Genomic DNA, 114,558 nt, shown 5'->3' with positions numbered 1-114,558 from the left:
CCCGGCGGGGGGCATCGGAGTCACCGGCGAACGCGATGAATGCGGCGGCTGCCACGCCCGCGGCGGCGAGGTTGGCCAGCAGGTAGATCCAGATCGCGGACCAGCCGATCAAACCCATCGCCGCAGCACCGATGGCGACCGCTGGATTGAACGCTGCACCCGAGACACTACCGACGGCGAATGCTCCTGCGGTGACGGTGAATCCGATCGCGAGGCCGTAGAACGAATTACCCTCGGTGCTCTTGGCGGTTGCGACATTGAGCACCACCCACACCAGCGCGAAGGTGAACACGAACTCGGCAAGCAACGCCGGTCCGATCGCGGGCAGCAGAGGCCCGCCCACGGGAGCGGGCACCAGGATGCGGGTCGCCGCGGCACCCAACAGCCCGCCCGCGGTTTGGGCTCCCCAGTAGGGCAACAAATCGCGTGCGGGCAGCTTCCCGCGGAGGAACACCCCGAGGGATACCGCCGGGTTGAAGTGCCCACCCGAGACGTGGCCCCCAGCGAAGATCATCGCCATCAGGACCGCGCCGATGGCCAGCGGTGCGACCGCCAGTCCGGCGCTGACCGTCGTCCCGACGGTGAGCACCAAGAAGAACGTTCCGATCAATTCCACGACATATTTGCGCATGCTCAACTCCTTCTGCGAAGACCAGGTATTGGTCCGACGCGAGTCGCAGCCTGGCCTCCGCGGCCTGAAGGAATGCTGAACGGGACGGCCATGAGTCAGATTCCGGCCACGCCGGCGAGCTGGCCGACGGCTGCGGTGATGGCCATCGCGAGACCTCCGCCGATCACTACCCGCAACGCCGGGCGCGCCAGCGTCGTGCCGGCGGCCTTGGCACCCAGGACGCCCGCACACCCAAGCCCGACGAAGGTCACCGCCACGACGAGCCAGATCCGGGTCGTCGCTGGGCCGAGCAGCCCCAGGAAGGGAATTAGGCCACCGACCAGGAAACTGACCGCGGAGGCGGCAGATGCCTGCAGCGGGCGCGCGGCCATGGCTTCGCTGTGACCGAGCTCGTCGCGCAGATGCGCCTCCAGGGGCCCGGATTCGTGAAGCGCCTCCGCCACCTGTTGGGCCAACGCTGTGGGCAACCCGCGGGATTGGTAGATACCGACGAGTTCTTTGAGTTCGTCCGCGGGATTGGAACTCAGTTCACGTTGCTCCTTGGCGCGGTCGGCCTTTTCGACATCGACCTGCGAGCTGACCGAGACGTATTCGCCAGCTGCCATCGCCATCGACCCGGCGGCCAGGCCGGCGAGTCCAGCAGTCAGCACCGCGCCGGTGGCCGCGCCGCTGGCCGCGATGCCCACCATCAGACTTGCGGTGGACACCAGGCCGTCGTTGGCTCCTAAAACGGCCGCCCGCAGCCAGCCAGCGCGGCCAGCGGTATGACGCTCCAAGTGGGGATTGACTACTTCGAAAAAGGACAAGGCAACACTTCCGTTCCGTGACGCGATGGTTTTAGCGCCCGGATGCCATTTGCATCAAGGCGATGGCGTCGAGCAGTTCGCGTCGGAATTCCTGTTCGGCGCCGCGGGCCGCACGACTCTCCGCCTGGATCGCTTCGAGGTGATCGCCGATGCGTGTGAGCAGTTCGACGACTTCGTGGTGGGCCTGATCGTTCATGTCACGCGCTTCCTTCTCCGCACATCAAGCCGGTGTCTTGCCTGGTAGCGCGCTCGGCCTTCCGTGCACGTCGGCGTCCTCGGGGAGGAGGTCGGTGGCGGCGAGGGTGAAGTAGCCCTCCTCTTCCTGCAGGAAGTGCAGGTGCAGCACCGCGTACAGGCCGTAGAGGCATGCCCGCAGATCCTCGACCTGGCCCGGCTGAATATCGCCGGCGCTCTGCGCCAGTGTCAGATGGTTGCCGATGCGGTCGGCCAGCCGGTGGATCTCGGCGTGGGTCCTGCTCATCGTGGTTGTCGCTTCGGCGCTTCCCAGCGGTCTCGCCAACGCTGGGTACAGCTCGGCCTGTTCGGCGTCCTCGTGCGGCAACAGACGCTCGGTGAGGAAGTTCTGAGCCCGGGACACTGCCTCCATCGCCGATGTGGCGGGCCCGGCACCCACGTGGTCGGCGGCATCGCGCAACAGGCTCAGTGCATCGCGAAGGTCGTCATGTTCCCCGGAGAAGCGGAGCAGCATCTCCTCGGTGCCTGCCGGCAACTCGATTCGGTCGGCGGGGTTACCTCGCAGTGCGCGTAGCGCGTTGAGGATCACTGCGACGTCGATGCCCTCCTGAAGTAGTGCTCCTGCCGCGGGCGGTAGCAGTCCGACTGCAGCAACAGCCATGGCCAACAGAGACAAGACCATCCCGGCGACCGCGCTTTGTACGGCGATGCGCCGCGACCAGCGTGCGACGTCCATCGCATCGGCAAGGCGGTCCAACCGGTCGGTGGTCAACACGATGTCGGCCGCCTCCGAGGACGCCGTCGCCCCGCGGGCACCCATCGCCACGCCGACCGTGGCCGCAGCCAGAGCAGGAGCGTCGTTGACGCCGTCGCCAACCATCACCGTCACGGCGCGTTCCCGCTCGGCCCGCACGGCAGCCACCTTGTCCGCGGGACTCTGGTCGGCGCACACCTCATCAAGGCCCAGCACGGTGGCCACCTCCCGTGCCGGTGCCGCACGGTCACCGGTGAGCATGACCAACCGGTTGAATCCCGCTGCGCGCAGTCGTCGCACCGTACGAGGCGCGTTGCGGCGCAACGGGTCTCGCAACAGCACCGCGCCGAAGACCTCATCGTCGTCGCTGACCCAGGCGATCGCAGCGCCGTCGAGGCCGGCTCGGTTGACGGCCGCCACCGCCCACCCTGCCTCGGATGCATTTCCGGCGAGCTTGCCCACCGCGATCCGTCGGCCGTCCAGGGCGGCGGTCACGCCGCGGCCGGGTTGCTCGATCACCTCGGCCGGCATCGACAGCGACAGTCCTCGGGCAAGGGCTTCGGTGACGATCGCCTCGGCCAATACGTGGGGTGACATCTGGTCCACCGATGCTGCCAGCCGCAGGATCTCGGTGCCGTCGCGACCAGGAGCGGCGAGGACGTCGACGACGGCGGGATGACCGGCGGTGAGAGTGCCGGTCTTGTCCATCACCAGAGTCGTTGCGTGCCCGAGGTTCTCCAAGGCGCCGCCGCTGCGGATCACCACCCCCAGTCGAGAGGCCCGGGACAAGCCGGAGACGATCGCGACCGGCGCGGCCAGCAGCAGCGGACACGGCGTCGCCACGACCAGCACCGCCACCGCCCGCACCGCCGACCCGCTGGCCAGCCACGCGGCACCGGCGACGACGAGCGCCACCGGCAGGAACCAGGCCGCGTAGCGGTCGGCCAGCCGGATGATCGGCGCACTGTCAGCGCCCGCGTCCCTGGCCAACCGCACGATCCCGGCGTAGGTGCTGCCCTCGGCGGTGGCAGTAGCCCGGATCTCGAATGCGGTCGCGGCATTAACCACACCACTGCGCACCGGCTCACCGACCGCGCGTTCGACCTGCAACGGCTCACCGGTGAGCGCGGACTCGTCGAGGACCGCCACCGCGCCCTCGATCCGCCCGTCAACGGGCACCACTTCGCCGGGGCCGACCACCAGCAGGTCACCAGCTACGACCTCCTCCAGCGGCACCACTGCGATCACGTCACCGACCCGGCGTCGCGCGGAATGGGGTGCACGCTCCAGCAAGGCCCGCAAGTCATGCGAAGCGCGCCGTTGCGCGGCAGCGTCCAGAGCGCGCCCCGTGGACAGCATCACCGCGATCAGCGCACCGGCCACGTACTCGCCCACCCACAGCGTCCCCACCAGCGACAACACCGCAAGCAGATCCACCCCGGCCCGACCACGGCGCAGCGCCACCACCACCCACGCCACCGCGGGCACCACCGCAGCCAATGTTCCGACCACCCAGCACCCGTCGGCCACCGCACGCCAGCCGATGAGCCACGCGATCCCGCCCAGCACCAGTGCCGTCAACGTCACCACCACCAAGGCGGGCTCGAGCAGCGACCGAAACCGCTTAGACGACGTTCCGGGCGTCGGCGGTGTTGCGGTCACCGCGCACTCCGGCCATCGACGTCAGCCCACACGATGTCCTCTTCGATTCTGTCGGCCTGCAGCGGTGTCGCGCGCGGGCCACCCCACCGCAACTGTCGGGAACGGCGAATCCCGACACCGACGGTCATTCGATGCTCTGATCTAGCACCGGGCATTTCGGCTCCTCTGGCACCATTCAATCGAGCGACATCGGTCGCGCGGCGCATACGGTGACGCTGTATCGGAAGGTCGAACGAGCGCTGGCCTCGACTCTAGAATCCGCGTGGCGGTGGTTCGAGAGTCTTTGGTCATCGACCTGGTGGCCATACGCCTTCGATGTGTCCGCAACCCAATGTGGCCGCTCGAGTTCGCTTTGGCGATCGGGACTGCGCCGACAACTCGCACCCGTCGAGCACGCACCGTTACCAGCTCGTCGTATGAGTCGCATTCGGTAAGGGTGTCTGCACCGTCCGTACCGTGTCCGATCCGGAACTAGTTGGGAGTAATCCGGGAAAACCTGGTAGCTGTCCGATTTCTAGCCCGTCCGTTCCAGAACCATCTGACAGTGACACCCGCCCAGGTCCCTGCCCATGCACCTGCCGATCTTCGGCCGGCGTAACCATGGCGCTAAGTCTGAATCCACGACTATCTGACAGCGCCGGACAAGACGGTCGACAGTCCAGAACTACCTGACAGCGGCGGACACTCTGCGCCTTCGAGATCAGCGTGAACCATCTAATTCGTCACTGTGACGTTAAGTAGGTGATGCAGCGGTCTCCCTCACCTCACCCGGCATGCGACCAAGCAGGTCGCGATGGACGGTGTCATGAACGACCGGACGACCAGCGTGTCGAAGAGCAAGCCCAGGCCGATGGTGGTGCCGAGCTGGCCGAGCATGACCAGGTCGCTGACGATGAAGGAGGACATGGTCGCGGCGAAAACCAAGCCCGCCGCCAGTGGCACGATGACCCAGTACAGCTGGATGCCAGCGAGGTACTGCCACACCAGGATTGACAGCCCAATGGAGGCACCGAGGGACAATGCGACGGTGCCGACGATGACCAGCGCGGCGATCAGGCTTCTGGTGGTGAAGATCATGATCACCAGGATGAGGCTAATCCCGGCCAGCGCCGCGATCATCAGGTCATACGTCGCACCCTCCCCAATATCCTTGTAGGTGGCCGCCGTTCCGGCGATGCAGTAGTCGCGGTGGTGTGCGGCGTCGGCTCGTTCATGTGTTGATCCTGTTCCTGGCCGGGTGTTGAAGGACGGCGATGACGTGCGGTGAAACGTCGATGACCTTATGGACTTCGAGACCGGCGGCGGTGGCGACGCCGCCGAGCGCGACGGCGCCCAACCGCGCCCACCGAAACCAGGGGCCCTCGGCGTGATGGCTCTCCCAACGCACGACCTCGTGCGATATCGACTCCATGCCGGTCGTGAGGTGATCGATCTCCACGATGACCCGCCCCCCGGGCGCCAACAACTCGGCCGCCCGGCGCAACGTCCGGACGGGGTCCCCGCCGATGCCAATGTTCCCATCGGCGAGAAGCACGCGATCCCAGAATCCCTGCGCCGGTAGCGACCCGAACAGATCGCGGCGCATCGCCGTACCTCCACGCTGACGGGTCAACGCCACGGCGACCGCTGACGCGTCGACACCCAAGGCCGACGACCCCCGATGCTGCAGGGCAGCGGTGAATCGCCCTGGCCCGCAACCCACGTCGAGCGTCGTAGCCGCTGAGCACTCGTTCATCACCAACTCGTCGGCAAGCCGATCATGCGCGGCCACGTCGGAAGCCCCGAGCCAGCGACTCATCGGCAACTCCCGCACCAACCCTCGATGGTTGCGCGACCAGCACGACATCCCCGCGACACCGGCACGGTAGATCGCGTCCACCGGTGTGACGTCGACCGGGGCGCTCAACGGCGAACACGTCGGTCTAGGCGCAGCGATGTTGACTGCGCTGAAACGACATTGGCCTGCCGGCACCCCGAGCCTTCGTGGGCACATCTCGATGGAGCCGTTGCGTACAGTCGCATCCCCATCCGATCCCTTCACTTGCTGCCGCTCAGGCATGTGTGTCGTGTACGTGGCCGCGCTGCCCCATGGCGTCTTCTGTACCGAATGGTACACCGGAGAGGAATTCACCGCTAAGTTTCGCTCCACCCGTTCGTGGCGTTGCGCCACGGACAACCATCGAGTGGTCCGAATAGTTCGGTGGCAGTGTTGATCTCGTCGTTCGGCGGTTGCATCGACACGTTGCTCTTCGCGCTCGCGGGTGCGATCCCATCGGGCGCCAAGTGCCTGGTCTGCTCGCGGTTCGCCACGTCGAGCACGATCACCCGGGAGCGACCGATCCGCCGCCGGAGACTGTGAGGGAGGCATCGGCCTCACTTGGCATTTGGGCAACTGATGTCGACCGACACCGTGGCGAACTCGCCTGGGTCGGAGATGGCTTGGGTCTTGCATTCCCTGAGCGGGACGTTCGGAGTGCCCTCCAGGAAGTTCAACGACACGGTGTAGCCAGCAGCCTGCAGTTGGGCGACGGCGTCACTGGCCGACCCGTTGCCCGCAGTCGGCAGGATCGGGTCGGCGGCCGCGCTGGGCGCGGCGGCGATCGCGAGGGCAGCCCCCGCAGCTAGCACCCACAGGGTGCGGTTCTTCTTCGAGATGTTCATGACACTATGTCTCGCCGCATGATCCGCCGTTACACCACGTGCCGGCAGAGGAACCGCTCCGGCGGCGCCCCTCGGTCGCCACCAACGGTCAGACCGGCCGGCGTGTAACGGCCACGAGATCCGCGCACACATGGCGTGGTCGACGGTCGCATCGAATGCCGGCGCCTCGCCAGTACACGTCGACGGCGGACGAGCAGCGCCAAGGGGGGCGTCGCGTCGCGAAAGGAACCATGAGCGAGATGAAGATCAAGGCCGTTGCGGCAGCTGTCGGTGTCACCGCGGTGTGGCTGACCGTGCTGCAGTCCGCGCAGGTCTCCCCGACCGCTCGGGCGCACGATTCCGAGGACTCCCCCCGACGACACAGGTGCTACCCGGGGCCAGCGGTCAGCTGCCGGGGGGTCCCTCGGTGCCGGCCGCCCAGCTGGGGTCGACCGCCGCGGCCACGCGTCCAGCAGGCTCGCCGACCTCCTTCGCCCCCGCCACCAAGGCCATCGCGGCCCCCAGTTGCACGCCGCGGTCTTCGTTCCCCAATGCGAGACACTGCCCTGACGTCCAGCGTCGACATGCGTTCGGTCTTGGGACGGGAACTGCGTGCCGTCGCCCAACGTGAACTGGACAAGTTGCCGCCGCGGCAGCGAGAGGTCGTCACGTTGCGCGACATGATCGGTTTCGATTCCGCGGAGGTCTGCGAGGTGCTCGAGATCAGCGTGGCCAACCAGCGTGTCCTGCTTCACCGGGGGCGTGCGGCGATCCGTCAAACGCTCGAAGACTACGTGACGGGCCAAGCATGACCATGTTCGACGTCGACCTCGGCGGCCCCGTCGACTCCTTCCCCGGTCGAGCCGCGGTCCCCCTCGCGGCTCCCGGGGAAGGCTAGGCGCGCTCCCCTTTGGCGGGCGGCAATCAACCCACCCGGAGGTTAAGCACCTAGGCGCGGTCGGACGCCAGCTACGGGGTAGCGGCGATGAAGTCGGCGATCACCCGAGCCAATTGGGGGCCCTGGTCCTCCTGCAGGAAGTGCCCGGCGCCGACGATGGTGACCGGATCGTGGGCTCTCGCTCCCGGTATTTCGGCGTGCAGCACTCGGTCAGCGCCGTGAGTAATGGGGTCGGAGTCGGAGAAGGCGCATAGGAACGGCCGATCGAAACCGCGCAGCCCGTCCCACGCGGCGCGATTGGCCGGTGCGGCCGGGTCATCCGGGCTGGTGGGCACCAGCGTGGGAAATTGGCGCGCACCGGCCTTGAAGGTGTCGTCGGGGAACGGCGCGTCGTAGGCGGCGACCTGCGCGGCCGTCAACTCGGTGAGGCAACCTCCGTTGACGATCTGACCGACCTTGAAGTCCGGGGTTTCCTGGCTGTACTTCTGCCAGGCGAGGAACGCCTCGCCAGGAGGCGTGTCGCCGGTGGGAAGGAAGGTGTTGGCGGCCACGACGCGGGCGAAGCGGTCGCCGTGCTCGCCGACGATACGTAGTCCGATGAGTCCTCCCCAGTCCTGGCAGACCAGGGTGATGGCGTGGAGCCCGATGGCTTCGATTGCCGACCAGGTCCAATCGACATGCGCGGCGAAGGTGTAATCCTCGCGGTGGGCCGGTTTGTCGCTGCGGCCGAAGCCGATCAGATCCAGGGCCACCGCGCGCAATCCGGCGTCGACCAAGACGGGGATCATCCACCGGTAGAGGTAGCTCCACGACGGCTCGCCATGCAACAGCAGGACCACCTGGCCGTCGCGGGGGCCCTCGTCGAGGTAGTGCATGCGCAGCGTCGAGCCATCGGTGGCGCCGATGTCGACGTAGTGCGGCTGGAAGGGAAAATCGGGGAGGTCGACGAAACGGTCCTCGGGAGTGCGTAGAACCTGCATGAGTGCTCCTTTGACGGCGGATGGACTTCACTGATGGGCTATGCACGTCGAGTCTGCCGGTTTAGCCGACTGCTACGACCCCGACAGGCTGGTTGTACCCCACAGTACAGACCGGGCGACCAAAGACAAGGAAGAGAAGGCCTGTGAGCTGGGGACGCCGGCGGGGCCAAGATGTTCTCCCCGACGGGAGGAATCGATGCACGAGGAGCGCAGGGCGCCAAGCGTCGTGGGAGTCGGAGAGTCACGTGACGCACGTGTAACGGAGAACGGCCAGAGGTACACGTAATGCATAGTTGTTCAACCGATTTCAGTTCAGAGAGAAGGACCGTCATGAAGAAACTCGGGTTCGCCGGAATCATCGTCAGTGGCGTCGCGGCGGCAGTGCTGGGTTTGGCCGCACCAGCTCAGGCCGACTACGGACACCACCAGTGGGTCGGTGACATGGACTCCAGCACCTCCCTCCCCCATGTCAATACCGGCGCCCACCAATAACTCTCAGGAGCCATTGGCGGCCCGCGCGATTCCACCGGCGAGGGCACCCGCCGTGACGGCGGCTGCCCTCCCTCGCGTCGACGCCGCGGCGAGCGGTGCGCTTGCGACCTCCGCCGGCACGCCTGGTGGACGGGTCTGATGCGACGATGCCCGACACGCTTCGAGGACCCTGACGAGGCGGCCAACCGCGGCGGGTTCTCCGGTCCACGACAGCACGCGACCCGACCGTGCCGTTGACTCCCGGGGGATTGACTCCATCCGTCGAGCGGTGTGTCTTATACGCTGGTGAGATGTCCGGGACCCGACCCGTCGGCACGCCCCGACCCCTTCCATCCACCGAACGCGGCCGACGCACCAGGGCGGCGATCGTGGACGCCGCGGCCACGTTGATGTATCAGCGCGGGGTGCGCGCCACGAGCCTCGACGACGTCCTGGCAGCGGCGGGTTCGGGCAAGAGCCAGCTCTACCACTACTTCGATGGCAAATCCGATCTCGTCCACGCCGTCATCGAGCGTCAGTTGGAACTCATCCTCGACGAACAAGAACCCAGCCTGAGCCACACCGATTCCTGGGCCGGGATCGACGCCTGGGCCAGTAGGTACCTGCAGTTGCATGCCCCCCCGGAGGGTCCGTTCGCCTGCCCGCTGGGCACGATGGCCGCCGAACTCAAGAACGACGAGGCCTACCGTCCCAGCCTGGATGCGGCATTTCCGCAGTGGGAAGCCCCACTGGCCCGCGGGCTGACGACGATGAAGAAACGTGGCGAGCTGTCCCGTAGGGCCGATCCCCAACGGCTCGCCGCCATGGTCATCGCCGCGCTTCAAGGCGGGATGCTGCTGGCGCGTGTCCGCGACGACGTCACACCCCTGCACGACTGCCTCACCGCGGCGCTCACCGAGCTTCGTCGCTGGGCGCCGCGCCCCAAGGCCAGACGGTAGTTCCCGCACCGGCGCTGATCGCCGCTACTTCTTCAACCGTCGGCTTCCGCCATGCCAGTCCTCTTCGATGCCCGACGCCGTGGGAGCGACGCCGAAACTCGCCAGTTGAGGACGTTCACGCAAGCTGCGCTTGAGCTCGGCGAACCCGGGGAAGCTAGCCAACCCAAGCACGTTGTCCCACAGTGGGCCTGCCTCTTCAGGTGTGGGCAATCGGCTGATCACCGGTCCGAAGAACGCCACCCCGTCGGGTGGGCGGAACTGCAGGATCGGGGTGCCGACGTCCTTGCCGGTCAGCTCGAGAGCGTGATCGGTTTCGGCGCGAAGCGTGGCGTCGACGGTGTCGTCATCGAGCGCGTCGGCCAACTCGATGGGCAGGCCGGCCTCGGTGAGGATCGGCTCCAGGAACCCCCGCGTCCCGTGATGCCCCGGACCCGCCGGGTGTTCGTCGGGTGCGGTGTCGAAGATGTGGTGTCCCAGCGCCAGATACAGCGGCCCCACTGCGCTCTGCCCGTACTCGGCCCTGGCCCGGGCCGCAACGCGCAGCAACCTCAGCCCGGCGGTGTGCCCGGCTTCGTACTCTGGCGGGAAGTGGGCGTCATAATCGATGTGGGCGTTGAGCATTCGCAGCGAGATGAACCGCCAATCCACCACGTAGTCGCGTTGGTCGGCTACCAGTCGCACCCACTTGCTGGTCATCCACGCGAACGGACACACGGGGTCGAAGTAGAAGTCCAGATCGGCCCGGCGCACCTCCACGGGCGGTTCATCGACCCATTCGCTCATGATTGCGACCTTCTCGGCGGGGAGGAACCGGTGGATCGCGGCGTAGGCGTGACCCTGGATCGTCGCGGCGGCGACTGGCGGGCGGCCTCCTTGCCGAGGCCGGCATTGGCGCCGGTGATGAGGAACGCGTCCTCAAACACCGGTTCGCTCCATCGCATCGACGGCAACCAAGATGTCAGCCACCTCGCTGCGGGTGGCGTAATTCGGGTGGACGTCGATCCAACGGATCACCCCGGTGCCGTCGACGACCAAGACCGTCGGCATGGGCACATTGGCCTGGCCGTCGGCGTTGACCTCGGTGAGATCTAGACCCAAACTCCGTTGGGCAGCAAGTGAATCCGCCGACGGGCGGGTGAGCACACCCAACGCGGCGGCGAGCTGATTGCCCGGATCGGAGGCGACGGTGAAGGTCAGCTCGTTGCGCTCGACCGAACTCAGCGACCCGTCGGGCTTCTGCGGGCTCACTGCGATTAGCTCGACACCCCGCTCGGTCAGCGCCGGCACCAGGTCGGTTTGATAAGTCCGTAGGGCGATGTTGCAGTACGGGCACCACGCCCCCCGGTAGAGCACCACTACCGCGGGCCGGTCACCACGCAGCCGCCCCAGCGTGGTGGGTGCCGAATTCACGTCGAGCAGTTCAGCATCGGGCAGGGCAGTTCCCGGCGTGGCGACCTCGGCGGGCACGCCGTGGGCGTCCAGAGTGGCCCGATCGGCGGCGAACGCGCTGCTCACGTCGTTCGGCAGCCGCGTGGCTGCGTCGACGGTGATCGTCTGCGCCTGCTCGGCGATGGTGGGTGTGCGAGTGGTCATGGGTCCGTCCTCCGAGGGTCTGGATTGATTACTCCATAACACTCACGATGAAATGGAATGTCAACTCCAAAAAGAGTTATCCTCGTCCGATGATCACCGTCAAGGGCCAGGCCACCCGCAACCGCATCGTGGCCGCTGCCGCGGCGCTGATGCACCAGCAGGGCGTGGCTGGCACCAGCACCGAGGACGTGCAGGCGGCGGCCGGTGTCAGCGCGTCACAGATCTACCACTACTTTGGCGACAAGCACTCCCTCACCTGCGCGGTCATTGCGTACTGGAGCGATGCAATCCTCGGAGTGCAGGAACCCCTGTTCGCGAATCTGGATGACCTCGGCGCACTGCGCAGCTGGGCCGAGCTCATCGTGACCCTGCAGCAGGCCAAGGAGTTTCGGGGCGGTTGCCCGTTGGGTTCCTTGGCCAGCGAGCTTGCCGACGGCGATGATTCCGCGCGCGAAGACGTCGCAGCAGGCTATCGGCGATGGCAGGACGCCATTGCTGGGGGGTTGGCCACGCTGAAACAACGTGGCGTACTCGTCCACGGCGCCGACGTCGACAACTTGGCCTTGACGCTATTGACCGCACTCCAGGGCGGCCTGCTGTTGTCCAAGGCCCGCCGCGACGCCGAGCCCTTGCGAACCGCACTCAACTCCAGCATCGATTACATCGCCTCCTTCGCCACGACAGAGGTCGCCTAGACCGCGTCGCCATACATCGTCACAGGCGGCTCGACCGTACGGCGCAGACCGTACCGGGCAGTACAGTTGCGCGGTATGATGGCTGCTGGGCTGGCGATGAGCTACCCACGAGCCGTTCCACTCGTCTCGCCGCGGCGGCGGGTCCGATGCCTCGACGAAGGACCGCACCATGACGCCCTCCAGCCCGCCACCTCACAACGGCAACGCCTCGGCCGAACCACCGAGAACGCCAACTGCGGGTGCCCCAGAAGGTGGTCCACCGTCAGTCAGTCCTCCGCCGGCCGCAGATCGACACGGCTTCCCGGCCGCAGCCTGGCGGACGCTGGAGAAGCATCCACCGCCCGGACTGTCCCGGATTCGGTGGCGCAGTCCGCTGCGAGGGCCGTGGCTGACGTCGGTGTTCGGGGCCGTACTACTGATCGTCTTGCCCATCGTCATCCTCACGGGCCTGTTGTCCTACATCGCCTACGGACCGAAGTTCGGGATGGCGATCCCCGCCGACGTCGGTTGGCTCAAGCTGCCGTCCTTCGACTGGCCGAGCAACCCCAGCTGGCTCTACCGCCTCACGCAGGGGCTGCACGTCGGCCTCGGGCTGATCATGATCCCGGTGGTGCTCGCGAAGCTGTGGTCGGTCATTCCGCGGCTCTTCGCGTGGCCGCCGGCCCGCTCGGTCGCCAACGTGGTGGAGCGGATCTCGCTGCTGATGCTCGTCGGCGGGGTGCTGTTCGAGATCGTCACCGGCGTGCTGAACATCCAGTACGACTACATCTTCGGATTCAGCTTCTACACCGCGCACTACTTCGGGGCCTGGGTGTTCATCGCCGGATTCGTCGCCCACGTCGCCATCAAGCTGCCCACGATGGTCCGCAGCCTGCGCTCGCGGTCGTTCCTCGCCGTGCTGAAGACCTCACGCGCCGACACGGTGCCCGAGCCACTCGACGAGGACGGGCTGGTCGCCCCCGACCCCGACCCGCCCACGTTGAGCCGGCGCGGCATCCTCGCCGTCGTCGGGGGCGGCGCCCTGCTGGTCGCGGTGTTGACGGCCGGTCAGACCGTCGGCGGATGGACGCGCCACCTGGCGGTCTTGCTGCCTCGAGGTCGCAGCTATGGCAACGGCCCCAACGACTTCCAGATCAACCGGACCGCCGCCACCGCGCGCATCGACCCCGCGCTGATGGGAGAGCGGTGGCGGCTGCAACTGCTCGGCAGAGGGCAACCAGTGGTGCTGGATCGCGCGGCGCTGGCGGCCATGCCGCAGCACACGGTCGACCTGCCGCTGGCCTGTGTCGAGGGCTGGTCGACGGTGCAGACGTGGTCTGGCGTGCGCCTCGCTGATCTCGCTGCCGCCGCGGGTCGTCCGTCGCCCGGCTCGGCGGTTGTGTCGTCCCTCGAGCGCTTCGGCGCGTTCAACCATGCCAGGCTGCAGCGCAATCAGGTGCTCAATCCCGATGCGCTGCTGGCCTTCCGGGTCAACGGCGTCGACCTGTCACCCGATCACGGTTACCCGGCCCGAATCATCGTGCCCGCGCTCCCCGGCGTGCACTGCACCAAATGGGTGGCGTCGATCGAGTTTCGGGAGGCATGACGGTGTTCAGGCGACTCTATGGCGACCATCTGCTCCATCTGCTCGTCCTGTTGGGGGCAATGGCGCTCGCCGCTTACACGATCTCGATACTCGGCATTTCCGCGCTCTTCAACCCGGAGGTGTGGTGGCAGTCGATCGCGGTGTGGTTCGCGGTCGCGGTGATCGGCCACGACCTGATCCTGTTCCCGCTCTACGCCCTGGCGGAGCGATTCCTGCCCAAGCGTCGACGCGGGGCCAAGCCCGCCGACCCGGGCCGGGTTCCGGTGGTCAACTATCTGCGAATACCGGCTCTGGCAACGGCATTGACCTTCGCGCTGTTCCTGCCGGGCATCATCGAGCAGGGCGCATTCACCTACCACGCCGCGACGGGGCTGACTCAGGAACCGTTCCTGGGGCGCTGGCTGCTCCTGGTCGCCGGCTTCTATCTGACCAGTGCGATCTGCTATCTGGCGAAGACCGTGTACGTGCATTTCCGTCTTCATGAACCGCCTGCAGCACTGTCACCGAGTGCTCCGCTGGCCGGATCATCGCCGTACGGGGACACATGATCCTGCTCGCCTCGTGGCGGTGGACGAGACGTCCAGGTTCCCGCCACCGCTCGTCCTTGCTTGCTTGGCACTGCCCGCGGTGGCGGTGTAGAGCCGGCCCGGTTGGGCCGTGGACCTAGGTGGCCGTCACGGAAAGGGTTCGTCCACGTGTTGGGAATCCCCCACAATTGCCGAATGATGGCCTGGGAGAACAGTTCTTGACCCCTGGAACGTTCACCTTCCAACAACGCTGCCCGTTGCACTTCGGACAGTTCGTACACGCGGCAATAATCCCAGCGAACCAGGAAGTCCATGTCGTCGTCATCCTTTCGGTGGTGCCACTGCTGTCGCGGGTGGCCAGGGTTTCAATCAATGGTGTGACGTCTGCGGAGGGCACGATCTGCGCGCCGCATGGACCGCACTGCAGGTGACCGGTTCGGGCGGGATCGGACAGCCAGCACGTCCACGCCGCCTCCTTGCCGGCACGGCCTCGTTGGTCGAGGACGGCGATGGCTTCCACTTCGATGAGGTGCTCGGGGACCACTGTTGGCGTCCGTGGTCCGCTCCGAACGTGACGGACGACGAGCGGCCCCGCGGGTCATGAACCACGACATCGGCCGTCGTGATGGCCACGTCACGCGATCGGCTCTGCGGCTCAACGGGATCAGCGGCACGCTACCCATCGGCGGTGACACCGCGCGCTCTCTTGGAGGTGTGCGCCAGCGGCGCCTCGCCGAGTGTCCACATCGCCGCGCCGAGCAGGGCCACGTCCTTGATCAAGAATCCGCCGGAGTCGGTCAAGAGGGGAACGTGCAGTGAGGAGGAGGTGGGTCTACCGCGGCCTCGTCACCGTTGTGTGCGTCCAGTCGTGACCGGCGCGGGTCGCTGCCGTGCGTTCTGTTCTACGTGCGCCGCATAACTGGTGCGGTACGTGTGTGGCGCCACGCCCACGCTGCGGACGAAGTGATGGCGAAATGATGAGTGTGACGCAAATCCGGACTGCTCGGCAATCCTATTCATCGGCAGACGGGTGGATTCGAGTAGTCGGCGCGCCAGGTCGATGCGAATTTGCAACAGCAGCTGTAATGGTGTCGTTCCGAGGCGGGCGCGAAAATGCCGATTGAGACTGCGGACGCTCATCGATGCGTGCCGGGCGATCGTGTGGAGGTCCAAGGGCTCGAGGGCGTTCTCTTCCAACCACGCGACGATCGCCTGGAGTGAATCGTCCTCGGGGCGCGACGTTTCGATGTACGGGGCCTGGCCTCCGTCGCGCCAGCTCGAGAGGACGAGCCGCCGCGCGGTCCGGTCTGCGAGTTCTCCCCCGGCGTCCTGTCGAATGAGATGCAGGCACAGGTCCAAGCCTGCCGCGACCCCGGCCGACGTCAGGATCTGACCGTCGTCGAGAAACATTGCGCCAGAATCGACCTCGACGTGGGGATAGCGGCGTGCCAGAGCAGCGGCCCACTGCCAGTGGGTGGTAACCCTTCGCCCGTCCAACAACCCGGCAGCCGCGAGCGCGAACGCGCCAACGCAGATGGACCCGATGCGCGCGCCAGCGTCGTACGCTGCATGCAGGACGTCGATCACGTCTTGGGTGGGTGGCGCCAGAAAGTCCTGCTTGCCCGGCACGATTACGACGTCCGCGGCGACCAACTCATCGAGACCAAACCGCGTGCGGATCTCGACTGCGCCCCACTCCAGTGTCGTGGTGATGGTGTCGGCGGCGCAGCAACGCACTTCGTAACGTCCCTGTTCACCAGCCGTCTCCGCCAGCGCCACGTTGGCCATGCCGAATACCTGCCCGGGAATCATCAGCTCGAAGCCCAACACCTGCTCGCATCCAAGCACGCCGACGATCATGGCCAGATCTTAGCAATATGTGGCCATCTAGCCACTGGTGTCGGCGGTCTGCATGCCACAGGGTTGAGTCATCACCCACGACGAAGGGCCCCGCATGAACATCTCCGATGATGCCTTCGCCGCGCAGTTCGGATTTCCCGATTCGCCCGTCGCGACCGCGGCTCGCCAGCTTGCCCGTGACGTCTCCCCCGAGTTCGTCTACAACCACGTCGTGCGCAGCTACCTATTCGCGCGCGAACTGTCAGTGACCGACGGAGCCCCCGATCACGGAGACGACGAACTGCTGTTCCTCGCTTGCATCCTGCACGATCTCGGAGCCACCGAGTATGCGAATACCGACCAACGATTCGAGATGGACGGCGCGGATGCCGCTGCACGATTTCTCACCGGGCAGGGCATCGACGCTGCTCGGATCGGCACGGCGTGGACGGCGATCGCGTTGCACACCAGTGTCGGCTTGGCCCATCGGTTCGGATCCATTGCGGCACTGGCGCAAATGGGCATCGGCACCGACATCGTCGGCATTCACCGTCGGCAGTTGCCCGACGGCTTCGCCGACCGCGTGCATGCCGCGTGGCCACGACACGATCTGGGCTACGCGCTGGCTGCCGTGGTGGCCGAGCAGGCGCGGCGAAACCCCCTCAAGGCGCCACCGATGAGCTTTCCTGCCCACCTCCACCACCTGATGTATCCCGGGCATCCCGCGGCTACCTGGTTCGACGCCGTTGAAACTGCCGGCTGGAACGACCGCCCCGTTGCCGTGCGCGAGAGCCAGTCGTGACCAACTCGGTCACCGAGCTACGTGTGCCAGTGGCCGGTGGATCGTTGATCGTGAGGCACCGGTCTGGTCGCGGACCGACATCGTTGTTCCTGCACTACTGGGGTGGCAGCGCCCGCACCTGGGAGCCAACGCTCGCCCATCTCGACCCGCAGGTGCCGGTAGCCTTCTACGACCACCGCGGCTGGGGCCGTTCCAACACGTTGCCTGGCCCATTCGGTTTGAGACAGTTGGCCATCGACGCGGCCACCGTCATCGAGGCGCTCGACACGGACGTCATCCTCGTCGGGCACTCGATGGGCGGCAAGGTCGCCCAACTGGTCGCGGCCGAAAACCCCACTGCGCTCGCGGGTTTGGTTCTAGTTGCACCCGCACCTCCCGAGCCGCCCGCCGCGATCACCGCACAATTCCAGCAACGACTCGCGCACGCGTACGACAACTCGCAGACCGTGTCCGGCGCCGTCGACCACGTGTTGACGGCACTCCCGCTCACGGCGTCGGTGCGCGCGGCCGTCATCGAGGACAGCCTGGCGGGCGCGGCTGCGGCCCGGATGGACTGGCCGCTGCACGGCATTGCCGAGAACATCACTGCGGCCGCACGACGCATCCTGGTCGACACGACCGTCATCGCGGGAAGCCACGACCAAGTCGAACCCGTCGACGTACTGCGTCGACACTTGAAACCCTTCATCTCGCAGGCATCCATCCACGTACTCGACGGACCCGGTCATCTGATCCCACTCGAGGCACCCGAGGCCCTCGCCAGCGAACTGGCGCAACGTCTTGGCTGAAATGCACCAATCGAAGACGTTCTCAGCCTCCACGACTAAGGAAGTCACCATCAACACCAAGATCGTCAAGATTCCGGTCCTCGGCGACCACCTCGTCAACACCTACCTCTTGATCGGGCGACGTCCCGTCCTCGTGGACTGCGGCATGCCAAGCAGTGGTGATCGCATCTGGAACGGCGTCATCGCTGCCGGCGTCGACCCCACCGATCTGGAGTCGATCATCGTCAAGCTGCACATCGGACACGGCGGCCCGATGCCGGTCGCCAACGTCCGGCATTGGCTCAGTCAGCAACTGGCTCAACGAAATTCACGTCGCCAGCGCAGGGCGAGGCAGTGATGGGTCTCCCGCGGTGGGTGTGTTGAGGCACGCTCGGCGAGAAGCGCGACCGGTGTGAAACACCGGTCGCATCACCCCAAGAGCCGGGCCGCCGCTACTCGACTTCGTTCGCGCTGCCCGGATGGGGAACGTTGTTCTCGTCGACATACGCGGAATGCTCGGTGTCGACACCCTCGTGGTCGCGCGGACCTTCGTTGGACCCGTGGCTCTCGACCGCATCCGCCGCGTCAGCAGGCATTGACATATTGCATCCCCTTCTCGATCCGCAGGGCTCGTCCCCGCGACCCGTAGCTCGCTGTGCCTATGCCCCGTCGGCGCCAGGCTGAACCATGACGGCTCGCCGTCGTGCGTAGGGAGTCCCCGACCAGCCCCGAGCAGTGGCGCGAGGGTTCCCTCGCGCGGAAGCCGCGTACGCCCAGTCTCGTTGACGTAGACGTAAATCCGTCGGAATGGCCGTGGGATCGACGCAAACGGGGTCACGGTGCGAACCCGCGTGTCTATAGTCCGGGAGCGCACGGCACGGCTTCGAGGGGGTTGATTCGGCATGACCGAAGGCTTGTACGTAGGGCGAATCGGCGGTTTGGCAGCGGCACTGGGAGTCGGGGTCGTCGTCTTCTTCGCCGGATGCGCCGTCGCGTCGGCCGATTCCGCGTCTGGCGCGGAGTCGTCGTCGAGTGCGACATCCAACGCAGGCGCGTCCGAGTCGCCGTCCGGCGCGGCGGGCTCGGCGCATCCCGCGCCGGCTTCGAGCGCGGATCGAAGCACGCCGGCGTCCGCCTCAACCGGCACCGGCACCACCTCGAGCACGACCGCCAGCGCTGCCTCGACCGCATCAGCCGACACCGACAGCACGAACACCGGCACCACGTCGACACCGGCCTCCGTGCCCACCCCCGGCGTCGTCGTGTCCACCGGCGGTGCGCACACCGGGACGTACTCGACGTCTCAGTCGAAGGACCCCGACGGCGCGGCGACGCCACCGAAGGATTCAGCGCCCAAGGATCAAGCTTCCAAGGATCAAGCTTCGGAATCTCATTCGCCGTCCGCCTCGAGCGGCAGCACGATCTCGGCTGCCGACCGCGCTCAGACCGACGATCCGCCCACCACGCTGACCGGGTCGGCCACCACCGCGAAGTCGGCCGTCGCGACTAGCACGTCGGACTCCCCGGCCGGCGGTGAACCGTCCACCCCGGATTCACCCATCACCTGGACGGCGGCGGCCACTGCGCGCAAGGAGTCACTCGTTCCGGCGGCGACGTCGTCGGTTGCTTCCGGCGTCGCCGCCGCGACCCCGGTGTCCGCGCCCGTCGTCGCGGTCCTCCAGACACCCCCGCTGGCGTGGCTGCAGCAACTGCCGATCCTCGGACCGGTGTTCTTCACCCCAGTGGTCGCGGCGATTCACCAGATTCCCATCGTTGGCGACATCATCCACCCGTTCGTCGGCTACCCGGTCCAGCCGGGCGCGCCGGGTGATCCCGTCGCGCGGGACGTGATGCTGACGTCCTTCGACGGTACGCAGATCTACGTCCACTTCATGCCCGCGAGCGGCCTTGGATCGGGGCAGCGGGCGACGACCATCCTGCAGGGGCCCGGTCTGGGGATGCCCGGTGGGACCGGTTTGAACGGCACCTTCCTTGACGGCGTCCTCACCGACAACCTCGGTGCGGTTGGGGTGGGCGCACTGCGCGCCGCCGGGTACAACGTCGTGACGTGGGACCCGCGCGGCGAGTACCGCTCCGGTGGAGTCCTGGAACTGGACTCACCGGACTTCGAGGCGCGGGACACCTCTTCCATCATCAGCTGGGTCGCCACGCAACCGGAGGTGACGCTGGATGGCCCTGGTGACCCGCGGATGGGCATGGTGGGTGCGTCCTACGGAGGCGGCATTCAACTGGTGACCGCCGCCACCGATCACCGCGTCGACGCCATCGTGCCCACCATTGCCTGGAACAGCCTGAACACCTCGCTCTACAAGAGCGACGCCTTCAAGAGCGGCTGGGGAACGTTGCTCACCGCGGCACTTCTGCTCACCAACGCCCGCCCCAACCCCGCCATCTATCCTGCCGCGATCTACGGCGACCTGACCGGCACCCTCACCCAACAGCAACAGGATCTGCTGAGCCAGCGGGGCCCCGACACCGTGCTGGACGCGATCGTGGCACCGACCCTGTTCATCCAGGGCACGGTCGACACCCTCTTCTCGCTGCAGGAGGCTCAGGACAATGCCGAGGCGCTGATGGCGAGGAACGTCCCGACGAAGATGCTCTGGTTCTGCGGCGGGCACGGCGTCTGCACCAACAACCTGTTCGATCCCACCGACGGGCAGGTCATCACCAACGAGACCCTCGCGTGGTTGTCGCGCTACGTCAAGGGACAGGACACGAGCACCGGCGCACCGTTCGAGTGGGTGGACCAACGCGGCCAGTACTTCTCGTCGTCCACGTTCCCGGCGCGCGCCGGTCAGCCCATCGTCGCCGCGAGCGATCAGCCCGGCGCGCTGCCGCTCCTTCCCGTGCTGGGCGGCAGTGGACCCCTGCTCTTCGTCCTACCCATCGGCGGCACTCGGGCATTCAACGCCTACGACCTCGCGGTGCCGGCGGTCACGGCGACCACCTACGTGGTGGGCGCCCCGCAGCTGACGATGACCTATTCGGGGACGGGCACTAGCAGGCACGTCTACGCCCAGCTGGTCGACGACGCCACCGGTGCCGTGCTCGGTAATCAGGTGACGCCGGTCCCCGTCACGCTGGACGGCCAGAGCCACGACATCACGATCCCGCTCGAGGAAGTAGCTCACACGTTGCGACCGGGCCAGAGCCTGACGTTGCAGATCGTGGCCTCGGCGGTCAACTACCAGAGTCTGAGCTCCTTCGGCGTGCTGAACGTGTCGAAGGTCGCGGTGTCGCTGCCGACGATCACCGACGCCGTCCCCCTCGACACGTCCCCGGTGACATTGCCCGTCTAGCGCGAGAGCACGCACGACGCCGGAGTCGCGGGCGAGAGCGTTCGGCGCGCTAGTCGTCCTTGGCCCAGCTGGCGGCGAAGTTCACCGCAACGTCGTCGGCCACCTTCACCGACCCCATGAACAACGAGTAGGGCGTGACCCCGAAGTCGGTTTGACGAACCACCGCGTCGCAGGTCACCCGCCAGGCGTCGCCGAGATCGGTCACCGACACCTCGACGGTCCGCCTCGCGGACGTCCCGTGGATGGTGAGCACCCCATCGAGCCGAAAGCCGTCCTTGGTCGCCTCGATGGCGTCGGTCCGGAAGTCGATGGTGGGGTGGTGCTTGGCGTCCAGCGCGGCCAGGGCGTTGGACCTGGCCATTGCCTTCTCCGGTCCCGACAGTGCCTTCACGCCACCGCTGCCGCGAACCACCTCCAGCGAGGCGACTTCGACGGTGAGCTCGACTGCGACGGGAGTGTCACCGTCCGACGACACGGTCGCCTGCCAAGTCGTCATGGCCAGGGTCAGCTCGTGGCCCAGCCTCGCCGCTCTGCCGGTGACGCCCGTGTGGACGAGGAGTTCGCCCACCGAGGCGTCCAGAGACCAGGACGTGACGGGCATGCCACGACTCTAGCCTGCCGCCGGCAACCGCTCGCCACCCCGGCCCGGACGAATCTGGGAGCCGAAGTCTGTTGTCTGACAGATGGATTCGCGGCCCATCGAGCGGACTCTCGGTGACGGGCAGGCCTGGGGTGCGTTGACATGCATGACGACGCATGTAAGAGTGGTCGCTACTGGAAGTCATTTTCATGTGAAGGCGAGGATTCCGATGCCCGGCATGGCAATCTCTGCCGACCTGACCGAGACGCACCATCACGACGCGGGACCGCCCCCCGAGATTCCGGCCCGCGACGTCCTCGACACCAGCGGTGACCTGCTGCGCGCGTTGGCCGCACCCCTGCGTATCGCCATCGTGTTGCAGCTCTGCCATTCCGCGCGCTGCGTCCACGAACTCGTCGATGCACTCGACGTGCCGCAACCGCTGGTCAGTCAGCACTTGAGGGTGCTCAAGGCCGCCGGTGTGGTGGCCGGCACGCGATCCGGTCGCGAGGTGCTCTACCGCCTGGTCGACCACCATCTGGCCGACATCGTGCTGGCGGCCGTCACGCACGCGGCGGAACACCGATGAGCGGCGCGGGAGCAGAGGTGCGCGTCTCGGCTGGTCCCGCCGTGCGGGCCACCCGGCAACGCGCCGCCATCACCGCACTGCTGGAGAACCTCGACGAGTTCCGGACCGCGCAGGAGTTGCACGAGGAACTGCGCAAGCGCGGTGAGGGCATCGGTTTGACCACCGTGTACCGCACCCTGCAGACGATGGCCGCCTCCGACCTCGTCGACTCGTTACGCACCGAGTCCGGCGAGTCCGCTTACCGAAGGTGCTCCGAACAGCACCACCATCACCTGGTCTGCCGCAGCTGCGGTGCGACCGTCGAGGTGGCCGGGAGGCACGTCGAGGCCTGGGCCGCCGACGTCGCCCGCGAACACCACTTCACCAACGTCAGCCACACCATCGAGATCTTCGGCACCTGCGCGGCGTGCGTCGACGCGCCTTCACGTCACTCCTGACACGCGGCGCCGACGCCGGGTCACGCATCGATATCGTTATGCGTGCGAACGTGTTTCGAAATTCTCGGCCATCCCCTCCGGCAGCGTGGTCCAAGGTTGGCTGGCTACCGTACCGCCCATGCAGCATGAAACATCACGCGGATGCGGTGGCCGGCGGACCTCCCGGCGCGACGTGCTCCGCTACGCCGCCAGCGCACCAGTGTTGTTGAGCCTGAGTGCAATCCCCATCCTCGAGACCCCGGCTGCTCGGGCGTCGTCCAGCCTGGCCGGCAAGATCGTGTTCCTGGATCCGGGCCACAACGGCGCCAACGACGCCTCCATCAACCGGCAGGTGCCGACCGGACGCGGTGGGACGAAGGAATGCCAAACCACCGGCACCACGACCGACGCCGGCTATCCCGAACATACGTTCAACTGGGACACGGTGCTGCGCATCCGAGCGGAGCTCACTCAGCTGGGCGTTCGCACCGCCATGTCGCGCGGTGACGATGATGCTATGGGGCCCTGCGTCGATCAGCGCGCGGCCATGGCCAACGCCCTGCGCCCCGATGCCATCGTGAGCATCCACGCCGACGGCGGTCCCAGTGGTGGACGCGGGTTTCACGTCAACTACTCCAACCCGCCGCTGAACGACGCGCAGTCCGCGCAGGCGCCCCGGTTCGCCACCGTCATGCGTGACCAGCTGGTCGCCGCGGGGTTGCAACCATCGACCTACCGGGGCACCGACGGCTTGTACGGTCGTGCGGACCTGGCAGGCCTGAACCTGGCGAGGTACCCCTCGATCCTCATCGAGATGGGCAACATGAAGAACCCCGACGATGCCGCGATCCTGGCCTCCGCCGGCGGCCGGGCGGAGTACGCCAGCGCCGTCACCCGCGGAATCGCTTCCTACCTAACGGCGACCTGAGGGACGTGCGTCAGACGCGGTCGGAGAAGTCCGCGCGGTAGTCGGTGAACCGCACCGGATCGCGGTGTGTACCGCGCGCGGGGCCTGCGCCGAAGATCGCCGGCCACAGCAGGCCGAAGGCGAGCAGAGCCACCGCCAGTACCCAGGCCAACCACCGTCGGATCATGCCCACCTCCCCCCGTGAGTGCTCTCTCGAGCATGCCCGTCGCCCGTCCACTCGTCGACCGGCACTCACCCTAGGACCATCCACCCAGCGGTGGCCGAACTTCGACTAGCCGACATAATTAGCCATGCGACAAAGGGGCGGTGACGTGTCGCCCCGGTTGCTCGTCGCCACCCTGAGCCTGGTCGCGCTCACCGTGGCGGTGCTGCAGACCGCGGTGGTCCCGGTGCTCGGCATCATCTCGGCGCAGTTGCACGCCTCCCCGGTCGCGGTCAGTTGGGCGGTCACGGCGAACCTCCTCGCGGCCGCCGCGTCGACACCGCTGATCGGCCGGCTCGCCGACCTGCATAACAAGAAGCACGTCCTGCTGGGTGTGCTCGCCGTCGTCCTCATCGGGTCGGTGCTGGCCGCGACGACGTCCTCGCTGGCGCTGCTCATCCTCGGGCGCGTGCTGCAGGGCGTGTCGTACGCGCTGTACCCGATCTGCGTGGCCATCCTGCGCGACGAACTGCCCGAGAACGGTGTCGTCGGTGCGCTCGCGGTGCTGTCGGGGACGCTTGGCTTCGGCGGGGGCATGGGTCTCGTGGTCACCGGCCTGCTGGTCGACGGTGCCGCCGACTACCACCGGGTGTTCTGGCTGACGACCGGCTTCGTCGCACTCGTCGTCGTCGGGGTCATCGCGATGATCCCGTCCCGGCAGGCGAATGCCGACGGCACGATCGACTGGCTGGGTGCGGCCGGATTGGCCGCGGGGCTGTCGGCCGTGCTGCTGACGATCACGCAGGGAAACTCGTGGGGCTGGACGGCACCGGCGACGCTCGGCGCGGCAGCCCTCGGTGCGATCGTGCTGGTCGCCTGGTGGGCCTGGGAACGCCGCCGCTCCCACCCGCTGGTGTCGACGACGATGCTCACCCGCCGGCCCGTGCTGCTGACCAACCTGGCGACGGTGTTCGTCGGCATGGGGCTGTACTTCGGATTCCTCGGCCTTACGCAGTTCGTCCAGGTCGATCGGTCCGCCGCGGGATACGGCTTCAGTGCGTCTGTGCTGCACGCCAGCGTGGTGTATCTGCTGCCGGGGGCGTTCGCCGGCTTCGTCACCGCCACCGTCAGTGGCCGGTTCATCGACCGCTTCGGCGCTCGTCCTGTGCTGGTCAGCGGTGCGTTGGCCGGCGTCGTCGGCTTCCTCTGGCTGGCGCTGGCGCACTCCGCTCCGTGGCAGGTGATCGTCGCGGGCATCTGGACCAACGCCTACATCAGCCTTGCCTACGGGGCGCTGCCCGCGCTGGTGGTCGGCGAGGTCGATGGAAGCGAGACCGGGGTGGCCACCGGCGTCAACGCAATCGCCCGCACCGTGGGCAGCGCGATCGCAGCCGCGCTGGTGGCCGTGCTGCTCTCGGCCACCGCGGGGAGCACCGGCCTGCCCGCCGAGCATGCGTTCGTGATCATCTTCGTCGCGGGTGCGGTCACGGCAGCACTGGCGATGGTACTCATCGCGCTGTCACGCAATGGCCGGCGCACAGTGGTCTCGCCGGAGGCCGCCGTGGACTCGCGAGCGATGAATCACGAATGGGGCTGAGCAGCAACGCCCCTCGGATGTTCAGCGGCGTTGTACGGCACCGACCCGGTCGGCGGCGACGGCGACGGCCGCATCCCGGGCCGCGCTCGCCTCGTCCTCGGTGAGCGTTCGGTCGGGTGCGCGGAACCGCAGCGCAAGTGCTAGCGACTTGTTGCCCTCGCCGATCTGTGGACCCACGTAGACGTCGAAGATCCGGACGTCCTCCAGCAGTTCACCAGAACCTTCGCGGACGGCGTCGACGACCGCTTGGGCCGCGACGTCGTCGGCCACGATCAGGCTGACGTCCTGGAACACCGCGGGGAACGGTGACACCGCGGGTGCGGGCAGCGGCTCGACGACCGGAACGGCGCTTAGATCGAGCTCGACGGCACATACGCCCTTGGGCAGCCCGGTCCGTTCGATGACTGCCGGATGCAGCTGACCGGCGTAGCCAATGATGTTGCCGTCCAACAGGATCTGCGCGCAGCGACCCGGATGCCACGGCAGCTGCTGGGCGGCGCGGAACTCGAAGTCGACGTGGCTGGCTCGGCCGATGACGCGGACGGCCTCGAACGCGTCGGTCGCCTCGACGGGGCGGCCCGGGCCCCAGGGCCCGGCCGGTTCGCGCAGTCCCGTCAGTACGACGCCCACGTGCAGGGGCTGGCGGGGCAAGGCCGCATCGAGGGCCGCGATCTCGTCATCGGTGGGCCGGCGGTCGACCGGCAGGGGGTCGATGGCCTTGGTCTCGGAGGTGGCCAGCACCACCTGCTCGATGCCGAACAGCGCGACGTCGGGAGCGCCGCGAGAGACGTTGCGCATCAAGGCCTCCAGCAGCCCCGGCAGCAGTGTCGAGGCGAGGTGGGGCCGGTCGGACTCCAGCGGATTCTGCACCTGCATGGTGGCACGTCGCGGATCGTCGGCGGGTAGTCCCCAGGCGTCGAAGATGCCCGCAGGCAGGAACGGTGTTGGCAGGACCTCGACGAAACCGTTGAGCGCCAACGCCTTGCCGATCGCGCGCCGTCGCTTCTGGGTGGGGCTCAGGCCCCGGCCCGCAGGCGCCGACGGCAGGACCGACGGAATCCTCTCCAGGCCCTCCAGCCGCAGTACCTCCTCGACGAGGTCGGCGGGCTGCTTGAGGTCGGTGCGCCAACTCGGCGGTACGACGGTGATGGTGTCGTCATCGGCAGTGACCGATCCGCCGATCTGGGTCAGCCGACGGACGGTGGCGCCGGCCGGGTACTCGACGCCAGCCAACCGGTCCGGCAGATCCACGGGCATCGAGACCGGTGCGGGTGACCAGTCCTGGCGGGGCGGCTCGCCTCGCCAATCAGTCAGCGTGGGTTCGACGGTGCCGCCGGCGATCTCGGCCAGCAGCGCAGCGCAACGGTCGACGGCGGCCACCGAGATCGCGGGGTCCACGGTGCGCTCGTAGCGCCGGCTTGCCTCGCTGACCAGACGCAGGCGGCGCTGGGTGCGCGAGATGGTCGCCGGATCCCACACCGCTGCCTCCAGCAGTAGGTCGGTGGTGTCGTCCCTGACCTCGGTCGTGCCGGCTCCCATCACGCCACCGATCGCGGCGGTCGCCACGTCGTCGACGATCAGCACGTCGCCCGGATCGAGGGTGCGCGTGACGTCGTCGAGGGTCACGACTGTCTCCCCCGGCTCGGCGAAGCGCACGTCGAACCCGCCGTTGATCAACCTGCGATCGTGGGCGTGCATCGGATGACCGATCTCGAGCATGACGTAGTTGGTCACGTCCACGGCCGGTGAGATGGCGCGGATGCCGCTCAGCAGCAACCTGCGCTGCAGCCACCAGGGCGACACCGCGGTGGGATCGATGCCCGTCACCGGGCGAAGCGCGAATCGTTGAACCCCGGTACCGGGTTGCACGGTCAGCGGCCACGCCTCACCGGTGGCGGGCAGTGGGGCCACGTCCGCCGGATCGACGAAGCCGAGGTCGAGGGCGCAGGCGATCTCGCGGGCCATTCCGCGGACGGATAGGCAGTAACCGCGGTCCGGCGTGATCGCCAGGTCGAACACGACGTCGTCGAGGCCAAGGACGTCCACGGCGGGATCGCCGGGGACGGCGGTGCCCGGCGGCAGTATCAGGATTCCGGAGTGTTCGGTGCCCAGATTCAGCTCCGAAGCCGAGCAGATCATCCCGTCGGAGGTCCGGCCATAGGTCTTGCGCTTGGCGATCGTGAAGTCACCGGGCAGGGTGGTGCCGGGCAGGGCAACCACCACCAGATCGCCAACGGCGAAGTTGGTTGCGCCACACACGATGTCGCGTGGATCAACTTCCCCGACATCGACCTTGCATGCGCGGATCGGCTTCTTGAACTCGGTGAGCTCCTCGATCTCGACGACCCGGCCGACGGTCAGCGGCCCGGTGACCGGGCCGACGGGGATGACGTCCTCGACCTCGTGGCCGATTCCGATGAGCGCGCGCTCGAGCTCCTCGGGTGAGACGTCCCAGTCGGGCGCGCCGGCTCGCACGACGTCGCGCAGCCAGCTGTAGGGAAGGCGCATCAGGCTCCGACTCCGAACGGGAGGGAGAACCGGACGTCTCCCTCGACCATGTCACGCATGTCGGGAATTCCGTTGCGGAACTGCAGCGTTCGCTCCAGGCCCATCCCGAAGGCGAAACCGGAGTACTCTTCGGGATCGATGCCGCAGGCGCGCAGCACGTTCGGGTTGACCATGCCGCAGCCACCCCATTCGACCCAGCCCGGCCCGCCCTTCTTGTTCTCGAACCAGATGTCGACCTCGGCCGACGGCTCGGTGAAGGGAAAGAAGTGCGGCCGTAGGCGGGTCCGCCCCTTCGGGCCGAACTCAGCCCGCGCGAACGCGTCCAGCGTGCCGCGGAGGTTTGCCATCGTCAGCCCGCGATCGACCGCGAGACCCTCGACCTGATGGAACACCGGAGTGTGGGTGGCGTCGAGCTCGTCGGTGCGAAACGTGCGTCCGATCGAGACGATGTACACCGGAAGGTCGCGCTCGAGCAAGGCGCGGATCTGCACCGGAGAGGTGTGGGTCCGAAGCACCTGCCGCGACCCGTCGGGCGCGATCTGAAAGGTGTCCTGCTCGCTGCGGGCGGGGTGATCCGGCGGGAAGTTCAGGGCATCGAAGTTGAACTGCTCGGTTTCGACCTCGGGTCCCTCGGCCAGTTCCCAGCCCATCGCGACGAACACGTCGGCGATGTGGTCGGCGAGGATCGTGATCGGATGCCGAGCCCCCAGCGGCTGCCGGGAGGACGGCAACGTCACGTCGATGCGCTCGGCCACCAGCGCGGCAGCGTCGCGTTCGGCGCGCAGCACCTCGATTCGGGCGTCGAATGCCGTCTGAGCGGCCGTCCTGGCCATGTTGACCCGCTTGCCCGCGTCCGCCCGGTCGGTCTTGGCCAGCGTGCCAAGCGATTGGCGCGCCAACGCGATCGGCGACTTGTCACCGAGGTGTTCGGTCTTGGCGCGCGCCAGGGCATCCAGGTCGCCGGCATGCTCGAAGGCCTGCCGGGCCGCGCTGACGGCAGCCGTCAACGCCTCCTGCGACAGTCCCGACGTGTCCGGCTGATCTACCACCCGGCGATCATAGCGACGGCTGGGGTGTGACTCGCGATACCCTCACGCGGTGATCATGCGCCCGGTGATCGTGGCGGCCGCCTGGGTCGTCGCGATCCTGGCCGCCCTGGCGACGGTGTTCACGTCGTGGTGGTGGGCGCTTCCGGCGCTGGTGCTGCTGGGTTCGGCCGCGCTGGGAACGTGGGATCTGGTGCAGACCGAGCACACCATCCTGCGGGTGTACCCGGTCCTGGGTCACGTCCGCTTCCTGATGGAGCTGATCCGCCCCGAGATCCGGCAGTACTTCATCGAGTCCAACACCGAGGCGACGCCCTTCGACCGCGAGACCCGCGACATGGTCTACGAGCGGGCGAAGGGCACCAAGGGCGACGAGCCGTTCGGCACCGAACGCGACGTCAACGCGCTGGGCTACGAGTTCCTTCGCCACTCCCTGCGCGCTCATCTCGCCGAGGACCTGGACCCCAGGGTCCGGTTGGGCGGGCCCGACTGCACGCAGCCCTACGACATCGCGATGCTCAACGTCTCGGCGATGAGCTTCGGCGCGCTGTCCGCCAACGCCATCGAGGCACTCAACGCCGGCGCCGCCCGCGGCGGATTCGCCCACGACACCGGCGAGGGCGGCATCAGCCCATATCACCTGCGCGGCGGCGGTGACCTGATCTGGGAGATCGGGTCCGGTTACTTCGGGTGCCGCGATGCCGATGGCCGATTCGATCCGGTGGCGTTCGCCGAGAAGTCGACGATGCCCGCCGTCAAGGCGATCTCGATCAAGCTGTCGCAGGGCGCCAAGCCGGGGCTCGGCGGGGTGTTGCCCGGCGCCAAGGTCAGCGCCGAGATCGCGGCCACCCGCGGTGTTCCGGTCGGCAAGACGGTGGTGTCACCACCGTCGCACAGCGCGTTCGGAACCCCCACCGAGCTGCTGACGTTCATCGCCACCCTGCGGCGTCTCTCGGGTGGCAAACCGGTCGGATTCAAGCTGTGCATCGGCGCCCGCACCGAGTTCCTCTCGATCTGCAAGGCCATCCTGGCCACGGACATCGCCCCGGACTTCGTCATCGTCGACGGTGCCGAGGGCGGCACGGGCGCGGCGCCACAGGAGTTCGAGGACCATGTCGGCATGCCCCTGACCGAGGGGCTGATGCTGGTGCACAATTGCCTGGTCGGAACGGGTCTGCGGGACCGAATTCGGGTCGGCGCGTCGGGCAAGGTGGCGAGCGGGGTCGACGTCGTCAGCCGGGTGTGCCAAGGCGCGGACTTCCTGATGGCGGCCCGCGCCATGATGTTCGCCGTCGGATGCATCCAGGCCCTCAAGTGCAATACCAACCGCTGTCCCACCGGTGTGGCGACGCAGGATCCGTCGCGCAGCCGGGCACTCGACGTCCCCGACAAGACCGAGCGAGTCTTCAACTACCAGCGCGCCACCGTCGCCAGCGCCGCGCAGATCGTCGCCTCGATGGGGCTCGACGGGTTCCACGAGCTGTCCCCGGCGATGCTGAACCGCCGGATCGAGGGTCAGCGGACGGCGACCTATGCCGAGATCTACGACTGGCTGATGCCGGGCGAGCTACTCGAGGATCCGCCGCAGTCGTGGCGCTCGGACTGGGTCGAGGCATCCGCCGACGAGTTCCGCTGAGCCCGCACGGTTGGTGATCGAGGCCGACTATGCCTCGGGGAGGTCCTCACCGGCGCCGTCGACCACCGGCAGATCCTTGCGTGCCTTCACCCAGTACATGGAGAGATCGTCGGGAACGCCGGGTACCTTCGCCGAGAACAGTTGCTTGCGTACGCGTTTGACGGTGATCCCGAGCGCGTCGAACTCCTCCTCGGCGATGCCCTCGAGGGTGACATTGGAGATCACCAATCCTCCCCTGGTGGCGCGGTTCATCACCCGCGAGGCCACGTTGACGTCGACGCCGAGCCAATCCGAGCCGATGCGCTGCGGTCGACCGGTGTGGATGCCCGCCCGCATCAGGGGCCGATAACCGCCCACCTCAACGGTTTTGACGGCCTCCAGGGCGGCGAGCACGGCACGAACGGCGGTAGCGGGGTCGGTGAACACCGCCATCGAGCCGTCGCCCATCCGTTTGACGACTCGGCCGCCCGCCTCCAACAGTGGGGGCTCGGTCACCTGCGTCACCCGTCGCAGCAGTTTCAGGGTGGCGTCGTCTCCGGCCCGAAGCGACCATTCCGAGAATCCGACGAGATCGGTGAACACCAGCGTGACCTCGGGGTTCACCGGGTGCCCGGACACCCGTTCGGTGAGCGCCTGCCACACCTGAAGGCCGGCGAGGCTCACCTCGCGGGTCGCGGCGTGCCGGTCGAGGATGCGATCCGCCGCACGCGCAGCGGCCCGGGGACCACCAACACCGGCCGCGGACAACGGATCCCCGAAGTCCGGGTCACCGGGCAACGCCCTGCGGGCACGCCGCAGGAAGGCGATGACACCGGGATCGTGGTTGGTGTTCTTCAGCCAGGACAGTGGCCCGCCGCTCCCCCGTCCGCCGGACCGTTCCTCGAACGATTCGACCTCCACGCCGTCAACCCTAGGTGCCGGGCGCTGGCGGCGGCAACGACGCGCGTCGCGGATCGGTAACGGTGCGGGTGGACGCGCCCGCGGGTCGTGGACAACGACTGTTGTCACGATTATGTTGGCCGCACAGCCCACCAGCGCGGAACTCTGCGAGGACGCGATGACCATGAAGTCGACGACGGCCGACCCGCTCGGCCCGGATTCGCTGACCTGGAAGTACTTCGGTGATCTCCGCACGGGGATGCTCGGCATCTGGATCGGGGCGATCCAGAACATGTATCCCGAGCTCGGGGCCGGCGTCGAGGACCACTCCATCCTGCTGAGGGAGCCCTTGCAGCGGGTGGCCCGATCCGTCTATCCGATCATGGGCGTGGTCTACGACGGCGACCGTGCCGCCGCCACCGGGGCACAGATCCGCGGCTACCACGAGAGCATCAAGGGAACCGACGCCGACGGGCGCCGCTACCACGCACTGCACCCCGAGACGTTCTACTGGGCGCACGCGACCTTCTTCATGCTGATCATCAAGACCGCGGAGTACTTCTGCGGCGGGCTGACCGAGGCCGAGAAGCGCCAGTTGTTCGACGAGCACGTGCAGTGGTACCGGATGTACGGCATGAGCATGCGGCCGGTGCCCAAGTCGTGGGAGGACTTCCAGCGCTACTGGGAGGTCACCTGCCGCGACGAGCTCGAATTGAACAAGGCGACGCTGGACATCCTCTCGATCCGCATTCCCAAGCCGTGGTTCGTCGCCTTGCCAACCCCCGTCTGGGACCAGCTGTTCCGACCGCTGGTGGCTGGGCAGCGCTGGATCGCCGCCGGCTTGTTCGACCCAGCGGTGCGGGAGAAGGCCGGGATGCGGTGGACCCCGAGCGACGAGGTGGTGCTGCGGCTGTTCGGCAAGCTGGTGCAATTGGCCTTCGTCGCCGTACCCGACGAGATTCGCTTGCATCCACGGGCATTGGCGGCCTACAAGCGGGCATCCGGACGATTGCCCGCCGACGCCCCACTGGTCGAGGCGCCCAGCTTCGTGGGTCCGCCGCGTGAGCGCCGCAGCCTCCCGGTGCACTACGTGCCAGGACGCAAATCGCTCGTCGAACGCGCCGGTTCGCTGGTGCACACCACGTTCTCACTCGCCGGTCTTCGCCCCGCGCGTAGCCGGCAGTCATCGGGAAGGGCTGCCTGAATGCTCGAATGGTCAGACGTCGACGTCGCCGTCCGCGATGCCGTCCGCGACTTCGTGGACGAGGAGATCCGGCCGCACGTCGACGATCTCGAGAGTGGCGACATGGCGCCCTACCCGATCATCCGAAAGCTGTTCGCCACCTTCGGCATCGATACGATGGCCAAGGAATCACTGGAGCGCCGGCTGGCCAAGATGCGCGACGGCGACCGGGCCTCGGGGGGTTCGTCCTCCGGTGGCATGTTCGGTGGCGGCGGGGACCAGGCTGGAATGGGCTTCGTCCTGGTGAGCGAGCTGTGCCGGGTGTGCATGGGCGTGGTGACCGGCATGGGCGTCAGCCTCGGCCTGACGGTTCCGACGATCGCGTCGCGGGGCACGCTCGCGCAGCAGGAGCGCTGGCTGCCCGAGCTCGTCACCTATGAGAAGGTCGGCGCGTGGGCGATCACCGAACCGGATTCGGGGTCCGACGCCTTCGGCGGCATGAAGTCCTACGTGGTGCGCGATGGCGACGGCTACGTCCTCAACGGTCAGAAGACGTTCATCACCAATGGCCCGGATGCGGACGTCACCGTCGTCTACGCCAAGCTCGACGAGGGTGATCCAACGGCCAGCAAGCGGGACCGCAAGGTCCTCACGTTCGTGCTCGACAAGGGCATGAAGGGGTTCGTACAGTCGAAGCCCTTGCGCAAGATGGGCATCCACAGCTCGCGCACCGGCGAGCTGTTCTTCGACGACGTACGTCTCGGTCGCGACCGGCTCCTCGGTGAGACCGAGGACGACGAGCGGGGCGACGGCCGCGACAGTGCCCGGTCGAACTTCTCCGCCGAGCGCATCGGTGTCGCCGCGATGGCGCTCGGGGTGATCGAGGAGTGTCTGCGCCTATGCGTGGAGCATGCCAAGACACGCACGCTCTGGGGACGGGAGATCGGTCGGTTTCAGCTCATCCAGCTCAAGCTGGCCAGCATGGAGGTCGCCCGGATGAACGTGCGCAACATGCTGTTCCGGGTCATCGAGGCCGCGCAGGCGGGGCATCCGATCACACTGGCCGAGGCGTCGGCGATGAAGTGGTACTGCTCCCAGGCCGCCACCGACGTTGCCATGGAGGCCGTGCAGCTGTTCGGCGGCAACGGTTACATGACCGAGTACCGGGTCGAACAGCTCGCCCGCGACGCCAAGTCCCTGATGATCTACGCGGGCAGCAACGAAGTGCAGATTACCCATGTCGCAAGGGGTCTGCTCGGCGACTGACGCGCGAGCTTTGGTACAGGCAGATCGCCGCTGCCGCAGCAACGTTCAGGCTTTCGGCGCTGCCGGACATCGGAATGGTGACCCGCGCGTGGGCGCGTGCGGCCACGTCGGCGGACAGGCCATGGGCCTCGGTACCGAACAGCCAGGCCGTCGGGGCGGTCAGGTCGGCATCGTCGAGGGACAGCTCGCCGTCCAGTGTCGTGGCGAGCACCCGCAGGCCGGCTGCGCAAAGCGCCGCGATCAGCTCGGCGGTGTCGGGTGCCTGGATGACGGGCAGCCCGAAGATGCTGCCCGCCGAGGCGCGCAGGCACTTGCCGTTGAACGGGTCCACGCCAGCACCGGCCAGGACGAACGCATCTGCGCCCATGGCGTCGGCGAGCCGGATCAAGGTGCCTGCGTTGCCGGGTTCGGAGGTCTCGACGGCGACGGCAACCAGGCGCGGTGACGCGGCCAGCACCTCGGCCAGGTTCGTCTCCGGCATCGTGCAGACCGCGACCAGACCGACTGGAGTCACCGTGTCCGACAACGACTTCGCGGCCTTCTCGGTCACCAGGTGGGTCGGCGTGTCGGCAAGCAGATCGGCGAACCGTTGGGATGCGGCCTCGGTGACGAAGACGTCGGTCACCAGCCCGCGCACGAGGGCCGCCTCGACGAGGTTGGGGCCTTCGGCCAGGAAGAGGCCGGTACGCCTTCGGCCCACGTGGCGCAACAGCTTGGCTGCTGCGACCACGCGGGCCGAACGTTCGGTGAGGGGTGCTATCAGGCGGCTTCGCCGGCCGGGGCGTTGACGTCCTCGGGCAGCGCGGCCCGGGCGACCTCGACGAGCGCGGTGAACGCCTCCGGATCGCTGATCGCGATCTCGGAGAGGTTCTTGCGGTCGACCTCGACGCCGGCGAGCTTGAGGCCCTGGATCAGCCGGTTGTAGGTGATGCCGTTGGCGCGGGCCGCAGCGTTGATCCGCGAGATCCACAGCTTGCGGAAGTCACCCTTGCGGGCCTTGCGGTCGCGGTAGGCGTAGGTCAACGAATGGAGCTGCTGCTCCTTGGCCTTGCGGTAGAGCCGTGACCGCTGGCCGCGGTAGCCCTTCGAAGCCTTCAGTACGGTACGCCGCTTCTTCTGGGCGTTGAGTGCGCGCTTCACGCGTGCCATGGGGTGTTCCTCTTCTCGTGCGGGTCAGGTGGGGCCTGTGAAGGCGTGTCAGGTCAGCCGTTGAGCATCTTGTTCACGCGGCTGGCATCGTTCGCCGCGACGACGGTGCGGCCGTCGAGCCGACGGGTGCGCTTGCTCGCCTTGTGCTCGAGCAGGTGGCGACGGCCAGCCTTCTGGCGCACGATCTTTCCGGTGCCGGTCTTGCGGAAGCGCTTGGACGCTCCGCTGTGAGTCTTGGCCTTGGGCATGAGTCCTCAGTTCTCGTGGTGGATCAGGTCGTGGGTGGAGCCGGTGGTGCGTCGCTCGGCGGTGCCGCGGGCGCAGCCGGGGCAGGTGCCGCGCGCTGCGCGGGTGGCGCAGCAGCGTCGTGCGCCGCCCGGGCCTTGGTCTTAGCTCCGCGGTGGGGAGCCAGCACCATCGTCATGTTGCGACCGTCCTGCTTGGCGGACGTCTCGACGAAGCCGTAGTCGGCGACGTCGGCGCCCAGCCGCTGCAAGAGGCGGTAGCCCAACTCGGGCCGCGACTGCTCGCGACCCCGGAACATGATCGTCACCTTGACCTTCGACCCTGCTTCGAGGAAGCGGACGACGTGACCCTTCTTGGTCTCGTAGTCGTGGTCGTCGATCTTGGGACGCAGCTTCTGCTCCTTGACGACGGTCTGCTGCTGGTTCTTGCGAGACTCGCGCTCCTTGAGTGCCGTCTCGTACTTGAACTTGCCGTAGTCCATGATCTTGCAGACCGGGGGCTTCGCAGCCGGAGCAACTTCGACGAGGTCGAGATCGGCATCCGCGGCGACGCGGAGGGCATCTTCGATGCGCACGATGCCTACCTGCTCACCGTTCGGTCCGATCAAACGGACTTCAGGTACACGTATGCGCTCGTTGATGCGGGTCTCAGTGCTGATGGGGCCTCCTATGTAGTCTTCGAGGAGTCCACGCCATCAGCGTTCTGCCCAATAGAGCAGAATGGCCCTGCATGTGCAGGGCCCAATGCCGACCGATCACGACTATTGTCGCCTGCGCATTCACGCAGAACAGACACCTCGGGTGTCTGTGACCGGACCGTTGAACCTGGTGGGTCAACGGTGGGAGTGGGACTCCACTTGCTGTCCTGGCGTACGCCGGGACGGTCGCGCGTGCCAGTCTAGCAGGCATGACCGAGGATCCTGCATTCCCCGAATCGTCCGTCCGCGAGCTCGCCGAAATCCCCGCCGTCGAGGTGATCACCAGGGCGGCCGTGATGCTGATGAGCGCGGCAGCCGAGAAGCTTGGATTGTCGCAGGACGATCCCGACGAGTCGCCTTATCGAGATCTGGACGAGGCGCGACGCCTCATCACTGCCCTGGCGGGGTTGGTCAAGGCCTCCGCCGAATACCTGGGTCCGCACGCCGGCCCGGTGCGTGACGGACTCAAGCAGTTGCAGCTGGCGTTCCGCGAATCGTCGGCCTTTCCCGACGAGCCAGGGCAGGGTCCTGGCGAGAAGTACACCGGTCCCGTCTGGTAGCCAGTGAACTCGCGAGACCACTGCCAACACTTTGACGGCGTAAGCGAATATCCTCGCGGCCTATGACGCTGACTACGCCCAAGCAGCAACGGACGTCACCCCTGCGCTGGGTTCCCGCCGGCGCGGGCTGGAGCGTCGGCGTCATCGCGACCCTGTCGTTGGCAGCCAGCATCTCGCCGCTGGTGCGGTGGATCATCAAGGTGCCGCGCGAATGGGTCAACGACTACATCTTCAACTTCCCCGACACCAGCTTCGCCTGGGCCTTCGTGCTGGCGCTGCTCGCTGCGGCGCTGGCCGCTCGCAAGAGCGTGGCGTGGTGGATCCTCGTCCTGTACATGGTCGCGGCCATCGGCTGGAACGTCGGTGACCTCTCGACCGGGCCCGAGTCGGTCATGGAGGACATCGGGGAGATCATCGGCCTCGGGTTCCACGTGGCGGCGATCGCCCTTCTGGTGCTGGCCCGCAAGGAGTTCTGGGCACGGGTTCGGCGCGGTGCGCTGATCAAGGCGGCCGCGACACTGGCCGCCGGAATGGCCGTCGGAATCCTCATCGGCTGGGGCCTGCTCGAGATGTTCCCCGGTTCGCTGGAACGCGACGAACGGTTGCCGTACGCGGCCAACCGCGTCGTCGTGTTCGCCGGCGTCGACGCCGATGCGTTCGGCGGTCACCACCCGCATGTCTTCGTCAACGCCCTGCTCGGCCTGTTCGGTGCCTTGGCATTGATGGTCGCGGCCATCGTGCTGTTCCAGTCTCAGCACGCCGAGAATGCGCTCACCGGTGAGGACGAGTCGGCGATCCGCGGCATCCTCGAGCTGTGGGGCAAGAACGACTCGCTCGGGTACTTCGCCACCCGGCGTGACAAGTCGGTGGTGTTCGCCCCCAACGGGCGGGCCGCCATCACCTACCGGGTGGAGGTGGGGGTCTGCCTGGCCAGTGGTGACCCGCTCGGCGACCCGCGGGCCTGGCCGGCGGCCATCGGGGCCTGGCTGACTCTGTGCCAGGCCTACGGCTGGGCGCCGGGCGTGATGGGGGCCAGCGCCACCGCTGCGCAAGCCTTCCGGGAAGCCGGTTTGAACGCTCTCGAGCTCGGCGACGAGGCCATCCTGTATCCGGATCGGTTCAAGCTGTCCGGGTCCGAGATGAAGCCCGTCCGGCAGGCCGTCACCCGGGCGCGGCGGGCGGGTCTGACGGTGCGCATCCGCCGCCACCGCGACCTGACCCCCGACGAGATGGCCCGCGTCATCGAACGGGCCGACGAGTGGCGCGACACCGAGACCGAACGAGGCTTCTCGATGGCACTGGGCCGACTCGGTGATCCGGCCGACGGCGACTGCATGCTCGTCGAGGCGGTCCAGGCCAGCGCCAACGGTGACGACGCGGTGGTGGCCATGCTGTCGTTGGTGCCGTGGGGCACCAACGGGGTGTCGCTGGACCTGATGCGCCGGTCCCCCGGCTCTCCCAACGGGACCAACGAGTTGATGGTCAGTGAGTTGTGCTTGCAGGGCGAGGACATCGGCGTCACCCGTATCTCGCTGAACTTCGCGATGTTCCGCTCCGCCTTCGAGGAGGGCGCGCAACTCGGCGCGGGTCCGGTGGCGCGGTTGTGGCGAGCCCTGCTGGTGTTCTTCTCGCGCTGGTGGCAGCTCGAGACGTTATACCGCTCGAACATGAAGTACATGCCCGAATGGGTGCCGCGCTTCGCCTGCTACGAGGACGCCCGGCTGATCCCCCGGGTCGGCATCGCATCGGTGATCGCCGAGGGCTTCCTGGTGCTGCCGTTCAGCCGGCGCAACAAGCAGGACAGCGGAGAGCACACGGGCCAACACATCTCCGCCCCCGAGAACCTGGTGAGCACTGGTCGGCTGCAACACGACGGCAGCGCGCCCGACCTCAGTGGTCTCGAGTTGGGCGGTGCCGACGAGGACGTCGTCCAGCGGTTACCCGAACAGGTCAGAGTGCGGATGGCCAAGCTGAAGACGTTGCAGGACAAGGGCGTCGATGCCTACCCCGTGGGCCAGGCGCCCAGTCACACGATCGCCCAGGCCCTCGGCACCGCGGGTGACACCGTGACGGTCGCCGGTCGGGTGTTGCGCATCCGCGACTACGGCGCCGTGCTGTTCGCCGACCTGCGCGACTGGTCTGCCGAAGTGCAACTGCTGCTTGATAATTCGTGCCTGAACGACGGTGGTGTCGCGGAATTCACCAGGGCCATCGACCTCGGCGACCTCCTCGAGGTGACGGGCACCATGGGCGTCAGCAAGAACGGAACGTCGTCACTGCTGGTGACGGACTGGCGGTTGATCGGCAAGTGCCTTCGGCCGCTGCCGGACAAGTGGAAGGGCCTCACCGACCAGGAGGCCCGGGTGCGTACCCGCTACGTCGACCTGGCCATCAACACCGAGGCCCGGGACCTGATCCGGGCCCGCAGCCAGGTGCTGCACGCCATCCGGGAGACGTTGTTCGCCAAGGACTTCCTCGAAGTCGAGACCCCGATCCTGCAGCAGATCCACGGCGGGGCCAACGCTCGCCCGTTCGTCACCCACATCAATGCCTACGATCTCGATCTCTACTTGCGGATCGCGCCCGAGCTCTACCTCAAGCGGCTCTGCGTCGGCGGCGTGGAGCGAGTCTTCGAGCTGGGCAGGGCGTTCCGCAACGAAGGCGTCGACTTCAGCCACAACCCCGAGTTCACCCTGCTGGAGGCCTACCAGGCGCACGCCGACTACAACGTCTGGATAGACGGCTGCCGCGAGCTCATCCAGAACGCCGCCCTCGCCGCCAACGGGTCCCACGTGGTCATGCGGCCCCGCGACGACGGCACGCTGGAACCGGTCGACATCTCCGGGCGGTGGGCGGTAAAGACCGTGCACGGTGCGGTGTCCGAGGCGCTGGGCGAGCACGTCGACACGAGCACCGACCTGGCGACGCTGCGACGCTTCGCCGACGCCGCGAAGATCCCGTATCAGACGCACTGGGACGCTGGTGCCGTCGTCCTCGAGATGTACGAGCACCTCGTCGAGGATCGCACCGAGAACCCGACGTTCTACAAGGACTTCCCGACGTCGGTGTCGCCCCTGACCCGGCCACACCGCAGCCTTCCCGGGGTCGCCGAGCGGTGGGACCTGGTGGCCTGGGGCGTCGAGCTGGGCACCGCCTACAGCGAGCTGACCGATCCCGTCGAGCAACGTCGGCGGCTGCAGGAGCAGTCGTTGCTGGCTGCCGGTGGTGATCCGGAGGCCATGGAGCTCGACGAGGACTTCCTGCAGGCGATGGAGTACGCGATGCCCCCGACGGGCGGCCTGGGTATGGGCGTGGACCGCGTCGTCATGCTGATCACGGGCCGCAGCATTCGCGAGACGCTGCCGTTCCCACTGGCCAAACCGCGCTAACGGCCACTTCACAGCCCGCTTGCAGGAACGGCGGACACCATGGCGTCGTGACATCGTGGTCGGCAGCCGGAGCCTTCCGGCAACAGCACCTCTCGCTGATGCACGGCTGGTTGCCGTTGAGCATCCAGATCCTCACCGTAATGATGGTCGTGGCCGCGATCGGCTGGCGCACCCGCCGCTGGCGCGTTCTCTGGCTGCCGGTGGCCGCGGCCGTCGGGGTCGCGCTCGCAGCGGGCGTCCACTGGTTCATCTCCACGCAGGGCATGTCCGACGACCCGGCTCCGGATTCGCTGTGGATCTGGTTGGCGGTCACCGGCGTTGCTGCGGTGGTGCTGGTCGCCGGTTGGCGCAACGCCGGCTGGTGGCGTCGAGCGGCGTCGGCCGCCGGCCTGCCGCTGTGCCTGCTGTGCTCGGCGCTGGCCCTGAACCTGTGGGTTGGCTACTTCCCCACGGTGCAGACCGCCTGGAACCAGCTCACCGAGGGGCCGCTGCCCGACCAAACCGACGCGGCCACCGTCACCGCGATGCAGACCAAGCATCAAATTCCCACCAAGGGCGTGGTGGTGCCGGTGAACATCGATTCGTCCGCCTCGGGGTTCAAGCACCGCGGGGAGCTGGTCTACTTGCCGCCCGCCTGGTTCGCGACCAACCCCGCGCCGCACCTGCCCACGCTGATGATGATCGGTGGTGAGTTCAATACCCCCGCCGACTGGATCCGCGCCGGCAACGCCATCAAGACCGTCGACGACTTCGCGGCGGCCAACCGCGGCGAGGCGCCGGTGATGGTGTTCGTCGACACCGGCGGCGCGTTCAACAACGACACCGAGTGCGTGAACGGCGCGCGCGGCAACTCCGCCGACCACCTCACCAAGGACGTGGTGCCCTTCATGGAGGCCAACTACGGCGTGAGCGTCGACCGGGCCAACTGGGGGCTGGTCGGATGGTCGATGGGTGGCACCTGCGCCGTGGACCTTGCCACGATGCATCCGGACATGTTCGGGGTGTTCGAGGACATCGCCGGCGACTTGGCGCCGAATTCCGGCAACCGGCAGCAGACGATCGACCGCCTGTTCGGCGGGAACGCCGCCGCCTATACCGCGTTCGACCCCACCGCGGTGATCACCAAGCACGGCACCTACCGCGGGGTCGCGGGCTGGTTCGCCGTGAACGGCTCGGGTCCATCGACGGGACCCACCATGGTGAACGCGGTCAATGCCAACGGCACCGGTCTCGGCGGAAAGGACGCCGCGACCCACGTCAGCGACCAGGCCGCCGCGGCGAATTCGCTGTGCGCCCTTGGCGCGGCCAACGGCATCGCGTGCGCCGTCGTGACCCAGCCGGGCAAGCACGACTGGCCGTTCGCCGACCGCGCCTTCGCCGCCGCCCTACCGTGGCTCGCCGGCGAGATCGGCACCCCGGGCGTTGCCGTACTGGCGCTGCCTGGCCAGCCGCTGGGGGCGTCGCACCTTCAGTAGTCGGATTCGGCAGCCAGGACCTCGGCGAGGAATGCGTCGGGACCGGGATGCGCGAGGCGCGCCCTGGCGAAGTCGCGCAGGCGTTGCCGGACCGCGGCCGCCGCGCCGTCCGTGCGGTGTACGGGACCGACCGTCACCGTGGTCGGCGACCAGTCGTGGTCCCATGCCTGGTTCTCGCCAAGCGGCTCCCCGGTGGCGACCGAAAGTCTCAGTGCTGCAGTACCATTCGCGTCGAGTACGCCGCTTCCGGAGATGGCGCCCGAGCTGAGTCGAACGGCGATGCCACGCGCGCTCACGTGGTCGGTCGCCCGGTTCGACGTCGCCACCCGCACGGTGGCGATCACCGAGGCGTCGGCCGGCTGAACGGTCCAGTCGATCGTGCGATCCGCGGCGTCGAACACCCGTGGCGGTACCGCCATCCAATCGACGGACCCGACACCTCCGGCGATCGCTGCCGAGTCGCGGTCACCATGGCGACCCGCTGCCAGCGCGTAGTCCTCCCGCCGCGCCGAACTCGGCGCGCCGTCCGGCGCCGTGCCGGCGGACGACCAGACGCCGACGTCGTCGGCCAGGTCCGCGCAGGCGCGCGCCATCGCAGCCACGCGGGGATCGCCGTCACCGGCCAGCGCCAGCAGTCGAGATCGGTGCGGTGCCAACAATCCTTCGAGATCGGAGTCCAGGGTGTCCTCGGTGAAGAACTCCTGGGCCAGGTTGGTCAGCAAGGCGAGTTCACCGTCGAGCACGGCTGAATCGAGACCAACGATCCCTTCGCGGCTGCTCTCGGGCCACCACCGGCGCAGCCAGTGCCCGACGCCGAGCCGTCGCAGCGGTGCCAGCACCTCGGCTGCCGCTTCGACGCCGGCCAGGTCGAGGACTTCGGTGCCGGGATGCTCGGCGACGGCTGCCAGGAGGGCGGCGTGCCCAACCGGGCCGACGACGCGCCACAGCCAGTCGGCGGCAAAGATGTCGGTCAGCGTGATCCGGGTCGCGGCGGCGCCGTTCGGGTCGTCGACGGTCCATTCGAGCACCGCGCCGCTGACCTCGAGCACTGCCGCCGCAGGTGGGTGATCGATCGGCGGACCCAGCACCCAACGGCCTGCGTCCACGACCATTCTCATCCGGCCACCCCGAGCTCCTGCAATTCGAGCGTCGCCTTGATGCGCTGACGGTGGTCCAGGCTGACCGACCGCGCCACTCCCTCGAGGAGTACGCGCAGATCGTCGACGTCCTCGCAGGGCTCCTGCCACACGTCGCGGCCGTGCAAGCGGGCCCAGAGCCGTCTGAGATACGGTCGCGCGAAGTGGGCCAGCTCGTCGATCACCTGGTGCTGCCGGGGATGGATGGGACCATCGTCGAGTAGGTAGCGACGAGCATGCAGGACGTAGGCCTCCTTGCGCAGCCGCGACTGGATGGCACCGCTGAGTGCGTAGCGGGTAGCGGCGTCCTCCTGCAGCGGGGCGAGATCGACCGCGATCTCGATGCCAGCGACCAAGGTCGCCTGTTTGTCCTCGGCGAGCAGGCCCCACGGCGCGCAGGCCCGGTCGACCTCCTCGGCGCACAGCATGGGGACATCGGGAAGCTCGTCGTGGTCCATGGCCCGGCGCAGCGTCGCCCGCACCCGGTCGACGACGCTGCGGTTCAGCGGCGGATCGCCGTCGGAGGTGGGCAGGACCGAGGGAGGCGGCTGCGGCGCAACCGAACTCAGACCGATCTCCACGATCGACCAGGGCAGGCCGGTGGCGGTATGCGCCCTGGCGCCGAGATCGAAGGGTGTCGCGTCGGCGATCAGGGCCGACCACACCCGCTGTCTGGCCATCGCGGCGTTGTGTCCAGCCACGGGGCCCAACACCGTGTCCAGGCCCGCGAAGAACGGTCCGTCGATGGTGGGTCCCGGCCTGACGTCGCGCCAGCTGCGCTCGAGTTGTTGCGACAGCTGCGCGATCACCTGCACGCTGCCGACGTAGCGGTTGAGCACCTCGATGCCCGTCCGGTCCCGGTCGTCGTGCACCCCGCGAAGGACCGACTCGGCGGTGTCGGAATCGCCGGGCCGGGGTGCTCCCCTGGTCACCGCGAGCTCGAAGCAGATCGGGAAGTACAGCTCCTGGGCGTTGCCCGCCGTGATGCGGAGTTTGCGACGCTCCTGCTTGAGGACGTCGAACCAGGCTGCCGCACAACGCAATTGCTGAGAATGGCCGAGGATGCTGACACGCATCGAGGCCGCGGCATCGGGGGTCGGCACCGGCGCCGAGAACTGCGGGTTGGAACGCAGCCGCAGCACCAGAGGGTCGAGGATCCGTTTGATGGTGCGCCGCAGCGGGGCGCCATCCGGGCCGCTCAAGACCTCCACGCCAGGCCCGATCGCCCGCCACGCCTCGTCGATCACCGCGCGCCGCGGCGACGCGACGGCGGCTGGGGTGGCGGTGGGGTCGGCCACCACGCGTGGTGCCGTGGTCATCGGCCAAGGATAAGGGGTCCGGGGCCGCGAATCGTGCCCAGAAGTTGGGTTCGGTAGCGCGTGGGGTGACCGACGCTGAGGGCATGCCCGATGTCCTGCTCAGCGCCCTCGCCGTCCTCGTCCTGGCCGTCATTGGCGTGCTGGTCCACGCCGCCCTGCGGTTGTTCGCCCCACCCGCCCCGGGGCCCGTCCGGGCGCGCGGCGTCGGCATCGGTACCGTGCGCGCGGTCGATGGGCCCGTCACCGTGGACGTCGAGAGCATCTCCGGTCAGCGGTTCGTCGGCCGGCTGCGGGAGTGTCCCGACGAGGCAACGATGGCGGCGCTGCACCCCGGCGTCGTGCTGCTGGTGACGTTCGATCAGGCTGCGCGCGAACGGCTCTCGCTCGCCGATGACATCGCAGCGATCCGAGCCGCCTTCGATCGGATGCTGCTCGACAAGGGCCTCGTCACACCGGCGCAGCTGGACCTGATCAGGAACGGCACCAGGTCGCGGGGTGTGGTGACGGCGATGCGGCCGACTGGAGGCGCGCGCGAGGACTACCGGGAGGTCGAACTCGACCTCATGGTGCGCAGGATCTCCGGCGGACAGTTCCCCGCCCACGAGACCGCGCAGGTGCCCGAGTCGGCGCTGACGGCGGTCGCACCCGGCTGCGTGGTGGACGCCTACTACCGTCGTGGCGACGAGTCCACGGTCGCCGTCTGCGTCCCGCCCACGTGACTGGTCAGCGTGCACCGTCGACCGCGAACGTGACCAGCGCGGCCCAGTACAGCGGACTGGCGGTCGGGTCGCCGGAGCGCCACCGCCGCAGCCGATCACGCTGCCACCGATTCACCGCACGGCCGCCCGCCTCCTCGTCGTGGGCCGCGTCCACCGCGACCACCAGCTCGGCCATCGGATCGGCGGCATCACCGGTGAACTCGCGATAGCCCGCAGTCGTCGGCAGCGACCACAGTGTGGCGGTGATCAACTGCGCTCCGCACAGCACCATGCTCGCCACCAGGCCCGTCGCCTCGTCGAACCGGTAGTCGCCACCGGAGGCACAGGCGATGAGCGCCACCCGCGGCGGCATCGGCATCGCGCGGGACATGATGGTGGCGGCGGTGAGGGGTGTCTCCTCGGCGAGATGAAGCGAGGCTTGATCCGCGCGGCCCGAATGGTGCTCGGCCGCACTGGCATGGCCGACGTAGAGCAGCCGGCGGGGACGGTGCTCGAGCATCGACTGCAACCACGCGCGGTCGGCGTCGGTGCGGCGGAACAGTTCGGTGGGCGCAGCCACCGGGGGCAGTACCCCGCCTCGAGTCGCGCTGGCTGCGAAGTGCCGCGCCAGTATTGTGTCGGGCGACGGCCGGCCGAGGACTGAGCCCAGCGCCGAGTCGGCCCGCTGCCCAGGAACTCGTGGATCCAATAGCAGCAGCGGCAAACCGTCGCGCCGGTCGGACCACGCCCGACGCGGTCGCGGCGCGTTGGCGATGTTCGGCGGGATGGCCATCAGGACGTCGACGAGTTCCACCAACCGGCAGTCACCCGACGATCCGCCAGCGGGTCGCGCGAGCAGACCCCACGGCACCCGCCCCAGCCGGGCACTCGGCGAGACGAAGAGGACCGCGCGTGGCTCGGATCCACCCTCGCCCAGAAGCCGCCACGCCGATTCCGAGACGAACGCCTCGCCAAGGCGTTCGGCCAGTTGCGCCTCGGCCCGAGGCGATGCGAACGCTCCGGACCGCAGTGATCTGGCCACCGCGTCGGCGACGGTCTCGTCCGCCGTGGGCTCGGGAAGTGCCGACGCCAGCTCCTCGAGGACCTCCCGGATGGTCACCGCCGGGATCGACCAGGTGATGGTGCGGGACGGGTCACCGACCACCCGCAGACTGGCATACGTCGCCACCCCGACGTCGACGAACCGCAACACCAGTGAGGCCCGCGCGGTCACGGCCACGTCTGCCACGCCGACTCGGCGGCGGTCACGCACTGTCCGTAGCGCTGGCGGGCCAGCTCCCGGTAGCGGTCCAGCACGGGACCCGTCGTGGGGTCCATTCGCAACGGTGGCAGGGGTCCCAACCGCGTCAAGCCGGTCCCGTCGGTGATCGGCGGGCCGGCGGCCACCAGCGCCAGCTCGTCGACGTCGGTGATCGGAGCGGCCGCCGTCGAGACGGTCGACCACTCGCCGGTCGAGGCATCCGGTCGTTCAGCCGTGAACGTGCCGCGCGCGCTGCAGTATTCGACCAGTTGGCTGATTAGGTCGGAGTTGTTCCAGTCCGAGGCCACGGCGAAGGCGCCGGCCAACAGCGGGGCCGACACGCACGTCGCCCACTGCGCCCGGGCCTCGGCGTCGGCCACCGAATACCGCACCGAGTCGACGGCCAGCGACGCAGGTACCTTCAGCTCGGCGGCACGCTCCAGCTTCACCATCGCCGCGTCGTAGTGGGGCGTGCCCGGCTGTGGGCTGATGGCACCGGAACCGGAACGGTATCTCGCCTCCGCGGCGTCCCAGTCCTCGTCGGGGCCGCCGGCACCGTCGAAGCCCAGCTCGGCCAACGCCTGCGCCCGCCAGACGTTTCCGAGGTGGTCGTCGAGCCTGGCGTAGGCCAACCAGCTGCTGCGTGATGAGGCATCGAGGCAGGCTCGCGCCTCGTCGACCATGCCCGCGGCCTCGTCATAACGGCCGCGAAAGATCGATATCCAACTGCGCTGCAACAGAATCCGGTGGATGTGGAACGGCTTGCCCAGCTCGCGCCAATGCCGCTCGGCGTTCTCCCAGCACTCGTCGGCTGCCTTCAGCCCACCGGCTGACATCCTGGTCAAGCCGAAGAACAGCCAGCAGCGGGAGACGTCGTTGGCTCTGGCGTAGCGGGCGATCACCGGGTAGGCCTCATACATCCGCGCCTCGGTGGCGACGGCGTCACCCGCCGACCAACTCGCTGCACCCCGCTCGAGACGTGCCCGTGCCGTGGCCAATTCCCACCCCCGGGCCTCGGCTCTGGCCTCCGCTCGCTTCAGCCATGGGGCGGCCTGGTCGAGCCGGCCGGTCTCGATGCAGAATCTGGCGTACCCGAGACTACCGAGCACCCGCAGGTTGTCGGCGGCCTCGCCGGCGTCGGTGGACGCCTCGAGCTGGCGGATCACGCCGTCCCACAGGGGTACCGAGCGCACGTGCAGATCGTCGTCGCAAAGAGCCTGGGCGCACGCGATTCGCGCCAGGGTCAGCAGATAGGCGTGTTCGTCGGCCAGGTCGGCGAATTCGTCGTCCTCGTCGTCGAGCGCCCGCAGTGCATCGGCTGCCGCCTCGTGGTCGCCGAGGGCAGCGGCCAACCCCGTCTCCAGGAAGCCGGCCCGCCTGCCGTACCTGCGAAGCATGTGCCGGACCTGGGAGATCGGCATGGTCAGCTGCTCGACGACGTCCGGCGGCGCGGTCCCGGCCAGGATCGCGGAGTAGACGGCCAGGCAGTCCCGGATTCGCCGCGCGCCCTCCCGCACCCCGTCGTAGGCGGTCCTGACCAGGTAGAGCTCACCGAGCTGCGCGAGTGTCTCGAGCATCCAGTCGTCTCGGTCGGCAGCTTCGATCCGTGGCATCAACGACAACAGCAACTCCTTGGCCGCCGTCTCGTCGGAGGCCAAGGCCAGGTGGCGCGCCCGTTCCAGGTCGCCAGGGATCGACACGGCTGAATCATAGGGCGCACGGAGGCGGCGGACGTGGCATCCACGTCCGCCGACCTCCCCGGCGCGACGAGTCAGTTGCAGGTCACCTTGATCTCGAATTTCTTGGTGATCATCCCCGCCATCGGGTTCTTCATGTCGGCGCCTTGGGCCTCACCGGTGATGGTGTAGGTGCTCCCGTCGACCGCGACGTCCGCGGATCCGGTCTTCATGCCGCCCATCTGGGCCACCGCCAGCGCATTGCCGTCGACGACGAGGCCGAGCGACTCCACCGTCGGTGGGGCGGCGTCGGTCATCACCACCGCCACGCCCTGCTGACCGCCGACCGCGCCGCTGGCCACGTTGATCTTGCCGGCCGCCTTGACGCAGGTCACCGAGTTCAGGTCCAGTCCGGCCAGATCCTGGCCCTCGACCTTGACCTCGGACTTGCCACCCGTGGCGACCTGGGCGCTGGTGCTGCTGCCGCTTGCGGCCGGGGTGCTGGAACCCGGCTTGGAACCCTTGTCGTCCGAGCACCCGACCAGAACCAGTGCGGCCGCCGCGATGCCGATGCCCGCCGTCACGATCTTGTTCATTGCGAGATTCCCTTCGTTCGCTCCGCCCCGATGGCGTCGTCGTGAGGCAAGTACACGAGCGCTCGACGGCTACCGATCCCAACAAGTGGCCGGGAGTACGGTGGCGGTGTGGGTGAATTCGACGAGATCATCGATGCGGAGGTAGTGCCGGCTCCGGGTGCACCGGCGCCCGAGGGGACCGGTTACACCGCGGACGGTGTTCCGACGTTCGAGGCCGTCCGGGAGAAGATCGAGACCAGGTTCGGCACCGCCCTCGGGTCGACCGAGCTGGCCTCGGAGACCGAGCAGGGCCGTCGGATCGAGGAGCAGTACGAAGCCCGGCAGCGAGCCGCCCACGACCGGCTCGAGCAGATCAGGGCGTCGATGCGCGAGGAGCGGGACACCGGACGATCCTGACTGACCGGCTCGGTGGCCGAACGCGAATCTAGGAGACCTTGCGCCGCTTCTTCGTTGGCGCCGGGGCCGCAGACGGCAGCAGCTCGGCGAGGAACTGCCCGGTGTAGCTCTCCGACACGGCGGCGACGTCCTCCGGGGTTCCGGCCGCGACGACCGAACCGCCGCCGCCGCCACCCTCGGGTCCCATGTCGACGATCCAGTCCGAGGTCTTGATGACGTCGAGGTTGTGCTCGATGACGATGACGGTGTTGCCCTTGTCGACCAGGCCGTTGATCACCTTGAGCAACTTGCGGATGTCCTCGAAGTGCAGACCGGTCGTCGGTTCGTCGAGGACGTAGACGGTGCGACCCGTCGAGCGCTTCTGTAGCTCGGCCGCCAACTTCACGCGCTGAGCCTCACCACCGGACAGGGTGGGTGCGGGTTGGCCGAGGCGGACGTAGCCGAGACCGACGTCGACCAGCGTCTTCAGGTAGCGATGGATGGACGTGATTGGCTCGAAGAACTCGGTGGCCTCCTCGATCGACATGTCGAGGACCTCAGAGATGGTCTTGCCCTTGTAGTGCACCTCGAGGGTCTCGCGGTTGTACCGCGCGCCGTGGCACACCTCGCACGGTACGTACACGTCCGGCAGAAAGTTCATCTCGATCTTGATGGTGCCGTCACCGGAACACGCCTCGCAGCGGCCGCCCTTGACGTTGAACGAGAACCGGCCCGGCTGATAGCCGCGGACCTTGGCCTCGGTGGTGGCCGCGAACAGCGTGCGAATCTTGTCGAAGACGCCGGTGTAGGTGGCGGGATTGGACCGCGGGGTGCGCCCGATCGGCGACTGGTCGACGCGCACCAGCTTGTCGAGCTGGTCGATGCCGTTGATGCGCGTGTGCCGCCCCGGCACCTGACGCGCGCCGTTGAGCTTGTTGGCCAGCACGGACGCCAGAATGTCGTTGACCAGAGTGGACTTGCCCGACCCCGAGACGCCGGTGACCGAGGTCAGCACGCCGAGTGGGAAGGAGACGTCGATCTCGCGCAGGTTGTTCTCTCGCGCACCGACGACCGTGATCTGTCGCTTGCGGTCCACGGGCCTGCGGATCGCCGGCACCTCGATGCTCTCCCGGCCGGAAAGGTAGGCGCCGGTGATGGATTCGGTGTTCGCGAGCAGATCCTTGTACGTCCCGCTATGCACGATGTGACCGCCGTGCTCACCGGCCGCGGGCCCGATGTCCACCACCCAGTCGGCGTGCGCGATGGTGTCCAGGTCGTGTTCGACGACGATCAGGGTGTTGCCCAGGTCGCGCAGGCGGACCAAGGTGTCGATGAGCCGGCGGTTGTCGCGTTGGTGCAGGCCGATCGACGGCTCGTCGAGTACGTAGAGCACGCCGGCGAGGCCGGAGCCGATCTGCGTGGCGAGCCGGATGCGCTGCGCCTCACCGCCGGACAGGGTGCCCGCGGCGCGTGAGAGCGTCAGGTAGTCCAGACCCACGTCGAGCAGGAAGCCGAGCCGCGACTGCACCTCCTTGAGGACCTGCCCGGCGATCGCATGCTCGCGGGTGCCCAGCGTCAGGCCGTTGAGGAACTTGGAGCAATCGGCGATGGACAGATCGCAGACCTCGGCGATGGACTTCGCGTCGTCACCGGCGGCCAGCGTGACCGCCAGGATCTCCGGCTTGAGTCGGGTGCCCGCGCAGACTGGACACGGGACGTCGCGCATGAAGCCGTCGTAGCGCTCCTTCATCTGCTCGGACTCGGTCTGCTCCATCCGCCGGTGCAGGAAGGCCATCACGCCCTCGAAGTCGGCGTAGTACGAACGGGTACGGCCGTACCGGTTCTTGTACCGAACGTGCACCTGCTCGTCGCACCCCTCGAGGATGGCCTTCCGCGCCTTGAGCGGCAGCTTGCGCCAAGGGGTGTTCACGTCGAAGCCGAGGGTCTCCCCCAGGCCCTCGAGCATGCGGGTGAAGTAGTCGGCGTTGTGCCCCATCGCCCACGGCGCGATGGCGCCCTCGGCGAGGGTGAGCTCGGGATCGGGGACCACCAGGTCCGGATCGACCTCCTTGCGGATGCCCAGACCCGCACATTCGGGGCAGGCGCCGTAGGGCGAGTTGAACGAGAACGACCGCGGCTCCAGGTCGTCCACCGCGAGCGCGTGCCCGTTGGGGCAGGCCAACTTCTCGGAGAACCGCTGCTCGCGCTGCGGCGCGTCTTCGTCCTCGTCGACGAACTCCAGCACGACGATGCCGTCGGCCAGGCCAAGGGCCGTCTCCACGGAGTCGGTGAGGCGCTGCTTGGAGCTGGCCTTGACGCTGAGGCGGTCGACGACGACCTCGATGTCGTGCTTCTCCTGCTTCTTCAGCTTCGGCGGGTCGGCGAGCGTGTGCACGACGCCGTCCACGCGGACCCGGCTGTAACCCTGCGCGTTGAGCTTCTCGAACAGGTCGACGAACTCGCCCTTGCGAGTGCGCACCACCGGGGCGAGCACCTGGAAGCGAATGCCCTCGTCCATCGCGAGGACCTGGTCGACGATCTGCTGCGGGGTCTGCCTGGCGATGCGCTCGCCGCACACCGGGCAGTGTGCGGTGCCGGCACGGGCGTACAGCAGGCGCAGGTAGTCGTACACCTCGGTGATGGTGCCGACGGTCGAGCGAGGGTTGCGGTTGGTCGACTTCTGGTCGATCGACACCGCGGGTGAGAGCCCCTCGATGAAGTCGACGTCCGGCTTGTCCATCTGACCGAGGAACTGCCTGGCGTACGCCGACAGAGACTCCACGTAGCGGCGCTGACCCTCGGCGAAGATGGTGTCGAACGCCAGTGACGACTTGCCAGAACCGGACAAGCCGGTGAAGACGATGAGCGAGTCGCGCGGCAGGTCTAGATCGATGCCACGCAGGTTGTGCTCGCGCGCACCCTTGACGATCAGGCGGTCAGCCAACTGATATCTCTCCTGGTCCCATGCCGCGCCACGACCGGCTCGAAGCGGTCCGCGCTCATGCTATGTCCACCCACCGACAAGCCCCGTACCGTGGCTTCCATGACAGGTCCGAAATCCTTCGTCGACGACGACTACACCGGCCACGTCGAGCCCGGCTCGGCAGCACGCCGCACCCTGCCAGGGATGACGATCGTGAAGGCGTCCGTCGGTCCCATGGACAACAACGCGTACCTCGTCACGTGTTCCCAGACCGGCGAGACCCTACTCATCGATGCCGCCAACGATGCGCCCGTCCTGCTCGGCCTGATCGAGCAGCACGCTCCGAAACTGGTCCTGATCGTCACGACGCATCAGCATGGCGACCACTGGGTGGCCCTGAAAGAGGTCGTCGCGGCGACGGGTGTGCCCACGGCCGCGCACGGACTCGACGCCGAGGCCCTGCCCGTCGCACCGGACCGCATTCTCGCCAACGGTGACGTCCTCGAGGTGGGTGCGCTCCGCTTCGACGTCATTCACCTGCAGGGGCATACCGAGGGATCGGTGGCGCTGGCGGTGGACGGTCCCGCGGCGGGAGGGGTGGTGCAGCTGTTCACCGGTGACTGCCTATTCCCGGGTGGGGTCGGCAAGACCTGGCGCGACGGGGACTTCGAGCGGCTGCTCGGCGACGTCACCACGCGCCTGTTCGACGTCTATCCCGACTCGACCGTCGTCTACCCCGGCCACGGCGACGACACCACGCTGGGCAACGAGCGACCCCACCTCGCGAAGTGGCGCGAACGGGGTTGGTGACCTGCCGCCATCCGTCGAATGTGACGCCACTGCGACGTCTCGCCGGTTCCCTCGCAGTCGGCTCGTGCTCGCCGGGAGGATCACGGGCATGACGCGTTGGCCAACCCCGGACGTGACCGGCCCAGGACAGGAATCGGTGTGGGACTATCCCCGCCCGCCGCGCCTGGAGACGTTCGCCGGATCGATCACCATCGAGCTGGGCGGGGTCACCGTCGCCTCGACCGACCGCGCCTGGCGGGTGCTCGAGACCAGCCATCCGCCCACCTACTACCTGCCGCCCTCGGCATTCCGGGACGGCGTCCTTCGCGCGGCTCCTGGCGCGTCGTGGTGCGAGTGGAAGGGCGTGGCCTCCTACTACGACCTGGTCACCGACGGTCGCGTCGCCGAACGTGCCGGCTGGACCTATCTGGACCCGACCCGCGGCTTCGAGCCGATCACCGGGGCGGTCGCCGTGATGGCGGCCCAGGTCGACCGTTGCACGGTCAACGGTGAACGGGTCCAGCCGCAACCGGGCGGGTTCTACGGCGGGTGGATCACCAGTTGGGTCCGGGGCCCGTTCAAGGGCGTGCCGGGCTCCATGGGGTGGTGACGGGGGTGGTGACCCACCCCTGCGACGTCAGGACGTGTGGACGATCAGCACGTCGGACTTCGACCGGCGGGCGACGTTCGCCGGGACCGAGCCGAGAAGGCGTCCGGCGATGGTGCTCAGGCCGACGTTGCCGACGACGAGTAGGTCGGCCTTGACTTCGTCGGCGAGGTCGACGAGGGCATCGACGGGAGCGCCGACGACGGCCTTCTCGTCCACGTTCTTGGCGCCGGCCGCGTGGGCACGTTCCCTGGCCTCGCGCAGGATCGCGTAGATGGGGGCGTTGCCCGCCATCTTGTAGCCCTCGTCCTTGAGGACGTCGGCGGCGCGGGCATCCTCGCTCTGCGGGAAGTACGCGGTGGCGACCACCAGCTTGGCGTCCGCCCCAGCGGCGATCTGGGCGGCCCGATCTACCGCGCGCAGCGATGAATCCGAACCGTCAGTGCCGACCAAAACGGTCTGATAGGCGCCCATTCATGCCCTCCCAGTGTTGTGTGCACAGCCACCCGAGACAGTAACCCGTCCTCACGTGGACAGGGGCCGATTCGCTCGGATGGCGCGCGTCGTACCGGCACGATGGTAACCGCAGGGTGCACGCCGAACGCCAGCGTGGTGAGCAACCCCGGCTCGGACGACCGTCAGCGCTGCAACTCGCATCGTGACCGCCGACGTGACCCATGTCATCTCTTGAGCCGCGATGTGTTGCAAAGGCATTCGTAGGCAGCACCTTTCGCGAGTGACCGGCGACGTGGCGAGCCGCGGGTCGGTGGATGCGGCGGTCGCCTCCGCGGACCGGGCCGCGGGTCTGCCGACGGCGCACCGCGTCCGCGGCCCAGGAACGAGCCGGCGCGACGACGCCGTGGCGCCGGGGCGGTGCGTTGATTGCTGAGGCGGGTCCCGGCTACCCGCGGCCAGACCGACCGAAGTACAACTCCTGGGTGGCGATGCACACCACCTGGCCGCTGCGGTTGTAGGTGGTGGCAGTCGCCAGCCCGCGTCCACCGATCGCGCTGGGCGAGAACTGATCCGACAGCACCCAATCGGTCAGGTCGACCGGGCGGTGAAACCAGAGCGCATGGTCGATGAGGGCCGAGAACGCCGTCGCCGGCGTCGCCCTGCGGGCGATGGCTGCGGTCTCCAGCATCGTGATGCCCGAGAGGTACGTCAGTAGGCAGGAGTGCAGCACCTCGCCGTCGGGCACGGAATCCGTTGGGCGCCACCACATCCTGATTCGCGGTGAGGGGTCGGGCAAATCGACCGCCACCCGCGGGGGCGGGTCGACGTAACGAAGGTCGAAGGGGTGCGGGGCGACCCAGAACCCACCGAGCTCGTCGGCGTAGTCGGCCAGCATTTCCTGAACGGGCGGCAGCGACTCGGGGTCGGGGACCTCGACCATGGGCGCGTGGTAGTCCAGTCCCTCGACCGGCAGGCTGAACGATGCGAGTGCCTCGAGCAGCACCTCACCGTCCTGGCGCGCGGTGATCTGCCGGGTGGACAGGGTGCCGCCGTCACGCGATCGGACCACGTGGAAGTCAACCGGCCGTCGGGCGTCCCCCGCCCGTAGGTAGTAGACGTGCACGCTGTGCGGCATCCGGCCCGGTGCGGTGCGACTGGCTGCCATCAGAGCCTGCCCGGCGAGGTGGCCGCCGACGATGTGATGGGCGGGATTGTCCAGTTGGGTGGCCACGAAGTCGTCGTCGGCGATCTGCTCGACTTGCAACGTTGCGACGACGTCGGCCAGCGAGGGACGGAAGCTCACCCCCGGCATCATGCCGTAGCGCCGATCTCGGGCGTCCTTGCGACCGAGAAATATCTCGGGCGCCGTCGTTGTCGGCACCACGGAGGACTTCACACGACGAGGGGACGACGAATGAGATCGATGCGACGCTGGGAGATGGACCACATCGGCCGTGACGCGCTCACCCTGCGCGAGGTGCCGACACCGGAGCCGCAGCCCGGCGAGGTCCTGGTCGAGGTCGCGGCGGTGGCCCTGAACTACCGCGACGAAATGGTGATCGAAAGCGGCCGGGGACTGCCGCTGAGGTTCCCCTTCACACCGGGGTCGGACCTCGCCGGACGCGTCGTCGCGGTGGGTCGCGACGTCATCCGCTTCGCCGTCGGCGACGACGTCATCTCGACGTTCACGCCCGACTGGGTCGACGGCGTTCGGCCGGGGACCGCGCGGACCCCGTCCTACCGGACGCTCGGTGGCTACTATCCGGGGGTGCTGGCGGAGTACGTCTGTCTGCCGCAGGACTGGCTGGTGCGCGCGCCGGCCACCCTCTCCCCCGCCGAGGCGGCCACGCTACCGTGCGCCGGACTGACGGCCTGGTTCGCACTCGTCGAACGCGGTCGGGTGCGGGCCGGCCACACGGTGTTGGTGGAGGGAACGGGCGGGGTTTCCCTGTTCGGCCTTCAGATCGCCAAGATGCACGGCGCCGAGGTCATCCTGTCCGGCAGTGCCGACAAGCTCGAGCGCGGAACGGCGTTGGGCGCGGACCACGTCATCGACCGGCGGGACGAGGGCTGGGTCGAGACCGTATTGCGACTCACCGACGATCATGGCGCCGACCACGTCCTGGAGATCGTCGGCGGGGCACATCTTGCGGACGCGGTGGCCGTGGTTGCAGTCGGTGGCCGCATTCATCAGATCGGTGCGCTGGCGGGCTTCGAGGTGTCGACCCCCGTGATGCCGCTGCTGTTGAAGGACGCCACCATCCAGGGCATCGGGACCGGGCACCGTCGCGCCCTGGAAGATCTCGTCACGGCCATCGACGGAAATTCCCTGAAGCCCGTCATCGACCGCCGCTATCCGTTGGCCGAACTTCCTGCCGCGTTGGACCACCTCGAGCGCGGGTCGTTCGGCAAGATCGTCGTCACACTGGACTAGCCGTGCCGACGAACCCTTGCGAGCGAGTGACGGGATTCGAACCCGTGTAAACGGCTTTGCAGGCCGGTGCCTAGCCACTCAGCCACACCCGCGTCGAGAACGACCATGCCATCGCGGTGCCCGCGGGCCCAGGCTTCGGATCGTCGTGATCGCTAGGGCGCTGGCAGGCCCATACGCACCCTGTTTCGGCGGTGCCGGGCGGTGACCCGCCGGGCGCCGCAGATTCTTCGCAGCGCGCTCGTGTCGCGATACCTTGTCCGGATGATCCACTGGCTGGCTGATCCGCCGTTCTTCGGCGGCCCGGGGCAAGGCGCCCGTCAGATCGTCGAGCTGTTCGCCGCCTTCGGGTTGACGGCCCTGATCGGGCTCGAACGCGAGATACAGGGCAAGAGTGCCGGTTTGCGCACGCAGACCATCGTCGGCACCGCCGCCGCGTTGATCCTGCTGGTCAGCAAGTACGGCTTCCAGGACGTCCTGGTCGACGGTCTGGTCGTCGTCGACCCGTCCCGCGTGGCGGCCCAAATCGTCTCGGGCATCGGCTTTCTGGGTGCGGGCATCATCATCTTCCGGCGTGGCTCGGTGCACGGTCTGACGACCGCGGCAGCGGTGTGGGAGTCGGCGGCGATCGGCATGGCCGCCGGCTCGGGCCTGCTGCTGCTGGCTTGCACCGTGACGGCGATGCACTTCCTGATCATCCTGGGCTTCATGCCCGTCGCGAAGCGGTTGGCCTCCCGGCTCAGCGGCTCGATTCGGCTGCACGTCAGCTACGAGGCGAATCGTGGCGTCCTGTCTGCGGTGCTACAGGAATGCGAGCGGCGCGGCTGGCAGCTCGCCGAGCTCGAATCCGACCCCACCGGCGGCGTGCTACTGACGTTGTCCGGCAACGGAATCCTGAATGCGCCGACGTTGCTCGCCCGGATCGACGGCATCAACGCGATCCGCCAGCTCGACGACGATCCCGACTAGCCGACGAGCTCAGCCGCGGCCGCGGCTGGCGAGATGGGATGCGACGCCGCCGATCGCGGCGATTCCGGCCATCACCGCGGACAGCCACCGCGCGGCCGTCGCATCGCCACGGTCGGTGAGGTTGACGACCACCCCCGCCAGCCCCGCGCCGAACGCGCCGCTGATCAGCTGGACGGTGTTGATGGCGGCGGCCGCGGTACGCGCCTCGGCAGGATCGTCGCTGCTGCCCATCGCCCACGCAGACAGATGCGGCCACGCCATCCCGATGCCGGTGCCCGTCATGAACAACGCCACCACCCACGTCGCGACGATCGCTCCGGACGCGTCCACGACCTGGGACGCGGCGGCCAGCGCCAAACCCGTGGCCATCACCAGGGGGGCGATGGCCACCACCCGCACGACGACTCGGGTCCGCACCACTGAGGCGCTGGCGATCTCGCTGACGGTCCACCCGACCGCCACCGATGCCCCGAGGAAGCCGGCCGCAACGGGCACCAGGTGGGCCAGCCGCTGACCGAACAGCGGCACGTACATGTCCGCCATCGTCGCCGCCATCAACACCCCGAGTGCGACGTAGATCCACTTCAGCGGACCGGGGCGAAAGGCCATGGGCGGCAGCACGGATGCAGACGTCCTGCGGTCGACGACGAGGAACACCGCCACCAGCACCGCCCCGGCGCCCAGCAAGCCGGCCATCACGACAAGGTGGTGAACCAGTCCTGCGACGCTGACGATCAGTGCCGCGACACCCAGCAGCACCAACGACCACACCGGGATGCGGTCGGCCACCGGGCGCTCACCACCGCTCCCCCGTGCGGGCAGGGCGAACGGGACCAGTGCCGTCATGACGGCCGTCATCACGGCGAGGACGCCGAAAGCCCAACGCCACGAGCCGTACTGGGCGAACAAACCGCCCGCTGCGGGTCCGATCAAGGTGCCGAGCCCCCACATCGCCGAAACCAGCGCCGAGGCCTTGGTCCATAACGATTGCGGCAGTGCGGCATTGATGACGGCGTAGCCCAATCCGGCCAGCAGGCCGCCCGCGGCCCCTTGGACGACGCGGCCCAGCAGCAGGAACTCCATGGAGGGCGCCACCGCGCACAGCGCGCTGCCGACGCCGAACACGCTCAGCCCGGACACGTAGGCCCAGCGCGGGCCGAGCTTGGTGAGCAGCGCGCTCACGGTGGTGGCCGCCACCACCGACGCGACGAGGTACACCGTCGTCACCCAGGCGTAGAGCCGCTGCCCGCCGATCTCGGCGACCGTGGTCGGCAGCAGGCTGATGGTGAGGAACTCGTTGGTCGCGTACAGCGCGACACCGCCGGCCAGCACGGTGGAGGCGCCGAGGTGCCGCGGACCGAGCAGTTCGGCCCATCGGCCAGCCGGCACGGATTCGGTGTGGGTCACGCGGACAACCGTACGAGCTCAACCATGGTTGAGCTCAACCGTCGATCCGTGCGGATCTCACTTCAGGCCCGCGGCGTCCATTCCGCGCAGTTCCTTCTTCAGGTCGGCAATCTCGTCGCGGATACGTCCCGCCAACTCGAACTGCAGGTCCCGGGCGGCGGCCATCATCTGCGCGGTCAGATCCTTGATGAGGTCGGCCAGCTCGGCGCGCGGCATGTTCTTGGTGTCGCGGCCCTCGATGATGCCGGCGCTCACCGCGCGGCCCGGCTCGCCCTGCGCCCGTCGGCCCCGGGACGCGTTGCGGCCCGAGCCTCCGACGTCGACGGTCGCCTCGGTGTCGTCGGCCTCGCGATACACCTGATCGAGGATGTCTGCGATCTTCTTGCGTAGCGGCTGCGGGTCCACTCCGTGGGCCTCGTTGTAGGCGATCTGCTTGGCACGCCTGCGCTCGGTTTCGTCGATCGCCTCCCGCATCGAGTCGGTTATCTTGTCGGCGTACATGTGCACTTCGCCGGAGACGTTTCGCGCGGCGCGGCCGATGGTCTGGATGAGGCTGCGTGCGGACCGCAGGAACCCTTCCTTGTCGGCGTCCAGGATCGCCACCAGGGATACCTCCGGAAGGTCGAGGCCCTCGCGGAGGAGGTTGATGCCGACCAGCACGTCGTACTCGCCGAGCCGTAGCTGCCGCAGCAGTTCCACGCGGCGCAGCGTGTCGACCTCCGAGTGCAGGTAGCGCACCCGGATACCGAGCTCGAGCAGGTAGTCGGTGAGGTCCTCGGCCATCTTCTTGGTCAGCGTGGTGACCAGCACGCGTTCGTCGAGGGCGGTGCGCTTGCGAATCTCGCCGATCAGGTCGTCGATCTGGCCCTTGGTCGGCTTGACCACGATGTGCGGGTCGACCAGGCCGGTCGGCCGGATCACCTGTTCGACGAACTCACCCTGGGACTGGCTCAGCTCGTACGGCCCCGGCGTCGCGGACAGGTACACCGTCTGTCCGATGCGTTCGGCGAACTCCTCCCAGGTCAACGGACGGTTGTCGACGGCGGAGGGCAACCGGAAGCCGAAGTCGACGAGGTTGCGCTTGCGCGACATGTCGCCCTCGTACATGCCGCCGATCTGCGGCACCGTCACGTGCGACTCGTCGATGACCATCAGGAAGTCCTCGGGGAAGTAGTCCAGCAGCGTGGCTGGCGCGGTACCGGGGCCGCGGCCGTCGATGTGCCGGGAGTAGTTCTCGATGCCCGAGCAGAAGCCCACCTGGCGCATCATCTCGACGTCGTAGTTGGTGCGCATCCGAAGTCGTTGCGCCTCAAGCAGTTTGCCCTGGCCTTCGAGTTCGGCGAGGCGCTCCTCGAGCTCCTTCTCGATGCTCGAGATGGCGTGGGCCATGCGCTCCGGTCCCGCCACGTAGTGGGTCGCGGGGAACACCCGCAGGGAGTCGACCTTGCGCACCACGTCACCGGTCAACGGGTGCATGTAGTACAGCGCCTCGATCTCGTCGCCGAAGAATTCGATGCGCACCGCGAGTTCCTCGTAGCTCGGGATGATCTCCACGGTGTCCCCGCGAACCCGGAACGTGCCGCGAGTGAAGGACATGTCGTTGCGGGTGTACTGCACGTCGACCAGCAGCCGGAGCAGCCCGTCGCGCGGCACCTCGTCGCCGACGGAGAGCTCGACGGAGCGGTCCAGGTAGGACTGCGGCGTGCCGAGGCCGTAGATGCAGGACACCGAGGCGACCACCACGACGTCGCGACGGGACAGCAGGTTGGAGGTCGCCGAGTGCCGGAGCCGCTCGACGTCGTCGTTGATCGAGCTGTCCTTCTCGATGTAGGTGTCGGTCTGCGCGATGTACGCCTCGGGTTGGTAGTAGTCGTAGTACGAGACGAAGTACTCGACGGCGTTGTTGGGCAACATCTCCCGCAGCTCGTTGGCGAGCTGGGCGGCCAGGGTCTTGTTCGGCGCCATCACCAGCGTGGGCCGCTGCAGTCGTTCGATGAGCCACGCGGTGGTGGCGGACTTGCCGGTGCCGGTGGCGCCGAGGAGCACCACGTCGCGCTCCCCCGCGTTGATGCGCCGCTCCAGCTCGTCGATGGCCGCGGGCTGATCACCCGCCGGGGAATACTCGCTGACCACCTCGAACCGGCCGCCAGCGCGCACGACGTCATCGACCGCGCGGTACTCCGAGTGCGCGACGACGGGATATTCGGTAGCGAAGGCCATGTTCACCAGGTTAGAACCAACTACCGACAAGTTCGATTCCGTGCTAGCCGGACGTCCGTTCCCCGACGGCGCCCACGACCCTAGGCTGATCCCATCCACCCTCCCAAGCGCGAAGTCTTCGACGTTCCCGCCCGCACCAACACCGATCCCAAGGGCATCGTGCGGGCCGTCGACCTGTACGTGGTGCAGCCCTGGGGCCTGTACATGGCAAGGCCGACACCCGGCCGGGAGCAGTTCCACTACCTGGAGTCGTGGCTGCTGCCCCCGCTCGGCCTTCGGGTATCGGTGTTCCACTTCAACCCCGGGTACGAACGGGACCAGGACTACTACCTCGACGTCGGGCACTACTCGCGTGACGGGGAAGTCTGGCACGCCGAGGATCACTACCTGGACCTGGTGCTCCGCGACGGTTCGGCGGTGGCCCTCGAGGACGTCGACGAGTTGGTCGATGCGGTCCGAAGCGGGCTGCTCGGCTCGGATCGTGCGTCAATTGCCGTCCAGACCGCCGTCACCACCGTCGAGGGTCTGGCCCGGCACGGGTATGACCTGGACCGATGGTTGGCAGACCACGAGATGGTCCTCACTTGGCGGGAAGCGTAAAGTCTGCGGTCATGAGCCCGACTAAGCATGCATTGCTGAAGGGCGCGGCAGCGACCATGGCGATGTTCGGCGCGCTCGCGTTCCCCGCGATCGCACTCGGCGATCCCGGCGTCCCCGCGGGCCCCGACGCCACCCAGCAGTCGGCCGACACGCCGTCGCCGACGGATGCGGCCACCCCCAACCTCGGACCCGGCCCGTACAACGTGACCTACCGGGCCAGGGTCGACGGCGTATCCCGCGGTGCCACCATCAGCTACGCGATCGCCGACGACCAGGTCAACACCGCCAACCCGACGATGGTTCCCGGGCGCACGTTCGAGGCGACCGGCGTGGTGAGCAAGACCCAGAAGGCCGGTATGCAGGTCTCCATCCAGTGGCCGTACTCGGCCAGCCTGCACTGCGAGATCCTGGTCGACGACCAGATCATCGCCGAGGCCGATCAGTTCGTGGCGCCGCGGCTGACACCGCAGCACGACGATCCCGGGTACGGCGTGCTCAGCTGCGGAACGGTGGCGAACTTCCCGGTCGGCAATACCGCCCCGGTCGATGCGGCACCGCCCGCCGAACCCGCACCCGCTCCGGGCGCCTGAGGCTCCGCGTCAGGGGCGCCAGGACGTCTCGTCGGCCCACTTCCACGCCCGCCGGTAGGCGTCGGCGAACCATGGTTCCTTGGCTTCGGCATAGTCACCGGTGTTCGCGTGTCCGTGCTTGGCCACCCGACGCTTGAGCTCGAGGTATTGCGCACACTCCCCCGCGTCGGCCCGCAGCCAGTCCACGAATAGCAGGGCGAACTGCTGATTTGGCCAGCCGTCGACCCTGATGTGCACGTTGGTCGGACGGCCGGGGTCCGCCGCGGCGTGGAGCCGTTTGCCCCAAAGGGACTCGTCGTCGGCGTGATCGAACTCGGCGACGGTACTGCGCGCATCTCCCTTGCCGACGTCCGCGCCGGTGTTCATCCGCGGATAACCCGCCGCGAGCAGGGCGCCGGCGATCTCGTCCGCGACGGCCAGCGATGCGACCGTGATCTGAACGTCGATGACGTCCTTGGCGTCGAGTCCCGGCACCGCCGTGGACCCGACGTGGTCGACGCGGATCGCATGGTGGCCGCAGGCTGTCCGCAGTCGAGCCAGGATGCGGCGGCCTTGGTCGGCCCATGACGGATCCGCGGGCACCAACCGCGGTTGGGTCGGTGCCGATCGACCGGCCCGCAGGTTCTCCGCGAAGGGCATGATTCGTTCGTCCCACAGCAGGCGGGCCTGTTGAGCCAGTTGCTCGGCGGTGCCGGAGTTGTCGAGCCAGACGTCGGCCACCTCACGGCGCTGCTCCTCGGTGGCCTGAGCCGCGATCCGCGCCCTGGCGTCGGCCTCGGGCATCCCCCGCTGCTCGACCAGGCGCCTGACCCGGACCTCCTCGTCGGCGTGCACGACGATCACCAGCGGAAATAGCGGCGCCATCTTCGACTCCACCAGCAGGGGGATGTCCTCTACGATCACCGCGTCCTCGGGGGCCGCCTCGATCAACTCGGCGCGGCGCTTGCCCACCAGGGGATGCACGATGCCATTGAGTGTTGCGCGCTTCTCGTCATCGGAGAACGCCACCGCCGCCAGCGCCGGACGGTCCAGGGTGCCGTCGGGAAGCAGGATTTGGCGTCCGAACGCCTCGACGAGGGCGGCCAGTCCCTCGGTGCCGGGTTGGACGACCTCCCGCGAGATGACGTCCCCGTCGACGATGATCCCGCCGAGCTCGTCGAACGTCGCGGACACCGTCGACTTTCCGGCGCCGATGCCGCCGGTCAATCCGATACGAAGCACCGCATCAGTGTGTCAGGGGGCTCAGACGACGAACGCCCCGGCTCACCACGAGCCGGGGCGTTCGTACGTGCTGAACTAGGCGTTGCCGGCGAGCTTCTCCCGAAGAGCTGCGAGCTGAGCGTCGCTGGCGAGCGTTCCACCGGAGGGCTCACCCGAGCTGCTGGACGACGACGTCGTCGTGGCACCACTGGCGGTGGCCGGCCGGCTGGCTGCCTCCGCGTCGGCTGCCGCGAACTTCTCCATCTGCGCGGTGTGCATCTTGTGGCGGCGCTCGGCCTCGGCGTACCGGGCCTCCCACTCGTCACGCTGCTTCTCGAAGCCCTCGAGCCATTCGTTGGTGTCGGCGTCGAAGCCCTCGGGGAAGATGTAGTTGCCCGCGTCGTCGTAGCTGTCGGCCATGCCGTACTTCGACGGGTCGAACTCCTCGGTGTAGTCCTCGTTGGCCTGCTTGAGGCTCAGCGAGATACGACGGCGATCGAGGTCGATGTCGATGACCTTGACCATCGCGTCGTCGCCGACCTGGACCACCTGGTCCGGGACCTCGACGTGGCGCTCGGACAGCTCCGAGATGTGCACCAGACCCTCGATGCCCTCTTCGACGCGGACGAACGCACCGAACGGCACCAGCTTGGTGACCTTGCCGGGCACGATCTGGCCGATCGCGTGGGTACGCGCGAAGTGGCGCCACGGATCTTCCTGAGTCGCCTTGAGCGACAACGAAACCCGCTCGCGATCCATGTCGACGTCGAGCACCTCGACGGTGACCTCGTCGCCCACCTGGACGACCTCGGACGGGTGATCGATGTGCTTCCACGACAGCTCGGAGACGTGCACCAGGCCGTCGACGCCGCCCAGGTCCACGAAGGCACCGAAGTTGACGATCGAGGAGACCACGCCCTTGCGGACCGCGCCCTTCTGCAGCTGGTTGAGGAACTCGCTGCGCACCTCGGACTGGGTCTGCTCCAACCACGCGCGGCGAGACAGCACCACGTTGTTGCGGTTCTTGTCGAGCTCGATGATCTTGGCCTCGATCTCCTTGCCGATGTACGGCTGCAGATCGCGGACCCGACGCATCTCGACCAACGACGCGGGCAGGAAGCCGCGCAGGCCGATGTCGAGGATCAGGCCGCCCTTGACGACCTCGATGACGGTGCCCTTGACGGCCTCGTCCTTCTCCTTGAGCTCCTCGATGGTGCCCCAGGCGCGCTCGTACTGAGCCCGCTTCTTGGACAGGATCAGGCGGCCTTCCTTGTCCTCCTTGGTGAGGACGAGCGCCTCGACCTCGTCACCGACGGACACAACCTCTGAGGGGTCGACGTCGTGCTTGATCGAGAGTTCGCGGGAGGGGATGACGCCTTCGGTCTTGTAACCGATGTCGAGCAAGACTTCGTCGCGGTCGACCTTGACGATGGTTCCCTCGACGATGTCGCCATCGTTGAAGTACTTGATCGTCTTGTCGATCGCGGCCATGAAATCCTCGGCCGAGCCAATGTCGTTGATGGCTACTTGCGGCGAGGTGATGGAGGGGCTTGGCATGTGGTGGGTGGCTCCGGACAGGTTTTATCGTAGGGACGGTTGATGATGATGTGCACGCGTGCTACGCGCGACGTGCGCACACGGGTACCCGAAGAGAGTACTCGACGGGGCACACGCTGGACAAACCCGGGTCGGACCGCACCGCTACGCTGCCAACGTGTCGAACCCCTACGGCCGGGTGACCAGTCCACCGTTGCCACGCAAGATGCGAAGGGTCGGGGCGCCCCTCGGCGTGATCATCGCGATGGGCATGGTGGCCGGGCTCTCGGTCATCCTGCTGACCGCAGGCAACCCGGTCGGCACCTCGGTCGGGTTCGTGCTGGCCACGGCGGCGACGATCGTCGTCCTGCTCGCCTACGTCTGGTTGGACCGGTGGGAGCCCGAGCCGCCCCGGCTGTTGGTGCTGGCCTTCGGCTGGGGGGCGTCGGTCGCAGTCGTGGTGTCGGTGGTCCTCGAGCTCGTCTTCGGCTCGCTGCTGGCCACCGGGCAGGCGGCCACCGACGAGTTCGTCACCATCGCGATCGTCGCCCCGATCGTCGAGGAGGCCGCCAAGGGGGCGTTCCTGCTAGTCATGATGACGGGGCGGCGCTACGAACTCAATTCGCTGACCGACTGCCTGGTCTATGCCGGCATCACTGCGGCGGGTTTCGCGTGGCTGGAGAACATCGGCTACATCGGTGGTGGCGAGTCGCTCGGCGGCTCGCTGGTCACCGCGGGGCTGCGGCTCGTCATGGGGCCCTTCGCCCACCCGTTGTTCACCACCGTGACGGCGCTGGGTGTCTACGCCGCACTGCAGCGCCGAAGCCTCGGGGGCAAGGCCGGCTGCATCCTGCTCGGATACGTCGGCGCGGTGTCGATGCATGCGTTGTGGAACGGGTCGTCGTTCTTCGGCATCGAGACGTACTTCTTGGTCTACCTGCTGTGGATGGTGCCCGTCTTCACGTTGGCGATCGTGCTGGCCGTGTCCTCCCGGCGCCGCGAACAGCGCGTCGTCGCCGCCAAGCTGCCCGGCATGGTCGCCGCGGGTGTGGTCACCGCGAACGAGGCCACCTGGCTCGGCTCGATCCGCACGCGCAAGCAGGCCGTCGCCGAGGTGAGGCGCATCGTCGGCAAGCCGGCGGCGAAGGCGGTGGATGCCTTCGCCAAGCAGGTGGTGGAGCTGGCCTTCGTCCGGGACCGCATCGACCGCGGCTTCGGTGACGCCCGGGTGCACGCACTGCTGAACGAGGAGACGTACGGCGTGTACGCCGCGCGGGCGGCCGCCCCGCCGCTGCAGTGGCTGGCCGGGTCTGGCGTGCCCGGCGCGGGTCCGAAAACGGCTTGACCCGCTGCTGGATACTGGCTCGATGCAGCTGCAGCACGTCGTCCACGTCTTGCCGGGTTTCGTGCTGGCGTCGGTGGTCCTCGCCGCCCTTCCCGGCCCGGCAACGGCGTTGTTCCTGCACCGGGCCATCCGCGACGGCAGGGCGGCCGGCTTCGCGGCCGTGGCCGGCAACGAGATCGGAATCCTCGGCTGGACGCTGGCGGGCGGAGCGGGCCTATCGGTGCTCCTGATGGCCAACCATGCGCTGTCGGTGGTGCTCCACGTCGTGGGTGCGGCGATCCTGATCTGTCTGGGCGTCGGCGCCTGGCGCAACGCCAAGCACCCGGCCGCGGTCGATCTGCCGCCGGCGCCGCGGGGCCGCACACCGGCCGCCGCGTTCCGGGCCTCGCTGATCTCGATCGCGGCCAATCCGAAGGCGGCTGCGTTCGGCATCGTGGTGCTGCCGCAGTTCTTGCCGCCGAGCGGCCCGGTGCTGGCCACCTTGCTCGTGCTGGCGGCGATTCAACTCGTCATCGACACGGCGTGGTGTCTCGGTGTGGTCCTCGTCGCCAATCGCGCGCGAAACCTCCTGAGCCGCAGCCATGTTCGCCGACGCATGGAACGGGCCATGGGGGCCATCCTGATGGCCTTGGGTCTGGGTCTGGCTGCCGATCTGCGCTAGTGCGCTGCGGCGTCCCAGCTGCGGCCGTACCCCACCGACACCTCGAGCGGTACGTCCAGCGGGTACGCCCCGCCCATCTCGTGGCGTACCAGGGCGTCGAGGGTGTCGCGCTCGCCGTCGGCCACCTCGAACAGCAATTCGTCGTGAACCTGCAGCAGCATCCGGGATTTCAAGCCAGCTTCCTGGATTGCGGCGTCGGTGTTGATCATCGCGACCTTGATGATGTCGGCCGCGCTGCCCTGGATCGGCGCGTTCAGTGCAGCGCGCTCGGCGGCCTCCCTGACGTTGCGGTTGCTGCTGTCCAGTTCGGGCAGGTAACGCCGCCTGCCGAGCACCGTCGAGGTGTAGCCGTCCTTGCGGGCCTGCTCGACGACGGACTGCAGGTAGTCCCGGACGCCGCCGAAGCGTGAGAAGTAGGCGTCCATCTGCACCTTGGCTTCCTCGGTGGAGATCTTCAGCTGGGACGCCAACCCGTAGGCGCTCAGGCCGTAGGCCAGGCCGTAGGACATGGCCTTGACGCGACGGCGCAGTTCGGCGGTGACCTCATCTATCGGCACGCCGAAGGCCCTCGATGCGACGAACGAATGCAGGTCCTCGCCGGTGTTGAACGCCTCGATCAGACCCTCGTCACCGGACAGGTGCGCCATGATGCGCATCTCGATTTGGCTGTAGTCCGCCGTCATCAGCTCGGCGTAGCCGTCACCCACCACGAACCCGTCGCGGATTTGGCGGCCGGCTTCGGTGCGGATCGGGATGTTCTGCAGGTTGGGTTCGGTCGACGACAACCGTCCGGTGGCCGCGATGGTCTGGTTGAAGGTGGTGTGGATGCGTCCGTCGGAGCCGACCGCGTTGAGCAGCCCATCGACCGTCACCTTGAGCCGGGTGGCGTCGCGGTGGGCCAGCAAGTGCTGCAAGAAGGGATGCCCCGTCTTGTCGAAGAGTCCCTGCAGCGCATCGGCGTCGGTGGTGTACCCCGTCTTGGTGCGCTTGGTCTTCGGCATCTCGAGCTCGTCGAACAGCACCACCTGCAGCTGCTTGGGCGAACCGAGGTTGATCTGCTTGCCGATCACCTCGTAGGCGGCCTCGGCCGCGTCGCGGATCAGGTTCGCGAACTGGCTCTGAAGTTGGCCGAGGAGATCCTGGTCGACGGCGATGCCGGTGTGTTCCAGTTTGGCCAGCACCCGTTGCACGGGCAATTCCATGTCCCCCAGCAGCGCCGAGGAGTCGATGCGTTCGAGTTCCTGGTCGAGGGCGTCGGCCAGGTCGGCGACCGCGGACGCCCGCAGGAGCAACGTCTGCACCGCCTGGTCGTCGACGCCATCGGTGTCATCGAGAAGCGAGAGTTGTTGCTGTTCGGGGTTTTCCGCGCGCAGCTCACGCTTGAGATAGCGCACCGCCAGGTCGTCGAGCGCGAAGCTGCGCTGGCCCGGTCGCACCAGGTAGGCCGCCAGCGCGGTATCGGAGGTGACACCGGCCAGGTGCCAGCCGCGGCCGGTCAGGTCGTGCATCGCCAGCTTGGCCTCGTGCAGCGACTTCGGCTGCGCGGGGTCGGCGAGCCACTCCGCCAAGGCGGCCTCGTCGGCCGGGTCCATCGTTGCGGTGTCGAGGTAGCAGCCCTCGCCATCGGCGGACACGATCGCCACCGCGGTGGCGTCGGAATCGAAGGCCAGGTGCGTGCCCACGACGGCCAGACCGAACCTCTTCCCCGTGGCGTGTTCGGCGAGCCACGCGCTTAGCTGGCCGGGCTCCAGTACGCCGCCCCGCACGTCGAAGCCCTGCTCCACCTCGGGGTCCGCCGAAGCCAGCGTCTCGAACAACCGGTCGCGCAGGACGCGGAACTCGAGATCGTCGAACAGCCTGTGGATCTGGTCGCGATCCCACGGCATCATGCGCAACGTATCCGGCGTCTGCGCCAGCGGAACGTCCTTGACCAGCTCGGTCAGGTCTCGGTTGAGGATGACGTGGGAGAGGTTGGCGCGCAACGACTCTCCGACCTTGCCCTTGACGGTGTCGACCTGATCGACGAGCGCCTGCAGCGAGCCGTATTCGACGATCCACTTCGAGGCCGTCTTCTCCCCCACCCCTGGAATGCCGGGCAGGTTGTCGCTGGGATCGCCGCGCAACGCTGCGAAGTCCGGGTACTGGGTGGGAGTGAGGCCGTACTTCTCGACGACGGCGTCGGGGGTGAAGCGCGTCAGCTCGGACACGCCCTTGCGCGGGTAGAGCACCGTGACGTCGGGGCTGACGAGCTGAAGGGCGTCGCGGTCACCGGTGACGACCAGCACGCGGTAGCCCTCCGCCTCGGCCTGGGTGGCGAGGGTGGCGATGATGTCGTCGGCCTCGAAACCCGGTTCCGCCAGAGCGGTGATGCCCAGGGCGACGAGTACTTCCTTGGTGATGTCGATCTGACCGCGGAACTCGTCGGGAGTGGCCGAACGGCCCGCCTTGTACTCCGGATACTTCTCGGACCGGAACGTCTGCCGCGACACGTCGAAGGCTGCGGCGATGTGGGTCGGCTGCTCGTCGCGCAACAGGTTGATCAGCATGGCCGTGAAGCCGTACACCGCGTTGGTGGTCAAACCGCCCTGGGTCTTGAAGTTCTCCGCGGGTAACGCATAGAAGGCGCGAAACGCCAGCGAGTTGCCGTCCAACAGCATCAATGTGGGCTTGGTGTCGGTCTTGGCTGGGCTCACGCCCTCACTCTATTCACCCCGGCCGACACGAATTCGATGCCGTGCCATCTGCACCAACACCGAGGTGGCGGGATTCGTCGGCCCGACCGCGCGCCAAGCGAGCACCAACCGGCCGCGCAGCTGCGGGGTGATGGGCAGGGCGTGCAGTCCGGGGCGCGACCGGGACACCGAACTCGGCACGATGGCCACGCCGAGCCCACGCTCGGCGAGCTCGGCCAGGGCGATCGGCGTCGACGCCTCGAAGGCGATGCGCGGAGTGATCCCGACGGTCGCGCACGCCTGGTCGAGCCGGGCCCGCACACCGGTGCCGACGGGCAGCGCGATCAAGGGCAGTCCGTCGAGGTCGGCCAGCGCGATGCTCGCAGCGCCGCTCAGCTCGTGGTCGTGGCTCACCGCTGCGTCGATGGCCTCGTCGGTGATGACGTCGACGTCCAGGCCGTCGGGATGCTCGTCGGACCCGACCGAGACGATGGCGACGTCGAGTACGCCGGCGCGCAGGTGCTCGATCAGGACGTTCGAGTTGTCGGTACCCAGCGTGATCTCGACCCCGGGGTAGTCGGCATGGAAGTCGGCGAGCAGGCCCGGGACGTCGACGTCGTGTGCGGTCACCGTGCCGATCGCCACGGTCCCCCTGATTAGGCCGGTGAGTTCGTCGACCGATCGCCGGACGTCGAGGACGGCGGCCAGGGCAGCTCTGGCATGGGGCAGGGCAGCCTCGCCAGCGGCGGTGAGCCTGACGGTCCGCGCCGAGCGATCCAGCAGTGGTTGCCCGAGTTCGCGCTCGAGCTTCTGGATCTGTGCGCTCACGGCGGGCTGCGCCACGTGCAATCGTCCGGCGGCCCTGGTGAAGTTCGCTTCCTCGGCGACCGCGACGAAGTAGTCCAGCTGTCGCAATTCCATAAGCATTCACGATAGTTTCCGTACTGAACATGTATTGGACTTATCGAAAGCCGGCGCCGACGCTGAAGGCATGACAGCTGAGGACGTCCTGATCGCCGGAGCCGGCATCGGCGGATTGACGGCAGCACTTGCGCTGCACGCGCGCGGCATCCGCGCCACCGTCATCGACGGGGTGACCGAACTCCGGCCGCTGGGCGTCGGCATCAACCTGTTGCCCCGCGCCGTCGCGGCCCTCGAGCACCTCGGCCTGGCCGACGTCATCGGGGCCGCCGCAGCAGCCCCGCGGATCCTCGAGTTCTACGACCACCGAGGCCGGCTGCTCCTACGGGAACCCCGTGGGCTCGACGGCGGGTACCGGCGCCCCCAGCTGTCGGTGCACCGCGGCAGGCTGCAGACGCTATTGCTGGCGGCCGTCCGGGACCGACTGGGGCCCGACGCGGTCAGGACCGGACATCGGCTGCTCGCCTTTCGGGAGTCATCAGACGGTGTCTCGGTGCACACCACGGCCCGATCGCTGGCCGCCGACGCGCTGGTCGGCGCAGACGGGATCCATTCGGCCGTACGGGCCCAATTGCATCCCACCGGTGACCCCCTGTCGTGGTCGGGGCGGACGATGTTCCGCGGTGCGACGCGAATGCCGGCGTTCCTCGATGGCCGGACGATGGCGATCGTCAAGGGCCCAGGAGTCGAGGTCATCACCTATCCCATCGGCAACGGACTCGTCAACTGGGTGGTGCAGGTCGACGCGGCGCCACCGGGCGCCCTCCCTCGCGATGCCAATTGGAATGCTCGGGCCGACCCGGACACCGTCGTCGCGCATCTCGCCGAGTTCCGGTTGGACTGGCTGGACCTCCCCGCGTTGGTGCGGGGCACGGAGGCGGTGTTCGAGTACCCGATGGTGGACCGCGATCCCCTGCCGTGGTGGTCCGACCCCGACGGCCACGGCCGGGTCACGTTGCTCGGCGATGCCGCCCACCCGATGTACCCGGTCGGCGCGAACGGTGGTTCGCAGGCGATCATCGACGGCGTGGCTCTGGCCGACGCGCTCGCGCGTGATCGGCGAAACGGACTGTGCGACTACGAGTCACGTCGCCGGGCCGAGACCGCCACCGTCGTCACCGCGAGCCGGGCGATGCTCGCAGCGGGGCCCTCGCCCGACGAACTGGCCGCCGTCACCGCCGGATACCGACGCGACACCAACGCAGACGGGAGCTGACCATGGCCACCTTCGTCCTCATTCCGGGCGCCTGCCACGGCGCCTGGTGCTTCGACGACCTCGCCCATGCCCTGCGCGCACGCGGGCACCGGGTGTTGGCCTACACGTTGACCGGGGTCGCCGAACGGCACCATCTCGCCAACGCCGGAGTCAACCTGGACACCCACGTCACCGACGTCCTGTCCGCCCTCGCCGCGGAGGACGACGCCGCCGATCTGGTGCTCGTCGGACACAGCTATGGCGGCATGGTCATCACCGCGGTCGCGGATCGGCTTCCCGCACAGGTGGATTCGCTGGTCTACCTCGACGCGCTGGTGCCGAGGAACGGCGAGTCGTGCTGGGACCTGGTCAACGACGAGCAGCGGGCGTGGTACGTCGGCGTCGATGACACGGGGTACGGCGTCCCGCCGCTGCCCTACTTCGATCCCCGCGCGAGCGCCCATCCGCTGGCTTCCTTCCTGCAGCCGATCGAGCTCGCCCGCGACGTCGCATCGGTACGCCGCCGTGACTTCGTCTACGCCCTGCGATGGCCGGGCGACTCACCGATGCGTGCGTCCTACGAGCGGGTCCGGGACGACCCATCCTGGGTCACCCACGAACTGGACGGTGGGCACAACCTGATGCGCGACAATCCCGACGATCTGGTGCGGATCCTGCTCGACGTCGCCCCGTAGCCGTCAGCCACGACCCAAAACTGCAACACGTTGCAGTTCGGCGACCGAGATCGATTACGCTGACCGCGTGCCAGGATCTACCGACGCGCAAGCGCAACTACCGGCCATCGACGGGTGGTTCGACACCGACGACGACGGCCGCACCCACCTGGTGGCGGGCAAGTGCACCCGGTGCGGTACCTACGTCTTTCCGCCGCGGGAGAACAATTGCCCAAACCCGGCCTGCGACGGTGACCGGCTCGACCGGGTCCCGCTGTCCCGGCGCGGGAAGGTGTGGAGCTACACCGAGAACCGCTACCCCCCACCCGCTCCGTACCCGGCCGCGGACCCGTTCGAGCCGTTCGCCATCGCCGCGGTCGAGCTGGCCGACGAGGGCCTGATCATCCTCGGCAAGGTCGTCACCGGGACCGTCGCGGCGGATCTCGTGGTCGGCATGGAGATGGAGCTGACCACCATGCCGCTCTACACCGACGCCGACGGGTTCGTGCGCAGCGTCCATGCCTGGAGGATCGCCGAATGACACCCGAGACAGCCCCCGAGTCGCTTCGCTCCGGCGCGCCGGACCCGCTGTACATCCTGGGTGCGGGCATGCACCCGTGGGGCAAGTGGGGGCACGACTTCACCGAGTACGGCGTCGTCGCCGCTCGTGCGGCGCTGGCCGAGGCCGGCCTGGACTGGCGTCAAATCCAACTCGTGGCAGGTGCCGACACGATCCGCAACGGTTACCCCGGTTTCATCGCCGGGTCGACCTTCGCCCAGAAGCTCGGCTGGAACGGCGTGCCGGTCAGCTCGAGCTACGCTGCCTGTGCCTCGGGTTCACAAGCCCTGCAGAGCGCACGGGCACACATCCTCGCCGGGTTCTGCGACGTCGCCCTCGTCATCGGCGCCGATACCACCCCCAAGGGGGCCTTCGCACCCGTCGGTGGCGAGCGCAAGAACGATCCGGACTGGCAGCGCTTCCATCTGATCGGCGCGATGAACCCGGTCTACTTCGCACTGCTGGCTCGCCGCAGGATGGACCTCTACGGCGCGACGTCCGAGGACTTCGCACAGGTCAAGGTGAAGAACTCCCGGCACGGGCTGCAGAACCCGAATGCCCGCTACCGCAAGGAGTCCGCGGTCGAGGACGTGCTGAACAGCCCGGTGGTGTCCGACCCGCTGCGCCAGCTCGACATCTGCGCCACCTCCGATGGTGCCGCTGCCCTCATCGTGGCGAGCAAGTCGTTCGCAGAGAAGCACCTTGGGTCACTCGATGGCGTTCCCTCGGTGCGCGCGGTGTCCACCGTCACCCCCCGCTACCCGCAGCACCTCCCCGAACTGCCGGACATCGCCACCGACTCGACCGCGGTGGTGCCGGCACCCGACCGGGTGTTCAAGGATCAGATCCTCGACGCCGCGTACGCCGAGGCGGGCATCGGGCCCGAGGACGTCAGCCTGGCCGAGGTGTACGACCTCTCGACGGCGCTCGAGTTGGATTGGTACGAGCATCTCGGGCTGTGCGCCAAGGGCGAGGCCGAGCAGTTGCTGCGCAGCGGCGCCACCACGATCGGCGGCCGGGTTCCGGTCAACCCGTCGGGTGGGTTGGCGTGCTTCGGCGAGGCCATTCCGGCCCAGGCGATCGCCCAGGTCTGCGAATTGCACTGGCAGCTCAAGGGGCAGGCGACCGGCCGCCAGGTCGAAGGCGCGACCGTCGGGGTGACCGCGAACCAGGGTCTGTTCGGCCACGGCTCTTCGGTGATCGTCGCGCGCTGACACGCGCGGGCGTTGAATGGGGCCCATGTCCGGCATCGTCTCGGTTCGCGTCAAGCCCGGCAGCCGGAAGGGTCCGCTGGTCGAGGTCGGCGAGGACGGCGAACTCACCGTCTTCGTTCCGCAACGCGCAGTCGACGGCAAGGCCAACGACGCCGTCACCCGGCTACTGGCCGAACATCTCGGTGTACCAAGGAGCCAAGTCGAATTGGTCGGCGGCGCGACGGCGCGGGTCAAACGCTTCCGCATCACCTGAGCGCTGCGGCGGGTGGGATCAGGCCACGCCGAGGTAGGAGGCGCGAATGCTGTCGTCGGCCAACAGTTCTCGCGCATTGCCGGAGCGGGTCACCGCGCCGGTCTCCAGGATGTAAGCCCGGTCCGAGCGGCTCAGCGCCTGCTGGGCGTTCTGCTCGACGAGCAGCACCGTCGTCCCCTGCTCGTTGATCTCGGAGATGATCTTGAAGATCTGCGAGATCACCATCGGCGCCAATCCCATCGACGGCTCGTCGAGCAGCAGCACCTTCGGTCGGGCCATCAGCGCCCGGCCGATCGCGAGCATCTGCTGCTCACCGCCCGAGAGGGTGCCCCCGACCTGGCTGCGTCGCTCGGCCAGCCGGGGGAAGGTCTCCAATACCCAGTCGAAGCGCTCGCGATGCTCGGCCTTGCTCGGGAACTTGCGCCCATAGCAACCCATTTCGAGGTTCTCCACGACCGTCATCCCGGGAAACACGCCGCGGCCCTCGGGCGCCTGGATGAGCCCGCTGGTGACGCGGTTGTGCGCCTTGACCTTGGAGACGTCCTCGCCCTCGAACCAGACCGACCCCGATGTGAGCGGACGCAACCCCGAGATGGCCCGCATCATGGTGGTCTTGCCGGCGCCGTTGGATCCGAGCAGCGTGACGAGCTCGCCCTGATGCACCTTCAACGAGACGCCGTGCAGCGCTTGGATTCTGCCGTAGTGCACCACGACGTCGCGAACCTCCAGCAGCACCGGCCGCGGGTCGCTCTGGGCGGTTTCGGTCGGCTCACTCGAGTTCGTCATCGGGCACCCCCAGGTAAGCGGTGATGACCGCTGGGTCTTCGCGGATCTCGGCGGGCAGACCGTCGGCGATCTTCCGCCCGAATTCGAGGACGACGATTCGATCGGTCACACCCATGACCAACCGCATGTCGTGCTCGATCAGCAGCACGGTGTAGCCGTCGTCGCGGATCGCCTGGATCAACTCGATGAGTGCGGACTTCTCGCTCGGGTTGAAACCGGCCGCGGGCTCGTCGAGGCAGAGCAGCTTGGGCTCGGTGGCCAAGGCCCTGGCGATCTCCAGCCGACGCTGATCACCGTAGGGCAGGTTCTTGGCCTTCTCGTCCGCGCGCTGGGAGATGCCGACGAATTGCAGCAGAGCGACGGCCTTCTCGATGGCGGACTTCTCCTCGCGCCGGTGCCGCGGCGTGCGGACGAGCGCACCGGGAACCGAGGTCTTGTGCCGCGCGTCGGTGCCGACGACGACGTTCTCCAGCGCCGTCATCTCACCCCAGAGCCGGATGTTCTGAAACGTCCTGGCGATCCCGCGTCGGGTGATCTCGTGGCGCTTGATCTTGCCCAGCGGGGCGCCGTCGAAGGTCACCGTGCCCGACGTCGGCCGGTACACCCCGGTGATCGCGTTGAAGCAGGTGGTCTTGCCGGCACCGTTGGGCCCGATCAGCCCCAGGATCTCCCCGCGCTTGATGTCGAAGGTCACGGCATCCAGCGCCGTGAGCCCGCCGAACTTGACGGTCAAATCCTGCGTCGCCAAGAGGGTTTCGCCCTCGGCGGCGTTGACGTCGCGGTGCAGGGCGGCGAGTTCCTCGTCGATTACGGGTTCACTCATGCGGCTGCCTTCGAATCGTCGGCCTTGCCCAACAGCTTCTGCGCGGACTTGGCGTAGGCGAGCAGCTGCTGGCGGACGGGGAACAGGCCCTGCGGCCGGAAGATCATCAGCACCACCAGCGCCAGACCGAAGAACAGGTACTTCAGGTCACCGAGGTTGACCCCGAACAGATGCACGCCGAGCAACCGGTTGGGCAGGTACACGATGATGAACGCACCGAAGATGACGCCGAGCTTGTTGCCCTGGCCGCCGAGCACGACGGCCACCAGGAACAGCATTGAGTTGATGATGTTGAAGTTGGTCGGCGCCACGTACTGCACCTGCCCGGCGTAGAGCGCACCGGACAGACCACCGATACCCGCCCCGATCACGAACGCCCACAGTTTGAAGCGGAACGTGTTGACGCCCATCACCTCTGCGGCGTCCTCGTCCTCGCGGATGGCCACCCAGGCGCGCCCGACCCGGCTGCGTTCCAGGTTGCCGACCAGCAGCAGGATGCCGATCATCAGCACCAGGCCGAGCCAGAACCACCAGGTGCCGTAGTTGGCGTGGCCCGACGAGTTGCCGCTGGAGAACACGCCGTTGGGCAGGCGCTCGCTCTCCCCGACCCGGGGGTAGGCGATCTGGTTCAGGCCGCGCGAGCCGTTGGTGATGTCGGAGAGATTGTCGGCGAGCAGGCGGATGATCTCGCCGAAGCCGAGTGTCACGATCGCCAGGTAGTCACCGCGCAGGCGCAGCGTCGGCGTGCCGAGGATCAGACCGGCCAGCGCCGTCACGGCCATCGCGATCGGCACGCACGACAGCCACGCCCAGTCCTTGCTGAAGAAACCGGTGGCCCCCACCCTGTTCCACGGGCTGTCGGGGCTGGTGAGTAGCGCGACCGTGTAGGCGCCGACCGCGTAGAAGCCGACGTAACCGAGATCCAGCAGACCCGCCTGGCCGACGACGACGTTGAGGCCGATCGCGATGATCGCGATCATCACGAAGGCCGCCATGGTGCCGCCGAAGCTGATTCCCGGGGTGTCGATGAAGCCCGGGGTGTACAGCGGCAGCAGCGCCAGCAGACCGAAGCCGATGACGCCGAAGATCCACTTCTGCGGACGGGCCAGGCCCGCCCACCAGTGCCGCAACCCGTCGCCGGGAGCGAGGAGCCGTCCCGCCGGTGTCGCGCCGTTCGGCGTCTTCGGTTCCGCCTGGTGACTCATGCGCGCGCCTTCCCGAGGCTCTCACCAAGGATGCCGGTGGGGCGGACCAGCAACACCAGCACCAGCAGGACGAAGGCCACGACGTCACGCCACTGGGTGCCGAAGACCGCCTGACCGTAGTTCTCCATCACGCCGAGGATCAGGCCGCCCAGCAGCGCACCGCGCAGGTTGCCGATGCCACCGAGGACCGCCGCCGAGAACGCCTTGATGCCGAGCAGGAAGCCACCGGAGTAGATGATGCCCTGCGGCACCTTCAGCGTGTAGAGCAGGGCCGCGGCGCCGGCGAGCAGGCCACCGATCAGGAACGTAGTCATGATGATGCGTTCGCGGGAGACGCCCATCAGGGTCGCGGTGGTCGAGTCCTGCGCCACGGCCCGGATGCCGCGGCCGAACTTGGTGCGGTTGATCGCGATGTCGGTGAGCAGTGCGAGCACCAGCGCCGCCACGACGATCACCAACGTCACGTTGGTGACGGTGGCCCCGAAGACGGTGAACTGAGTCTTGGGCTGCACCAGGATGATCGGCTGCTGGGCGTTCGACCCGCCGTACCCCTTGATGATGTGCGGCAGGATGAAGTGCACGAATTCCTGCAGGACGAATGACATTCCGATGGCGGTGATGAGGAAGGTCAGCGGTCGCGCGTTGCGGCGCCGCAGCGGCCGGTAGGCGATGAACTCCAAACCGACGGCGGCCGAACCGGATACCAGCATCGCGAAGACCATGGCGATCGCCAGATAGGCGATGGTCAGGATGACGCCCTTGTTGTAGGCATTGCCACTCGGCGCGAATCCCAGGATCAGATCCAGGCAGAAGTAGGTGCCGAACATGCCAAGCATGAAGATCTCGGAGTGGGCGAAGTTGATCAGCCGCAGCACGCCGAACACCAGTGTGTAGCCGACGGCCACCAGGGCGTAGATGGCGCCCCACGACAGCCCGTCGATGGTCAACTGCCAGAAGCCGTTGATCAGGCCGTCGACGTTGAAGTTTATGTTGGCGGCCAATAGCACTGGCGGCGGCTCCTCGTGGATGACGGATACGAGGCGCGTCCGAACCGTGGGCTGGGACGCGCCTCGTATCAGCGGCTACTGAACCTTGAAGATCCAGATCAGGTTGGTTGTGAGCTCACCGGTGGGCGACCACTGGTAGTTACGCGCCACGCCCTGACCGTTGTAGTTCTTGACGTAGTCCAGCAGGGCCGGCCGGGTGATGGCACCCGAGTCGATGCCCTTCAGCAGGATGGTTCCCAGGTCGTAACCCTCGGTGCTGTACGTGCCGGGCTCCTGGCCGAACTTCTTGGTGTACTCGTCGGCGAACGTTCCGGTGGCCGGGCCGCACGGGCAGGACAGGATCGAGCCCTTGGACGCCTCACCCGCCTGTTTGACGAACTCGGGGTCCTTGGTGCCGTCGGCGCTGACGAAGGTCGCGGTGACTCCGCCGTCCTTGAGCTGCTGCACGAACGGCGCGGCCTCGGAGTAGTAGCCGCTGTAGAACACGGCGTCCGGGCTGACGCCCTTGATCTGAGTAACGGCGGCGGAGAAGTCCTTGTCGCCCTTCTTGACCTGGATGTTGCAGGCCGAATCGGCGACGGGGCCGAGGGTCTCGCGGACCGGGATGGCCAGGCCGAGGCCGTAGTCGGTGCTGTCGTCGACGACGCAGACCTTCTTGTAGCCGAGGGTGTTCTTCAGGTAGTTGGCGACCGACGGGCCCTGCACGGCGTCGTTGGCCAGCCCGCGGAAGAAGGTCTTCCACCCGTTCTGGCTCAACGTCGGGTTGGTGGCCGACGCGGTGGCGGCGACGAGTCCAGCCTGATCGAACACCGTGCCGGTGGCCTTGGTCTCACCGGAGAACGCCGGGCCGACCAGGCCGATCGTGTACTGGTCGTCGACGATCTGGGGGGCGACGGCGGTGGCCTTCTGCGGGTCACCCTCGGTATCGAACGGCTTCAGCTGGACCTGGCAGCCCGGGTTGGCGGCATTGTGCTTGTCGATCGCCAGCTGCACGCCGTTCTTGATGTTGATGCCGAGGGCCGCGTCGGGTCCGTTGAGGGCACCGGCCATTGCGATGGACACCGGCGGGCAGGTCGCCTTGCCGTCACCGGTGGGATCGGCTGGCTTGGCGCCCTCGGCGGTCTTCACCTCGGCGCCGTTCTCGTCGATCTGAACCTGCTCGACGATCTTCAGGTTCGACTGGGACGAACTCTGCTCCGGCGCCGACTGGCTGCAACCAGCGATGCCGAGCACGAGCAAGCCCGCCCCCCCGAGAGCAAATGCATTACGTGCCATGCGAGCGCGCACGTTCACCTCCGTGTCGACGTTGTCATTGGCACCGGCGACGCAGGTCACGTCCCCCGGGGCGCCGATGCTTCCGCTAGAACATAGCCAACACATCGCAGCGGTGCGCGATGTTGACGAACGCGGACTGAGTGTCGCCTGTGTATGCGGGCGAAACGACGCGTCGCGAAATGCGTTCGTTACGTCTCGGGCGCGTCCAACGTCTCGAGCACGACCTCCGCCACCCGTCGCATCGTGGTGCGGCGATCCATCGCCGCGCGTTGAATCCACTTGAAGGCTTCGGGTTCGGTCATCTTCTGCTTCGACTGGAGCAAACCCTTGGCGCGCTCGACCAGCTTGCGGGTCTCCAACCGGTCCGACAGCGTGGCGACTTCGGACTCCAGCGCGGTGATCTCGCCGAATCGACTGACCGCCAACTCGATCGCCGGAATCAAGTCGGTGATGGAGAAGGGCTTGACCAGATACGCCATGGCGCCGGCATCGCGGGCCTTCTCCACCAGCTCACGCTGAGAGAAGGCGGTGAGTATCAAGATCGGAGCGATGCGCTTGGTGGCGATCTCGGCGGCGGCGTCGATGCCGTCGCGGCGCGGCATCTTGACGTCCATGATGACGAGGTCGGGCCGCAGGCTCTCGGCGAGCTCGACTGCCTCCTGGCCGTCACCGGCCTCCCCCACCACTTCATAGCCCTCGTCGCGCAGCATCTCGGCGAGATCCATGCGAATGAGTGCCTCGTCTTCGGCGATGAGGACGCGGTGTGGTTTGTCGGCATCCGTCGTTGACCCGGTCATGGCCTCATTGTCCCGTGCGCGGCGCATAACAGCGACCGCGGGGCCGTGCCGGGTCTCCGAGCCGATCATCTATGGTGGGAAACCGCACCGCGAATGCCCTCGTATCCCAATTGGCAGAGGAAACGGATTCAAAACCCGTGCAGTGTGAGTTCGAGTCTCACCGAGGGCACCAGAAGGACCTACGACGGACGGTCTGCCGGCGTTCGCGCACGATCACCCTCTTCAACGTCGATGGCCGCAGGATGTCGGTGGGTCGGCCGAGCAGTTGCATCTGCCTGAAGATCGTCTCGGTGAGGACCACGTCCGTCACCGCGGCCGAATACACCTCGTTCAAACCGGCATTGACCAGTTTCTGAAGTCTGCCCCGCCATCCACTGGACGGAATGATGGCGAAGTCGAAGAGTCGATTCTTCCACCAAATTGGGGCGAGCCTCCGTGCCGAGGCGCCGAAGAATCGTTGGCTCAGCCGGTCGGTTCCGGCGGCCAAGCACCGGCGAAGCGCTGCTGCCTGCATCGCCGCAGAAGTCATGCCTTGGCCGTAGACGGGATTGAAACTGCACACCGCGTCACCGATGACGAGGAAGCCCGGCGGGAAGCGGACGAGCTTGTCGTAGCGGCGCCAGACACTGGCCGGATACCGCTGCCTGAAGACCTCGCCGGTCGGCTGCCCGTCGCGCAGCGCATCTCCGACGTGAGCGGGCAGAAACCGGGTCGCCGACTCGAGGAACTCGGGTTGTCCCAGCGGAGTGTTCCGACCGGCGAGGCCGATGACCGTCACGACGACGGTCCCGTCCTCGTAGGCCAGGACCCCTGCCCCCTCGGGCACGGCAAGCGAAGGGGCATTGACCACCGCCTGTTCGGTGAACGCACCGGGGGCAACGCGGAAGAACTGGCTCGAATAACTCAGCTGAATCGCATATCTGCGTTCTTGCGGACGTGCGAAGCCATGGGCCTGCAGGAACGCCGGAGTACGCGCGGCGCGCCCGGTTGCGTCGACGACCAGGTCAGCGCGCAACACCACGTCGCGACCGGTCTGGAGTTCGACGACGTGAACTCCGGTCACGCGTCCGGTGGGATCGATGGTGGGTTCGACGACGTCGTGTCCATCCAGGAACGTGACGTGGGGAATCGCACGCACTCGCCGTCGGATCACCGTCTCCAGTAGTGGCCGGCTCGCCAATACCAGCACCATGTCTGCGGACCGGGTCAACCGCCCCGTCTTGCAGAAGACGGTTTGGCCGACGGCGAGATGAAATCGTGCAGGGTCATCGGGACCATGAACGACGATGGCGCCGGCCGATTCGAGTTCGTCGAGGATGCCGGGAAACGATTCGACGAGATACGGCACGCCACCACTGAGCATTTGATGCAGATGCTGGCCCTGCGATACCCCCCGTCGCTGGGAGGTGAGTTCGGGCAGTACGTCACGTTCGACCACCGTGACGGCTCGATGGAACTCCGACAACACCTTGGCTGCGAGTAGACCGGCGATGCTGGCACCGCAAACCACTGCGTGTCCGTTGGACATGTTCTTCGACCCTCCGGCGGTGATCCCCAACCGAGGACACCTTCTCAAGGTGCGCCAAAGCATGTGGCGGCGAAGATCACATTTCCATGAGGAAAGCGGTGGCCGAGGCCCTGACTCCGAAGCGAGTCGCCGTAATTCGGACTGTGGGCGGACTAGCGACCCCTCAGCGCCGGTCCGCCCACAGTCCAATCGACACCCGCCTCATCGCGATACCCGATGAACGGGGACAGTAGTCACTCGAACTCGTTGTACGACAAATCAATCAGCGCGGATACGGGAATCCAGACTCACTCGTCGAGGTCGTCTGGATGCCCGTTCCCCCTGGTCAGTCGGCCGACCCTCCCGAGGACGAGCTCGAGGATCCCGAGCTCGAGCTGCTCGACGAGGAGCTGCTGGCGGCACTGGCGGAGCTGGCCTTCGGCGACTCGTTCTGGTCGGCGGCCTTGGTCGCGCTCGTCGTCTCGGCTCCGGTGGACTTCGTGGCCGAACTCGTCGTGGTTCCGGAGGAGGTCTTCGTCGACGAGGAGCCGGGTGACGTCGTCGTGGTCGACGCCGGCGAGGTGGTCGAGGACGACGCGGGTGAGGTGGTCGACGTGGACGCCGGCGAGGTGGTCGAGGACGACGCGGGTGAGGTGGTCGACGTGGACTCCGACGCACCGGACGACTCGGATACTTGCTTGACCGGCGTGGTCACGGCTTCATCGGTGGTGGTCGACTTCTCCACGTCCACCGACTTGGGCTGTGCCGCAGGGGTTTCGGTAGCCACCGGTTCGGACACCGGCGCGGTGACGGCCACGGGTTCGGCGGCCACCGCCGGTTCGACTGCCGTCGCAGCCGGTGTCGCGGATTCGTCCACCGCGGCCACCTCGATGGCGACTGTCTTCGAATCGCTGGCCACGACGGTGGACGCGTCCGCCGCGGGCTCTGTTGCTGCGGCTGATGCAACCTTGGCCGCCGTCGTGGTGACCGGCTCCGCCGAGGCCGCCGCCACTGCCGCCACTGCAGCCGCCGGGGCCGCTGGCCGCAGGAACCCGAAGAGGTTGGAGATGGCGTTGACGACCGACTGGATGAACATGCCGGGGTTGAAGAAGCTCGAGATCGCCTGGCTGAACGACTGGGCGATCTGTTGGAGTGCGGCGAAGAACTGCGAGAGCGGATTTGCCGCCGGCTGCTGGGGAGTCTGCGGTCCCAGATGCGCTGCGATCCAGGCCTTCAGCATGGCCACGGCATCCTTGGGATTGCCGTTGGCGTCCCACAGTCCACGGAACGCCTCGGGGTCGGTGCCGCTCGACGCGGTGTCGCGACCCGTGTAGAGGAAGATGGGCCCGAGATCGATGTTCTTCAGGTTGGAGTAGCTCTGCCAGGTGTCCAGCAGGTCCTTGATCCACGCGGCCTGGTCGGCCTGTGTGAACGCGCCGCCCGGCGTGGTCGGCAGGCCGTACTCGGTGATCCAAACCTGCTTGCCGGTAAGCATTCCCATCATCGCCTCCAGCTGCTGGCGCGGAGTCTGGATCCAGGGCGCGCAGGTGGGGCATGACGCGGAGTACTTCTGTTCCTCGCTGTAGGGATGCATCGACAGCGCGTCGAAGTAGTCGGCCGCACCGGCTGCGAGCATCCGCTGCAGGAACGTCACCGGGCTCATGGTGCGGCCGAAGATGTCGTCCTGGGCGGCTCCCAGCCCGCCGGCGATCACCGTGGCGGTGGGATCCAAGTTCTTGATGACCGGGTACACCGCCTTGAGCATGTCCGTGTACGCCTCGGGACTCATCGGATTCAGGAATCCGATGTAGTTGGGCTCGTTCCAGACCTCGTAGGCCGACACCGTGGTCTTGTAGCGCGCGACGAAGTCGGACATGAAGTCGGTGAACTTGCCCGTGTTCGGCAGCTGTGATCCCGGTAGTGCCAACTGATTCGGGTTGGCGGCTGCCCACGCCGGCGTGGCGTTCACCTCGGCGAGGACGCCCATGTTGCGGGCGGCGGCCGCACTCATGATGTCGTCGATGCTCTGCCAGTTGTAGCTGTTGTCCGTCTGCTCGATCAGGCCCCACGGTACGAAGACGCGGATGTTCGTGACGCCGATGGCCAGCATGTCGTCGAGCTGCTTCTCGATTGCGGCCTTCGGCTGACCGTACAGCGGCGAGGTGGCGACGCCGACCGTGGTTGGCGCGACGGTGATCTCGGCGACGGGCTCGAACTTGAGGGCCGCCAGACGCGGTGGCTGAACGAAGAGGCCGCTGGCATACGCACTGGCCATTGCGACCGGCAGCACTGCGACGACGCCACGGGTGGCGATCTGACGGAGGAGGTTTCCCCGCGTCCGTGTCATTCGAGCCTCCTGATTTGGGTCCGGCAACTGTCGGACTCGTTATTGGTGAGCTGAATTTACCCCGCCGTCAGCAAACTTGCCTAACCAAACTGATAACAGGGAAAAGGTCTGAAAGGGAACTTTGGGCGTGCTCATTCGAGCGCACACCGAGTGACGAATTTGGCGAAATAACAACCATGCAATTCGCCGATCACGATCTGATATTGACGTCAGCGATAGCGCACTTCAAGTGGCATTTCGGACGACTTGACAGTTGTCTGTGAACGGCCTGTCAGTACGCAATGGTGTAGAACTAGCAATTCTTACTGCAGAGTCATATTGCCGCTAAGCGGCACCACCGCAAAATGTGTCAGCCCGTGCCAATGATCCTTTAACCATTGTGGGCAAACAGTATTGATCTTGAATGGCACGAAAACAGGGGCCCCAACAAGATGTTGGGACCCCTGTTGACGGTGCGTCGTCTGGCTAGCCCGTCGTGCTTCCCCCGGACGTTCCCGCGCCGACCGATTCCTTGGCCGTCGTGGACGCCGCGGCGTCGCTACCCGAACCGTTGGTTCCTTGGTGTACACGCGGCCTGCTTGGTTCGACCGAGTTGCTCGCCTTGCCGTCGCTAGCCGACGTGCCCGCCGGCCCGGAATCCTTCGTGGTGCCCGCTGGCTTGTCGGATGACGTACTCGACGAACTCGACGAACTCGAGGCCGAGCCAGAAGCGTTGGCGGCAGAGCTGGTTCCCTTAGTGCTGGCCGTACTCGCCGCGGTTGGCGACGTCGCTTCCGCCGGGGACGAGGTTGGCGACGAGGCGACGGGCGTGGCCGGCGCCGCCGAGGCCACTGGCGTTGTCGGCGTATCGGTGGGAGCGGACACCGGCGTGACCGCGGTGGGCACCGTCGGGGTCACGGTGGCCTCCGCTGCCGTCGGAACCGCTTCCGCTGCGGTCGGTTCAGTACTCGTGCTCGCGGCGGCCGGTTGTGCCGCGGCCGTCGTCTCGGTATTCGTCGTCTCGGTGCTCGCCGACTTGGATGCCGTCGACTTGGCGCCGTCGGTCGCTGGCGTCGCCGCGTCGGTGGCGACGCCAGCCGTTGCGACTGAGCTATCCGGTGTCGCGACGGATGCCACCTTCGCGGCGAGTGTCTGCGTGGTGACGGTGGCGGCGGGAGCCTGGGGCCCCGCGAACGCGGTGAAGAAGTTCTTTATGGCGGAGACGATGGCATTTACGAAGGCCTGCAGTTGCGCTGCGACGGCTTGGAAGAAGGCGGTCACTGGATTGACCACGGGCGGCCCGGGGTCGGTTGGGGTCACCGGTGGCTGATGAGCCGCGATCCATGCCTGCAACATGGCAACGACGTCCTTTGCGGTGCCGTTCTGCGTCCACAGGCCGTAGTTGGCCTCGGGGTCGGTGCTACCCGTGGCGGTGTCCGCACCCGTGTAGAGGAAGACCGGGCCGGCCTGCCCGTAGGTCTGCCACGAGTCGAGGAGATCCTTGATCCATGCGGACTGCTGGGCGTAGTCCGCCTGCCCGTTGGGAGTCGAGACGCCGTACTCGCTGATCCAGATGGACTTGGCGGTGCCGATCAATGCCTTGATCTGGTCGAGCTGCTCGCGCGGGGTCAGGATGTTGGCCCCGCACGTCGGGCAATCCCCCGAGAACGGGATCTGGTCGTTGTAGGGGTGGAAGGAGAGCGCATCGAAGTAGTTGGCCGCGCCGGCGGCGAGCATCCGCTGGACGAAGGTCACGGGGTCCATGGTGAACAGACCGTTCTGGGTGGCGCCGACGGCGCCGGCTACGACGGTGGCCGTGGGATCACCGGTGACGGCGTTCTTGATGATCGGGTAGGCCGCCATGAGTAGTTGGGCGTACGCCTCGGGATTGATCGGGTTGGAGAATTGTATGTAGTTGGGCTCGTTCCAGATCTCGTACGCCGACACGGTGGTCTTGTACTTGCTGACGAACGTCTGAAGGAAGCTCGAGAATGCCGCGACGTTGGGCGTATCGGATCCCGGCGGAAACCCGGGTGACCCCGGATTGGGTCCAGCCCACGTCGGGGTGGCGTTGATCTCCGCCATCACCCCCATGTTGCGGGCCGCGGCGGCCGTCATGACCCGGTCGAGATAGCTCCAGTCGTACGCACCGGGAGACTGTTCGATCAGCCCCCACGGCACGAAGACCCGGATGTTCGTGACGCCAATCGACACCAGATCGTCGAGTTGGGTGTCGATGGCTGCCTGCGAGGCTCCATAGAGGGGCGACTCGGCCACGCCAACGGTCGTCGGCGAATTGACGATCTCCGCCACCGGTGCGTACTCGAGGGTGGCCAGTCGGGGCGGTTGTACGAAGACACCGCTTGCGTACGCACTGACCATGGCTACCGGAATTGCCGCGATCACACCACGGGTGGCTAGATCCTTGAGCATGCCCTTGGCGATGTTCTTCATGGGTGAGTCCTTCTTTCAACGTCCGAGAATCGTCGTCGCCGTCAACCGGTTCGCCTCATTTACTCACGACGTAGCAAATCTGTCACGGGTACTGGGTGAATACAGAATGTTATTTGCGGAGGAACGATCTTGAATGATCGTACGCTGGGTATTTAATACCAAAAGTCAGCTTTCGAGCAAACATCACGTCTCCATTTCACCGTTAACTACGGATCGGTGACAACTGGCTCGCCCAACACTGATGGCGCAGTTCAGAGCCTATTCAAGGGACATCTCGTCGGTGGCGTGTCCATTCCTCCCATAGCGGCCACACCGCCATGATCAGCTACAGGAAATTGCATCAAAGAGCTGGCAACCAAACAAACTGTGCTAGCAAAATTTACCCAATCGATGATTTGATGCGGATAGCAAGCGCTTGGTGGGGCCTCGCTACTCGCAACCGCCCGCGCCGAGTGACGGCCGATCCGCGCGCAGTGAGCCGACCGCCCTTCGGCCTGCGCCCGCCCAGGCGCGGCTCGGCCCGGGCACCACCGACCGCCAGCTACTTGGGTTACGGGTCGCCCCGACGGATCCTGGCGGCCGCGGGGCAGAACTGACACGGCACCCCGGCAGGCTGACGCTAGTCGTCCAACCCGTGCTCGATCGCGTAGCGAGTCAACTCGACGCGGTTGGCCACCTGGAGCTTGCGGAACGTCGCTTGGACGTGGTTCTCGACCGTCCGGTGACTCAGTGACAGCCGTTCGGCGATCTGCTTGGCCGTCAGCCCCTTTGCGACGTGGCGGAGGATCTCGGTCTCGCGCTCGGTCAGGCTCGGGGCACCGTCGTTGGGCGTACGCGCAATTCGCCGGTATTCGCCAAGGACGAGGCCCGCCAGGCCGGGACTGAACACGGCGCGACCCTCCCCGGTGGCCAGAACGGCCCTGGCGAGTTCGTCCCGGGAGGCACTCTTGACCAGATACCCCGACGCACCCGCCTTGACCGCCTGCAGCACGTCGTCGCGTTCGTCGGAGGCGGAGAGCACCAGAACGCGCGTCGAAGGCGACACCTCCAACAGCTGCCAGGTGGCGACGGCACCGCTGCCATCGGTCAGCCGCATGTCCATCACCACCACGTCGGGTTCGACCGTCGCCGCGCGACGTCGGGCCGAGGCGATGCCATCGGCGGTTGCGACAACGGTGAAGCCCGCTTCCGCGAGATCGCGGGCGACGGCCTCGCGCCAGATGGGATGGTCGTCCACCACCATCACGGTGAACGGGGAACGGTCAGCTCCCACTCGGTACCTCCTTCGGGTCCAGTGCTCAAACGAGCGCTGCCGCCCAGCCAATGCATCCGTCCGACAATGGATTTCGACACGCCAACCCGTCCCTGCCCGGCGGCCTCCTCGAGCCGCCCGGCCGGGATGCCCGGTCCGTCGTCGCGGATGCTGACCACGATCGAGTCGTCGAGATCCTCCAGGAGGATGAACGCGCGGGCGTTGGCACCGGCATGCGCGGTGACGTTGTCGAGGGCATTGGACACCGCTGCGTCGATCTCCGCCGCGACGGTGGAGGGCATCGTCACTGCGTCGGCGGGCAGGCTGACCGACACTCGGTCGGTGGCTCGTCCACGCAACAGCGAACTTAGGTCCGTGTGGGCGCCGTCGAGTTCGCGGGCTCCGGCATCGCTCACCCATCGACGCAGCGCCCGCTCCTGCTGCCCCGCCAGCTCGGCGAGTTCGGTCGTCTCAGCGCCGATCTCGCGCCCGCGTCGCGCGATGAGCGCAAGCACCTGAATGGCACCGTCGTGGACCTCCCTCGAGAGCCGCTCGCGCTCCCGGTGCGAAGCGGCCAGCCGGGCGGCGCGTTGCAACTCGGCGTGGGCGCGCCGAGCCGTCTGTGCGGCAAGGCCAATCGCGAGGCCGGCGGCCAGTTCGATGACGACGGTGGCGTTGCGTCCGACGTCGAAGCTGACGTAACCCTTCAGCGCCGAGCTCGCCGCCGTGACCGCGACGCCGACGGTCATGCCGCCGATCGGCCCGAGCAGGATCGCCGCCGAAATCGTGGCGTTGGTGGCCCACAACGTCGTTGGCCACGACTGGTTGTCCAGCGCCCACTGACCGGAAGCCACCAGAACCGTCGTGAGCATCAGCGCGACTACGACCGCGGTCTCGGCGATCACCCACGCCAACCGTCGGCCGTAGCCATGGAGGTAGGCCACTGCGCACGCGACGCTCCACGCGATCAGCACTGCGAACAGCGCCCAAGACAACGCCGGTCGTTCCAGATCGTCGTTGACCGCGATCTGGAACCCCAGCGCGTAGAGGCAACTCAGCAGCCGGAAGACCTGCGCCGCCCGCCACAGCGGGGCGGCTGGGTCCGGGGACGGCGCGGCGAGCATGCCGCTACTACATCACCTTGGACAGGAAGGCCTTCGTGCGTTCGTGTTGCGGATTGCCGAGCACCTCGCGTGGATTGCCGCGTTCGACGATGACGCCACCGTCCATGAACACCAACTGGTCGGCGACCTCGCGGGCGAAACCCATCTCGTGGGTCACCACCACCATCGTCATGCCCTCGCTGGCGAGCTTCTTCATCACGCCGAGGACTTCGCCGACCAGTTCGGGATCGAGCGCGGAGGTCGGCTCGTCGAACAGCATCAGCTTGGGGTTCATCGCCAGGGCCCGCGCGATGGCCACGCGCTGCTGCTGGCCGCCGGAGAGCTGCGCCGGGTAGGCAGTGGCCTTGTCGGACAACCCGACCTGTTCGAGAAGATCCTTGGCCCGTTCGATCGCCTCGGCCTTCTTGACGCCCTTCACCCGCATCGGCGCCTCGATGACGTTGGCCAGCGCATTGCGGTGGGGAAAGAGGTTGAAGTGCTGGAACACCATCCCGATGTCGCGGCGCTGTCTGGCGGCCTCACGCGGCGGCATCTCGTAGAGCTTCCCGCCGCGCTCCCGATAGCCGATCAGCTCGCCGTCGACGTAGAGCCGGCCACCGTTGACCTGCTCGAGGTGGTTGATGCACCGCAGGAACGTCGACTTGCCCGACCCGGAAGGGCCGACCAGGACGAGCACCTGCCCTCGGCCGATCTCGAGTGTGACGCCCTTGAGCACCTTCAGCGCGCCGAAGTTCTTGCACACGCCCTCGGCCTTCACCATGGGCGTACTCGACTCCTGGGTGCCGCTCACGTGTGCCCCACCTCTCCCATCGTCTGGGCGTCGGCCAATGCCTCGAGTTGTTTGGTCGTGAGCTTGCGCGAGACCCCTCGGGAGAAGTACCGCTCGAGGTAGAACTGCCCGACCATCAGGATGCTGGTGATCAGCAGGTACCAGCCCGCCGCAACCAGCAGCAGCGGAATCGGTTGGAACAGCACCGCCGAGATGTCGCGCTGACGCCCGAAGAGGTCGAACGTGTAGGGCACCGCGGCCACCAGGGAGGTGGTCTTCAACTGCCCGATGAACTCGTTGCCGGTCGGCGGGATGATCACCCGCATCGCCTGCGGGAGCACGGTGCGCCGCATCGTCATGGTCCAGGACATGCCCAGGGCGGTGGACGCCTCCGTCTGGCCCTCGGGCACCGAGCTGATCCCCGCGCGGATGATCTCGGCGAGGTACGCCGCCTCATTCAGGCCGAGACCGATGACCGCGAGGAGGAAGTACAGCGACAGGTTCTGGATGTCGAGGGTGAAGAACGTCGGGCCGAACGGGATACCCAGCTTGATGTTCTTGTAGATGGTGGGAAACAGCCCCCAGAACACCAGCTGCACGTAGACCGGAGTGCCGCGGAAGATCCACAGGTACACCCACGACACCGACCGGAACACCGGGTTGGGCGACAACCGCATCACCGCCAGGATCACCGCCAGCACGATCGCCAGGACCATCGACAGCACGGTCAACTCGATGGTGACCCAGACGCCGGAGACGATGCGCTCGTCGAGGATGTACTTGCCGAAGGTGGACCAGCCGTACGCCTCGTTGGTCGCCGCGCCATAGAGGAACAGCGCCAGCAGCGCGAGGATGACGATCGCAGCCACCCACCGCCATGGGTGCCGCAACGGCACGGCATCGATGACGGCGGGAGAGCCGGCTGGCTCCGTTTGGCTGCGAACGTCGACGCTCATGAGGGAACCCGGCGGATCAGCTGGTAGCGCCGTTGATGACGGGCTTGTCGATCATTCCGGACTCGACGCCCCAGTTCGTGGCGATGGTCTTGTAGTCACCGGAATCGATGAGGTGCTCCAAGGCCTTCTGCAACGAGGCTGCCAGCGGTGACCCCTTGGCGACCGGCCAGCCGTACGGCGCCGAATCGAAGATCTGGCCGGCCTGTTCTAGCTTGCCGTTGCTCTGCTTGATCGCGTACGCGGTCACCGGGGAGTCCGCCGACATGGCGTCGGCCTGTCCCAGGACCACTGCGTTGGTGGCCTGGTCCTGACCGTCGAACTTCACGATGTCGATGGCCGGCTTGCCCGCGTCGGTGCACGCCTTGCTCTTGGCGGGCAGCTCGTCGACCTCCTGGGTGGTGGTGGACTGCACCGCGACCTTCTTGCCGCACGCATCGTTGGGATCGATTGTCGAGCCCTTCGGCTTGGCCCACAGGGAACCGGCCGAGAAGTAGGTGACGAAGTCGACGGTCTGCTCACGTTCCTTGGTGTCGGTGAACGACGACATGCCGACGTTGAAGGTGCCACCCTGGATCGACGGAATGATCTTGGAGAAGTCGGCCTCCCGGTACTCGGCGGTCAGGCCGAGGGTCGAGGCGATCGCGTTCATGAGATCGACGTCGAAGCCGACGATCTTGCCGCTGGAGTCCTTGAACTCGTTGGGCGTGTAGGGAACGTTGACGCCCACGATCAACTTGCCGGAGGACTTGATGTCCTCGGGAACGGTGTTGGCGATGTCGTCGACCTTGGCGGCCTTGGCCGCCGTGGTCTGCGTCGTCGGACCAGAAGTGTCGTCGTTCTTGGTACAGCCCGACAGCACGAGCGCACCCGACACCGCGAACACCGCAGCGCCGCGCCACCATCGAGAGCTCGCTCGACGGTCCTGAATTCCAGCCACGTTGTCTCTTCTTTCTGCATCGGGTCGCCTACATACGTCACGGGCGACGACGTCAGGAACACTAGCGGGGTCCACGCGCCGTAGTAGGTGAAACTTAACGCTGGTCGTCCATCTGTGCTGTGCGAAGCGACCACACTGCGAATGCGAGCCAGCTCTGGCGTCTACATGCGACACTTCCTGACGTGAGCACCCCAACTCTCCCAAGTCTGTTGCCGCACCTGTGGAAATCGGCAGTCGTCTCCGGGCTCCTCGCCGTGGCCCTCGGCATCGCCGTCGTGGCGTGGCCGGGCATCTCGATCGCGGTCGCCGCCATCTTCTTCGGCGTCGGCCTTCTGCTGAACGGCATTCAGCAGGTGTTCTTCGCATTCAGCCTGGACGTCTCGGCGGGCGGTCGCGTGCTGCTGTTCATCAGCGGTGCCGCGTCGCTCATCCTGGCCATCATGGCCTTCCGCAACCTCGGCAACGCAGTGTTGTTGCTGGCCATCTGGATCGGCGTCGGCTTCATCTTCCGTGGCGTGGCGACGACGGTGTCCGCCATCAGCGATCCGACGCTGCCGGGGCGCGGCTGGAACGCCTTCGTCGGCATCGTCAGCCTGATCGCCGGCGTCGTCGTCCTCGCATCCCCGTTCGACTCGATCGGCACGCTGGCCCTCGTCGTCGGCGTGTGGCTCATCGTCATCGGCGTGATGGAGGTCGTGGCCGGGATCGCCGTCCGCAAGGCGACCCGCGCGGTGCTGGAGGACACGTCCACCTAAGTCCTCCGAGCCGGGGACCAAAGGCCCGCCGAAGTAGGAAAATGGGCCCTGGGCTGTAGCGACGACACCTACTACAATTCGTCGTAGGAACACTCTGCAGCCCGGGAGGAATGGCGCCCATGAACGCGCTCGACGTATCGAGGTGGCAGTTCGGGATCACCACCGTCTACCACTTCATCTTCGTTCCGCTGACGATCGGACTGGCACCGCTGATCGCCGTCATGCAGACCGCATGGGTGATCACCGGCAACGACGCCTGGTACCGAATGACCAAGTTCTTCGGCAAGCTCTTCCTGATCAACTTCGCGCTCGGCGTGGCAACCGGCATCGTCCAGGAGTTCCAGTTCGGGATGAACTGGAGCGAGTACTCCCGGTTCGTCGGCGACGTCTTCGGCGCTCCCCTGGCTCTGGAGGGCCTGGTGGCCTTCTTCTTCGAGTCGACGTTCATCGGGTTGTGGATCTTCGGATGGACGCGGCTGCCCAAAGTCGTTCACCTGGGCTGCATCTGGGTGGTCGCCATCGCAGTGAACGCCTCGGCGTTCTTCATCATCGCCGCGAACTCCTGGATGCAGCACCCGGTGGGCGCGCACTTCAACCCCGAGACCGGCCGGGCCGAACTGACCAGCATCGTCGACCTGTTCACCAACAACACTGCGGTGGCGGCTTTCTCGCACGCGGTGTTCGGGGCGTTCCTCACCTCGGGCACGTTCGTCGCCGGGGTGTGTGCCTGGTGGCTGGTGCGGACCAGCGCCTCAGCCGACGCCCGCTCGCTGTACCGACCCGCCACGATCCTCGGGTGTTTGGTGGTGCTCGCCTCGGCGGGTGGGCTGTTTCTCACCGGCGACGTGCAGGGCAAGCTGATGTTCCAGCAGCAGCCCATGAAGATGGCATCGGCAGAGTCACTGTGCCACACCGAGACCGACCCCAAGTTCTCCATCCTGACGGTGGGCACGCACAACAACTGTGACGCCGTCAACCATCTCATCGAGGTGCCCTACGTGCTGCCGTTCCTCGCCGAGGGCCGGTTCGACGGGGTGACCCTCGATGGCGTAAAGGACCTGCAGGCGACGTACGAGGCCAAGTACGGGCCGGGTGACTACCGGCCGAACCTCTTCGTCACCTACTGGTCGTTCCGGATGATGATCGGCTTGCTCGCGATTCCGGTGGCGTTCGCCATGGTGGCTCTGTGGCTGACCCGCGGCGGCCGCGTCCCCGACCAGCGCTGGTTCGGGTGGTTCGCGCTGCTGACGCTGCCAACTCCGTTCCTGGCCAACAGTGCGGGGTGGGTGTTCACCGAGATGGGCAGGCAGCCATGGGTGGTGGCCCCCAATCCGACCGGTGACCAGATGATCCGGCTGACCGTCGGCAACGGAGTCTCCGGGCACTCCGCTGCTCTGGTGCTGACTTCGCTGGTGGTGTTCACGCTGCTCTATGCCGGACTCGCGGGGGTCTGGTTCTACCTGATCCGGCGCTACGTCGTCGAAGGTCCGCTCGAGCACGACGCCGAGCCGGCGCCGCCGACACCACCAGCGGACGAAGACGTCGCTCCGTTGTCGTTCGCATACTGAGGAGGACGTCATGGGATTGCAGGAGTTCTGGTTCTTCGCCCTGGCCGCCCTCTTCCTCGGATTCCTGGTCCTGGAGGGCTTCGACTTCGGGGTCGGGATGCTGATGGAGTTCTTCGGCCGCAGCGCTCCCGCCGGGCAGCGCGAAATGCACAAGCGGGCAGTGCTCAACACCATCGGCCCGGTGTGGGACGGCAACGAGGTTTGGCTCATCACCGCGGGCGGGGCGATGTTCGCGGCATTTCCGGAGATGTACGCGACGCTGTTCTCCGGGTTGTATCTACCGCTGCTGCTGATCCTGGTGGGCATGATCGTGCGCATCTGCGCCATCGAATGGCGCGGCAAGATCGACGACCCGAAGTGGCGGTCCTGGGCCGACGTCGCCATCGCGGTCGGGTCCTGGCTGCCCGCGGTGCTGTGGGGCATGGCGTTCGCCGCGCTCGTCCGCGGGCTACCCGTCAACGCCGACAAGCAGATCGAGCTCTCGATCGGCGATCTGGTCAACGGCTACGTGCTGCTCGGCGGACTCGCCACCGCCGGGTTGTTCGCGTTCCACGGCGCCGTCTTCATCGCCCTGAAGACCGGTGGCACCGTGCACGACGACGCCGTTGGCTTCGCCGCCCGGCTCGCGCTTCCGGTCACCGTCGTCGTTGCGGTGTTCGGGGGTTGGACCCAACTCGAGTACGGCAAGGACTGGACCTGGCTGATCCTCGGCATCGCGGTGGTCGCCCAGGTGACCGCGGTCATGCTGGTGTGGAGCCGCTCCGGTGACGGCTGGGCCTTCGCCTGCACCGCCACCGTCGTCGCGGCCGTGGTGATCATGCTCTTCGGCGTGCTCTACCCGAACCTGATTCCTTCGACGCTGAACCCGGCGTGGAGCCTGACGATTCACAACGCCTCGTCGTCGCCGTACACGTTGAAGATCATGTCGTGGGCGGCGCTGGTCTTCACCCCGCTGGTGATCGGCTACCAGGCGTGGACGTATTGGGTGTTCCGGCACCGGATCTCCGCGGAGAGGATTCCCCCGCCCATCGGTCTCTCGCCGAGATGATGCGTCGCGACCTGGCCGCGACGGCAGGCTGCGGCGTCGTCATCACCGGCGCAGCCATCGCCTGCGCGGTCCTGGTCGCCGACGTCTTGGCCGGCCTCGTCTCCGACCCGGGCTCGCGCTCGTTGGAGCACTGGTCGGGTGCCCTGTGGCTGCTGTCGGCACTTTGGACCGTTCGCGTCGTGGCTCAGTGGACGCAGGCCAGGCTGAGTCAGCGCGGAGCCACCGCGGCCATCGCCGAGTTGAACCGCCGGGTGCTCACCGCGGTCACCGCACTCGAGCCCCGCGAGTTGGCGGCTCGTCGCGACGAAGCCGCGGTGGTCGTGACGCGCGGTCTCGACGGATTGCGGCCCTACTACACGCGGTATCTGCCTGCGGTCATCCAGGCCGCGGTGCTCACCCCCGCCGCGGTGGTGACGATGGCCTACTACGACCTGCAGGCCGCCGTCATCGTGCTCATCGCACTTCCGCTGGTGCCCCTATTCATGGTGCTGATCGGCCTGGTCACGAAGGAACGCTCGGCGGCATCGCTGACGGCGATGACCACGTTGCAGGCGCGGTTGCTCGACCTGATCTCCGGCATCCCCACCCTGCGGGCGCTCGGACGCGCGGACGGGCCGCAACACCGGATCGCCGAACTCGCTGCCGCCCATCGCCGTTCGACCATGGCGACGCTGCGGATCACGTTCCTCTCGGCGCTGGTGCTCGAATTGCTGGCCACCCTCGGTGTCGCGCTGGTCGCCGTCAGCGTCGGGTTGCGGTTGGTCTACGGCGAGGTCGGCCTGGCCGCGGGTTTGACGGTACTTCTGCTGGCTCCCGAGGCCTTCTGGCCACTGCGCCGGGTCGGCGCCGAGTTCCATGCCGCCCAGGACGGCAGGACGGCGCGGGATCGGGCGTTGGCGCTGCTGGATAGCTGTCCCTCCTCCGCCGGCGGAACCCGACCGCCCCGCGGGACGACGATCCGGTTCGAGGACGTCAGCGTGGCCGGGCGCCACGGTGACGCGCCGCACCGGCTGAGCTTCGAGGTGGACCCCGCGACCGTCACCGTGCTCACCGGACCCAACGGCGCGGGCAAGTCGACCGCCCTGCACGTCGCCCTCGGGCTCGTCGCACCGAGCGCGGGCCGGGTGCTGGTGGCCGGTGACGACCTTGCCGGCATCGACCTGGTGCAGTGGCGCGACCTCATCGCCTGGTTGCCGCAACGGCCGGCGCTGACACCCGGCACGGTGCGGGCGAATCTCGAACTCCTCGGTCCGCTGGCGGATCTCGAGAATGCTTGTCGCCGAGCTGGTTTCGACGAAGTCCTGGCATCGCTCCCCCACGGCATGGATACCGTCGTCGGTCGCGACGGTGAAGGGCTGTCCCTTGGCCAACGTCAGCGCCTCGCCCTCGCGAGGGTCTTCGGTTCGCATCGGCGCGTGCTGCTGCTCGACGAGCCGACGGCGCACCTGGATGCCGCCAGGGAAGGCCACGTCCTGCGGTCGATCCGGGAGCTCGCCGACGAGGGCGCGACCGTCCTCGTCGTCGGTCACCGGGAGGTGATCCGGGAGGTAGGCGACCGGGTGATCGAGGTCGGGGGTGAGATCGTTGCGGCGCACTGATCCGCTTCTCTCGGGGTTTGCCCTGTTGCGACCCCGCCTGCCCCGCCTGGCCCTCGCCGTCCTCTTCGGGGTGCTGGCCCTCGGCAGCGCGCTGGCGCTCGCCGGTGTTTCGGCATGGTTGATCACCAGGGCATGGCAGATGCCACCGATCCTCGACCTGAGCGTCGCGGTCGTCGCGGTGCGGGCGCTCGGCATCTCCCGCGGTGTGCTCGGGTATTGCGAGCGGCTCGCCTCCCATGACACCGCGCTGCGGTCCGCCGGTACTGCGAGGGCAGGCGTCTATCGCGCCCTCGCGGGTGCACCGTCGGAGACCGTGATGCGGTTGAACCAGGGTGCGATCGCCTCCCGGGTGGGAGCGTCGGTCGACGAGTTGTCCGACGTGCTGGTGCGGGCGGTCCTGCCGATCGCCGTGGCCGGCGTCCTGTCGACGGCGGCGGTCATCGTCATCGCCCTGATCTCACCCGTCGCCGCGGCGGTGCTGCTGGCCTGCCTCCTGATCGCCGGCGTGGTGGCACCGTGGCTGGCAGCGCGGGCCGCGACAGCCACCGAAGCCGTTGCTGCTCAGCATCATTCCGAGCGGGACTCGGCCGTCATGTTGGCTCTCGGACATGCCCCGGAGCTGCGGGTCGCCGGTGTCCTCGACGACGTCGTCGCCGAGGCCGACCGCCGGCAACGTGATTGGGGTGCGGCATCCGACCGCGCCGCGCTGCCCGCTGCCTTCGGTGCGGCCGCACCCGTCGCCGCCATGGGCGCGAGCGTGCTCGGCGCGATCGTCGTCGCCGTCGCGTTGGCGCCCGTGCTCGCACCGACGACGTTGGCCATCCTGGTCCTGCTGCCGCTGTCTGCGTTCGAAGCGACGACGGCGCTGCCCGCGGCGGCGATCCAGCTCACCCGGTCCCGACTTGCCGCCGCTCGCCTCCTCGAGCTGACGCGTCCCGATCCAGCGGCCCGGCAACGGCCCTCGGTCGAGCGCATCGACGTCCACGCCGGTGACCGGGTGGCCATCGTCGGACCCAGCGGATGCGGGAAGACCACCGAGTTGATGGCCATCGCCGCCGCCCACCACGATCCGTTCACCGCAGCATTCTTCGCCGAGGATGCGCACCTGTTCGACACCACCGTGCGGGACAATCTCCTGGTGGCCCGCGGGGATGCCACCGACGCAGAACTCCTGCGCGCACTGGATGCCGTCGGGCTCGGCGAGTGGGTCCACGGACTGCCGGACGGGTTGTCGACGATCCTCACCGGCGGGGCTGCTGCCGTGTCGGCCGGGCAGCGCCGTCGGCTGCTGCTCGCCCGCGCCCTGGTCTGCGATCTGCCGATCGTGTTGCTCGACGAACCGACCGAGCACCTCGACGCAACCGATGCCGATCGGCTGCTGCGCGACATGCTGGCGCCGGACGGCTTGTTCGCGCCGACCCGGACCGTGGTGGTCGCCACGCATCACCTGCCAAGCGACGTGACGTGCCCGGTGCTCTACCCTCGGCAGACATGACGGGGCCACGGAACGGAGCGGGCACCGCGGCACTCGTCCTCGCCGTCGCCGGGCTGGTCTTCTGCTGGTCGGTCATCGGCGGCGTGGTCTGTGGTGGAGCCGCATTCGTGCTGGGTTTCGTCGGACGGGGTCGCGCGGCGCGAGGCCAGGCCAACAACGCAGCGATCGCGACCGCAGGAATCGCGCTCGGTTTCGTTGCGGTCGTCGTATCCCTGGCGTTCGCCGTGATCTGGACCTACGCTTGGCAGGACGCCGGCGGCAATGACTACCTCGACTGCGCGACGCGGGCGGGCAACGACCGAGCCGCCGTGCAGGCCTGCATGGACGGCTGGATCGACCACCTGCAGCAGGAATTCGGCGTCACGGTGTCGCGGCCGACCCAGGGAAGTACTTGACGACCCCCTCCTGAACGACCGTGGCCAGGACGCGACCCTCGCCATCGAAGAAGTGGCCCGTGCCCAGGCCCCGCGACTCCGCGGCCACCGGTGACGACGTCGAGTAGAGCACCCACTCGTCGAAGCGCACCGGCCGGTGGAACCAGACGGTGTGGTTCATCGAGGCCGCGAAGATGCGGTCGTGTCCCCAGGACAGGCCGTGGGTGGTGATGATCGAGTCGAGCACCGTGGTATCCGAGGCGTATACCAGTGCGGCGCAGTGGATTACCGGATCGTCGGGCATGGCGCCCCTGGTCGTCAGCCAGACGCGATTGTGGGGCAGGCGCTCCCCCTTGTCGCGCATCACCCAAGCCGGGTCGTTGGTGTAACGCCACTCGATCGGCTTGAGCGCGGCGACGAAGAGCGGCACCGTCTCCTCGTAGCCGACCAAGAGGTCCTCGATGCACGGCACCGTCATGGGATCTGCCACATGGGGTGCTGCCACCCCGTGCTCGAGGCCGCGTCCGCCGGCCATGTGGGACACCAGCGCCGAGGCCAGCAGGACGCCATCCTGCTTGACGTCGACCCGCCGGTTGGCGAAGCGGCGCTCGTCGCGCAACCGCACGACGTGGAACTCGAGATCGCGCGCCGGGTCACCACCGGCCACGAAGTGCACCGAGAGCGTGCTCGGCGGCAGGTCGTGGTCCAACGTGCGGCTGGCCGCCACGAAGGCCTGCGCCATCATCTGGCCGCCGAACGTGCGGATCGGGTTCTTGCTCGGGTGCCCCCCGGTGAACGTGTCGTCGTCCACCCGGTGCAGCTCGAGCACTGCCAGCAGTTCCTCCAGATCAGAGTTGGCCGCCGGCACGCGTCTCCTTAGTGGTCGTCCTCACCGATCCGGTGCACGTGGATCATGTTGGTCGAGCCTACTGTGCCGGGAGGAGCGCCAGCGACGATGACCACCAGGTCACCGCGCTTGTAGCGACCGAGCGACAACAGGGACTCGTCGACCTGGCGGATCATGCCGTCGGTGGTCTGGATGTGCGGCACGATGAACGTCTCGGTACCCCAGGTCAGGGCCAGCTGGCTGCGCACCTCGGGCAACGGCGTGAACGCCAGCAGAGGCAGCGGAGTGTGCAACCGGGCCAGGCGCTTGAGCGTGTCACCGGACTGCGTGAAGGCGACCAGCGCCTTGGCGTCCAGCCGCTCGCCGATGTCGCGGGCGGCATAGGAGATGACGCCGCGCTTGGTGCGGGGCACGTGGGTCAGCGGCGGGGCCGCGGTGGAGTTCTCCTCGACCGCGGTGATGATGCGAGCCATCGTCTTGACGGCCTCGAGCGGGTACTTGCCCACCGACGTCTCGCCGGACAGCATCACCGCGTCGGCACCATCGAGCACCGCGTTGGCGACGTCGGACGCCTCGGCGCGGGTCGGGCGGGAGTTCTCGATCATCGATTCGAGCATCTGGGTGGCGACGATGACCGGCTTGGCGTTCTCTCGAGCCATCTGGATGGCCCGCTTCTGCACCAGGGGCACCTCCTCGAGCGGAAGCTCGACGCCGAGGTCGCCGCGGGCGACCATGATGGCGTCGAACGCCAGCACGATGGCCTCGAGGTTCTCGACGGCCTCCGGCTTCTCCAGCTTGGCGATGACGGGGACGCGGCGACCGACCTCGTCCATCACCTCGTGCACCAGCTCGATGTCGGCGGGAGAGCGCACGAAGGACAGGGCGATCAGGTCAACGCCCAGGCGCAGGGCGAACTTCAGGTCGTCGATGTCCTTCTCGGACAGCGCGGGGACCGACACGTTCATGCCGGGCAGCGAGAGTCCCTTGTTGTTGCTGACCTTGCCACCCTCGGTGACGATGCAGACGACGTCGTTGCCGTCGACCTCGCTGACGGTCAACCCGATGTTGCCGTCGTCGACCAGCAGGCGATCGCCCACGGCCGCGTCCTTGGCCAGTTCCTTGTAGGTCGTCGACACCCGGTCGTGGGTACCTTCGACGTCCTCGACGGTGATGCGCACGGTCTCACCGGCCGTCCAGACGGTCGGCCCGTCGGCGAAGCGGCCCAGCCGGATCTTGGGGCCCTGCAGATCGGCGAGGATGCCGACGGCCCGACCGGTCTGGTCGGAGGCGGCGCGCACCCGCTTGTAGGACATCTCGTGGTCGGCATGGTCGCCGTGGCTGAAGTTCAGCCTCGCGACGTCCATGCCCACCTCGACGAGAGTTTTGATCTGCTCGTCAGAGGAAGTGGCGGGGCCCAACGTACAGACGATCTTTCCGCGTCTAGTCACGTTGACTCAGCATAGTCGTGATCGATTCAGATGACGATTCAGACGGCGGCAAGGGGAAGCGCACCGGGTCTGACCGGCGCGGGAAGCTCGGACTCGCCCATGAGGTAGGTATCGACCGCATGCGCGGCGCTGCGTCCCTCGGCGATGGCCCACACGATCAGGGACGCACCGCGGTGGGCATCCCCGCACACGAAGACGCCCGGCGCGTCGGTCTGCCAGTCCGAACCGCAGGCTAGTGCCCCGCGCCCGTTGAGCTTCAATCCGAGCCCGTCGAGGAGCGGCATGTGCTCGACACCCTCGAACCCGATCGCCAGCAGCGCCAGGTCGCAGGGGATCTCGATCTCGTCGCCGACGGGCGTGATGATCCGGCGGCCGCCCTCATCGCGCTGAACCTTCACCTCGGCGATCACCATGGCCTTGACGTGGCCGTTCTCGTCACCGACGAACCGCTGTACGGCCACTTCGTAGCGACGGGCACCACCTTCTACGTGGGCGGGCGACATGCGCAGCATCAACGGCCAGGTGGGCCACGGCGAGCGCGTGTCGTCGCGCTGCCCGGGCGGCTCCGGGTTGTAGTCCAGCTGGGTGACCGACGCCGCTCCCTGCCGATGCGCGGTGCCGAGGCAGTCGGCACCGGTGTCGCCGCCGCCGATGATCACGACGTGCTTGCCCGCCGCCGAGATCGGTGACGGGCCGTCGCCCTCGCACTCCTTGTTGGCGGGCACCAGGTGCTCCATCGCCAGGTGCACGCCCTCGAGCTCGCGGCCCTCGACCTCGTTGTCCCGGGATCGCAGGGCGCCGACGGCCAATACGACGGCGTCGTGCTGGCGGCGGAGCTGCTCGATGGACAGATCGACGCCGACCTCGCAGTCGGTGACGAACCGCGTGCCCTCGGCCCGCATCTGCGCCAATCGCTGGTTCAGCGTGGCCTTCTCTAGCTTGTACTCCGGTATGCCGTAGCGCATCAAACCGCCGATGCGATCATCGCGCTCGTAGACGGTGACGTGGTGACCGGCCCGCGTGAGTTGTTGTGCCGCAGCGAGTCCCGCCGGCCCCGAACCGACCACCGCGACGCCGCGACCCGTCGAGATCGCAGCGGGCTGCGGTTCGATGGTGCCGTTCATCCATGCCGTGTCGACGATGGATTGTTCGATGCGCTTGATGGTGACGGCGCCACCCGTGTCGGCCTCTGCGATCGACAGCACGCACGCCGCCTCACATGGGGCCGGACACAACCGGCCGGTGAACTCTGGAAAGTTGTTGGTCGCATGAAGCCGATCGATTGCCGCGTTCCACCGACCCCGTCGTACCAGGTCGTTCCACTCGGGAATGAGGTTGCCCAACGGGCAGCCCGCAGTGCCGGAGTGGCAGAACGGAATTCCGCAGTCCATGCAGCGCCGGGCTTGCTGGGACACCTCGTTGGCCCGCTCGTGGGGGTCCTGGGTCTCGTACACCTCGCGCCAGTCACCGACCCGCTCGTCGACGGGCCGCTTGGCGGCCTCGACCTTGGGCACCTTGAGGAATCCGGTCGGGTCAGCCACGGGTTGCCTCCATGATCGCAGTGTCCACGTCCCGACCCTCTGCCTTGGCCATGCGCGTGGCGTGCAGCACCTTCTCGTAGTCGGTCGGCATGATCTTCGTGAATTGCGCACTGCGCCTTGGCCAGTCCGACAGCAACGACCGCGCCACCGTGCTGCCGGTGCGGTGACCGTGCTGCGCGACGACACCGTGCAGCCACGTCAGATCCTCGGGTTCTAGGCGCTGCAGCTCCACCATGTCGAGGTTGACCATCGCCGGATCCAGCCCCAGCACGTAGGCGATGCCACCGGACATCCCCGCGGCCATGTTGCGGCCGGTGGGCCCGAGCACCACCACTCGCCCGCCGGTCATGTACTCGCAGGCGTGGTCGCCGACTCCCTCGACGACGGCCAGCGCGCCGGAGTTGCGCGCGCAGAACCGCTCCCCCACCCGGCCCCGCAGGAACACCTCACCGGACGTCGCGCCGAACAGCAGTGTGTTGCCGGCGATCACGTTGTCCTCGGGCAGGAACAGCACGTCGTCGTCGGGCTTGACGATCACCCGCCCGCCGGACAGTCCCTTGCCGACGTAGTCGTTGGCATCACCGATCAGTTCGATCGTGATGCCGGGCGGCAGGAAGGCGCCGATCGACTGGCCGGCCGAACCCACGAGGGTGACGTGGATGGTGTCGTCGGGAAGGCCCTGCGCGCCGTACCTGCGGGTGACCTCCGATCCCAGCAGGGTGCCGACGGTGCGATTGACGTTGCGCACGGGCAGTTCCAGCCGCACGGGGTGGGCGTCCTCGAGGGCCCCCTCGGCCAACGCGATGAGGGTCTGGTCGAGGGCATGCTGCAGCGCGTGGTCCTGGTCGCGGAGCTTGCGGCGCTGGGTCAGTTGAGCGCCGTGCGCGTCCGTCGGCACCGTGAAGATGGGCGCCAAGTCCAGGCCCTGACTCTTCCAATGCGCCACCCCCGGTGCGGTGTCGAGCATGTCGACCCGTCCGACCGCTTCGTCGATGCTGCGGAAGCCCATCTCCGCGAGGTACTTCCGGATGTCCTCGGCGATGAACCTGAAGAAGTTCTCGACGAACTCGGGCTTGCCGTTGAAGCGGGCCCGCAGCACCGGATTCTGCGTCGCCACCCCAACGGGGCAGGTGTCGAGGTGGCAGACCCGCATCATGATGCAGCCCGCCACCACCAGCGGGGCCGTCGCGAAGCCATACTCCTCGGCGCCGAGCAGCATCGCCACCATCACGTCGCGCGCGGTGCGCATGCCGCCGTCGCACTGCACCGTGATGCGGTCACGCAGACCGTTGAGCACCAGTGTCTGCTGGGTGTCGGCGAGCCCGATCTCCCACGGCGCGCCCGCATGCTTCAGCGACGTCAGCGGCGCGGCGCCGGTACCGCCGTCGTATCCCGAGATCAGCACGACGTCGGCGTGCGCCTTGGAGACCCCGGCCGCGACCGTGCCGACCCCCACGGAGCTGACGAGCTTTACGTGGATGCGGGCCTCGGAGTTGGCGTTCTTCAGATCGTGGATCAGCTGCGCCAGATCCTCGATCGAGTAGATGTCGTGGTGCGGCGGCGGTGAGATCAGCCCGACGCCCGGCGTCGAGTGCCGTGTCTTGGCGATGTTCGGATAGACCTTGTAACCGGGGAGTTGACCGCCCTCACCGGGTTTGGCGCCCTGAGCCATCTTGATCTGGATGTCGGTCGCATTGACCAGGTAGTCGCTGGTCACCCCGAACCGGCCGGAGGCCACCTGCTTGACCGCGCTGCGCCGGCGCGGGTCGTACAACCGGTCGACGTCCTCGCCACCCTCACCCGAGTTCGACCGCCCGCCAAGGTTGTTCATGGCGATCGCCATCGTCTCGTGCGCTTCCGCGGAGATCGATCCGTAGCTCATGGCACCGGTGTTGAAACGGGTCATGATCGACTCGGCGGACTCGACCTCCTCGAGCGCCACCGGTTCGCGCAACCCGGTCTTGAACTCGAACAGTCCCCGCAGTGCGCCACCTTCACGTGACAGCCGGTTCACTTCGTCGGAGTACTGCTCGAATACCTCGTGGCGACCGGTACGCGTCGAATGTTGAAGCAGGAAGACCACTTCCGGCGTGAACAGGTGCAGCTCGCCGTCCCGGCGGAATTGATATTCGCCGCCCACCGACAGTCGGCGGTGGGCCCGTTCGGTCGGGTTCTCCGGATAGGCGCGACGGTGCCGGAACCTGACCTCTTCGGCGAGCACGTCGAGTCCGACACCGCCCAGCTGCATCGGCGTCCCGGTGAAGTACTCGTCCACGACCTCGCGGTCGATGCCGATCGCTTCGAACGCCTGCGCGCCCGTGTAGGAGGCAACCGTCGAGATGCCCATCTTGCTCATCACCTTCATGACGCCCTTGCCGAGCGCCTTGAGGTAGTTGCGCACCGCGGTGGCCGGTTCGATACCGGTCAGCTCCCCCTCGCGGATGAGGTCTTCGATCGATTCGAAGGCCAGGTACGGGTTGACCGCGGCGGCGCCGAACCCGATCAACATGGCGATGTGGTGGACCTCGCGGGCATCACCGCTCTCGACTACCAGGGCGACCGAGGTGCGCTCCTTGGTGCGGACGAGGTGATGGTGCACCGCCGACACCGCGAGCAACGACGGAATGGGTGCCTTGGTGTGGTCGGAGTCGCGGTCGGAGATGACCAGCGTGCGGTACCCCTTCGTGATGGCCTCGCACGCCCGGATCCGCAAGTCCTCCAGCGCTTCGGCAAGGCCCTCGCCGCCGCGCTCGACGTCGTAGAGCGCGCGCAGGACCTTCGTCTTCAAACCCGGCTGCTCGCCGTCGGCGTTGATGTGGACGATCTTGTTGAGCTCGTCGTTGTCGAGCACCGGCCACTTGAGCACGATCTGCCGGCACGACGCCGCGGTCGGCTCGAGCAGGTTGTGCTCGGGTCCCATTACCCGTGACATCGAGGTGACTACCTCCTCGCGGATGGCGTCCAACGGCGGGTTGGTCACCTGGGCGAAGAGTTCGACGAAGTAGTCGTAGAGCAGGCGCGAGCGCTGCGACAACACCGCGGCCGGGGTGTCGGTACCCATCGAACCCAGCGGCTCGGCACCGGAAGCGGCCATCGGCGTCAACATGATTCGCAGGTCTTCCTCGGTGTAGCCGAAGGAGATCTGACGCCGCACCACCGAGTCGTGGTTGGGCTGCACGCGCACGCGCTCGGGCAGCGTGGCCAGGTCGAGCAGACCCGCGTGCAACCATTCGTCGTAGGGCTCGGCCGCGGCAAGACCGTCCTTGATCTCGTCGTCGGAGACGATGCGGCCCGCCGCGGTGTCGATCAGGAACATCTTGCCGGGTTCGAGTCGACCCTTGGCCACCACCTCGGTGGAGGCGACGTCCAGGACGCCGCTCTCGCTGGCGAGGATGATCCGGTCGTCGATGGTGCGCCACCAACGTCCTGGCCGTAATCCGTTGCGGTCCAGTACCGCACCGACGACGGTGCCGTCGGTGAACGTCACGCAGGCGGGCCCGTCCCACGGTTCCATCAGGGATGCGTGGAACTGCCAGAAGGCCCGCCGCTGCGGGTCCATGGTGGTGTTGTTCTCCCATGCCTCGGGGATCATCATCAGCACGGCCTGGGGCAGGCTGCGTCCGCCGAGGTGCAGCAGCTCCAGGACCTGGTCGAACGACGCTGAGTCGGAGGCCTCGGCCGTACAGATCGGCGACAGCCGGGCCAGGTCGCCGGGGATCTGCGCGCTGGCGAGCATTGCCTCACGGGCGTGCATGCGGTTGCGGTTGCCGCGCACGGTGTTTATCTCGCCGTTGTGTGCGACGAAGCGGAACGGGTGCGCCAAGGGCCACGACGGGAACGTGTTGGTGGAGAACCGACTGTGCACGATCGCGATCGCGCTCATGCAGCGCTCGTCGCGCAGATCCGAGAAGAAATGCGGCAGCTGCATCGTGGTGAGCATGCCCTTGTAGGCGATCGTGCGGCTGGATAACGAGGCGAAGTACACCTCACCCTGCTCGGCGAGCTTGCGCACGGGGTAGACGCGGCGGTCCAGGTCGATGCCACCGGGCCGGCTGCCGTTGCGCTCCGGCGCGGCCACGAAGAGTTGAGCGAAGTGGGGCATGCAGCCGAGCGCGGTCAGACCGACGCCAGCGCCATCCGGGTCCACCGGAACCTCGCGCCAGCCAAGGACTTCGAGCCCCTCGTCGGCCGCGATCGTCTCGATGCGCTCGACCTCCGCGGCGCGGGCCACGAGATCCTGCGGAAGGAAGCAGATGCCGGCCGCGAACGTGTTGGCGCCCTGCGCAGTTGGCGCGGGCAACTCGAAGTCGACGACCTCGCGCAGCAACTCGACGGGAAGCTGCAACAAGATTCCGGCGCCGTCACCGCTGTTGGGTTCGGCACCTGCCGCACCGCGGTGTTCGAGATGCTCCAGAGCCGTCAGACCATCGGCGACGATGGCGTGGGAGCGGCGTCCCTTGATGTCGGTCACCATGGCCACGCCACAGGAATCGGCCTCGTTCTCGGGGTCGTACAGACCCTGAGCTTCTGGCAATGCCGAAAAGAGCACTCGCAGCACCTCCGCAGTCCGGGAAATCAGTGGTGTGGGACTGCGGCGGCCCGAACGGCCAGTGTATCAGCGGGGAGGAGCGGTTACCCGCGGATGAGCGTCGGGACCAGCGGGAACCCGGGCAGGTTGCGGACCACGGTCCAGGTGACGGCTGCGACGATCACGATCGCCACGGCGGCCCTCGGCATCAGCTTCCGACCCCCCCGCGCGCGAACGGCCAGCCAGATCGCCAGCAGTGGCAACCCGACGAGCAGGAACACGTTGTCGGTCACGGCGGCGGCGAAGTCGCCGTGCAGCAGGTCGTGGGTCATGCGCAGACCGCCGCACCCCGGGCAGTTCCACCCCGTGAGCAGATGGAAGGGGCACGTGGGAAACCCGAATCCTGGCGCGTGGGGATCTCGGATCCCGACGTAGGCGAGGGCACCGACGACTACTCCCGCGGCGCCGACGGTCGCGTACGGGAGTCTGGCGTTGCTGGTGGCGTGCTCGGGTTCCATCGCGCCGTCCAGCATGCCAGAACGTCGCACGGCCAAGGGTGCACCTTCAGTAGCCCGTCTCGATCGGGTAGCGGTAGCTCTCCTTGAGGGTGTGCAGGTGCACCCAGCTGTGCAGCTGGGTCACCGAGGTCAGTGCCCGCACTCGTTCGATGGCGGTCACGACGTCGGAGAGGGTGTCCGCATGCAGCGTGGCGACCACGTCGTACCGCCCGATCGTGGTGGCCAGGAACCGGATCTCGGACAGTTGGCGAATCTGCTCGACGCCATCGGCTGCCCGTCCGCGCATGCGGATGCCGAGCCCGACGTCGACCTTGCGTCCCTCCCGTCCCGGGACGGCGATCGCGCCGATGCGGACCACCTCTGCCTCGATCATGCGCAGGGTGCGCGCGCGAGCCGTTCCCACCGAGACCCCGGATCGGGCGGCCAGCGCCGTGTAGGGCATCCGGCCGTCGAGCTGCAGCAGCGAGAGCAGCCGTCTGTCGACGCCGTCCAGCCACGCCACCGACACCTTCGTCGGCCCGAGGACGTCGCGCACCAGATCCGTGTACACCAAGGTCTCGGTCGACTCGACGCCGTCCAGTGAGCGGATGACGTCCAGCAGCTTGGAGAGTTCGGTGTCGTCGTGAGCACGCACCTCGGCGATGAGCGGATACGCGCCGCTGGCGAGGGATACGAACGGCACCTCTGGGCGCATCGCCAGCCGGCCGCCGACGTCGATGGCGGGGGCACTGGTGGCGATCGACACGTGCGCAAGGGAGCGGACCCCGACCGTCTCGGGGTGCACCATGCCGACCACGCGCACGTCGGTCGTGTGCAGCAGTGCGGCCAGCCGCTTGGACGCGGTGGTGCGAGAGACACCGAGACGCGTGGCCAACTCCCCCGGCCCGACCCGCCCGTCGATGCGCAAGGCCGCGAGGATCTGGTCGTCCAAGTCGTCCAGCCGGCTGCCGACGCGCGAGTCATCTGAAGTTAACAAAGCGTCGAACACTCCGCCTCCGCTAATCAAATCTGCAGTTGGTCACCGACATCGAGTAGATGCGTGCATTATCGACCAGAGTAGATCGGCAGATCATCGATATTGCCCCGGTTGGAGTGCATATCTGGTGTTGAGGGTTCTGGTCCGCGCTCCTACGGTTTCAGTGCACCCGCAAACGACCACAGGAGTCCCCATGAATCGGCGGAGCCAACCTGCCCACGTCGCCACCGTCGTCGGTGCGGCGTTGAGTGCCCTCCTCGTCAGCGCTTGCGGTGGCGGCGACAGCACGAGCGCAGCGTCGGGCAAGGCGCCCGCCGGCCTGCTCCAGGCGGGTCAGCTGTCGGTGTGCACCGACCCGGAGTATCCGCCGATGGAGTACCTCGAGAATGGCGACACGGCCAATCCGACGGGATTCGACTCCGACGGCGCCCGCGCTCTCGGCAAGCTGTGGGACGTCAAGGTGGTCTTCCAGAACACGTCGTTCGACGGGTTGATCCCGGCGCTGAACGGAAAGCGTTGCGACATCACGTGGTCGGCTCTCTACGTCAGTCCCGAACGACAACGCGTCGCCGACGGCATTCCGTTCATGACCACCGGCCCCGGTTTGATCGTTCGCAGCGGAGACGAGTCGATCCGCTCGTCCGACGACCTGCCCGGCAAGACCGTCGCCGTGCAAGGCGGTGGTTCCAATGAGCTGACGCTGAAGACCCTCTCGGACCAATTCGTCGCCGCGGGCAAGCCCGGCATCACCATTCAGCCCTATCCGAAGACCGCGGAGACGGTCGCCGCGGTCACCAACGGCAAGGCAGACGCGCTCATCGAAACCGACGTCGCGGTCGTCGACATGGTGAGCAAGTCGGGTGGCAAGCTCACCTCCAAACCCGGCATCTTCCCCACCGAGACGCAGTTCGGCGTATTCACCAGGAAGGGTTCGGAGCTGACGCAGCCAGTGACCGCCGGGATCAAGCAGCTCATCGCCGACGGGACACTGCCCGACCTGGCGAAGAAGTACGGTCTCGACCCGTCCCGACTCGTCAGCCCCTGACCACCATGGACTTCGAGTGGGACATGTTCACCGCGGCGTTGACGTCGAGCGCGTTTCTGCGGGGCGCCATGTTGTCGGTGGCGCTTGCGGTGTGCGCCATGGTGCTGGCATCCATCGTGGGCTTCGGTGTCGCGCTGCTGCGCATCGCCTCGAACCGAATCGCCACCTTCGTCGGCGGTGCCTACGTCTGGTTCTTTCGTGCCATTCCGACGCTGCTCGTCCTGCTGTTGATCTGGAACGCCGGGCCTCAGCTGCTGCCCGCTCTTCGCGAGAACTGGTTCACGCCATTCCTGGCGGCGCTGATCGGATTCTCCATCGTCGAGGCCGCCTACATGGCCGAGATCCTGAGATCGGCGCTGCTGTCGGTCGACGATGGCCAGCACCAGGCCGCCCGTGCCCTCGGTCTGGCACCACACCGGGTGCTGTTCAAGGTCGTTCTCCCGCAAGCGATCAAGGTCGCGATCCCACCTTCGGGCAATGAATTGATCGCCATGCTGAAGTACACCTCGCTGGCTTCGGTGATCTCGTTGCGTGAGCTGTTGACGACCGCCCAGTCCCAGGTATCGGTGACCTTCCGCTACGCCGAGTACTATTCGGCTGCGTTGATCTACTACCTGGTGATCGTCTCCGCGCTGATGGCCGTCCAACACGTCATCGAGCGCCGCTACCGCTGGATCTCCTCGGGACGCGTTGGTCAGGCCTCCGGCACCAAGGTCGGCGCGGCGGTACCCGCATGAACGCGTCCGTGCTGCAGGCGATCGACCTGCATCGCCGCTACGGCGACACCGAAGTCCTCAAGGGTGTCGACTTCTCCGTCGCCAAGGGGCAGGTCAAGGCCCTGCTTGGCCCGTCCGGGTCGGGGAAGTCCACGATACTGCGGCTGATGGCGCTGCTGGAACACCCCGACTCCGGTGAGATCTTGTTGAACGGCAAGCAGGTTGGCGTCACCGCGCGGTCAGACGGCTCCAAGCGCCGACTTCCCGAGCGTCACCTGGCGGTGCAGCGCCGCGACATCGGCATGGTGTTCCAACGTTTCAATCTCTTCGCCCATCTCGACGTCCTTCGCAACGTCACGCTAGCGCTCACCGAGGTCGTCGGATTGAACAAGGCCGACGCCGCCAGTCGTGCCGAGGCGATGCTCGAGCGCGTTGGCATGGCCGACCGGTTGCGGCACTACCCCAGCGAGCTCTCCGGCGGTCAGCAGCAGCGCGTCGCGATCGCCCGGGCGCTCGTCACGAATCCTTCGGTCATGCTCTTCGACGAACCCACGTCGGCACTCGATCCCGAACTGGTCGGAGAGGTGCTCGAAGTGATGGAGGGCCTCGCCGACGCCGGAATGACCATGGTGGTGGTGACCCACGAGGCCCGCTTCGCACGACGGGTAGCCGACGAAGTCATGCTCTTCGACGGCGGCGTGATCGTCGAACAGGCACCGCCCGAACGGTTCTTCGACGATCCTCGTCACGACCGAACCCGCCAGTTCCTCTCCCATCTGCGCGGGGTGGGCCACTGATGCGGGCGCCGCTGGCGGTGTACACCGACCTCGATGATGGCGACGATCCAACCCCGGGGATGGATCTGTTGCGAGCCAACGGTTTCCAAGTTGACTACGCACAGTCCCGCGATCCGGACGTGATCGCCGCCGCCGCACGCGACGCCACGGCTCTGCTGGTTGGCTACGCGCCCATCGACGAAGCCCTTCTCGAGCGGTTGCCCAAGCTGCGCGTCATCTCCCTGCTGTCGAATGGTTCGGACAACGTCGACGTCGAGGCCGCCTCGCGACGCGGGATCTGGGTGGCGACAGTCGGCCCGGTGGCGAGCGAGGAAGTCGCGACCCATGCCTGGGCGCTCACGTTGGCGTTGATTCGCCGGCTTCCCTACTTCATGCGCTCCGGGGTCGAACACCCGTGGGATGCCCGCCCCACCGAGGCCCCACGCCGACTGTCCGAACTCACGGTCGGCATCCTGGGACTCGGGTCCATCGGCCGCCGGTACGCCGAATTCGCCTCTGCTGCCGTGCGACGAGTGGTTGCGGCCGAACGTCCTGGCGCCGCCGCAGTACCGGGGGTTGGCACCGCGCCCTACGCCGAGGTGCTCGCCGTCAGCGACGTGCTTGGCGTGTTCCTACCGTTGACCAAGGACACCCGCGGACTGCTCGACGCCAGCGCCTATGCGCGGATGCCCCGCGGTGCACACGTGGTCAACGTCTCGCGAGGGGCCGTGGTCGACGCTGACGCTCTGCTGGCCGCCGTGGATTCGGGGCATCTCGCGGGAGCCGCGCTGGACGTGTTCGAGCAGGAGCCGCTGCCCGCGTCGCATCCCCTGCTCGAGCACCCGCGGGTGATCACGACGCCGCACGTCGGGTTCTTGTCCGACATCACCGACGCCGAATACGTGCGACGACAGGCCGATGCGGTCGTGACGTGGCGCGTCAACGGCCGCCCCGATCGCGCCATCAACCGGGTAGCGGTGCGGTCGTGACTGAATTGCAGCTCTATCAATCGATGTGGGCGATGGAGGACCTGCCGTGGCGGGGAGCACCCTGGACGTTGGCCGAACAGGTGGCGCGGATCGCCGAAGCGGGTTATGCGGGCCTCGGCGTCGATCTAGGGGCGCGCCAGGCCCCCGCGGCGACGGCGATCGCACCGATGATGGCCGCCCGCGGTCTGCGCGGTTGCGTCCTGGTCTTCGCCTCCTGCGACGAGGACGTCCACGAGGCCATTCGCTACGCCAAGATCATCGACGCGGACTGGATCATCTGCTGCGCGAGGGTATTCGGGTTCGACGTGACCGGGTTGACGCACCTCCTCAGCCGGTGGCAACGGATGTGTGCGGACGTCGGCATCGACATGCAGCTGGAGACACATCGCAATACCGTCACCAATGACCTGCGGTTCACCTGCCTGCTGCTAGAGGAACTCGACGAGTCGATCGAGCTCGCCGCGGACCTGTCGCATTACGTGTGCGCGCACGAGATTCCGGAACGGACCGAACCTGGTTACGAATCCCTGGTCTCGACCGTCCTCGACCGGTCGGGTTCACTGCAGGGTCGGATCGCCACCCGCGCCCAGATCCAGGTGCCACTGGGTCATCCGATGGCGCGACCGTGGGAACCACGATTCAAGAACTGGTGGACTCAAGGATTCGCGTCGCTGCTGCGGCGGCACCCGGACCGTCCGGTGCGCTTCGTCACCGAGCTCGGCACCACCCCTTATGCGATCACCGACTTCGAGGGACGGCAGATCTCGGACCGCTGGGCGGAGTCGACGACGTTGATGCGCTGGGCGGCAGACGCCTTCGAATCGGCACTGGACGATGACCAGCGACGGCACCACGAGAATTGGACGACAGACGATGCATGAAGTCGACTACCTAATCACCTCCGCGGGCAACCGTGTGGCCAGTGGACCACTGATCAATGACAGCTCCCAATGCGCGTTGATTCCTGCGCGCGCCTACACCAGCGCGGCTGCCCACCAGCTCGAGCAGGAACGGATCTTCGCCGCCGGATGGGTTTGGGCGGGCTATGCCCATTGGGTCGACGAACCGGGACAGGTCAAGCCCATCACCGTTGCCGGCCAGCCACTGTTGATGATTCGTGGCGACGACGACCAGATCCGCGTCTTCCACAACTCGTGCCGGCATCGCGGGATGGCGCTGACCGAGGAACCCATCAAGGTCAAGCGCCGCATCCAATGTGCCTACCACTGCTGGTCCTACGACTTGGACGGCAAGCTGGCCGTCACGCCGTACTTCCAGCGTGAGCGTCAGGGCCGCAGCGGGCCGGCCGACAAGAGTGCGCTGGGATTGTTGCCGGTCGCGTGCCGGGCGTGGGCGGGGATGGTGTTCGTCGATCTCAGCAACCGTGAAATCGGTACGGCGACAGCATCATTCGATCAGTTCATCGCCCCGCTTGCGCAGCGGTGGTCGCACATCGACTTCAGCCGGATCCGGTTGGCCGACGAGCGCGTCTTCGACGTCGCCGCCAACTGGAAGCTCGTCGTCGAGAACTTCCTCGACTTCTACCACCTCCCGTTCATTCACCCCCAGGTCGGTCCCGTGGACTCGTCACTGGACGTCGACGACGAGGTGCTGGCGCCGCAGATCATCGGCGGTTCCTATCCGCGGGGTGCGACGGGCAAGGCGGCCAAGACGTCCGAGGCGCTGCCATTCCTCGGCGACGTTCCGCTGGACAAGACCGAGAATCAAGACATCTTCTGCGTGTTTCCCAACGCACTGTTGTTCTTGGAAGCGGACTGGTTCCAGGTCATCGGCTTCGAGGCGCTCAGCGCCGACCGTACCGTCGAGCACATGGCGATCTTCGTCGACCAGGACGGCGCATCCGAGGATCACTCGGTGAATCGCAAGCGCCTCGCCGACGTGCTGTTCGGGGTGAACGAACAGGACCTGCCGATCCTGGACAAGTTGCAAACGGGACGGTATTCGCCGGCCTCGGACCGCACCAGTCTGGTGCCGCACTGGGATCAGGTGACGGCGATGTTCCAGCAGCTCGTCGCCGACCGCACCGGTGATCCTGCTGCGCTGGGGAAGTGAGCATGGGCATCGACCAGCGCGATCCCGCGGTGAGCGAGGCTCGACTGCGCCAGGAGCTGGCCGCGGTGTACCGCCTGGTCGCCCACTACCGGATGACCGACTTGGTGTTCACGCACATCTCGGTGCGGCTCCCCGGTGAGGACGATCACTTCCTGATCAACCCCTACGGACTGCTCTTCGAGGAGATCACCGCATCGAGTCTGGTGCGAATCGATCTGGACGGCAGGATCATTGGCGACACGCCGTATCAGGTGAACCCGGCTGGATTCGTCATCCACAGCGCGATCCACGCCGCGCGTCATGACGCGATGTGTGTGTTGCACACGCATACGCTCGCCGGCTGCGCAGTGGCGGCGTCGGCCTCGGGGCTGTTGCCGGTGAACCAGATCTCGATGGAATTCTTCGATCGCGTGGGATATCACGACTACGAAGGCGTTGCCCTGAACCTGGACGAGCAGAAACGGCTGGTGGAGGATCTCGGTGCGCACGACGCGCTGATCCTGCGCAACCACGGACTGCTGACGGTCGGCGCAACCCCCGCACGGGCCTTGCTGCGGATGTACTACTTGAACAAGGCCTGCGAGATCCAGGTCGCCGCATCGCAACTCGGAGAATTGACGATTCCAGACCCCCGGATCAGCGAGCACGCCGCGCAACAGCTCGTGGGCGGCGCCTCCGGGGACGACTACACCGACGACGTGGGGTACGACCTGGCCTGGGCGGCGATGCTGCGAATGCTCGAACGCACCCAGCCGGACTATCGCGACTGACGGCGCCGGTCTAGCCGCGCCGCTGCCACCACCGCTTCTTCGGCGCCGGACGTGCGACTGGGGCAGCCCTGACCTCGGCGGCCGGTGCCTCGGTTTCCTCCGACTCAGTGGCCACGTCATCGGCAGTCGCTTCGGCTTCTGCGGTGGCTTCGACGGCGGCGTCATGCACCTCGGCGGCGTTGGCGTCAGCGGCTTCGGCGTCTTCGCCTTCGACTGAACCCACACCGCCAGCCTCGAACTCGGCGTCCTCAGGCTCCGCAGACGTGGACTCGGTGGCCACGTCATCGGCAGTCGCTTCGGCTTCTGCGGTGGCTTCGATGGCGGCGTCATGCACCTCGGCGGCATTCGCGTCAGCGGCTTCGGCGTCTTCGCCTTCGACTGAACCCACACCGCCAGCCTCGGCCTCGGCGTCGCCAGCCTCGGCGTCCTCAGCCTCGGTGGCCTCCGACTCAGTGGCCACGTCATCGGCAGTCGCTTCGGCTTCTGCGGTGGCTTCGACGGCGGCGTCATGCACCTCGGCGGCATTCGCGTCAGCCGCTTCGGCGTCTTCGCCTTCGACTGAACCCACACCGCCAGCCT

The 114,558-nt window shown here is 67.4% G+C and carries 103 protein-coding genes, 2 tRNA genes and 3 pseudogenes (1 of these 108 only partly in view); 49 read left to right on the top strand and 59 right to left on the bottom strand.

Going from position 1 to position 114,558, the window contains the following annotated elements; translation table 11 throughout:
• From SBI80_RS18900 to SBI80_RS18865, 8 genes and pseudogenes are all read right to left on the bottom strand, one after another.
• Positions 1 to 631 carry the 5' portion of an MIP/aquaporin family protein gene (locus SBI80_RS18900; RefSeq protein ID WP_276763399.1) on the bottom strand. 35 nt of this gene lie to the left of the window's left edge, so the window shows 631 of its 666 coding nt (coding positions 1-631); its start codon is at positions 629 to 631; its stop codon lies off the left edge, out of view.
• A gap of 95 nt (positions 632 to 726) precedes the next feature.
• Complete coding sequence (locus SBI80_RS18895; protein WP_276763400.1) at positions 727 to 1,407, bottom strand: VIT1/CCC1 transporter family protein; 681 nt, start codon at positions 1,405 to 1,407, stop codon at positions 727 to 729.
• A gap of 61 nt (positions 1,408 to 1,468) precedes the next feature.
• Positions 1,469 to 1,633, bottom strand: a complete 165-nt coding sequence (locus SBI80_RS18890) for a hypothetical protein (protein ID WP_276763401.1) — start codon at positions 1,631 to 1,633, stop codon at positions 1,469 to 1,471.
• 24 nt (positions 1,634 to 1,657) lie between these two features.
• Complete coding sequence (locus SBI80_RS18885; protein WP_276763403.1) at positions 1,658 to 4,048, bottom strand: heavy metal translocating P-type ATPase; 2,391 nt, start codon at positions 4,046 to 4,048, stop codon at positions 1,658 to 1,660.
• Positions 4,049 to 4,828: 780 nt separating this feature from the next.
• Positions 4,829 to 5,224, bottom strand: a pseudogene (locus SBI80_RS18880) (MMPL family transporter); the annotation flags it as partial.
• Between the two features lie 34 nt (positions 5,225 to 5,258).
• The gene (locus SBI80_RS18875; RefSeq protein ID WP_318976342.1) at positions 5,259 to 5,954 is read right to left on the bottom strand and encodes a methyltransferase domain-containing protein; all 696 of its coding nucleotides are present in this window, start codon (positions 5,952 to 5,954) and stop codon (positions 5,259 to 5,261) included.
• A 467-nt stretch (positions 5,955 to 6,421) separates the two neighbouring features.
• Positions 6,422 to 6,709, bottom strand: coding sequence for a hypothetical protein (locus SBI80_RS18870; protein WP_318976341.1), 288 nt, complete (start codon positions 6,707 to 6,709; stop codon positions 6,422 to 6,424).
• Positions 6,710 to 7,093: 384 nt separating this feature from the next.
• On the bottom strand, positions 7,094 to 7,240 hold the full coding sequence (locus SBI80_RS18865; RefSeq protein ID WP_318976340.1) for a hypothetical protein: 147 nt from the start codon (positions 7,238 to 7,240) through the stop codon (positions 7,094 to 7,096).
• Positions 7,241 to 7,278: 38 nt separating this feature from the next.
• Here SBI80_RS18865 and SBI80_RS18860 point away from each other — a divergent pair.
• Positions 7,279 to 7,500 (top strand): annotated as a pseudogene (locus tag SBI80_RS18860) (RNA polymerase sigma factor); the annotation flags it as partial.
• 157 nt (positions 7,501 to 7,657) lie between these two features.
• Here the strand turns inward: SBI80_RS18860 and SBI80_RS18855 are convergent.
• Positions 7,658 to 8,566, bottom strand: a complete 909-nt coding sequence (locus tag SBI80_RS18855) for a haloalkane dehalogenase (RefSeq protein ID WP_318976339.1) — start codon at positions 8,564 to 8,566, stop codon at positions 7,658 to 7,660.
• 330 nt (positions 8,567 to 8,896) lie between these two features.
• Between SBI80_RS18855 and SBI80_RS18850 the strand changes: the two genes are divergently transcribed.
• Positions 8,897 to 9,058 (top strand): hypothetical protein, encoded by a 162-nt coding sequence (locus SBI80_RS18850; protein ID WP_318976338.1) that lies wholly within the window; start codon positions 8,897 to 8,899, stop codon positions 9,056 to 9,058.
• Positions 9,059 to 9,348: 290 nt separating this feature from the next.
• Entirely contained in the window at positions 9,349 to 9,996 is a 648-nt protein-coding gene (locus SBI80_RS18845) for a TetR/AcrR family transcriptional regulator (RefSeq protein ID WP_318976337.1), read from the top strand.
• A gap of 24 nt (positions 9,997 to 10,020) precedes the next feature.
• Here SBI80_RS18845 and SBI80_RS18840 read toward each other — a convergent pair whose 3' ends face one another.
• Together SBI80_RS18840 and SBI80_RS18835 are read right to left on the bottom strand one after the other, a co-directional pair.
• A complete protein-coding gene (locus tag SBI80_RS18840; RefSeq protein ID WP_318976336.1) occupies positions 10,021 to 10,779 on the bottom strand; it encodes a mycothiol-dependent nitroreductase Rv2466c family protein in 759 nt (252 codons plus the stop codon).
• Between the two features lie 132 nt (positions 10,780 to 10,911).
• The gene (locus SBI80_RS18835; protein ID WP_318976335.1) at positions 10,912 to 11,589 is read right to left on the bottom strand and encodes a peroxiredoxin-like family protein; all 678 of its coding nucleotides are present in this window, start codon (positions 11,587 to 11,589) and stop codon (positions 10,912 to 10,914) included.
• Positions 11,590 to 11,678: 89 nt separating this feature from the next.
• Here SBI80_RS18835 and SBI80_RS18830 point away from each other — a divergent pair, with 89 nt between their 5' ends.
• The 3 genes from SBI80_RS18830 (at position 11,679) to SBI80_RS18820 (ending at position 14,417) form a co-directional block, all read left to right on the top strand.
• Entirely contained in the window at positions 11,679 to 12,284 is a 606-nt protein-coding gene (locus SBI80_RS18830; protein ID WP_318976334.1) for a TetR/AcrR family transcriptional regulator, read from the top strand.
• A 169-nt stretch (positions 12,285 to 12,453) separates the two neighbouring features.
• Positions 12,454 to 13,869 (top strand): molybdopterin-dependent oxidoreductase, encoded by a 1,416-nt coding sequence (locus SBI80_RS18825; protein ID WP_318976333.1) that lies wholly within the window; start codon positions 12,454 to 12,456, stop codon positions 13,867 to 13,869.
• The gene (locus tag SBI80_RS18820) at positions 13,866 to 14,417 is read left to right on the top strand and encodes a hypothetical protein (protein ID WP_318976332.1); all 552 of its coding nucleotides are present in this window, start codon (positions 13,866 to 13,868) and stop codon (positions 14,415 to 14,417) included. Before SBI80_RS18825 ends, SBI80_RS18820 begins: the two co-directional genes overlap by 4 nt.
• A 654-nt stretch (positions 14,418 to 15,071) precedes the next feature.
• Here SBI80_RS18820 and SBI80_RS18815 read toward each other — a convergent pair.
• Positions 15,072 to 15,197, bottom strand: coding sequence for a hypothetical protein (locus SBI80_RS18815; protein WP_318976331.1), 126 nt, complete (start codon positions 15,195 to 15,197; stop codon positions 15,072 to 15,074).
• A 45-nt stretch (positions 15,198 to 15,242) separates the two neighbouring features.
• Complete coding sequence (locus SBI80_RS18810; protein WP_318976330.1) at positions 15,243 to 16,256, bottom strand: GlxA family transcriptional regulator; 1,014 nt, start codon at positions 16,254 to 16,256, stop codon at positions 15,243 to 15,245.
• Between the two features lie 94 nt (positions 16,257 to 16,350).
• Between SBI80_RS18810 and SBI80_RS18805 the strand changes: the two genes are divergently transcribed.
• From SBI80_RS18805 to SBI80_RS18795, 3 genes are read left to right on the top strand one after another with little or no spacing between them, the layout of a single operon-like run.
• On the top strand, positions 16,351 to 17,037 hold the full coding sequence (locus SBI80_RS18805; RefSeq protein ID WP_318976329.1) for an HD domain-containing protein: 687 nt from the start codon (positions 16,351 to 16,353) through the stop codon (positions 17,035 to 17,037).
• A gap of 50 nt (positions 17,038 to 17,087) precedes the next feature.
• Positions 17,088 to 17,825 carry an alpha/beta fold hydrolase gene (locus SBI80_RS18800; RefSeq protein WP_318976328.1) on the top strand — a complete coding sequence of 246 codons (738 nt, stop codon included), beginning with the start codon at positions 17,088 to 17,090 and terminating at the stop codon, positions 17,823 to 17,825.
• Between the two features lies 1 nt (position 17,826).
• Positions 17,827 to 18,162, top strand: a complete 336-nt coding sequence (locus SBI80_RS18795) for an MBL fold metallo-hydrolase (protein WP_318976327.1) — start codon at positions 17,827 to 17,829, stop codon at positions 18,160 to 18,162.
• A 94-nt stretch (positions 18,163 to 18,256) separates the two neighbouring features.
• Here SBI80_RS18795 and SBI80_RS18790 read toward each other — a convergent pair whose 3' ends face one another.
• Positions 18,257 to 18,400: a hypothetical protein gene (locus tag SBI80_RS18790; protein ID WP_318976326.1), complete on the bottom strand. Its 144-nt coding sequence runs from the start codon at positions 18,398 to 18,400 to the stop codon at positions 18,257 to 18,259.
• A gap of 306 nt (positions 18,401 to 18,706) precedes the next feature.
• Between SBI80_RS18790 and SBI80_RS18785 the strand changes: the two genes are divergently transcribed.
• Positions 18,707 to 21,127 (top strand): S15 peptidase family protein, encoded by a 2,421-nt coding sequence (locus SBI80_RS18785; protein ID WP_318976325.1) that lies wholly within the window; start codon positions 18,707 to 18,709, stop codon positions 21,125 to 21,127.
• A gap of 49 nt (positions 21,128 to 21,176) precedes the next feature.
• Here the strand turns inward: SBI80_RS18785 and SBI80_RS18780 are convergent, their stop codons facing one another.
• Positions 21,177 to 21,728: a YceI family protein gene (locus tag SBI80_RS18780; RefSeq protein WP_318976324.1), complete on the bottom strand. Its 552-nt coding sequence runs from the start codon at positions 21,726 to 21,728 to the stop codon at positions 21,177 to 21,179.
• A 217-nt stretch (positions 21,729 to 21,945) separates the two neighbouring features.
• Here SBI80_RS18780 and SBI80_RS18775 point away from each other — a divergent pair, with 217 nt between their 5' ends.
• From SBI80_RS18775 to SBI80_RS18765, 3 genes are all read left to right on the top strand, one after another.
• Positions 21,946 to 22,296, top strand: a complete 351-nt coding sequence (locus SBI80_RS18775; RefSeq protein WP_318976323.1) for an ArsR/SmtB family transcription factor — start codon at positions 21,946 to 21,948, stop codon at positions 22,294 to 22,296.
• Complete coding sequence (locus tag SBI80_RS18770) at positions 22,293 to 22,733, top strand: Fur family transcriptional regulator (protein WP_318976322.1); 441 nt, start codon at positions 22,293 to 22,295, stop codon at positions 22,731 to 22,733. Before SBI80_RS18775 ends, SBI80_RS18770 begins: the two co-directional genes overlap by 4 nt.
• A gap of 118 nt (positions 22,734 to 22,851) precedes the next feature.
• The gene (locus SBI80_RS18765; protein ID WP_318976321.1) at positions 22,852 to 23,640 is read left to right on the top strand and encodes an Rv3717 family N-acetylmuramoyl-L-alanine amidase; all 789 of its coding nucleotides are present in this window, start codon (positions 22,852 to 22,854) and stop codon (positions 23,638 to 23,640) included.
• Between the two features lie 10 nt (positions 23,641 to 23,650).
• On the opposite strand, the gene SBI80_RS18760 is transcribed toward SBI80_RS18765, so the two are convergent.
• Complete coding sequence (locus SBI80_RS18760) at positions 23,651 to 23,806, bottom strand: hypothetical protein (RefSeq protein WP_318976320.1); 156 nt, start codon at positions 23,804 to 23,806, stop codon at positions 23,651 to 23,653.
• A 124-nt stretch (positions 23,807 to 23,930) separates the two neighbouring features.
• Between SBI80_RS18760 and SBI80_RS18755 the strand changes: the two genes are divergently transcribed.
• Entirely contained in the window at positions 23,931 to 25,379 is a 1,449-nt protein-coding gene (locus SBI80_RS18755) for an MFS transporter (protein WP_318976319.1), read from the top strand.
• A 21-nt stretch (positions 25,380 to 25,400) separates the two neighbouring features.
• Here SBI80_RS18755 and pheT read toward each other — a convergent pair whose 3' ends face one another.
• Both pheT and pheS read right to left on the bottom strand, forming a co-directional pair.
• On the bottom strand, positions 25,401 to 27,887 hold the full coding sequence (gene pheT, locus SBI80_RS18750; RefSeq protein WP_318976318.1) for a phenylalanine--tRNA ligase subunit beta: 2,487 nt from the start codon (positions 27,885 to 27,887) through the stop codon (positions 25,401 to 25,403).
• Positions 27,887 to 28,936 carry a phenylalanine--tRNA ligase subunit alpha gene (pheS, locus tag SBI80_RS18745; protein ID WP_413232752.1) on the bottom strand — a complete coding sequence of 350 codons (1,050 nt, stop codon included), beginning with the start codon at positions 28,934 to 28,936 and terminating at the stop codon, positions 27,887 to 27,889. The genes pheT and pheS overlap by 1 nt, the downstream gene beginning before the upstream one ends.
• A 52-nt stretch (positions 28,937 to 28,988) precedes the next feature.
• Between pheS and SBI80_RS18740 the strand changes: the two genes are divergently transcribed.
• Positions 28,989 to 30,569: an FMN-binding glutamate synthase family protein gene (locus tag SBI80_RS18740; protein WP_318976685.1), complete on the top strand. Its 1,581-nt coding sequence runs from the start codon at positions 28,989 to 28,991 to the stop codon at positions 30,567 to 30,569.
• Positions 30,570 to 30,596: 27 nt separating this feature from the next.
• Here the strand turns inward: SBI80_RS18740 and SBI80_RS18735 are convergent, their stop codons facing one another.
• A complete protein-coding gene (locus tag SBI80_RS18735; RefSeq protein WP_318976317.1) occupies positions 30,597 to 31,469 on the bottom strand; it encodes an adenylate/guanylate cyclase domain-containing protein in 873 nt (290 codons plus the stop codon).
• A gap of 157 nt (positions 31,470 to 31,626) precedes the next feature.
• Between SBI80_RS18735 and SBI80_RS18730 the strand changes: the two genes are divergently transcribed.
• Together SBI80_RS18730 and SBI80_RS18725 are read left to right on the top strand one after the other, a co-directional pair.
• Complete coding sequence (locus SBI80_RS18730; protein ID WP_318976684.1) at positions 31,627 to 32,652, top strand: oxygenase MpaB family protein; 1,026 nt, start codon at positions 31,627 to 31,629, stop codon at positions 32,650 to 32,652.
• Positions 32,653 to 33,897: an acyl-CoA dehydrogenase family protein gene (locus SBI80_RS18725; protein WP_318976316.1), complete on the top strand. Its 1,245-nt coding sequence runs from the start codon at positions 32,653 to 32,655 to the stop codon at positions 33,895 to 33,897.
• Here the strand turns inward: SBI80_RS18725 and SBI80_RS18720 are convergent.
• From SBI80_RS18720 to infC, 4 genes are read right to left on the bottom strand one after another with little or no spacing between them, the layout of a single operon-like run.
• A complete protein-coding gene (locus tag SBI80_RS18720) occupies positions 33,863 to 34,627 on the bottom strand; it encodes a TrmH family RNA methyltransferase (RefSeq protein ID WP_318976315.1) in 765 nt (254 codons plus the stop codon). The genes SBI80_RS18725 and SBI80_RS18720 overlap by 35 nt on opposite strands.
• Positions 34,628 to 34,656: 29 nt before the next feature.
• Entirely contained in the window at positions 34,657 to 35,046 is a 390-nt protein-coding gene (rplT, locus tag SBI80_RS18715) for a 50S ribosomal protein L20 (protein WP_318976314.1), read from the bottom strand.
• Positions 35,047 to 35,099: 53 nt separating this feature from the next.
• On the bottom strand, positions 35,100 to 35,294 hold the full coding sequence (rpmI, locus tag SBI80_RS18710) for a 50S ribosomal protein L35 (protein WP_318976313.1): 195 nt from the start codon (positions 35,292 to 35,294) through the stop codon (positions 35,100 to 35,102).
• Positions 35,295 to 35,317: 23 nt separating this feature from the next.
• The gene (gene infC / locus SBI80_RS18705; protein ID WP_318976683.1) at positions 35,318 to 35,950 is read right to left on the bottom strand and encodes a translation initiation factor IF-3; all 633 of its coding nucleotides are present in this window, start codon (positions 35,948 to 35,950) and stop codon (positions 35,318 to 35,320) included.
• Between the two features lie 248 nt (positions 35,951 to 36,198).
• Here infC and SBI80_RS18700 point away from each other — a divergent pair, with 248 nt between their 5' ends.
• From SBI80_RS18700 to SBI80_RS18690, 3 genes are all read left to right on the top strand, one after another.
• A complete protein-coding gene (locus tag SBI80_RS18700; protein WP_318976312.1) occupies positions 36,199 to 36,549 on the top strand; it encodes a DUF1844 domain-containing protein in 351 nt (116 codons plus the stop codon).
• 62 nt (positions 36,550 to 36,611) lie between these two features.
• Positions 36,612 to 39,938 (top strand): bifunctional lysylphosphatidylglycerol synthetase/lysine--tRNA ligase LysX, encoded by a 3,327-nt coding sequence (gene lysX, locus SBI80_RS18695; protein ID WP_318976311.1) that lies wholly within the window; start codon positions 36,612 to 36,614, stop codon positions 39,936 to 39,938.
• Positions 39,939 to 40,036: 98 nt separating this feature from the next.
• Positions 40,037 to 41,413: an alpha/beta hydrolase gene (locus SBI80_RS18690; RefSeq protein ID WP_318976682.1), complete on the top strand. Its 1,377-nt coding sequence runs from the start codon at positions 40,037 to 40,039 to the stop codon at positions 41,411 to 41,413.
• Here the strand turns inward: SBI80_RS18690 and SBI80_RS18685 are convergent.
• Together SBI80_RS18685 and SBI80_RS18680 are read right to left on the bottom strand one after the other, a co-directional pair.
• On the bottom strand, positions 41,407 to 42,531 hold the full coding sequence (locus SBI80_RS18685) for a hypothetical protein (protein ID WP_318976310.1): 1,125 nt from the start codon (positions 42,529 to 42,531) through the stop codon (positions 41,407 to 41,409). The two genes, SBI80_RS18690 and SBI80_RS18685, sit on opposite strands and share 7 nt — an antisense overlap.
• Positions 42,528 to 43,868, bottom strand: a complete 1,341-nt coding sequence (locus SBI80_RS18680) for a hypothetical protein (protein ID WP_318976309.1) — start codon at positions 43,866 to 43,868, stop codon at positions 42,528 to 42,530. The genes SBI80_RS18685 and SBI80_RS18680 overlap by 4 nt, the downstream gene beginning before the upstream one ends.
• Before the next feature lie 83 nt (positions 43,869 to 43,951).
• On the opposite strand from SBI80_RS18680, the gene SBI80_RS18675 reads away from it, so the two are divergent.
• Entirely contained in the window at positions 43,952 to 44,587 is a 636-nt protein-coding gene (locus SBI80_RS18675; RefSeq protein ID WP_318976308.1) for a hypothetical protein, read from the top strand.
• A gap of 4 nt (positions 44,588 to 44,591) precedes the next feature.
• Here SBI80_RS18675 and SBI80_RS18670 read toward each other — a convergent pair whose 3' ends face one another.
• The 3 genes from SBI80_RS18670 to SBI80_RS18660 all read right to left on the bottom strand — a co-directional run bounded on the left by SBI80_RS18670 (position 44,592) and on the right by SBI80_RS18660 (position 48,099).
• Positions 44,592 to 45,815, bottom strand: a complete 1,224-nt coding sequence (locus tag SBI80_RS18670) for a CHAT domain-containing protein (protein WP_318976307.1) — start codon at positions 45,813 to 45,815, stop codon at positions 44,592 to 44,594.
• Positions 45,797 to 47,527 (bottom strand): hypothetical protein, encoded by a 1,731-nt coding sequence (locus tag SBI80_RS18665; protein WP_318976306.1) that lies wholly within the window; start codon positions 47,525 to 47,527, stop codon positions 45,797 to 45,799. Before SBI80_RS18665 ends, SBI80_RS18670 begins: the two co-directional genes overlap by 19 nt.
• Before the next feature lie 71 nt (positions 47,528 to 47,598).
• Entirely contained in the window at positions 47,599 to 48,099 is a 501-nt protein-coding gene (locus SBI80_RS18660; protein ID WP_318976305.1) for a lipoprotein LpqH, read from the bottom strand.
• A 108-nt stretch (positions 48,100 to 48,207) separates the two neighbouring features.
• Between SBI80_RS18660 and SBI80_RS18655 the strand changes: the two genes are divergently transcribed.
• Complete coding sequence (locus tag SBI80_RS18655) at positions 48,208 to 48,495, top strand: hypothetical protein (protein ID WP_318976304.1); 288 nt, start codon at positions 48,208 to 48,210, stop codon at positions 48,493 to 48,495.
• Between the two features lie 28 nt (positions 48,496 to 48,523).
• Here the strand turns inward: SBI80_RS18655 and uvrA are convergent, their stop codons facing one another.
• Positions 48,524 to 51,418 (bottom strand): excinuclease ABC subunit UvrA, encoded by a 2,895-nt coding sequence (gene uvrA, locus SBI80_RS18650; protein ID WP_318976303.1) that lies wholly within the window; start codon positions 51,416 to 51,418, stop codon positions 48,524 to 48,526.
• 99 nt (positions 51,419 to 51,517) lie between these two features.
• On the opposite strand from uvrA, the gene SBI80_RS18645 reads away from it, so the two are divergent.
• On the top strand, positions 51,518 to 52,207 hold the full coding sequence (locus SBI80_RS18645; protein ID WP_318976302.1) for an MBL fold metallo-hydrolase: 690 nt from the start codon (positions 51,518 to 51,520) through the stop codon (positions 52,205 to 52,207).
• 88 nt (positions 52,208 to 52,295) lie between these two features.
• A complete protein-coding gene (locus SBI80_RS18640) occupies positions 52,296 to 52,796 on the top strand; it encodes a DUF427 domain-containing protein (RefSeq protein ID WP_318976301.1) in 501 nt (166 codons plus the stop codon).
• Between the two features lie 27 nt (positions 52,797 to 52,823).
• Here SBI80_RS18640 and SBI80_RS18635 read toward each other — a convergent pair whose 3' ends face one another.
• Together SBI80_RS18635 and SBI80_RS18630 are read right to left on the bottom strand one after the other, a co-directional pair.
• Positions 52,824 to 53,267, bottom strand: a complete 444-nt coding sequence (locus tag SBI80_RS18635; protein ID WP_318976300.1) for a universal stress protein — start codon at positions 53,265 to 53,267, stop codon at positions 52,824 to 52,826.
• A 427-nt stretch (positions 53,268 to 53,694) separates the two neighbouring features.
• Complete coding sequence (locus SBI80_RS18630) at positions 53,695 to 54,561, bottom strand: acyl-CoA thioesterase (protein WP_413232762.1); 867 nt, start codon at positions 54,559 to 54,561, stop codon at positions 53,695 to 53,697.
• A gap of 102 nt (positions 54,562 to 54,663) precedes the next feature.
• Between SBI80_RS18630 and SBI80_RS18625 the strand changes: the two genes are divergently transcribed.
• Positions 54,664 to 55,683, top strand: coding sequence for a zinc-dependent alcohol dehydrogenase family protein (locus SBI80_RS18625; protein ID WP_318976299.1), 1,020 nt, complete (start codon positions 54,664 to 54,666; stop codon positions 55,681 to 55,683).
• 21 nt (positions 55,684 to 55,704) lie between these two features.
• Here the strand turns inward: SBI80_RS18625 and SBI80_RS18620 are convergent.
• Positions 55,705 to 55,775: transfer RNA gene (locus tag SBI80_RS18620), tRNA-Cys, on the bottom strand.
• A 169-nt stretch (positions 55,776 to 55,944) separates the two neighbouring features.
• Here SBI80_RS18620 and SBI80_RS18615 point away from each other — a divergent pair.
• A complete protein-coding gene (locus SBI80_RS18615) occupies positions 55,945 to 56,649 on the top strand; it encodes an MgtC/SapB family protein (RefSeq protein ID WP_318976298.1) in 705 nt (234 codons plus the stop codon).
• 9 nt (positions 56,650 to 56,658) lie between these two features.
• Here the strand turns inward: SBI80_RS18615 and SBI80_RS18610 are convergent, their stop codons facing one another.
• Positions 56,659 to 58,056: an MFS transporter gene (locus SBI80_RS18610; protein WP_318976297.1), complete on the bottom strand. Its 1,398-nt coding sequence runs from the start codon at positions 58,054 to 58,056 to the stop codon at positions 56,659 to 56,661.
• 57 nt (positions 58,057 to 58,113) lie between these two features.
• The gene (uvrB, locus tag SBI80_RS18605) at positions 58,114 to 60,276 is read right to left on the bottom strand and encodes an excinuclease ABC subunit UvrB (RefSeq protein WP_318976296.1); all 2,163 of its coding nucleotides are present in this window, start codon (positions 60,274 to 60,276) and stop codon (positions 58,114 to 58,116) included.
• 93 nt (positions 60,277 to 60,369) lie between these two features.
• Between uvrB and SBI80_RS18600 the strand changes: the two genes are divergently transcribed.
• Positions 60,370 to 60,876: a ribonuclease FAU-1 family protein gene (locus SBI80_RS18600; protein ID WP_318976680.1), complete on the top strand. Its 507-nt coding sequence runs from the start codon at positions 60,370 to 60,372 to the stop codon at positions 60,874 to 60,876.
• 11 nt (positions 60,877 to 60,887) lie between these two features.
• Positions 60,888 to 61,466: a hypothetical protein gene (locus SBI80_RS18595; protein WP_318976295.1), complete on the top strand. Its 579-nt coding sequence runs from the start codon at positions 60,888 to 60,890 to the stop codon at positions 61,464 to 61,466.
• A gap of 9 nt (positions 61,467 to 61,475) precedes the next feature.
• Here SBI80_RS18595 and coaE read toward each other — a convergent pair whose 3' ends face one another.
• Complete coding sequence (gene coaE / locus SBI80_RS18590) at positions 61,476 to 62,687, bottom strand: dephospho-CoA kinase (RefSeq protein ID WP_318976294.1); 1,212 nt, start codon at positions 62,685 to 62,687, stop codon at positions 61,476 to 61,478.
• Between the two features lie 75 nt (positions 62,688 to 62,762).
• Positions 62,763 to 64,223 carry a 30S ribosomal protein S1 gene (gene rpsA, locus SBI80_RS18585; RefSeq protein ID WP_318976293.1) on the bottom strand — a complete coding sequence of 487 codons (1,461 nt, stop codon included), beginning with the start codon at positions 64,221 to 64,223 and terminating at the stop codon, positions 62,763 to 62,765.
• Between the two features lie 205 nt (positions 64,224 to 64,428).
• On the opposite strand from rpsA, the gene SBI80_RS18580 reads away from it, so the two are divergent.
• The gene (locus tag SBI80_RS18580; protein ID WP_318976679.1) at positions 64,429 to 65,547 is read left to right on the top strand and encodes a PrsW family intramembrane metalloprotease; all 1,119 of its coding nucleotides are present in this window, start codon (positions 64,429 to 64,431) and stop codon (positions 65,545 to 65,547) included.
• 22 nt (positions 65,548 to 65,569) lie between these two features.
• On the top strand, positions 65,570 to 66,208 hold the full coding sequence (locus tag SBI80_RS18575) for a LysE family translocator (protein WP_318976292.1): 639 nt from the start codon (positions 65,570 to 65,572) through the stop codon (positions 66,206 to 66,208).
• Here the strand turns inward: SBI80_RS18575 and polA are convergent.
• Both polA and SBI80_RS18565 read right to left on the bottom strand, forming a co-directional pair.
• On the bottom strand, positions 66,205 to 68,865 hold the full coding sequence (gene polA / locus SBI80_RS18570) for a DNA polymerase I (protein WP_318976678.1): 2,661 nt from the start codon (positions 68,863 to 68,865) through the stop codon (positions 66,205 to 66,207). The two genes, SBI80_RS18575 and polA, sit on opposite strands and share 4 nt — an antisense overlap.
• Positions 68,866 to 68,910: 45 nt before the next feature.
• Positions 68,911 to 69,801, bottom strand: coding sequence for a LysR family transcriptional regulator (locus SBI80_RS18565; RefSeq protein ID WP_318976291.1), 891 nt, complete (start codon positions 69,799 to 69,801; stop codon positions 68,911 to 68,913).
• Positions 69,802 to 69,871: 70 nt separating this feature from the next.
• On the opposite strand from SBI80_RS18565, the gene SBI80_RS18560 reads away from it, so the two are divergent.
• From SBI80_RS18560 to SBI80_RS18540, 5 genes are all read left to right on the top strand, one after another.
• Positions 69,872 to 71,017: an FAD-dependent monooxygenase gene (locus SBI80_RS18560; protein WP_318976290.1), complete on the top strand. Its 1,146-nt coding sequence runs from the start codon at positions 69,872 to 69,874 to the stop codon at positions 71,015 to 71,017.
• A gap of 2 nt (positions 71,018 to 71,019) precedes the next feature.
• Positions 71,020 to 71,691, top strand: coding sequence for an alpha/beta fold hydrolase (locus SBI80_RS18555; protein WP_318976289.1), 672 nt, complete (start codon positions 71,020 to 71,022; stop codon positions 71,689 to 71,691).
• A 67-nt stretch (positions 71,692 to 71,758) separates the two neighbouring features.
• Complete coding sequence (locus SBI80_RS18550; RefSeq protein WP_318976288.1) at positions 71,759 to 72,211, top strand: Zn-ribbon domain-containing OB-fold protein; 453 nt, start codon at positions 71,759 to 71,761, stop codon at positions 72,209 to 72,211.
• A complete protein-coding gene (locus tag SBI80_RS18545; RefSeq protein WP_318976287.1) occupies positions 72,208 to 73,443 on the top strand; it encodes a lipid-transfer protein in 1,236 nt (411 codons plus the stop codon). The genes SBI80_RS18550 and SBI80_RS18545 overlap by 4 nt, the downstream gene beginning before the upstream one ends.
• A 25-nt stretch (positions 73,444 to 73,468) precedes the next feature.
• A complete protein-coding gene (locus SBI80_RS18540; protein ID WP_318976286.1) occupies positions 73,469 to 73,696 on the top strand; it encodes a DUF167 domain-containing protein in 228 nt (75 codons plus the stop codon).
• Positions 73,697 to 73,714: 18 nt separating this feature from the next.
• On the opposite strand, the gene SBI80_RS18535 is transcribed toward SBI80_RS18540, so the two are convergent.
• From SBI80_RS18535 to SBI80_RS18510, 6 genes are all read right to left on the bottom strand, one after another.
• Positions 73,715 to 74,482, bottom strand: coding sequence for an ABC transporter ATP-binding protein (locus tag SBI80_RS18535; protein WP_318976285.1), 768 nt, complete (start codon positions 74,480 to 74,482; stop codon positions 73,715 to 73,717).
• A complete protein-coding gene (locus SBI80_RS18530) occupies positions 74,466 to 75,305 on the bottom strand; it encodes an ABC transporter ATP-binding protein (protein WP_318976284.1) in 840 nt (279 codons plus the stop codon). The genes SBI80_RS18535 and SBI80_RS18530 overlap by 17 nt, the downstream gene beginning before the upstream one ends.
• The gene (locus SBI80_RS18525; RefSeq protein WP_318976283.1) at positions 75,302 to 76,510 is read right to left on the bottom strand and encodes a branched-chain amino acid ABC transporter permease; all 1,209 of its coding nucleotides are present in this window, start codon (positions 76,508 to 76,510) and stop codon (positions 75,302 to 75,304) included. The genes SBI80_RS18530 and SBI80_RS18525 overlap by 4 nt, the downstream gene beginning before the upstream one ends.
• On the bottom strand, positions 76,507 to 77,517 hold the full coding sequence (locus tag SBI80_RS18520) for a branched-chain amino acid ABC transporter permease (protein WP_318976282.1): 1,011 nt from the start codon (positions 77,515 to 77,517) through the stop codon (positions 76,507 to 76,509). Before SBI80_RS18520 ends, SBI80_RS18525 begins: the two co-directional genes overlap by 4 nt.
• 75 nt (positions 77,518 to 77,592) lie before the next feature.
• Positions 77,593 to 78,804: a branched-chain amino acid ABC transporter substrate-binding protein gene (locus tag SBI80_RS18515; RefSeq protein ID WP_318976281.1), complete on the bottom strand. Its 1,212-nt coding sequence runs from the start codon at positions 78,802 to 78,804 to the stop codon at positions 77,593 to 77,595.
• Between the two features lie 176 nt (positions 78,805 to 78,980).
• Positions 78,981 to 79,589, bottom strand: a complete 609-nt coding sequence (locus SBI80_RS18510) for a two-component system response regulator PdtaR (RefSeq protein ID WP_318976280.1) — start codon at positions 79,587 to 79,589, stop codon at positions 78,981 to 78,983.
• A 95-nt stretch (positions 79,590 to 79,684) separates the two neighbouring features.
• On the opposite strand from SBI80_RS18510, the gene SBI80_RS18505 reads away from it, so the two are divergent.
• Positions 79,685 to 79,761: transfer RNA gene (locus tag SBI80_RS18505), tRNA-Leu, on the top strand.
• Here the strand turns inward: SBI80_RS18505 and SBI80_RS18500 are convergent.
• The 8 genes from SBI80_RS18500 to SBI80_RS18465 form a co-directional block, all read right to left on the bottom strand.
• Entirely contained in the window at positions 79,747 to 81,117 is a 1,371-nt protein-coding gene (locus tag SBI80_RS18500; RefSeq protein ID WP_318976279.1) for an NAD(P)/FAD-dependent oxidoreductase, read from the bottom strand. The two genes, SBI80_RS18505 and SBI80_RS18500, sit on opposite strands and share 15 nt — an antisense overlap.
• Positions 81,118 to 81,442: 325 nt before the next feature.
• Entirely contained in the window at positions 81,443 to 83,443 is a 2,001-nt protein-coding gene (locus SBI80_RS18495; protein ID WP_318976278.1) for a cellulase family glycosylhydrolase, read from the bottom strand.
• Between the two features lie 465 nt (positions 83,444 to 83,908).
• Entirely contained in the window at positions 83,909 to 85,876 is a 1,968-nt protein-coding gene (locus tag SBI80_RS18490; protein ID WP_318976277.1) for a glycosyl hydrolase, read from the bottom strand.
• A gap of 619 nt (positions 85,877 to 86,495) precedes the next feature.
• On the bottom strand, positions 86,496 to 87,119 hold the full coding sequence (locus SBI80_RS18485) for a response regulator (protein ID WP_413232761.1): 624 nt from the start codon (positions 87,117 to 87,119) through the stop codon (positions 86,496 to 86,498).
• A complete protein-coding gene (gene macS, locus SBI80_RS18480) occupies positions 87,119 to 88,252 on the bottom strand; it encodes a MacS family sensor histidine kinase (protein WP_318976275.1) in 1,134 nt (377 codons plus the stop codon). The genes SBI80_RS18485 and macS overlap by 1 nt, the downstream gene beginning before the upstream one ends.
• 7 nt (positions 88,253 to 88,259) lie before the next feature.
• The gene (locus SBI80_RS18475; RefSeq protein ID WP_318976677.1) at positions 88,260 to 89,012 is read right to left on the bottom strand and encodes an amino acid ABC transporter ATP-binding protein; all 753 of its coding nucleotides are present in this window, start codon (positions 89,010 to 89,012) and stop codon (positions 88,260 to 88,262) included.
• A gap of 26 nt (positions 89,013 to 89,038) precedes the next feature.
• Complete coding sequence (locus SBI80_RS18470; protein ID WP_318976274.1) at positions 89,039 to 89,977, bottom strand: amino acid ABC transporter permease; 939 nt, start codon at positions 89,975 to 89,977, stop codon at positions 89,039 to 89,041.
• Positions 89,978 to 89,993: 16 nt separating this feature from the next.
• Positions 89,994 to 90,914 (bottom strand): ABC transporter substrate-binding protein, encoded by a 921-nt coding sequence (locus tag SBI80_RS18465; protein WP_318976273.1) that lies wholly within the window; start codon positions 90,912 to 90,914, stop codon positions 89,994 to 89,996.
• A 182-nt stretch (positions 90,915 to 91,096) separates the two neighbouring features.
• On the opposite strand from SBI80_RS18465, the gene SBI80_RS18460 reads away from it, so the two are divergent.
• The 6 genes from SBI80_RS18460 (at position 91,097) to SBI80_RS18435 (ending at position 97,773) form a co-directional block, all read left to right on the top strand.
• Positions 91,097 to 91,669, top strand: a complete 573-nt coding sequence (locus SBI80_RS18460; protein ID WP_318976272.1) for an HdeD family acid-resistance protein — start codon at positions 91,097 to 91,099, stop codon at positions 91,667 to 91,669.
• Positions 91,670 to 91,788: 119 nt separating this feature from the next.
• Entirely contained in the window at positions 91,789 to 93,237 is a 1,449-nt protein-coding gene (locus SBI80_RS18455; protein WP_318976271.1) for a cytochrome ubiquinol oxidase subunit I, read from the top strand.
• 10 nt (positions 93,238 to 93,247) lie between these two features.
• On the top strand, positions 93,248 to 94,285 hold the full coding sequence (cydB, locus tag SBI80_RS18450; RefSeq protein WP_318976270.1) for a cytochrome d ubiquinol oxidase subunit II: 1,038 nt from the start codon (positions 93,248 to 93,250) through the stop codon (positions 94,283 to 94,285).
• Complete coding sequence (gene cydD, locus SBI80_RS18445; RefSeq protein WP_318976676.1) at positions 94,285 to 95,883, top strand: thiol reductant ABC exporter subunit CydD; 1,599 nt, start codon at positions 94,285 to 94,287, stop codon at positions 95,881 to 95,883. The genes cydB and cydD overlap by 1 nt, the downstream gene beginning before the upstream one ends.
• The gene (locus tag SBI80_RS18440) at positions 95,870 to 97,378 is read left to right on the top strand and encodes an ATP-binding cassette domain-containing protein (RefSeq protein WP_413232751.1); all 1,509 of its coding nucleotides are present in this window, start codon (positions 95,870 to 95,872) and stop codon (positions 97,376 to 97,378) included. Before cydD ends, SBI80_RS18440 begins: the two co-directional genes overlap by 14 nt.
• Positions 97,375 to 97,773, top strand: coding sequence for a DUF4190 domain-containing protein (locus SBI80_RS18435; RefSeq protein WP_318976269.1), 399 nt, complete (start codon positions 97,375 to 97,377; stop codon positions 97,771 to 97,773). Before SBI80_RS18440 ends, SBI80_RS18435 begins: the two co-directional genes overlap by 4 nt.
• Here SBI80_RS18435 and SBI80_RS18430 read toward each other — a convergent pair.
• From SBI80_RS18430 to SBI80_RS18405, 6 genes are all read right to left on the bottom strand, one after another.
• Positions 97,739 to 98,620 (bottom strand): acyl-CoA thioesterase II, encoded by an 882-nt coding sequence (locus SBI80_RS18430; protein ID WP_318976268.1) that lies wholly within the window; start codon positions 98,618 to 98,620, stop codon positions 97,739 to 97,741. The two genes, SBI80_RS18435 and SBI80_RS18430, sit on opposite strands and share 35 nt — an antisense overlap.
• Before the next feature lie 8 nt (positions 98,621 to 98,628).
• Positions 98,629 to 100,047 (bottom strand): pyruvate kinase, encoded by a 1,419-nt coding sequence (gene pyk, locus SBI80_RS18425; protein WP_318976267.1) that lies wholly within the window; start codon positions 100,045 to 100,047, stop codon positions 98,629 to 98,631.
• A gap of 38 nt (positions 100,048 to 100,085) precedes the next feature.
• On the bottom strand, positions 100,086 to 101,588 hold the full coding sequence (locus tag SBI80_RS18420) for a glutamate synthase subunit beta (RefSeq protein ID WP_318976266.1): 1,503 nt from the start codon (positions 101,586 to 101,588) through the stop codon (positions 100,086 to 100,088).
• Positions 101,581 to 106,137, bottom strand: a complete 4,557-nt coding sequence (gene gltB, locus SBI80_RS18415) for a glutamate synthase large subunit (protein ID WP_318976265.1) — start codon at positions 106,135 to 106,137, stop codon at positions 101,581 to 101,583. Before gltB ends, SBI80_RS18420 begins: the two co-directional genes overlap by 8 nt.
• Positions 106,138 to 106,220: 83 nt before the next feature.
• Positions 106,221 to 106,634, bottom strand: coding sequence for a DUF2752 domain-containing protein (locus tag SBI80_RS18410; RefSeq protein WP_318976674.1), 414 nt, complete (start codon positions 106,632 to 106,634; stop codon positions 106,221 to 106,223).
• A 46-nt stretch (positions 106,635 to 106,680) separates the two neighbouring features.
• Positions 106,681 to 107,622 (bottom strand): Lrp/AsnC family transcriptional regulator, encoded by a 942-nt coding sequence (locus tag SBI80_RS18405; protein WP_318976264.1) that lies wholly within the window; start codon positions 107,620 to 107,622, stop codon positions 106,681 to 106,683.
• Positions 107,623 to 107,803: 181 nt separating this feature from the next.
• Here SBI80_RS18405 and SBI80_RS18400 point away from each other — a divergent pair, with 181 nt between their 5' ends.
• The 7 genes from SBI80_RS18400 to SBI80_RS18370 are packed head-to-tail and all read left to right on the top strand — an operon-like array spanning position 107,804 to position 113,979.
• The gene (locus SBI80_RS18400) at positions 107,804 to 108,655 is read left to right on the top strand and encodes an ABC transporter substrate-binding protein (protein WP_318976263.1); all 852 of its coding nucleotides are present in this window, start codon (positions 107,804 to 107,806) and stop codon (positions 108,653 to 108,655) included.
• Between the two features lie 5 nt (positions 108,656 to 108,660).
• Positions 108,661 to 109,392: an amino acid ABC transporter permease gene (locus SBI80_RS18395; RefSeq protein ID WP_318976262.1), complete on the top strand. Its 732-nt coding sequence runs from the start codon at positions 108,661 to 108,663 to the stop codon at positions 109,390 to 109,392.
• Positions 109,389 to 110,168, top strand: coding sequence for an amino acid ABC transporter ATP-binding protein (locus SBI80_RS18390; RefSeq protein ID WP_318976261.1), 780 nt, complete (start codon positions 109,389 to 109,391; stop codon positions 110,166 to 110,168). The genes SBI80_RS18395 and SBI80_RS18390 overlap by 4 nt, the downstream gene beginning before the upstream one ends.
• Complete coding sequence (locus SBI80_RS18385; protein ID WP_318976260.1) at positions 110,168 to 111,136, top strand: C-terminal binding protein; 969 nt, start codon at positions 110,168 to 110,170, stop codon at positions 111,134 to 111,136. Before SBI80_RS18390 ends, SBI80_RS18385 begins: the two co-directional genes overlap by 1 nt.
• Positions 111,133 to 112,017 carry a sugar phosphate isomerase/epimerase family protein gene (locus tag SBI80_RS18380; protein ID WP_318976259.1) on the top strand — a complete coding sequence of 295 codons (885 nt, stop codon included), beginning with the start codon at positions 111,133 to 111,135 and terminating at the stop codon, positions 112,015 to 112,017. Before SBI80_RS18385 ends, SBI80_RS18380 begins: the two co-directional genes overlap by 4 nt.
• The gene (locus SBI80_RS18375; protein ID WP_318976258.1) at positions 112,010 to 113,209 is read left to right on the top strand and encodes an aromatic ring-hydroxylating oxygenase subunit alpha; all 1,200 of its coding nucleotides are present in this window, start codon (positions 112,010 to 112,012) and stop codon (positions 113,207 to 113,209) included. Before SBI80_RS18380 ends, SBI80_RS18375 begins: the two co-directional genes overlap by 8 nt.
• 2 nt (positions 113,210 to 113,211) lie before the next feature.
• Entirely contained in the window at positions 113,212 to 113,979 is a 768-nt protein-coding gene (locus SBI80_RS18370; RefSeq protein ID WP_318976257.1) for a class II aldolase/adducin family protein, read from the top strand.
• Positions 113,980 to 113,989: 10 nt separating this feature from the next.
• Here SBI80_RS18370 and SBI80_RS18365 read toward each other — a convergent pair.
• A pseudogene (locus SBI80_RS18365) lies at positions 113,990 to 114,558 on the bottom strand (prolipoprotein diacylglyceryl transferase); the annotation flags it as partial.

It is taken from the genome of Mycolicibacterium sichuanense (assembly GCF_033741125.1).
GTDB lineage: Bacteria > Actinomycetota > Actinomycetes > Mycobacteriales > Mycobacteriaceae > Mycobacterium.
The sequence above is the reverse complement of the archived record's forward strand: the minus strand, read 5'-3'. Positions and strand labels throughout refer to the sequence as shown.

Excerpts from the sequence above, each read along its gene's own strand:
- SBI80_RS18890 (WP_276763401.1), bottom strand. The coding sequence starts at position 1,633 with ATGAACGATCAGGCCCACCACGAAGTCGTCGAACTGCTCACACGCATC.
- SBI80_RS18870 (WP_318976341.1), bottom strand. The coding sequence starts at position 6,709 with ATGAACATCTCGAAGAAGAACCGCACCCTGTGGGTGCTAGCTGCGGGG.
- SBI80_RS18855 (WP_318976339.1), bottom strand. The coding sequence starts at position 8,566 with ATGCAGGTTCTACGCACTCCCGAGGACCGTTTCGTCGACCTCCCCGAT.
- SBI80_RS18850 (WP_318976338.1), top strand. The coding sequence starts at position 8,897 with ATGAAGAAACTCGGGTTCGCCGGAATCATCGTCAGTGGCGTCGCGGCG.
- SBI80_RS18845 (WP_318976337.1), top strand. The coding sequence starts at position 9,349 with ATGTCCGGGACCCGACCCGTCGGCACGCCCCGACCCCTTCCATCCACC.
- SBI80_RS18840 (WP_318976336.1), bottom strand. The coding sequence starts at position 10,779 with ATGAGCGAATGGGTCGATGAACCGCCCGTGGAGGTGCGCCGGGCCGAT.
- SBI80_RS18835 (WP_318976335.1), bottom strand. The coding sequence starts at position 11,589 with ATGACCACTCGCACACCCACCATCGCCGAGCAGGCGCAGACGATCACC.
- SBI80_RS18830 (WP_318976334.1), top strand. The coding sequence starts at position 11,679 with ATGATCACCGTCAAGGGCCAGGCCACCCGCAACCGCATCGTGGCCGCT.
- SBI80_RS18825 (WP_318976333.1), top strand. The coding sequence starts at position 12,454 with ATGACGCCCTCCAGCCCGCCACCTCACAACGGCAACGCCTCGGCCGAA.
- SBI80_RS18820 (WP_318976332.1), top strand. The coding sequence starts at position 13,866 with ATGACGGTGTTCAGGCGACTCTATGGCGACCATCTGCTCCATCTGCTC.
- SBI80_RS18810 (WP_318976330.1), bottom strand. The coding sequence starts at position 16,256 with ATGATCGTCGGCGTGCTTGGATGCGAGCAGGTGTTGGGCTTCGAGCTG.
- SBI80_RS18805 (WP_318976329.1), top strand. The coding sequence starts at position 16,351 with ATGAACATCTCCGATGATGCCTTCGCCGCGCAGTTCGGATTTCCCGAT.
- SBI80_RS18795 (WP_318976327.1), top strand. The coding sequence starts at position 17,827 with ATGCACCAATCGAAGACGTTCTCAGCCTCCACGACTAAGGAAGTCACC.
- SBI80_RS18790 (WP_318976326.1), bottom strand. The coding sequence starts at position 18,400 with ATGCCTGCTGACGCGGCGGATGCGGTCGAGAGCCACGGGTCCAACGAA.
- SBI80_RS18785 (WP_318976325.1), top strand. The coding sequence starts at position 18,707 with ATGACCGAAGGCTTGTACGTAGGGCGAATCGGCGGTTTGGCAGCGGCA.
- SBI80_RS18780 (WP_318976324.1), bottom strand. The coding sequence starts at position 21,728 with ATGCCCGTCACGTCCTGGTCTCTGGACGCCTCGGTGGGCGAACTCCTC.
- SBI80_RS18775 (WP_318976323.1), top strand. The coding sequence starts at position 21,946 with ATGGCAATCTCTGCCGACCTGACCGAGACGCACCATCACGACGCGGGA.
- SBI80_RS18770 (WP_318976322.1), top strand. The coding sequence starts at position 22,293 with ATGAGCGGCGCGGGAGCAGAGGTGCGCGTCTCGGCTGGTCCCGCCGTG.
- SBI80_RS18765 (WP_318976321.1), top strand. The coding sequence starts at position 22,852 with ATGCAGCATGAAACATCACGCGGATGCGGTGGCCGGCGGACCTCCCGG.
- SBI80_RS18760 (WP_318976320.1), bottom strand. The coding sequence starts at position 23,806 with ATGATCCGACGGTGGTTGGCCTGGGTACTGGCGGTGGCTCTGCTCGCC.
- SBI80_RS18755 (WP_318976319.1), top strand. The coding sequence starts at position 23,931 with ATGCGACAAAGGGGCGGTGACGTGTCGCCCCGGTTGCTCGTCGCCACC.
- pheT (WP_318976318.1), bottom strand. The coding sequence starts at position 27,887 with ATGCGCCTTCCCTACAGCTGGCTGCGCGACGTCGTGCGAGCCGGCGCG.
- SBI80_RS18730 (WP_318976684.1), top strand. The coding sequence starts at position 31,627 with ATGACCATGAAGTCGACGACGGCCGACCCGCTCGGCCCGGATTCGCTG.
- SBI80_RS18725 (WP_318976316.1), top strand. The coding sequence starts at position 32,653 with ATGCTCGAATGGTCAGACGTCGACGTCGCCGTCCGCGATGCCGTCCGC.
- rplT (WP_318976314.1), bottom strand. The coding sequence starts at position 35,046 with ATGGCACGCGTGAAGCGCGCACTCAACGCCCAGAAGAAGCGGCGTACC.
- rpmI (WP_318976313.1), bottom strand. The coding sequence starts at position 35,294 with ATGCCCAAGGCCAAGACTCACAGCGGAGCGTCCAAGCGCTTCCGCAAG.
- SBI80_RS18700 (WP_318976312.1), top strand. The coding sequence starts at position 36,199 with ATGACCGAGGATCCTGCATTCCCCGAATCGTCCGTCCGCGAGCTCGCC.
- lysX (WP_318976311.1), top strand. The coding sequence starts at position 36,612 with ATGACGCTGACTACGCCCAAGCAGCAACGGACGTCACCCCTGCGCTGG.
- SBI80_RS18690 (WP_318976682.1), top strand. The coding sequence starts at position 40,037 with ATGCACGGCTGGTTGCCGTTGAGCATCCAGATCCTCACCGTAATGATG.
- SBI80_RS18685 (WP_318976310.1), bottom strand. The coding sequence starts at position 42,531 with ATGAGAATGGTCGTGGACGCAGGCCGTTGGGTGCTGGGTCCGCCGATC.
- SBI80_RS18680 (WP_318976309.1), bottom strand. The coding sequence starts at position 43,868 with ATGACCACGGCACCACGCGTGGTGGCCGACCCCACCGCCACCCCAGCC.
- SBI80_RS18675 (WP_318976308.1), top strand. The coding sequence starts at position 43,952 with ATGCCCGATGTCCTGCTCAGCGCCCTCGCCGTCCTCGTCCTGGCCGTC.
- SBI80_RS18660 (WP_318976305.1), bottom strand. The coding sequence starts at position 48,099 with ATGAACAAGATCGTGACGGCGGGCATCGGCATCGCGGCGGCCGCACTG.
- SBI80_RS18645 (WP_318976302.1), top strand. The coding sequence starts at position 51,518 with ATGACAGGTCCGAAATCCTTCGTCGACGACGACTACACCGGCCACGTC.
- SBI80_RS18640 (WP_318976301.1), top strand. The coding sequence starts at position 52,296 with ATGACGCGTTGGCCAACCCCGGACGTGACCGGCCCAGGACAGGAATCG.
- SBI80_RS18635 (WP_318976300.1), bottom strand. The coding sequence starts at position 53,267 with ATGGGCGCCTATCAGACCGTTTTGGTCGGCACTGACGGTTCGGATTCA.
- SBI80_RS18630 (WP_413232762.1), bottom strand. The coding sequence starts at position 54,561 with ATGCCGGGGGTGAGCTTCCGTCCCTCGCTGGCCGACGTCGTCGCAACG.
- SBI80_RS18625 (WP_318976299.1), top strand. The coding sequence starts at position 54,664 with ATGAGATCGATGCGACGCTGGGAGATGGACCACATCGGCCGTGACGCG.
- SBI80_RS18615 (WP_318976298.1), top strand. The coding sequence starts at position 55,945 with ATGATCCACTGGCTGGCTGATCCGCCGTTCTTCGGCGGCCCGGGGCAA.
- uvrB (WP_318976296.1), bottom strand. The coding sequence starts at position 60,276 with ATGGCCTTCGCTACCGAATATCCCGTCGTCGCGCACTCGGAGTACCGC.
- SBI80_RS18595 (WP_318976295.1), top strand. The coding sequence starts at position 60,888 with ATGAGCCCGACTAAGCATGCATTGCTGAAGGGCGCGGCAGCGACCATG.
- rpsA (WP_318976293.1), bottom strand. The coding sequence starts at position 64,223 with ATGCCAAGCCCCTCCATCACCTCGCCGCAAGTAGCCATCAACGACATT.
- SBI80_RS18580 (WP_318976679.1), top strand. The coding sequence starts at position 64,429 with ATGCGAAGGGTCGGGGCGCCCCTCGGCGTGATCATCGCGATGGGCATG.
- SBI80_RS18575 (WP_318976292.1), top strand. The coding sequence starts at position 65,570 with ATGCAGCTGCAGCACGTCGTCCACGTCTTGCCGGGTTTCGTGCTGGCG.
- polA (WP_318976678.1), bottom strand. The coding sequence starts at position 68,865 with ATGCTGTTGGACGGCAACTCGCTGGCGTTTCGCGCCTTCTATGCGTTA.
- SBI80_RS18565 (WP_318976291.1), bottom strand. The coding sequence starts at position 69,801 with ATGGAATTGCGACAGCTGGACTACTTCGTCGCGGTCGCCGAGGAAGCG.
- SBI80_RS18560 (WP_318976290.1), top strand. The coding sequence starts at position 69,872 with ATGACAGCTGAGGACGTCCTGATCGCCGGAGCCGGCATCGGCGGATTG.
- SBI80_RS18555 (WP_318976289.1), top strand. The coding sequence starts at position 71,020 with ATGGCCACCTTCGTCCTCATTCCGGGCGCCTGCCACGGCGCCTGGTGC.
- SBI80_RS18545 (WP_318976287.1), top strand. The coding sequence starts at position 72,208 with ATGACACCCGAGACAGCCCCCGAGTCGCTTCGCTCCGGCGCGCCGGAC.
- SBI80_RS18540 (WP_318976286.1), top strand. The coding sequence starts at position 73,469 with ATGTCCGGCATCGTCTCGGTTCGCGTCAAGCCCGGCAGCCGGAAGGGT.
- SBI80_RS18535 (WP_318976285.1), bottom strand. The coding sequence starts at position 74,482 with ATGACGAACTCGAGTGAGCCGACCGAAACCGCCCAGAGCGACCCGCGG.
- SBI80_RS18530 (WP_318976284.1), bottom strand. The coding sequence starts at position 75,305 with ATGAGTGAACCCGTAATCGACGAGGAACTCGCCGCCCTGCACCGCGAC.
- SBI80_RS18525 (WP_318976283.1), bottom strand. The coding sequence starts at position 76,510 with ATGAGTCACCAGGCGGAACCGAAGACGCCGAACGGCGCGACACCGGCG.
- SBI80_RS18510 (WP_318976280.1), bottom strand. The coding sequence starts at position 79,589 with ATGACCGGGTCAACGACGGATGCCGACAAACCACACCGCGTCCTCATC.
- SBI80_RS18500 (WP_318976279.1), bottom strand. The coding sequence starts at position 81,117 with ATGTCCAACGGACACGCAGTGGTTTGCGGTGCCAGCATCGCCGGTCTA.
- SBI80_RS18495 (WP_318976278.1), bottom strand. The coding sequence starts at position 83,443 with ATGACACGGACGCGGGGAAACCTCCTCCGTCAGATCGCCACCCGTGGC.
- SBI80_RS18490 (WP_318976277.1), bottom strand. The coding sequence starts at position 85,876 with ATGAAGAACATCGCCAAGGGCATGCTCAAGGATCTAGCCACCCGTGGT.
- SBI80_RS18485 (WP_413232761.1), bottom strand. The coding sequence starts at position 87,119 with ATGGTGGTGGACGACCATCCCATCTGGCGCGAGGCCGTCGCCCGCGAT.
- macS (WP_318976275.1), bottom strand. The coding sequence starts at position 88,252 with ATGCTCGCCGCGCCGTCCCCGGACCCAGCCGCCCCGCTGTGGCGGGCG.
- SBI80_RS18475 (WP_318976677.1), bottom strand. The coding sequence starts at position 89,012 with ATGGTGAAGGCCGAGGGCGTGTGCAAGAACTTCGGCGCGCTGAAGGTG.
- SBI80_RS18470 (WP_318976274.1), bottom strand. The coding sequence starts at position 89,977 with ATGAGCGTCGACGTTCGCAGCCAAACGGAGCCAGCCGGCTCTCCCGCC.
- SBI80_RS18455 (WP_318976271.1), top strand. The coding sequence starts at position 91,789 with ATGAACGCGCTCGACGTATCGAGGTGGCAGTTCGGGATCACCACCGTC.
- cydB (WP_318976270.1), top strand. The coding sequence starts at position 93,248 with ATGGGATTGCAGGAGTTCTGGTTCTTCGCCCTGGCCGCCCTCTTCCTC.
- cydD (WP_318976676.1), top strand. The coding sequence starts at position 94,285 with ATGCGTCGCGACCTGGCCGCGACGGCAGGCTGCGGCGTCGTCATCACC.
- SBI80_RS18435 (WP_318976269.1), top strand. The coding sequence starts at position 97,375 with ATGACGGGGCCACGGAACGGAGCGGGCACCGCGGCACTCGTCCTCGCC.
- SBI80_RS18410 (WP_318976674.1), bottom strand. The coding sequence starts at position 106,634 with ATGGAACCCGAGCACGCCACCAGCAACGCCAGACTCCCGTACGCGACC.
- SBI80_RS18400 (WP_318976263.1), top strand. The coding sequence starts at position 107,804 with ATGAATCGGCGGAGCCAACCTGCCCACGTCGCCACCGTCGTCGGTGCG.
- SBI80_RS18395 (WP_318976262.1), top strand. The coding sequence starts at position 108,661 with ATGGACTTCGAGTGGGACATGTTCACCGCGGCGTTGACGTCGAGCGCG.
- SBI80_RS18390 (WP_318976261.1), top strand. The coding sequence starts at position 109,389 with ATGAACGCGTCCGTGCTGCAGGCGATCGACCTGCATCGCCGCTACGGC.
- SBI80_RS18385 (WP_318976260.1), top strand. The coding sequence starts at position 110,168 with ATGCGGGCGCCGCTGGCGGTGTACACCGACCTCGATGATGGCGACGAT.
- SBI80_RS18375 (WP_318976258.1), top strand. The coding sequence starts at position 112,010 with ATGCATGAAGTCGACTACCTAATCACCTCCGCGGGCAACCGTGTGGCC.
- SBI80_RS18370 (WP_318976257.1), top strand. The coding sequence starts at position 113,212 with ATGGGCATCGACCAGCGCGATCCCGCGGTGAGCGAGGCTCGACTGCGC.